At 61.2% G+C, this 92,049-nt stretch carries 81 protein-coding genes and 1 tRNA gene; 35 read left to right on the forward strand and 47 right to left on the reverse strand.

Annotated elements, in window-relative coordinates; genetic code table 11:
• Positions 1-13: 13 nt before the first annotated feature.
• From ABD919_RS07470 to ABD919_RS07540, 15 genes are all read right to left on the reverse strand, one after another.
• Complete coding sequence (locus ABD919_RS07470; RefSeq protein WP_345235302.1) at positions 14-895, reverse strand: IS3 family transposase; 882 nt, start codon at positions 893-895, stop codon at positions 14-16.
• Positions 892-1,194, reverse strand: a complete 303-nt coding sequence (locus tag ABD919_RS07475) for a transposase (RefSeq protein ID WP_345235304.1) — start codon at positions 1,192-1,194, stop codon at positions 892-894. Before ABD919_RS07475 ends, ABD919_RS07470 begins: the two co-directional genes overlap by 4 nt.
• Before the next feature lie 236 nt (positions 1,195-1,430).
• Positions 1,431-1,913, reverse strand: a complete 483-nt coding sequence (locus tag ABD919_RS07480; RefSeq protein WP_345235306.1) for a DUF4274 domain-containing protein — start codon at positions 1,911-1,913, stop codon at positions 1,431-1,433.
• A 418-nt stretch (positions 1,914-2,331) separates the two neighbouring features.
• Complete coding sequence (locus tag ABD919_RS07485) at positions 2,332-2,724, reverse strand: hypothetical protein (protein ID WP_345235308.1); 393 nt, start codon at positions 2,722-2,724, stop codon at positions 2,332-2,334.
• A gap of 51 nt (positions 2,725-2,775) precedes the next feature.
• Positions 2,776-2,982, reverse strand: coding sequence for a hypothetical protein (locus tag ABD919_RS07490; RefSeq protein WP_345235310.1), 207 nt, complete (start codon positions 2,980-2,982; stop codon positions 2,776-2,778).
• A 15-nt stretch (positions 2,983-2,997) separates the two neighbouring features.
• Positions 2,998-3,507, reverse strand: coding sequence for a host-nuclease inhibitor Gam family protein (locus tag ABD919_RS07495; protein ID WP_345235312.1), 510 nt, complete (start codon positions 3,505-3,507; stop codon positions 2,998-3,000).
• Positions 3,508-3,538: 31 nt separating this feature from the next.
• Positions 3,539-3,874 (reverse strand): nucleoside triphosphate pyrophosphohydrolase family protein, encoded by a 336-nt coding sequence (locus ABD919_RS07500; RefSeq protein WP_345235313.1) that lies wholly within the window; start codon positions 3,872-3,874, stop codon positions 3,539-3,541.
• A 26-nt stretch (positions 3,875-3,900) separates the two neighbouring features.
• A complete protein-coding gene (locus ABD919_RS07505) occupies positions 3,901-4,146 on the reverse strand; it encodes a Lar family restriction alleviation protein (RefSeq protein WP_345235315.1) in 246 nt (81 codons plus the stop codon).
• A gap of 17 nt (positions 4,147-4,163) precedes the next feature.
• On the reverse strand, positions 4,164-4,580 hold the full coding sequence (locus ABD919_RS07510; protein ID WP_345235317.1) for a hypothetical protein: 417 nt from the start codon (positions 4,578-4,580) through the stop codon (positions 4,164-4,166).
• On the reverse strand, positions 4,577-4,849 hold the full coding sequence (locus ABD919_RS07515) for a hypothetical protein (protein WP_345235319.1): 273 nt from the start codon (positions 4,847-4,849) through the stop codon (positions 4,577-4,579). The genes ABD919_RS07510 and ABD919_RS07515 overlap by 4 nt, the downstream gene beginning before the upstream one ends.
• 73 nt (positions 4,850-4,922) lie before the next feature.
• Positions 4,923-5,648 carry a hypothetical protein gene (locus ABD919_RS07520; RefSeq protein WP_345235321.1) on the reverse strand — a complete coding sequence of 242 codons (726 nt, stop codon included), beginning with the start codon at positions 5,646-5,648 and terminating at the stop codon, positions 4,923-4,925.
• Between the two features lie 14 nt (positions 5,649-5,662).
• Positions 5,663-5,908: a hypothetical protein gene (locus tag ABD919_RS07525; protein WP_345235442.1), complete on the reverse strand. Its 246-nt coding sequence runs from the start codon at positions 5,906-5,908 to the stop codon at positions 5,663-5,665.
• Positions 5,889-6,824 carry an AAA family ATPase gene (locus ABD919_RS07530; protein WP_345235323.1) on the reverse strand — a complete coding sequence of 312 codons (936 nt, stop codon included), beginning with the start codon at positions 6,822-6,824 and terminating at the stop codon, positions 5,889-5,891. Before ABD919_RS07530 ends, ABD919_RS07525 begins: the two co-directional genes overlap by 20 nt.
• Positions 6,825-6,852: 28 nt before the next feature.
• Complete coding sequence (locus tag ABD919_RS07535) at positions 6,853-9,006, reverse strand: hypothetical protein (protein WP_345235325.1); 2,154 nt, start codon at positions 9,004-9,006, stop codon at positions 6,853-6,855.
• Between the two features lie 4 nt (positions 9,007-9,010).
• Positions 9,011-9,211, reverse strand: coding sequence for a hypothetical protein (locus ABD919_RS07540; protein ID WP_345235327.1), 201 nt, complete (start codon positions 9,209-9,211; stop codon positions 9,011-9,013).
• 88 nt (positions 9,212-9,299) lie between these two features.
• On the opposite strand from ABD919_RS07540, the gene ABD919_RS07545 reads away from it, so the two are divergent.
• Entirely contained in the window at positions 9,300-10,214 is a 915-nt protein-coding gene (locus tag ABD919_RS07545; RefSeq protein WP_345235329.1) for an XRE family transcriptional regulator, read from the forward strand.
• A 322-nt stretch (positions 10,215-10,536) separates the two neighbouring features.
• Here ABD919_RS07545 and ABD919_RS07550 read toward each other — a convergent pair whose 3' ends face one another.
• The 4 genes from ABD919_RS07550 to ABD919_RS07565 form a co-directional block, all read right to left on the reverse strand.
• Positions 10,537-10,683, reverse strand: coding sequence for a hypothetical protein (locus tag ABD919_RS07550; RefSeq protein WP_345235331.1), 147 nt, complete (start codon positions 10,681-10,683; stop codon positions 10,537-10,539).
• Between the two features lie 201 nt (positions 10,684-10,884).
• On the reverse strand, positions 10,885-11,502 hold the full coding sequence (gene rsmG, locus ABD919_RS07555) for a 16S rRNA (guanine(527)-N(7))-methyltransferase RsmG (protein WP_345235333.1): 618 nt from the start codon (positions 11,500-11,502) through the stop codon (positions 10,885-10,887).
• 93 nt (positions 11,503-11,595) lie between these two features.
• Positions 11,596-12,219 (reverse strand): RNA polymerase sigma factor, encoded by a 624-nt coding sequence (locus ABD919_RS07560; protein ID WP_345235335.1) that lies wholly within the window; start codon positions 12,217-12,219, stop codon positions 11,596-11,598.
• Entirely contained in the window at positions 12,210-13,349 is a 1,140-nt protein-coding gene (locus ABD919_RS07565) for a glycosyltransferase (protein WP_345235336.1), read from the reverse strand. The genes ABD919_RS07560 and ABD919_RS07565 overlap by 10 nt, the downstream gene beginning before the upstream one ends.
• 147 nt (positions 13,350-13,496) lie before the next feature.
• Between ABD919_RS07565 and tgt the strand changes: the two genes are divergently transcribed.
• The 3 genes from tgt to ABD919_RS07580 all read left to right on the forward strand — a co-directional run bounded on the left by tgt (position 13,497) and on the right by ABD919_RS07580 (position 16,875).
• Positions 13,497-14,627 carry a tRNA guanosine(34) transglycosylase Tgt gene (gene tgt, locus ABD919_RS07570; protein ID WP_345235338.1) on the forward strand — a complete coding sequence of 377 codons (1,131 nt, stop codon included), beginning with the start codon at positions 13,497-13,499 and terminating at the stop codon, positions 14,625-14,627.
• Between the two features lie 112 nt (positions 14,628-14,739).
• Positions 14,740-15,819, forward strand: a complete 1,080-nt coding sequence (locus tag ABD919_RS07575) for an LptF/LptG family permease (RefSeq protein ID WP_345235340.1) — start codon at positions 14,740-14,742, stop codon at positions 15,817-15,819.
• A 114-nt stretch (positions 15,820-15,933) separates the two neighbouring features.
• The gene (locus ABD919_RS07580; protein WP_345235342.1) at positions 15,934-16,875 is read left to right on the forward strand and encodes a DMT family transporter; all 942 of its coding nucleotides are present in this window, start codon (positions 15,934-15,936) and stop codon (positions 16,873-16,875) included.
• Here the strand turns inward: ABD919_RS07580 and ispE are convergent.
• Complete coding sequence (ispE, locus tag ABD919_RS07585) at positions 16,831-17,655, reverse strand: 4-(cytidine 5'-diphospho)-2-C-methyl-D-erythritol kinase (protein ID WP_345235344.1); 825 nt, start codon at positions 17,653-17,655, stop codon at positions 16,831-16,833. The genes ABD919_RS07580 and ispE overlap by 45 nt on opposite strands.
• Positions 17,656-17,758: 103 nt before the next feature.
• Here ispE and ABD919_RS07590 point away from each other — a divergent pair, with 103 nt between their 5' ends.
• The 5 genes from ABD919_RS07590 (at position 17,759) to ABD919_RS07610 (ending at position 21,840) form a co-directional block, all read left to right on the forward strand.
• Positions 17,759-18,553 carry a TauD/TfdA family dioxygenase gene (locus tag ABD919_RS07590; protein WP_345235346.1) on the forward strand — a complete coding sequence of 265 codons (795 nt, stop codon included), beginning with the start codon at positions 17,759-17,761 and terminating at the stop codon, positions 18,551-18,553.
• Positions 18,546-19,169, forward strand: a complete 624-nt coding sequence (locus ABD919_RS07595) for a sugar transferase (protein WP_345235348.1) — start codon at positions 18,546-18,548, stop codon at positions 19,167-19,169. The genes ABD919_RS07590 and ABD919_RS07595 overlap by 8 nt, the downstream gene beginning before the upstream one ends.
• Positions 19,166-19,855: an acetyltransferase gene (locus ABD919_RS07600; RefSeq protein WP_345235350.1), complete on the forward strand. Its 690-nt coding sequence runs from the start codon at positions 19,166-19,168 to the stop codon at positions 19,853-19,855. The genes ABD919_RS07595 and ABD919_RS07600 overlap by 4 nt, the downstream gene beginning before the upstream one ends.
• Positions 19,856-19,976: 121 nt before the next feature.
• The gene (locus ABD919_RS07605; RefSeq protein ID WP_345235351.1) at positions 19,977-21,122 is read left to right on the forward strand and encodes a DegT/DnrJ/EryC1/StrS family aminotransferase; all 1,146 of its coding nucleotides are present in this window, start codon (positions 19,977-19,979) and stop codon (positions 21,120-21,122) included.
• Positions 21,123-21,234: 112 nt separating this feature from the next.
• Positions 21,235-21,840 (forward strand): hypothetical protein, encoded by a 606-nt coding sequence (locus tag ABD919_RS07610; RefSeq protein WP_345235353.1) that lies wholly within the window; start codon positions 21,235-21,237, stop codon positions 21,838-21,840.
• Between the two features lie 148 nt (positions 21,841-21,988).
• Here ABD919_RS07610 and ABD919_RS07615 read toward each other — a convergent pair whose 3' ends face one another.
• Positions 21,989-23,092 (reverse strand): DUF3616 domain-containing protein, encoded by a 1,104-nt coding sequence (locus ABD919_RS07615; RefSeq protein ID WP_345235355.1) that lies wholly within the window; start codon positions 23,090-23,092, stop codon positions 21,989-21,991.
• A 226-nt stretch (positions 23,093-23,318) separates the two neighbouring features.
• On the opposite strand from ABD919_RS07615, the gene ABD919_RS07620 reads away from it, so the two are divergent.
• Positions 23,319-24,131 (forward strand): mechanosensitive ion channel family protein, encoded by an 813-nt coding sequence (locus tag ABD919_RS07620; protein ID WP_345235357.1) that lies wholly within the window; start codon positions 23,319-23,321, stop codon positions 24,129-24,131.
• Between the two features lie 37 nt (positions 24,132-24,168).
• Here the strand turns inward: ABD919_RS07620 and ABD919_RS07625 are convergent, their stop codons facing one another.
• The 7 genes from ABD919_RS07625 to atpD form a co-directional block, all read right to left on the reverse strand.
• On the reverse strand, positions 24,169-24,921 hold the full coding sequence (locus ABD919_RS07625) for a fatty acid desaturase (protein ID WP_345235359.1): 753 nt from the start codon (positions 24,919-24,921) through the stop codon (positions 24,169-24,171).
• 155 nt (positions 24,922-25,076) lie between these two features.
• Positions 25,077-26,918, reverse strand: a complete 1,842-nt coding sequence (locus tag ABD919_RS07630) for an FG-GAP-like repeat-containing protein (protein WP_345235362.1) — start codon at positions 26,916-26,918, stop codon at positions 25,077-25,079.
• Positions 26,919-26,972: 54 nt separating this feature from the next.
• Entirely contained in the window at positions 26,973-28,112 is a 1,140-nt protein-coding gene (locus ABD919_RS07635) for a trans-sulfuration enzyme family protein (protein ID WP_345235364.1), read from the reverse strand.
• Positions 28,113-29,024 (reverse strand): tetratricopeptide repeat protein, encoded by a 912-nt coding sequence (locus ABD919_RS07640; protein WP_345235366.1) that lies wholly within the window; start codon positions 29,022-29,024, stop codon positions 28,113-28,115.
• A gap of 83 nt (positions 29,025-29,107) precedes the next feature.
• Positions 29,108-30,190 carry an AI-2E family transporter gene (locus tag ABD919_RS07645; protein WP_345235368.1) on the reverse strand — a complete coding sequence of 361 codons (1,083 nt, stop codon included), beginning with the start codon at positions 30,188-30,190 and terminating at the stop codon, positions 29,108-29,110.
• Between the two features lie 188 nt (positions 30,191-30,378).
• Positions 30,379-30,624, reverse strand: a complete 246-nt coding sequence (gene atpC, locus ABD919_RS07650) for an ATP synthase F1 subunit epsilon (RefSeq protein ID WP_345235369.1) — start codon at positions 30,622-30,624, stop codon at positions 30,379-30,381.
• A gap of 99 nt (positions 30,625-30,723) precedes the next feature.
• Positions 30,724-32,229, reverse strand: coding sequence for a F0F1 ATP synthase subunit beta (gene atpD / locus ABD919_RS07655; RefSeq protein WP_345235371.1), 1,506 nt, complete (start codon positions 32,227-32,229; stop codon positions 30,724-30,726).
• Positions 32,230-32,516: 287 nt separating this feature from the next.
• On the opposite strand from atpD, the gene ABD919_RS07660 reads away from it, so the two are divergent.
• The 4 genes from ABD919_RS07660 to pth all read left to right on the forward strand — a co-directional run bounded on the left by ABD919_RS07660 (position 32,517) and on the right by pth (position 35,283).
• Positions 32,517-32,589, forward strand: a tRNA-Gln gene (locus tag ABD919_RS07660).
• A 136-nt stretch (positions 32,590-32,725) separates the two neighbouring features.
• Positions 32,726-33,652 (forward strand): ribose-phosphate pyrophosphokinase, encoded by a 927-nt coding sequence (locus tag ABD919_RS07665; protein ID WP_345235373.1) that lies wholly within the window; start codon positions 32,726-32,728, stop codon positions 33,650-33,652.
• A gap of 303 nt (positions 33,653-33,955) precedes the next feature.
• Positions 33,956-34,528, forward strand: coding sequence for a 50S ribosomal protein L25/general stress protein Ctc (locus ABD919_RS07670; protein ID WP_345235375.1), 573 nt, complete (start codon positions 33,956-33,958; stop codon positions 34,526-34,528).
• 188 nt (positions 34,529-34,716) lie between these two features.
• Entirely contained in the window at positions 34,717-35,283 is a 567-nt protein-coding gene (gene pth / locus ABD919_RS07675) for an aminoacyl-tRNA hydrolase (protein WP_345235377.1), read from the forward strand.
• A 223-nt stretch (positions 35,284-35,506) separates the two neighbouring features.
• On the opposite strand, the gene metG is transcribed toward pth, so the two are convergent.
• The gene (gene metG / locus ABD919_RS07680) at positions 35,507-37,549 is read right to left on the reverse strand and encodes a methionine--tRNA ligase (RefSeq protein ID WP_345235379.1); all 2,043 of its coding nucleotides are present in this window, start codon (positions 37,547-37,549) and stop codon (positions 35,507-35,509) included.
• A 231-nt stretch (positions 37,550-37,780) separates the two neighbouring features.
• Here metG and ABD919_RS07685 point away from each other — a divergent pair, with 231 nt between their 5' ends.
• Positions 37,781-38,500 carry a hypothetical protein gene (locus ABD919_RS07685; protein WP_345235381.1) on the forward strand — a complete coding sequence of 240 codons (720 nt, stop codon included), beginning with the start codon at positions 37,781-37,783 and terminating at the stop codon, positions 38,498-38,500.
• Positions 38,501-38,682: 182 nt separating this feature from the next.
• Here the strand turns inward: ABD919_RS07685 and ABD919_RS07690 are convergent, their stop codons facing one another.
• The 3 genes from ABD919_RS07690 to msrB form a co-directional block, all read right to left on the reverse strand.
• Positions 38,683-39,039, reverse strand: coding sequence for a hypothetical protein (locus tag ABD919_RS07690; RefSeq protein WP_345235383.1), 357 nt, complete (start codon positions 39,037-39,039; stop codon positions 38,683-38,685).
• A gap of 70 nt (positions 39,040-39,109) precedes the next feature.
• A complete protein-coding gene (locus tag ABD919_RS07695) occupies positions 39,110-39,874 on the reverse strand; it encodes a DUF3050 domain-containing protein (RefSeq protein WP_345235386.1) in 765 nt (254 codons plus the stop codon).
• Positions 39,875-40,050: 176 nt separating this feature from the next.
• Complete coding sequence (gene msrB / locus ABD919_RS07700) at positions 40,051-40,608, reverse strand: peptide-methionine (R)-S-oxide reductase MsrB (protein WP_345235388.1); 558 nt, start codon at positions 40,606-40,608, stop codon at positions 40,051-40,053.
• 238 nt (positions 40,609-40,846) lie between these two features.
• Here msrB and typA point away from each other — a divergent pair, with 238 nt between their 5' ends.
• The 3 genes from typA (at position 40,847) to ABD919_RS07715 (ending at position 49,412) form a co-directional block, all read left to right on the forward strand.
• Positions 40,847-42,658 carry a translational GTPase TypA gene (gene typA, locus ABD919_RS07705; RefSeq protein ID WP_345235389.1) on the forward strand — a complete coding sequence of 604 codons (1,812 nt, stop codon included), beginning with the start codon at positions 40,847-40,849 and terminating at the stop codon, positions 42,656-42,658.
• 314 nt (positions 42,659-42,972) lie between these two features.
• Positions 42,973-43,740 carry a T9SS type A sorting domain-containing protein gene (locus ABD919_RS07710; protein ID WP_345235391.1) on the forward strand — a complete coding sequence of 256 codons (768 nt, stop codon included), beginning with the start codon at positions 42,973-42,975 and terminating at the stop codon, positions 43,738-43,740.
• Positions 43,741-44,102: 362 nt separating this feature from the next.
• Positions 44,103-49,412, forward strand: coding sequence for a tail fiber domain-containing protein (locus ABD919_RS07715; RefSeq protein WP_345235393.1), 5,310 nt, complete (start codon positions 44,103-44,105; stop codon positions 49,410-49,412).
• Between the two features lie 189 nt (positions 49,413-49,601).
• Here the strand turns inward: ABD919_RS07715 and ABD919_RS07720 are convergent, their stop codons facing one another.
• Positions 49,602-50,540 carry an ion channel gene (locus ABD919_RS07720; protein ID WP_345235395.1) on the reverse strand — a complete coding sequence of 313 codons (939 nt, stop codon included), beginning with the start codon at positions 50,538-50,540 and terminating at the stop codon, positions 49,602-49,604.
• A gap of 120 nt (positions 50,541-50,660) precedes the next feature.
• Positions 50,661-51,503, reverse strand: a complete 843-nt coding sequence (locus ABD919_RS07725; RefSeq protein WP_345235396.1) for a TrmH family RNA methyltransferase — start codon at positions 51,501-51,503, stop codon at positions 50,661-50,663.
• 81 nt (positions 51,504-51,584) lie between these two features.
• On the opposite strand from ABD919_RS07725, the gene ABD919_RS07730 reads away from it, so the two are divergent.
• The 6 genes from ABD919_RS07730 to ABD919_RS07755 all read left to right on the forward strand — a co-directional run bounded on the left by ABD919_RS07730 (position 51,585) and on the right by ABD919_RS07755 (position 57,033).
• The gene (locus tag ABD919_RS07730; RefSeq protein ID WP_345235398.1) at positions 51,585-53,084 is read left to right on the forward strand and encodes a sensor histidine kinase; all 1,500 of its coding nucleotides are present in this window, start codon (positions 51,585-51,587) and stop codon (positions 53,082-53,084) included.
• A gap of 108 nt (positions 53,085-53,192) precedes the next feature.
• Complete coding sequence (locus ABD919_RS07735) at positions 53,193-53,603, forward strand: response regulator (protein ID WP_345235400.1); 411 nt, start codon at positions 53,193-53,195, stop codon at positions 53,601-53,603.
• Between the two features lie 174 nt (positions 53,604-53,777).
• Complete coding sequence (locus ABD919_RS07740; RefSeq protein ID WP_345235401.1) at positions 53,778-54,722, forward strand: hypothetical protein; 945 nt, start codon at positions 53,778-53,780, stop codon at positions 54,720-54,722.
• A 121-nt stretch (positions 54,723-54,843) separates the two neighbouring features.
• The gene (locus ABD919_RS07745; protein ID WP_345235403.1) at positions 54,844-55,593 is read left to right on the forward strand and encodes an endonuclease III domain-containing protein; all 750 of its coding nucleotides are present in this window, start codon (positions 54,844-54,846) and stop codon (positions 55,591-55,593) included.
• Between the two features lie 86 nt (positions 55,594-55,679).
• Complete coding sequence (locus ABD919_RS07750) at positions 55,680-55,952, forward strand: DUF167 domain-containing protein (RefSeq protein WP_345235405.1); 273 nt, start codon at positions 55,680-55,682, stop codon at positions 55,950-55,952.
• Between the two features lie 40 nt (positions 55,953-55,992).
• Positions 55,993-57,033 carry an alkane 1-monooxygenase gene (locus ABD919_RS07755; protein ID WP_345235407.1) on the forward strand — a complete coding sequence of 347 codons (1,041 nt, stop codon included), beginning with the start codon at positions 55,993-55,995 and terminating at the stop codon, positions 57,031-57,033.
• A 281-nt stretch (positions 57,034-57,314) separates the two neighbouring features.
• On the opposite strand, the gene ABD919_RS07760 is transcribed toward ABD919_RS07755, so the two are convergent.
• On the reverse strand, positions 57,315-59,162 hold the full coding sequence (locus tag ABD919_RS07760; protein ID WP_345235408.1) for a polysaccharide deacetylase family protein: 1,848 nt from the start codon (positions 59,160-59,162) through the stop codon (positions 57,315-57,317).
• A gap of 96 nt (positions 59,163-59,258) precedes the next feature.
• On the opposite strand from ABD919_RS07760, the gene ABD919_RS07765 reads away from it, so the two are divergent.
• Positions 59,259-59,780: a hypothetical protein gene (locus ABD919_RS07765; protein ID WP_345235410.1), complete on the forward strand. Its 522-nt coding sequence runs from the start codon at positions 59,259-59,261 to the stop codon at positions 59,778-59,780.
• A 20-nt stretch (positions 59,781-59,800) separates the two neighbouring features.
• Positions 59,801-61,207 carry a M64 family metallopeptidase gene (locus ABD919_RS07770; protein WP_345235412.1) on the forward strand — a complete coding sequence of 469 codons (1,407 nt, stop codon included), beginning with the start codon at positions 59,801-59,803 and terminating at the stop codon, positions 61,205-61,207.
• 93 nt (positions 61,208-61,300) lie between these two features.
• Here the strand turns inward: ABD919_RS07770 and ABD919_RS07775 are convergent, their stop codons facing one another.
• The 4 genes from ABD919_RS07775 to ABD919_RS07790 all read right to left on the reverse strand — a co-directional run bounded on the left by ABD919_RS07775 (position 61,301) and on the right by ABD919_RS07790 (position 65,401).
• Entirely contained in the window at positions 61,301-62,503 is a 1,203-nt protein-coding gene (locus ABD919_RS07775; RefSeq protein WP_345235414.1) for a threonine synthase, read from the reverse strand.
• A 62-nt stretch (positions 62,504-62,565) separates the two neighbouring features.
• Positions 62,566-63,471 carry a LysR family transcriptional regulator gene (locus ABD919_RS07780; protein ID WP_345235416.1) on the reverse strand — a complete coding sequence of 302 codons (906 nt, stop codon included), beginning with the start codon at positions 63,469-63,471 and terminating at the stop codon, positions 62,566-62,568.
• A gap of 285 nt (positions 63,472-63,756) precedes the next feature.
• Entirely contained in the window at positions 63,757-64,617 is an 861-nt protein-coding gene (locus tag ABD919_RS07785; protein ID WP_345235417.1) for a M28 family peptidase, read from the reverse strand.
• A gap of 262 nt (positions 64,618-64,879) precedes the next feature.
• Positions 64,880-65,401, reverse strand: a complete 522-nt coding sequence (locus tag ABD919_RS07790; RefSeq protein WP_345235419.1) for a hypothetical protein — start codon at positions 65,399-65,401, stop codon at positions 64,880-64,882.
• A 260-nt stretch (positions 65,402-65,661) separates the two neighbouring features.
• On the opposite strand from ABD919_RS07790, the gene ABD919_RS07795 reads away from it, so the two are divergent.
• The 4 genes from ABD919_RS07795 to ABD919_RS07810 all read left to right on the forward strand — a co-directional run bounded on the left by ABD919_RS07795 (position 65,662) and on the right by ABD919_RS07810 (position 73,499).
• The gene (locus ABD919_RS07795) at positions 65,662-71,265 is read left to right on the forward strand and encodes an alpha-2-macroglobulin family protein (RefSeq protein WP_345235421.1); all 5,604 of its coding nucleotides are present in this window, start codon (positions 65,662-65,664) and stop codon (positions 71,263-71,265) included.
• A gap of 104 nt (positions 71,266-71,369) precedes the next feature.
• On the forward strand, positions 71,370-71,960 hold the full coding sequence (locus ABD919_RS07800; RefSeq protein WP_345235423.1) for a hypothetical protein: 591 nt from the start codon (positions 71,370-71,372) through the stop codon (positions 71,958-71,960).
• 68 nt (positions 71,961-72,028) lie between these two features.
• Positions 72,029-72,841, forward strand: a complete 813-nt coding sequence (locus tag ABD919_RS07805; protein WP_345235424.1) for a phosphodiester glycosidase family protein — start codon at positions 72,029-72,031, stop codon at positions 72,839-72,841.
• A gap of 259 nt (positions 72,842-73,100) precedes the next feature.
• Positions 73,101-73,499: an OsmC family protein gene (locus ABD919_RS07810; protein WP_345235425.1), complete on the forward strand. Its 399-nt coding sequence runs from the start codon at positions 73,101-73,103 to the stop codon at positions 73,497-73,499.
• Positions 73,500-73,741: 242 nt separating this feature from the next.
• Here the strand turns inward: ABD919_RS07810 and ABD919_RS07815 are convergent, their stop codons facing one another.
• The 5 genes from ABD919_RS07815 to ABD919_RS07835 all read right to left on the reverse strand — a co-directional run bounded on the left by ABD919_RS07815 (position 73,742) and on the right by ABD919_RS07835 (position 76,643).
• Entirely contained in the window at positions 73,742-74,095 is a 354-nt protein-coding gene (locus tag ABD919_RS07815) for a hypothetical protein (RefSeq protein ID WP_345235426.1), read from the reverse strand.
• A 13-nt stretch (positions 74,096-74,108) separates the two neighbouring features.
• Positions 74,109-74,819 carry a pirin family protein gene (locus ABD919_RS07820; RefSeq protein ID WP_345235428.1) on the reverse strand — a complete coding sequence of 237 codons (711 nt, stop codon included), beginning with the start codon at positions 74,817-74,819 and terminating at the stop codon, positions 74,109-74,111.
• Positions 74,820-75,096: 277 nt separating this feature from the next.
• The gene (locus ABD919_RS07825) at positions 75,097-75,738 is read right to left on the reverse strand and encodes an isochorismatase family protein (RefSeq protein WP_345235430.1); all 642 of its coding nucleotides are present in this window, start codon (positions 75,736-75,738) and stop codon (positions 75,097-75,099) included.
• 56 nt (positions 75,739-75,794) lie between these two features.
• Positions 75,795-76,163 carry a DoxX family protein gene (locus ABD919_RS07830; RefSeq protein WP_345235432.1) on the reverse strand — a complete coding sequence of 123 codons (369 nt, stop codon included), beginning with the start codon at positions 76,161-76,163 and terminating at the stop codon, positions 75,795-75,797.
• 51 nt (positions 76,164-76,214) lie between these two features.
• Positions 76,215-76,643 carry a MarR family winged helix-turn-helix transcriptional regulator gene (locus ABD919_RS07835; protein ID WP_345235433.1) on the reverse strand — a complete coding sequence of 143 codons (429 nt, stop codon included), beginning with the start codon at positions 76,641-76,643 and terminating at the stop codon, positions 76,215-76,217.
• A 435-nt stretch (positions 76,644-77,078) separates the two neighbouring features.
• On the opposite strand from ABD919_RS07835, the gene ABD919_RS07840 reads away from it, so the two are divergent.
• Positions 77,079-77,957, forward strand: a complete 879-nt coding sequence (locus tag ABD919_RS07840; protein ID WP_345235434.1) for a hypothetical protein — start codon at positions 77,079-77,081, stop codon at positions 77,955-77,957.
• Positions 77,958-78,328: 371 nt separating this feature from the next.
• Here ABD919_RS07840 and ABD919_RS07845 read toward each other — a convergent pair whose 3' ends face one another.
• Positions 78,329-81,061 carry a S8 family serine peptidase gene (locus ABD919_RS07845; protein WP_345235435.1) on the reverse strand — a complete coding sequence of 911 codons (2,733 nt, stop codon included), beginning with the start codon at positions 81,059-81,061 and terminating at the stop codon, positions 78,329-78,331.
• Positions 81,062-81,674: 613 nt separating this feature from the next.
• On the opposite strand from ABD919_RS07845, the gene pbpC reads away from it, so the two are divergent.
• Positions 81,675-83,999 (forward strand): penicillin-binding protein 1C, encoded by a 2,325-nt coding sequence (gene pbpC / locus ABD919_RS07850; protein ID WP_345235436.1) that lies wholly within the window; start codon positions 81,675-81,677, stop codon positions 83,997-83,999.
• Between the two features lie 36 nt (positions 84,000-84,035).
• Here the strand turns inward: pbpC and ABD919_RS07855 are convergent, their stop codons facing one another.
• On the reverse strand, positions 84,036-88,487 hold the full coding sequence (locus ABD919_RS07855) for a hypothetical protein (protein WP_345235437.1): 4,452 nt from the start codon (positions 88,485-88,487) through the stop codon (positions 84,036-84,038).
• A gap of 402 nt (positions 88,488-88,889) precedes the next feature.
• On the opposite strand from ABD919_RS07855, the gene ABD919_RS07860 reads away from it, so the two are divergent.
• The 3 genes from ABD919_RS07860 to ABD919_RS07870 all read left to right on the forward strand — a co-directional run bounded on the left by ABD919_RS07860 (position 88,890) and on the right by ABD919_RS07870 (position 91,387).
• Entirely contained in the window at positions 88,890-89,699 is an 810-nt protein-coding gene (locus ABD919_RS07860) for a DUF4468 domain-containing protein (RefSeq protein WP_345235438.1), read from the forward strand.
• A gap of 609 nt (positions 89,700-90,308) precedes the next feature.
• Complete coding sequence (locus ABD919_RS07865) at positions 90,309-90,632, forward strand: hypothetical protein (protein WP_345235439.1); 324 nt, start codon at positions 90,309-90,311, stop codon at positions 90,630-90,632.
• Between the two features lie 275 nt (positions 90,633-90,907).
• Positions 90,908-91,387, forward strand: coding sequence for a MaoC family dehydratase (locus tag ABD919_RS07870; RefSeq protein WP_345235440.1), 480 nt, complete (start codon positions 90,908-90,910; stop codon positions 91,385-91,387).
• Positions 91,388-91,529: 142 nt separating this feature from the next.
• Here the strand turns inward: ABD919_RS07870 and ABD919_RS07875 are convergent, their stop codons facing one another.
• The gene (locus ABD919_RS07875; RefSeq protein ID WP_425556399.1) at positions 91,530-91,931 is read right to left on the reverse strand and encodes a DUF779 domain-containing protein; all 402 of its coding nucleotides are present in this window, start codon (positions 91,929-91,931) and stop codon (positions 91,530-91,532) included.
• Positions 91,932-92,049 lie beyond the last annotated feature (118 nt).

Here is a 92,049-nt window from a genome sequence, read left to right on the forward strand (position 1 = left end):
TGAGGTGGTCTAGCTAAGCCGGACACAATTGGGACATGATTTGCAAGTGGTTTTCGAAGTGGTTGGGTGAACAGTAGCCGAGGGCAGAATGGCGCCGTTCGGCGTTGTAGTAGGCGATGTGGTGGCTGATTTCGAGCTTGGCTTCGGCTAAGCCGGGAAAACTGCCGCCGTCGAGTAACTCGGCCTTGAAGCGGCTCCAAAACGATTCGGCGTGGGCGTTGTCGTAGCAGTTGCCGCGCCGGCTCATGCTTTGCCGGGCGCCGTGTTTGGCGACCAGGTCTTTGAATCGGGTGGCCGTGTACTGGCTGCCTTGGTCGGAGTGCACGATGAGCCCGGCCGGGGGCCGGCGCACCACCAGGGCCCGGCGCAAGGCCTCGCTGACCAGGTCTTCGGGCATGGTGTCGCGCACGTCCCAGCCCACAATCTTGCGCGAGCAACGGTCCAGCCACACGGCCAGGTAAAGCCAGCCGCCGCCCTGGCGGGGCAAGTACGTGATGTCGCCCACCCACACCCGGTTCGGGGCCACCGGGGCCGGCTGGCCGAGCAAGCGGTTGGGGGCCGCGCGCACGGCCGGGTCCGAGTCGGTGGTGCGCGGCACAAACGAGCGGGGCTGTTGGGCGCGCAGGCCGTGCGCCTGCAGCACGCGGCGGATGCGCCAGCGGCCGACGGCATGGCCCTGGGCCTGCACTTCGACGCGCAGCCGGCGCGTGCCGTAGCGCTGGCTGTGATAAGCAAACGCTTCGCGCACGGCCACTTGCCAGGCCGGCTCGGCCGTCGGCTGTTGCCGGCGGCACTGCCAGGCGTAGTACGCGGCCGGGGCCACGCGCAACGTGTGGCAGAGCTGACGGACGGGCACCTGAGCGGCCCGCTCGGCGATGTGCTGGTAGGTGCTCACCGGGTCGGCTGGCCGAAGATGACCAAGGCTTTTTTTAAAATGTCGAGCTCCTGCTCGGCCCGCTTCAGCCGGGCGCGCAGGGCGCGTACTTCCGGGTCGCGGGCCACTTCCTCACTGCCCACCTCAGCCACGAGCTGCGCTTGCTGCCAGCGGTAAAGCAGCTTGGGGCTGATGCCCAACTGCCGGGCCGCAGCCTGCGTGCTGCGGCTCTCGCTGGCCAGGCGCAAGGCTTCGGCCTTGAATGCCTCGTCGTATTTGCGCCGTTTGTCGGGCGACGCCCCGCTGGTTTTTGCTGTCATAACAGAAGAAATATACGTCCTTCTTCTGTCCGGCCTGCCTAGACCACCTCACTATGCTACTTCGACGCATGGCCTCATCGTGCGCCGGAAGGACCTGCGTGGCGGCACCCTGGGATGGGAATTCACGCTGGAATGGAAGGGAAGCTATGCTCGTCAGTTAGCACAGGCCCGTAAGTCACCATAACCCTGTCGCCTCGTTTACCTTCGGACCGTTTTCCTGAACGAGGGTAAGGCCCTTACTCCAGCTCGACCACAAGGGGGCCCGCCACGGGCTGCTTGAGCACGTCCGGAATGGTCCACTTGGCCTTCGGGTCGGTTTCGTCCACCCCCTCTGCTTTGGGGTCCGTCCGCGGGTCGTAAGCAATCAAGGCCGTTTGGTAGAAACCCGAGGTCACATTTTTCAGGATGCGTCGCAGCAGCCGGAATACGTCCTTGTCCCACTCTGCCTCTTTCTGGCTGGAGAACCGTGTGTAATAACTTGGCTGCGCGTGCCAAAACAGCATGACGGCGGTGGCCTTGTCGCAGCGGGGGCTGTCCACTATCCACGTCAAGACCTTGGCCCCGTCGTCCCAGTTGTAGTTGCCGGCAATCAGGTGCAACTCCACCGGGTTGGTGATGGTGTCGAAGAAGGCCCGGTCGGGCTTGCGGCCGTCGAAGCTGAACTCAAAGAATTTTTCAGCCAACAGGGCGGCTCTTTCCGGGGATACCGTGTAATCCATGCGGAGGGGGAGGATAAAGGAGCGTTGAAACGGGAAGGTAAGGAAGTGAACCGGAGAAACCCTCGTGGCTGTTGCAGAACCAGTTTTCGTAGAGGGAAGATGCAAGGCAAGAAGCTGTTTCTCGACAAAGAGGTGACGCGCTTTCGNGAACCATCAGCGTGTTCCCACCGCATTTCGTGGGCCATGCTCAGCAGCTTTCCCCGCATCCGGTTTAGGGTGTCGAATTCCGACTCAGTACCCGTACCACCACCCGCCCGTTCCAGGTGCTGAATAAGCTTGGTGGCTTCTGTATAAGCCAGCTCCTTAGAGCTGGTAGCACCCGAGCGGCTAAACTCTCTGACCAAGGCGGCTTTTTCGTCGGGCTGAATGTTGTGCTGGTTTATGAGCTGGTGAAGCCGCCGGTTCTGCCAAGGTGCTATCAGCTGTTGCATATCGTTTTGATTTGCCGGGCAGTGTCGGAAAGCTGCCCGTTGTTCAACTCAGAAACCAATTGGCGGCACAGACTTAAGGGGGTCTGCCAATCACTCGGCAGAAAGGAAAAACGGGCCACTTCATAGGGTTCTGCACTCACCCCTAAAGCATCTTTGCGCCACTGATAAAGCCGAAAGATGCAAGTGCGCCATATCATGCCCGGTGCCAGCTCTACCGCATCGGTATCATACTGGCCAGCGGAATCCAACACAGCCGGAAGGGTAAGCGCAGTGCCGTATTGCTTCTCGGGCCGCTGGCTTCGCGGCAACACCACGTCACAGGTAAGCACCCCGCTTGGGTACTCGGTTCTAATTCTTTCAAAGGCTCTTATTCTTTTCATGACAAGGCAGTAAAAAAGCCCACCACAGGGCACCCGTGGTGGGCTTATTGGTTATTCAGCGGATTGTAAGAGCTGGTTTTCGTGAAGCAAAGCCACGTTTTCAGGTGCTTTATTCTCTTTTTGCGCTTCTATATCGGCCGCTGATTGTCCGATATAGCACCTATAAAAGCCCGTAAAGTCCGGGTGAGGCTCCTTTATTTCGGCCTGCTGGCCTTCGTGAACCCCGCTGGTTACCTGCGTTTTGTGGCCTGTTTTCATAGCATAGGAGTGTGGTTAAGCAGACTTTTTTATTTGCTTTTTAGGTGTGATAAAAAAGTTGTTTGGCTGTACCACCTCAATTGAGCGCTTAGCCAAGGCAGCTTGCAGGTCGGGCAGAACGGCAAGGGCAGCAATCAGCTTCTTATCGTTCACCTTCTCTTCTACAGCACCGGGCACTAGGTCTTTCACCGTTTGCATGTACCATTTCTGGTTCAGTTCTTCAGGCAGGATTAGCTTTTTGTCACCAAGCTTGAAGCCAATGGTGCCAAACTCTAAGCCAAGGGTTTTGGCAGTTCCAAAAAGTGCCGTGGTGTTTTGCTCAGCCACTTCTTTAAGCTCCTGAAAAACGTCAGCCAAAGCATCAGCATAAGGCTGAATTTTGCTCTGGGCACTTTCCTTGATTTTGGCAATCTTGGCCGCAATGCTGGCATAGCTTTCAAGGAGCCGAGCGGCCTTTTCATGTGCCGTTTCCTTGCGGGCTTTGCGGGGAGTTTTGGTGGTGGGTTGTTCGGCTACAGTTGCCATGTTGAATGTTGGGTAAGAAGGTTGAAAAAGGTTATTGCTGTGCGGCTTTAGCGGCCCGCTTCCGTTGGTTGTAGTTCTGCATTGCTGCGAGGCCCACGGCCACTACTTCTGTTAGCTCCTTGTAGTAGCGGTCTGGGTCTGCGTGTGGGTGGTTCGCATCGTCAAACTGCATTTCTACACACTCTTTAGCAGCCTCACCAACTTCTTCTGAGAGAATCAGAAACCACTCTGTAGGTGTGCGATTTTGGGGGCCGAACTTGTCAAGCTGCCTTTGTCGCTCTCTAAAGGCATCTTTTACTTCGTCAATGTGACCTATCAACAGCCCGTTATACTGTTCATGGGTCATGGGGTATTTCTCTTTTGGCATGGGGTTTTATGAAAAAAGGTGAGAGATTAAGCGCGGGTATTCCACTGTTCCACGGCATCTGCCATAGCTATTCGGTGGTCTGCTACCACCCCGTCACCACCGATGGTGTCACCTTCGTTTTGACCAAGGCAACTGGTGCATTCCACGGTGTAGGAGTCGGCAAGCCTGTTGGTCAACCGGGCCTTTTTACCACAGAAAGGGCAGGGCTTTAAATGCTGGTTAAACTCTGCCCGCGAAGGGTTTAAAACGGGGTTGTTTTTCTGTATTTTCATGATAGGTGCAGGTGATGTTATTGGGGTTTCTGGCCAGTTGCCACCCAGCGGGCAGCGAGTTCAGCGGGCACCGCTAAGCGGTTTATTTGTAGTTGGTGATGCACAGCGTAGAAGGCTTGAAACTCGCCGTGGGAGTGAATGAAGCCCGTGTGGTTAGCGTCACGGCTGTAGTGCATCACACCGGCTTTATCTACCCGAAGCCGGGCACTCAGCTTGGCATCAGTGATTGCCCATTGGTTATTCCACCAAGCCCAAAACTCCTTTGAGTAAGCAGCTCTTTCACGGGCGCGGGCGGTGCCATACAGGCTTTCCAGCCAATCATTTCCCAGGTCACTTATTAGCTCAGTCACCCAGCTTTCCTCTTCACCCAGGAACCCGAGCAAGCGGGCGCGGGTGGTAGCATCTTGTTCTTTGATTTGTTGTGCGTGGCTCATATCGTAGCGGTTAAGACTGCGTGTAGGTCAAGAAAAAGGCGGTGCAGGGTGCCGTTTAGCTCTAAGCCCGGTTCATTCCATATCAGCACTTCCAAGGCGAAGGCTTCAGCTAGCGACATGGTGAAGCGGTGTTCTTTGCTGAGCGGCATTAGCAGGAAAGCCCGCCGTGTCAGCCATTCTTGGGCTTGCCTTCGCCCTGTTTCGGTCATCAGCCGCCCGAAGTCGTTTAGGTCGGTGGCTGCTTTCATGTTGGCTACTTCCTCAAGCATTGTCTTCAGACAGTGTTGCTCCCGAGGGTGAAGGGTGAAGCGCACCCCAAGCGTGGTGCGCTTCGCTGTCGAACTATTCTTCTTCAGCTTCCCCATCTTCACTGAATAGCTCTGGTTCGGGTGCTGCCTTGGCTTTGGCTGGCCTTCCCTTCTTCTTCACCTCCACTTGCCGAGGCGGGTAGATTTCGTAGGGTTCCGTTGGGCCAAACCGGCTTCTGCTGACAGCCTTGCCGTTGCTCACGTAGGTCTTTATATCGGCCATGTATTCGACCGCCCGAGCCACCTTGCCATTAGGCGAAGCGCCCTTAGACCAACTAATCACAATGAAGACCTTGCGCTTAAACAGTTCTACCAGCTGCTTAAACTGAGCTTCTTTCAGCTCCATGTATTGCAGCGAGTCTAGCACCACGAACGGTGCCGAGCGCTTCTGACTGAGCTTGTACACCATGTCATCAAAGCTGTCCCGGTCACCCAGCATGAAGGAACCCTTTGCACACAGCTCTTTCACGTTGCACCGCTGGGCAGCCGCTTGGATGGTGGCCCCTTCCCCTTCTTCAGCACTGTTGTAGTAGACCTTGCCCAGCTTGGTCAGGGCCACGCACAGGCGCATCACAAACGTTGTCTTGCCCCCACCGCTTTCCCCATAAACTATCATCTTGAAGTTCTCTTGGGGGTGGCCAATGTACTTGCGCCATTCGGGGTCAAGGTCAAGCATTTTGTACTTGTTGTTCAGTACATCGTGCATCGATACCGACCGCTTCACCGCCCGCTTTTCGGGCGCTACTTTCACTTTAGGCATTCTTTAAACAGACTTTAAAAGGTTGTCTTGATTCGTAGGGCTTGGCACTTCTGGCAGTGGTCAGCGCACCCGTGGTTCTTGTCGTATAGGTCTTCAGGCTGCACCCCAGCAGCACCCCAGCGGCCACACAAGCTGACTTCTTCGCCCGTGGCTTCACCGCTGAAGCGGTAGTAGTGCCAGCCGTTGGCGTTGGTGGGCTGTGCCCATCCTTGCTGGGTTTCGGTAGCCTGCATGGTGAGATTAGCTAAGGGCTTCAGCATCGTTCTTGCGCTTTTTGAGGGTGCTGAAAAGGGTGCCGTAGTTCTCGCACTGTGCAATCAGTTGCGTCACTTCGCGGGTGGTAGTCACTCCGTAGGTGCTGCATATAGCCACCGCGTCATCACGGTCAATGCCGCTGGCCAGCATCACGGGTTCTGCACCAAAGCGGCGCACTACTTGGGGGAAAGACTCAATGTTCTTAGCGGCCCGTGCCTTCATCGTAGCCAGCAGGTCATTCGCACCCATGATGACAATGCCAGCCCGGTTTTCTACCCGGTCATACAGGTCTTTGATGAACCCGATAGCCAGCCGCTTTTTCATCATCACTTCCGATTCATCAAGAATCAGCAGCGCATAAGGCGTAGCACACATCTTCACGGCCACAGCGGCAAGAATGGTGTTGTTGTCGCCTACAGGCAGCACCCCAACGGCTACCGCAATGGCTTGCACCATCATTCGGGGTGTCATAGAGTTAGCGCACTTCACCACGTAGGTTCCGGCCGGGTGCTGGCGTTGAAACTCAGTCACGGCAAAGGTTTTGCCTTGGCCCGTATTCCCGTCAATGATGCTGTAGCCCGCATTTTGCTTGGCTTGCGCCAAGGCAAAGTGAATATCAATGAAGGGCTTGGTTTCAAACACTTCCAAGGTCAAGCCCAGGTAGTGTTGAAGCTTCAGGAAGTGGGTGTCTCCAATCTGGGTGGTAGCCTTGCCTCCCTTAATCGGGAAGGCATTCCATTCACCACGCAGGATATAGGACAGGTAAGACGGGTTTACACCGGATAGGCCAGCCAGCTTGCCCGCGCTAACGTCTTGGTGGCTGCTCAGGTAGGCCGCAGCTTCCTTGGCAATTAAGGATTTGTGTGACTCTAACATACTTTTGTGTTGTAAAAGGGTTGGTTTGGGGTTGGTATTGGCCACCACGGTTGCACCCGTGGTGGCCGTTTTTTTAGTCTTCGTTGAAGCTTATGCGCTTCAGGTAGTCGGATTTAGAAGCGTGATTGGCTGAGCTGCTGGCAGGGCTGGCCACGGTGGCTGGTGAAGCGGCCCGAGCGGGAAGGCGGCGTGGTGCTTTGGCCACGTCTTGTTCCTTCATGAAGTCTTCTTCAGCGGCGGTTTCCACATCTTTTCCCCACCACCGATTCTGGCCAAACTTTAGGAGTTCTTCAGCGTCAAAGCGGTCTGCTATGTCCGCTTGTCGGTTCACAATGCGGCCCGCTTGCTCCTTTTTGGCCACTAAGCGAACCTGTATGGCATCCCGGTCACCTGCTTTGTAGTCAGCTTGTGCCCGAGGCATTGCCTGTTTCGGGTGGGCAAAACCAATGAAGCGCTTATCGGCACCCACGAACAGCCCGATTCCACCGGCTGGGTTTTCAGGGTCGTACTTCACCCAGAATTCTTGGCCGACAAAGGCACTGTGAAAGTCCATGTCCGGCACCCGCTGGGTGACACCGGGGAAGTCAGTGGCTACTTCATTCACCACCTCAAACACGGTTTCTACACCCTGCTTTTTGAACCGTAGCCCGTCTTTGCGGTAGGTAATGGGGCGGTCATTCCACACCCAGAACGCTTCCATTTCGTCTTCAGGCGTCATGAAGTCCGTATCACCATTCTGGCTGGCTTCATACAGCTCTTTAGGGGAGAGCCGGTCACCTTTGGAGCCTTTGTAGTTGTTCCAAACGTGAAGCTCAAATTCAGCTTGGGCTATACACTCAGCCAGGGTGGGCAAATCCTTTTCCTTGAAGTCATCAAGGTTTTCGCGGCTGTTGATTTCCTTGGCCGTGATGTTCTGGCCAGTGAAGTTCTTGTCAGCCCGCATGATTTGCTGTTGCAGCCGCCCGAAAGCACCTTCAATGGTCTTAGACTGGCCATTGTGCGGCATTGCCTTGTAGTGCAGGCCACCGACACCCTTGAAAAAGGACAGGTTAGCCGAGTCACCATCATAGAGAAACTGTAGCGGCTTCACACCACCCGCGCGGCGGTGTGCCATCCGAACGGCCTTTGCCACCTCCCGTGAATCTTCGGTTTCCGCGAAGGCCCAACCCAAGAAATAGTCAGTGGCCACATCCATCACCACTAGCACTTTCAGCTTAGCAGACGTGCCTTTAGCTGTGCGGTAGCGTTTGTTGACCTTCGTGCCATCAATTACCCACTGAACGTCACGCTGGGTGGGCTTGTAGCAAAGCATGGTGTATTCATACTTCGCTTTCCATGCTGCGAACCCGTGACGGGGCAGATACCAGTTCGGCTGCACATCAGGTGCCAGCAGCCGCTTTTTGGTGGTTCCGCTGGTGATTTCAGGCCAGGGGTTCAACCCGAGTTCCCTACGGCGCACAGCCGCTTCATTATACCAAGCCGTAACCAGCTCAAAGCTGGGCTTACGAGCGTCCGAATACAGCTTAATCAAGTATTCCAGCTCATCATGCCCCACTTTCAGGGTGTTGGTGTTGCCGTAGGACTTGCTTACCAGACACGCGGCCCCTTGCTCTTTGTACTCCCGTAGCTTAGCCTGAAGCTTGCTGTAATTGGTGGGAAGCTTCACCCCATCTTCAGTGAACAAGTCCACACAGGCAGCAATAAAAGCGGGCATTGCTGCGAAAGCCGGGCTGAGCTTAACCCGTTCGGCCTTCTTCTTCCACTTCTCATCACTCAGCAGGGCCAGCCACCGGCAAGCCATGCCGTAAGCTTTGATTTTGTCTTCAGGGAGTCCGCTTAGCTCTTTAGTGAGTACTTCCCCCGTGCTTTTATCGGTCAGCTCACGCTCAATGCGGAACCCACGCAGGGCCGCTAAGTCAGCTTTGGGCACAGCGGGCAGCACCATACGCACAGCCAGGGCATCAGCAGCACTTGTTGCTTCCCGTGTCTTATCAGCCAACTGCTGTAGCAGGGCAGACTTAGCCGGAAGCTTTGCCCGCGTTGCCGGTGGTATGGAGTCATAGGCTACCAGCACCCGCCGCTTATCGGCCGGGTCTGGCATGTTAGCCCACGACTGAGCCTTACCGGCCCGGTGTGCGGCAATTCCATATTTGATGGTGCCTTCAGGAACCCCAAGGCTCACTAGGCTATCAAATGGAACATAGATGATTGAGTTAATCAGCTGCATTCCCTTAGCCAGCGGCTTGTTGTTGTTCCTTCTTACGCTGGGCAATCAAGCCATTTGCTACCCTGTCGAGGTGCGGGCTTTTCTCATTACCGGCTGACCATTGCTTCACATAGGATTCTGAGCGCTTAGCCAAATTGGCCAAGTAGTTCAGGGTAATCCCATATTTCTTAAGCTCAGCTGAGCGAGTTTGCTTGCTAGTCGTCATATTTGCGGCCTAACTGATTGGTTAGGGTCGGCAAATCTACGTTTCAAAAAGGAGCAATGGCAACTTTTGGAGCAAAATATTTTTCAAAATGGAGCAAAAGCCAGAAAATATAAGCCCGCTAAGTACGCGGTTGCTCCAAGTCCGACAGGCGTTAGGGCTTAATCAAGAAGCTTTTGCGGCTCTAATCAATGTTTCGCGGTCTTTTTTAAGCAACATTGAAAAAGGCCGCCGTGAAGTACCCTTTGAGGTTGTCACGCTTCTAATTGGAGCAAAACAAGTTTCTGCACACTGGTTTCACACAGGAGAAGGGGACATGTTCAGACCGCATATGGCGGTAAGTGTCTCTAATAACCCATCCCCAAACCCATCCCTAAACCCATCCCCAAGCGGAAAGGAGAAAACGAAAGGGACAAATTTTAAAGAAGCCAGCAATGACAACTTGCGTGTACTAGTCACCACAGTTGATGCGAGCGGTAACGACAACATTTCACTTGTCAGCACCCGTGCTGCGGCTGGTTATGCGGCCGGTGGCTTTACTGAGCGTGAATTTGTGCGAGAGCTGCCCGCGTTCTCACTGCCTGACAGAGCGTTCAAAAACGGCACTTTCAGAGCATTTCAGGTAGCTGGTGACTCTATGTTGCCCACATTGTATGAAGGTGACTGGGTAATATGCCGCTATGTGGAGCAATGGGCCAATGACATTCGTGATACCTATGTCCACGTCATTGTAACAGAGGAAAGGCTATTGGTTAAACGCCTGCTAAACAGGCTTAGTGACCGGGGCGAGGTCACCATACTGTCTGATAATCCTGCTTATCCCACCCAATTCATAGATGGAAGGGACGTTAGGGAAGTGTGGATAGCTGTTGGCCGCTTATCAAGGCAGTTTGCAAACCCAGCGTATGACCTGGTTAAAGAGGTTTCCCGTAGCCGTGCTGATATTGACGAACTCCGTGCTCAGTTCATGGAGCTACAGTCACAAGTAGGGCTGAGAGTGCTTTAAAACGCACAAAAACCACCATTAAAGGCCCGAGTTTGGGCCGTTCAATGGTGGTTCCTGTAGGTTAAGGGCTGGTTTCGCACCTTACCACGGCTGCCAGTCCAAGCAAAATCCAAGCTGGGCACAAGCGTTTGTCCTTTCCGTTTTTTCTCAGTTTTTCTCTGAGAAAGGTTAAAAAGCCGGTTTTTAGCCAGCCAAGGCGGTTTTTGCCTGTTTTTTTTCAGTTTTGTTTAAGGTAAGATTTTGTCCTTTTTGTTCTACCCCCATCAGTACCGCCAGCGGGCGGGCACGTCGGCTTCCCCGAAGGCCCGCCCGATGGCGAGTACTACTCCGAGCGCCGGGCCGTGGAGTTCCTGACGGCCCAGGTACCGGGGTGATGTGCTGATGAGGTGATGAGGTGATGAGGTGATGAGGTGATGAGGTGATGAGGTGATGAGGTGATGAGGTGATGAGGGCGTACGGCCTCTGTCATTGCGAGGACGAAGGACGAAGCAATCCGTCCTGCTCTCAGCGACTAACTCTATTTTGGAAAAGCCCCAACGCCAGCACTGGCATTGGGGCTTTTCTATGAGTCACATTGAGACCTGTCTGAGGGTTAGAGGAGGATTAGCTACGCTGACCTTCGGTTGGCGCGTTCCGCTACCCTCCACTCGCAATGACAGAGGGTATAATACTACTTGGCCGGCACGAAAACCACCTTCTTCGTCTCGTAAAACTCTTCCTTGAAAAAGCTGCTCAGGTCGCTTACCGTGGCTTTGAGGCCGGACTCGGCAATTTCCTCCGTGAGGTCGCCGCCTTTGAGGTAGTAGAGGCCGCTGCCGGCGGCGGGCTTGGCTTTGAAGCGGTGGGCTATCCAGGGGTGGAACATGGCCAGGCGGGCCACGGCGCGGCTTACCACGTAGTCGTACTTGCTGCGCAGCTGCTCGGCCCGGACTTGCTCGGCCGTGACGTTGTGCAAACCCAGGGCGCCGGCCATGAACTGCACGGCCCGGATTTTCTTGCCGATGCTGTCGACGAGGTGAAACTGCACGTCGGGGAAGGCAATGGCCAGGGGCAGGCCGGGCAGGCCGCCGCCGGTGCCTACGTCGAGCACGGTGCTGCCCTGGGGAAACTGAACCACCTTGGCAATGCCCAGCGCGTGCAGGAAGTGCCGCTCCACGAGGTTGTCGGTATCGGCGCGCGACACGAGGTTGATTTGCTCGTTCACGGCGAGAAACTCGCTTTCCAGCTCGCGGAACAAGCGCAGCTGCTGCGGGCTAAACTGGGGGAAGTACTGCTGAATAAGGTTCATGACGCAAAGTTGCGGCAAACAAAGTTTGGCGAGGCCATCCGGCCTGGCTTTTCACGCAAAACGCCCCGGCTGGCTGGCCGGGGCGTTTTACTTTTAGATAATCTGCTTGGTGTTCTTCACCATGTCATAGAGCAGCTCGCGGGCGCGGTGCAGCTGGGCCTTCACCGTGCCGAGCGGGGCTTTGAGCTCGGTGGCAATTTCTTCGTAGCTCAGCTCGTCGAAGTAGCGCAGCGACACCAGGCGCTGGTACTTGTCGGGCAGCTTGGACACCACAAGGCGCATGATTTCGATTTTCTGATTCCGCATGGCGTGCTCCACCGGGTTCAGGTCGTTGTCGCGGAAATCGATGGTGATTTCGTCGCCGTTATCGACTTTAATGGCCGAGTCAATCGACATGGTCTTGATTTTATTCTTGCGGATAAAATCAATGCAGTTGTTGGTGGCAATGCGGAACAGCCAGGTGCTGAAGGCGTACTCGGGGTTGAACTTGTGCAGGTTGCGGAAAGCCTTGGCGAAGGCTTCAATGGTGAGGTCTTCGGCGTCGTCCTGGTTGCGCACCATCTTGAGCACCACGTGATACACCGGCTTTTTGTAGATGTGCATCAGCTCGGCGTAAGCCTTCTCGTCGCCGTTTTCCACGGCAGCCCGAATCAGCTTGAAATCGTGCTTGGCCTTGGCCGAAAACTGCTTCTGAACGTCCTGGTTGTTTACTTCCATCGAAGGGTGCGATTAAGGAATAGCGAGATTCCCAAGGCGAGGTATTGAATAAAATAAATTACGTCGAGCAAGGGCAGCCACCCGACGGGCAAAGTTTGTTGAAGCCGGCGGCTAAGCCGTGCGTACACGGCACTGACAAATAAAGTTCGCACCGCCCACACTATTACCAAAGGTACCCAATTTTCAGGAAACAAGGCGAGGTAAAAGGAGGTAAAGTAGTACAACACATTGGCCATGATAAAAATGCCTAGCCGCAGGCGGTCGGGCAGCCGGTAGCTGCGCCCGGCCGACAGATGCCGGCGCTTTTGCCGCCACCAGGCGCCCCAGGTGGCAGCGGGCTCGCTGAGGGTGTGGGCCGAGGCATCGGCAACCACAGCTACGCGCTGCCCGGCTTTTACGGCGTCCTGCACCAGCAGGTCATCGTCGCCGCTGAGCTGCCGGATGTGGGAGGCGAAGCCTTTGGTAGCCTGAAAGCAGCTGCGGGTGTAGGCCAGGTTGCGGCCCACCCCCATGTAGGGCCGGCCGCGCCAGGCGAAGCTTAGATACTGCGCAGCGGTGAGCAGGGTTTCAAAACGAATGAGCTTGTTGAGAAATCCCGGCTCTTCGGCATAGGCCGAGAACCCCAGCACCACCTCCGCTGGGCGGGCAAACCCGCGCTGCATCAGGCGCAGCCACTGGTTAGTGGCCGGAATGCAGTCGGCGTCGGTAAACAGCAGGCGGGCATGGCGGGCCGCCTTAATGCCCAGCGTGAGGGCGTACTTCTTGGGCGCAAAGCCCTCCGGCGTGCGGTCGACCGTGACAAGGCGCACTTTCTCGGGGTAGTACTGGGTGAGCTGCTGGGCGTAGAGCTGGGTTTCGTCGCGGCTGCGGTCGTCGATGAGCACCACCTCGAAGGTGCCGGGGTAGTCCTGCTGCAACAGCAGCGGCAGCAGGCGGCGCAGGTTATCGAGCTCGTTGCGGGCGCAGACGACGATGGACACCGGCTCGGAGTCGGGGCCGGGGGCATCGGCCGGCGCTTCGGCCGGACGGCGGGCAAACGGCCAGAAATAATACGCCGCGTAGAAGAGCTGCACCAGCACTGAGGCCAGCAGGAGCCAGAATACGGGCGACTTGGGAAGGTAAGGCAGCAAGGGTGGGTACGCGGTTGAACAGGCAAAAGTACGGGACGCCGGGCGGGCGGGCTACCTTTGCAGTAGCGCGGAATTTCATTCCGCGTTGCGGCGGGCATCTTCATTTGCTGCGAACGCGCAGAATAGAATTCCGCGTTACGACCTATTATGACTTTCGACCTCATTACCCAGGACCCGGCCAGCAAAGCCCGGGCGGGCCTTATCCAGACCGACCACGGGGCTATTGAAACGCCTATTTTCATGCCGGTGGGTACGGCGGGCACGGTTAAAGCCGTGTCGCAGCAAACGCTGAAAACCGACGTTCAGGCCCAGATTATTCTCGGCAATACCTACCACCTCTACCTGCGGCCGGGGCTGGACGTGCTGCGCCAGGCCGGCGGCCTGCACCGCTTCAACGGCTGGGACCGGCCCATTCTCACCGACTCGGGCGGCTACCAGGTTTACTCGCTCAGCGGTACGCGCAAAATCAAGGAGGAGGGTGTCAAGTTCCGCTCCCACATCGACGGCAGCCAGCACCTGTTCTCGCCCGAAGGCGTGATGGACATTCAGCGCGTCATCGGGGCCGACATCATCATGGCCTTCGACGAGTGCACGCCCTGGCCCTGCGAGTACCAGTACGCGCGCCGCTCCCTCGATATGACACACCGCTGGCTGCAGCGCTGCATACAGCGCTTCGACAGCACCGAGGGCCTGTACGGCTACTCCCAGACGCTGTTCCCCATCGTGCAGGGCAGCACCTTCAAGGATTTGCGGGTGCAGTCGGCCGAGTTCATTGCCGCCCAGGGCCGCGAGGGCAACGCCATCGGCGGCCTGAGCGTGGGCGAGCCCGCCGAGCTGATGTACGAGATGACGGAGCTGGTGTGCGACATCCTGCCGGCGGACAAGCCCCGCTACCTGATGGGCGTGGGTACGCCGGCCAACATCCTGGAAAACATTGCCCTGGGTGTGGACATGTTCGACTGCGTGATGCCGACCCGCAACGCCCGCAACGGCATGCTGTTCACCACGCAGGGCATTATGAACATCACCAACAAGAAGTGGGAGCTGGACTTCGAGCCCATCGACGCGGCCCTGGAGGGCCCGGCCAGCACGTTCTACTCCCGCTCCTACGTGCGCCACCTGTTCCAGAGCAAGGAGATGCTGGGCCCGCAGCTGGCCTCGGCCCACAACCTGGCCTTCTACCTCTGGCTGGTGAAAGAAGCCCGCAAGGAAATCCTGGGCGGCACGTTTGGCCCCTGGAAGGAGAAGATGGTGAAGCAGGTAATGACTAGATTGTAATTATGAATTATAAATTAAAAATTATAAATGGGCGTTCAAAGCGTCTCCTTGCTCAATGAGCTAGCCTCCTCATTTATAATTTATAATTCAAAATTTATAATTGCCCCCCCCCGTGAAACTGCTCGACAAGTACATCATCAAGAAATTCCTCGCCGCGTTTTTTTTCACGGTGGTGATTCTGGTGTCGGTTATCTGCGTGATTGACTTTACTGAAAAGAACGACGACTTCATTCAGCACAACCTGCCGATGTCGAAGATTCTGTTCGGCTACTACCTCTACCTGTTTCCTTACTTCGCCAACCTGCTCTCGCCCATCACCATCTTCATTGCGGTGGTGTTCGTGACGGCCCAGCTGGCGGCCCGCACCGAGATTGTGGCCATTCTGGCTTCGGGCGTGAGCTTCCGGCGCCTGCTGCTGCCCTACGCAGTGGGCGGCGCGGTGGTGGGGCTGCTCATCTTCATTCTTATCGGTTGGGTGCTGCCCATTGGCAACAAGTCGCGGGTGGAGTTTGAGCGCACCTACGTAAAAAACCCGTTCCGCTTTCAGGGGCGCAACATTCACATCAAGATTGGGCCGCGCAGCTACGTGTTTCTGGAGAGCTACGACAACGTGCACAACATCGGCAGCCGCTTCGCCCTGGAAACCATCGACGGCACGGTGCTGCGCCGCCGCCTCACGGCCGACGCCATCAGCTGGGACTCGACCAAGCAGGTGTGGCGCATGTCGCCGCAGGTGGTACGCACCTTCATTGGCCCCCAGAACGAGCGGCTGGAGTCGTTTCCGGCCCGCGACACCACTCTGAACCTCTTCCCCAAGGACTTCGCCAGCACCTTTAAGCTGGCCGAGACCATGACGCTGCCTCAGCTCAACGACTTCATTCAGCAGAAGATAGACCGCGGGGCCGACGACACCCAGCTGTATCTGAGCGAGAAGTACGAGCGGTACTCCTACCCCTTTGCCATCGTGGTGCTCACCCTGATTGGCGTCATCCTCAGCGCCCGAAAGTCGCGCGCCGGCGTGGGCGGGCAGATTGCGCTGGGCTTTGTGCTGGCCTTCATCTTCATCATCTTCGTCATGCTCTCGCGCAACCTGGCCCAGGTGGGCAGCCTCTCGCCCCTGCTGGCGGCATGGGTGCCTACCATCGTCTTCAGCGGGATTGGGCTGGCCCTGTACCGGTTTGTGCCGAAGTAACAATGGGTGAATGGGTGAATGGGTGAATGGGTGAATGAAAATTGACATTTCCTCCTTTGCTCATTACCGTCATTCTCTCCATTCACCCATTCACCCCATTCATCCATTCGCCCATTGGTTAAGGATTACCTCAAGCTTCATTTCATTGTGCTCCTGTGGGGCTTCACGGCCATTCTGGGCAAGCTGCTGACGGTGCCGCCGGTAGAGCTGGTGTTCTGGCGCACGCTGCTGGCGGTGCTGGGGCTGGGGGTGCTGCTGCTGGCGCGCAAGCAAAGCTGGCGCATTCCGGCGGGGCAGGCCGCCCGTCTGCTGAGCATTGGAGTGCTGGTGGCTACGCACTGGATTACCTTTTTCCTGGCGGCCCGCCTGTCGAGCGTGAGCGTGTGCCTGGCGGGGCTGGCCACGCTGGCGCTGTGGACTTCGCTGCTGGAGCCGCTGCTGCTCTGGCGCAAGGTGCGCGGCTACGAAGTAGCGCTGGGCATGCTCACCATGGTCGGTTTGTACCTGGTGTCGCAGGCGGAGTTCGACCAGCTGCTGGGCCTGGCCGTGGCCGTGCTGTCGGCGGGGCTTTCGGCCCTGTTCAGCGTGCTGAACTCGCGGCTGGTACAGCAGCATTCGCCGCTGCGCCTGACGTTTTACGAGATGGCCGGCGCCTGCCTCAGCATTGCGCTGTTTCTGCCTTTCTATAGCCGCTACTTCTCCGAGGGGCGGGGCCTGCAGCTGGGCTGGCAGGGCTACGACTGGCTGTGGCTGCTGCTGCTGGCCGGGGTGTGCACGGTGTACGCCTTCTCCGTGTCGGTGGAGCTGATGCGGCGCCTGTCGGCCTTCGTGGTCAACTTGACCACCAACCTGGAGCCCGTGTATGGCATCGTGCTGGCCGTGCTCATCTTTGGCGCCAGGGAGCGCATGTCGCCGGGCTTTTACCTGGGCACGGTGGTTATCCTGGTCAGCGTGCTGATTCACCCCGTGGTAGCCCGCTGGGATGAGCGCCGCCTGCAGCGCCTGCACGGCTCAAAGCAGCCCGTCCCAGACGAGGTAGTCCCCCTGAACCCCTAGCGCGGGGGCCGCTTCGAGGCCCGGAAACAGTCCGTACACGGCCGAGCCCGAGCCCGAGAGGCTGGCATAGGCCGCACCGGCCGCGTACAGCGCCTGCTTGATGTCGCCCAGCACGGGGTAGTAAGGCGTGAGGGCATCCTCAAAGTCGTTGCTGATGGTATGGCGCCAGGTTTCCAGGGGCTGGGCCAGGGCTTCGCGCAGGTCGTGGCGGGGCGGCCGGTGCGTCACGCGCCGGTAGGCCTCCGCGGTGCTGATGTGCAGGCCGGGGTACACCACCTTGCAGGGCATGCCGCTCAGGTTGAGTGCCAGGGGCTCGAATACGTCGCCGCGCTCCACCGCCAGCACGGGCTGGTTGCGAATGAAAAAGGCGCAGTCGGCCCCCAGGCGGCGGGCGTAGTCTTCCAGCGCTTCCCCCGCCAGGCCCAGCTCGAATACCTGGTTGAGGAGCTTCAGGGCAAAGGCTGCGTCGGCGGAGCCGCCGCCCAGCCCCGCCCCAATGGGCACCACCTTGTGCAGGTGCATCTGAATGGGAGGCAGCTGCGGAAAATCTGCCTGCAGCAGCTCGTAGGCGCGCAGGCAGAGGTTGGTGCCGGGGTCGCCGGGAATGGGAATGCCCGTGAGGGCCAGGTGGCTGGCCTGCCCGGCCGCGGCCGGCACTATCTCCAGCGCGTCGCACCAGGGCAAGGCCACCATGGCCGTTTGCAGCGTATGAAACCCATCCGGCCGCCGGGCCGTGACGTAAAGCCCCAGGTTTAGCTTGGCATTGGGGAAACTGAGCATAAGAACTGGTAATTTTGTCAAGTGAGCAGCGAATAGTTAGCAGGGAACAGTTAAATCAACCGTTCTGCTGACTGTTCATTGGTCACTGTTCACTGTCTTTATTATGTCATTCATCACTACCCTCACCATTCTTCCCGGGCAGCCGCTGCCCGCCGTGGCGGAAGCGCTGCGGGCAGCCCTGGGCTCGGCAAAAGTAGTGTACCTGCGGGGGCTGGCTGCTCATGTGCCGGCCGGGGACTGGGCGGCCTTTTATGATGAGCTGACCGAAGTCACCGGGCAGTGCCTGCACCTGGATGAGGACTATGCCCAGGGCAGCATCCGCAGCGGACAGAAGTGGATTGAGGTGCGCTACGACGCCGCCATTCCCGACGACGCGGCTTACCGCTTCAGCAAGAACGCCCAGCCCCTGCACACCGACGAGTCGTACCTGAGCGAGCCGGCCGAGGTGATGTTTATGCACTGCCTGGTGCAGGCCCCGGAGGGTGGCGAAACGACTTTCGTGGACGCCGACGTGCTCTGGCAGCAGCTGCAGGCCAAAAGCCCTGACCTGGCGACCCGCCTGCTCAACCGCCCCGTACGCTTTGCCAAGGCCGGCGACTCCCGCACCCTGCCCATCATTGCCGATACGCCCGCCGGCCTGCGCCTGAACTGGAACTACCACTGCGTAGACCCCGCCGAAAGTGCCGAAGCCCACGCCCTGGCCGCCGAGTTTCGCCAGTTTCTGCTGGAGCACATCAGCAACACGCCGGCCGAGGTAGCCCTGCCGTTGGCCCCGAGCGAGGCCGTAGCCTGGTGGGACGACCAGGTGCTGCACGGCCGCCGCGCCTTCCGGGCCGTGGCCACCAACGACCGATTCCTTCTCAAAAGCGGCTTCCGGCTGAGCACGGCCGATGTATGAGCTTAGCAAGCGGGCCTTCGACCTGAGCGCGGCAGCGCTGGGGCTGCTGCTGCTGGCGCCGCTGCTGGCGCTGGCAGCCGGCGCGGCCTGGCTGGGCGGCCTGCGACCCGTGCTGTTCCGGCAGCTGCGCACCGGCTACCGCGAGCAGCCCTTCTACATCCTCAAGCTCTGCACCATGACGCAGGCCACCGATGCGCGGGGCGAGCTGCTGCCCGATGCCGAGCGCCTCACCAGCCTGGGCCGCCTGCTGCGCCGCAGCGGCCTCGACGAGCTGCCCCAGCTCTGGAACGTGCTGCGCGGCGAGCTGAGCCTGGTGGGCCCGCGCCCCTTCCTGCACGACTACCTGCCCCTGTACACGGCGGAGCAGAAGCGCCGCTTTCTGGTGCGGCCCGGCATTACGGGCTGGGCCCAGGTGCACGGCCGCAATGCCCTGAGCTGGGACGAGAAATTTACGCTCGACAGCTGGTACGTGGCCCACCGCAGCTGGGCGCTCGACGTACGCATCCTAGGGATGACGCTACGCCAGCTTTTTTCCTCCCGGCGGCCGCCCGGTGCCGACGCGCCCGCCACCCGATTCATGGGCAGCACGCCCCCCTCTCCTACTCCTTTGGCATGACCCAACTGTTCTTTTCTGAGTACGACCAGCCCGAAGCCGCCCGCCCCCTGGTAATTGTGGGCGCCGGTGGCCTGGGGCGCGAAGTTGCCGTGCTGGTTCGCCAGCTCAACGAAGCCGGGGCCGCACCCGGCTGGGACCTGCGGGGGTTCTACGACGACGCGGCGCCCCGGCAGGCTAGCATTGCCGGCCTGCCCTACCTGGGCACTTCAGCCGACCTGAACGCCACCGCCCAGCCCCTGCACGTGGCCCTGGCCGTGGGCGGCAGCGCCAGCCGCCGCGCCCTGCGGGCCCGGCTTACCTCGCCCCTGCTGCACTTCCCGGTGTTGGTGCACCCGGCCGTGGCGCTGGAAAGCTACCAGCAGGTTTCGTTGGGGGAGGGCTGCATTATTCAGCAGGGCTGCATCCTGACTACCGACATCAGCCTGGGCCGCTTTGTGCTGCTTAACCTGGGCTGTACTATCGGCCACGATGCCGTGCTGGAAGACTTCTGCTCCCTGATGCCCCACGCCAACGTGGGCGGTGCGGCCCACCTCGCCGCCGGGGTGTACCTGGGCACCAATGCCACCGTGATTCAGGGCGTGCAGGTGGGCGCCGACTCCATTGTGGGCGCTGGCGCCGTAGCCGTGCGCGACCTGCCGGGTGGAATTACGGCGGTGGGCGTACCGGCGAGAGCGCTGGCTAATTAGCAATTAATAATTATTAATTAATAATGATTAGCTCGTCGAAAAAGCACTGCCCAGACCCTGCAAGGGCACAAGCCGCAATTCTTAATTATTAATTATTAATTACTAATTATTAATTAAAACCATGCGCAGCCAGGATTACGACCGCCTCTACCTTTCCCCGCCTCACCTGGGCCGGCATGAGCTTAACTATGTACACAAGGCCATTGAGGACAACTGGGTAGCGCCGATTGGGCCCAACCTCACGGGCTTTGAGGCGGATATCTGCCAGTACACCGGCGCCGCCTACTGCGTGGCGCTGTCGTCGGGTACGGCGGCTATTCACCTGGGGCTGCTGCTGCTGGGCGTTGGGCCCGGCGACGAGGTGCTGTGCCCTTCCTTTACCTTCGTGGCCACCGCCAACCCCATCCTGTACCTGGGCGCCACGCCGGTATTTGTCGACAGCGAGCCCGATACCTGGAACCTGTGCCCGCAGCGGCTGCGCGAGGCCATCCTGGACCGCATTGCTCAAGGCAACAAGCCCAAAGTGCTGCTGCTGGTCCACCTCTACGGCATGCCGGCCCGCCTGCCCGAAATCCTGGCCATTGCGGCCGAGTTCGACATTCCTATTCTGGAAGATGCCGCCGAAGCCCTGGGCTCCTGCTTCAACAAACAGCAGCTGGGCACCTTTGGGAAGATTGCCCTTTTCTCTTTCAACGGTAACAAGATTCTGACCACCAGCGGGGGCGGCGCCCTGGTTACCAACGACGCCGAACTAGCCTTCAGAGCCCGCTTCCTGGCTACCCAGGCCAAGGACGAGGCGCCGCACTACCAGCATTCGGAGCTGGGCTACAATTACCGGCTCAGCAACATCCTGGCCGGCATTGGCCGCGGGCAGATGGAGCTGCTGGACGACCGGGTGAAGCGCCGCCGCGAAATTTTTGCCTGGTACCAGGAACACCTCGCCGGCCTGCCCGGCCTGCGCCTGGCTCCCGCCCCGGAGCTGCCCGGCAGCCGCTCCAACCGCTGGCTGACAACGGTACTGCTGAACCCGGCCGAAACATCCTGTACCCCCGAGGCCCTGCGCCTGCACCTGGAAACCCATAACGTAGAAAGCCGCCCGCTCTGGAAGCCTATGCACCTGCAGCCGCTTTACGAGCAGGCCCCCATGTACGGCGGGGAGGTATGCGCCGGACTGTTTGAGCAAGGCCTCTGCCTGCCCAGCGGCACAGCCATGACGGAGGCCGACCTGCTGCGGGTGGCCGAGGGCATTCGGGAAGTAGTACGCTAGCACCAGCTGGGCGCGGCTGCCCTCAGCCAGGAAATGGCATGGTTTTGCAGATGCGTCCACACGTCGATTTTCGCTATTTCTTCGTTAAAGGCCCAACCATTCCGTATTTCCAATGACTAGCTCGCGCTTTTTTGCTGCTCTGCTCCTGGCATTTCCCCTCGGCGCCCTGGCTCAGGCGTCTACTTCCGACACAGCTACGCCGCCCCCACCCGGCGCTGTGGTAACCGAAACCACCGAAGACCTGGACCCCGCCACGGGCAAGGTCGTCCGCCGCACCACGCGCACCTACACCATGCCCGGCGGCACTGCCGCTACGCCTTCGGTGGCAGGCCGGGCTACCACGCCGGCCGCCGTGCCCAGCGGCACCACCAGCCGCCCGGCCCCAGCCCCGGCCAGTGAGGCCGCCGACGTACGGGCCACCGATGCTCAGATTTCGACCTTCCTGGGGCGGAAGACGGCCGTGGCCAACATGACCGCACCGGCCCTGCTCGACGCCTACGGCCGCTTCATGGATAAGGTGCGCAGTACCCGGCAGGGCTGGCGGCCCAGCGACTGGGCCCTGGCGGGCTCGGTGCTGGCCAGCCTCAACGCCCGCTACGAGCAGCTGCGCCCCAATATGTCGTTCGACGACAAGCTGACCATTCGCACCCAGCAGGCCGAGTTTCACGCCCTGCGCACCGGCCGCCAGATTTCCGACCAGGTGTCGGACAAGCTGTAATTCGGTTAAAAGTTGAATTTTAAAAAGCCCGCTGGCATTAATCCGGCGGGCTTTTTAACGCTTAACTGATGTTACGCGGTAAGAACGTGATGGCGCGGGGTCGTACCCGCGCCATTTTCACCGCCTGTGTAACAGCAGGACGAAACTCTTATTCCGGCAGCAAAAAAGAATCGGCTACTGCCTGGTTGTCGCCGGTCTTGCGGCTGTCGGCCGGGCTGTCGAAGGTGAGCAGAATATGGCGCTCGTCGAGCAGGGCCATGCCTTCGGCGCGGTCTTTCCCGGCGGTGGGGCCGTGCCCGTGGGGCACGTCGAACAGGCGCTGCAGCTTATCGGCCGGGATAAGGCTGTCGGCAGTCAGCCTGGTGGCTCCGGGCCAGCGGTACACGGCAATGGTACCGTCGAGGTCCATGGTGGGACCGGCCAGCAGCAGCATGTCGGGGCCACATTCCCGCATTTCGCGCAGGCCCATGCCGCGCAGGTCCAGGAAGTGCTTGCGGTAGTAGGTCTGGGCGGCGCCCTTCACCTTGCCCAGGCGCAGCTGCCCGTGCTTGTCTTCTTCGGGGTACAGCTCCAGGGCCAGGGCCCAGCCCCGTAGCACGGGGCCGCGCAGCCCCACAAACACCTGTCCCTTGTTGGTTACTGCCAGGCCTTCGATGTCGAAGCCGTTGTCTTTGCCGGGAATGGTGAGAAAGGGGCCGATATGCGGGTCGTCGGCCAGCAAGTCCAGCAGCTCGTTGCCTTTGCCGTTGCCGTGCAGCTGAGCGGCCCGGAGCATGTGGCCTTTTTTCTCCGGGTGAGGCGCGGCTTTGTGCAGCTCGAAGTCGCCGGTTTTCTCATTCTGCAGCAGCGGAATGCGGGCCAGCAGGTAGCGGTTGGGCTCTCCCTTCACTTCTGCCAGTCGGGCAATCTGCGCCTCGGCATCTTTGCCCTTTTTATCGGGTTTTTTGCGGCGCAGGCTATGCGAGCCTACAATCCAGAGGTAATGGTTGGCATGGCCCATGCCTTCGATGTCAATCTCTGAGTCGGCATCGTCCGGCAAGTCCAGCAGGTCGGCCAGCTCGTAGGAGCAGTGCTCGCCGAAGCTGTGGGGACCGGTACGGCGCAGACGCTCCACGCTGGTACGCTCGTCGCAGCTCACCCACAGGTTGTCGCCGGTGAGCAGCACGGCCGACAATCCGTCACGGACGTGTTTTTCCTCGGCGTTCAGGCTGAGCTTGGGGTCGAAGTGCAGGGTGTATGGCCGGCGGTGCATAGAAGCAAGGTTGAGAAAGCGGACAGGTGCTGAAAGCTAAAGTCCTTCCCTACGCGCTACCGGGGCTGGCGGGTTGCCGTCCTGCCCCGGGCAGGGTTAGGCTTGCAATTCCCTTTCAGCCCCCGCTTTTGCAGTATTATTGCACTTCTTCCTTTGCCGGGCCGGCTGGCAGCTGGCGGCTTCTGGCCGGTGGCGGCCGGTTCTTTATCCTCGCAACCCTTGTTTTATGCTTGAAGAGCTCAGCAACGTCGCGCACAGCTATTGGATGCAGTTCCTGTACTTGCTACCGCGGCTGCTAGCGGCGGCGGTGGTACTGGCCCTTGTGTGGGTGGCTTCCGGGCGCCTGCGCGCCTACCTCGCCGTGCGGCTGCAGGCACACGCCGCCGACCCGCTGCTCACCAACTTCCTTACCGAGGTAGGCCGCTGGCTGCTGGTGCTGGGCGGCCTGCTGCTGGCATTGCAGATTATGGGCTTCTCGGGGGTGGTAGGCGGCCTGCTGGGCGGCCTGGGCCTATCGGCTTTCCTGGTGGGCTTTGCCTTCAAGGACATTGCCGAGAACTTCCTGGCCGGCGTTATCCTGGCCTTCAACCGGCCCTTCAACATCAACGACAGCATTCAGATTAAGGACATGAAGGGCAAGGTGCTGGAGCTGAACCTGCGCACCACCCGCATCAAGACCGCCGAGGGCAAGGACATCTACATTCCCAACTCCATGGTGCTGAAGGAGCCCGTGCAGAACTACACCCGCGACGGGCAGATGCGCCTCGACTTTGCCGTGAAGCTCCCCAACACCGCCGATGCCGAGCTCCTCATGCAGCAGCTGCTCGACCAGGTGCGCCGCGAGCCGCTGGTGCTGAACCAGGCCGGCTTCCTTCCTTCGGCCGTAATTGAGGAGCTCAACGACGAAAGCCTCACCGTGCGCGTGTACTTCTGGGCACCTTCCACCGAGTCGCGCAAAGCCCAGGAAACCCGCAGCCGCCTCATCAACCAGGCCAAGCTGCTGTTGTTGAGCACTGCCGGCAGCGTTACGGCCGGCTAGCGCGACTGGCGAGCGGCGACACCACGAGCAGCAGTGCTTAATGATGGTGCTCTTCCTCGGGCGGCGGGGGCAGCTCCCGGGCGGCGCGGTACAGCAGGGCCGTGGGCACCCGGGGGTAGTGGTGGTGCAGGTGGTGAAAGGCAAACGAGGCCGTGATGGGCGTCCAGGCCTGGGCCAGGGCAGCCGCCGTGCGGGCCACGGGGTTGCGCGACGACACGTGGTGCGGAATGTAGGAGGCCCAGATGGGCATGGTGATGCTCATGAAAAAGGCCACGCCCCAGTACACCAGCCCCAGCAGGGAGCCGGTAAGCCAGTACAGCCCCACAAAGGCCAGCAGCAGCAGGCCCGTCAGCGCCGTTTCCATCAGCTGAATGCGGCGGGTGCCGGGGGCAATGCGCAGGGCTTCGCGGCGCAGCATCAGGGTATGCCAGGGGCCCTGCCACAGCACCCGCGAAAAGCTCCAGGTAGCCGGTGCCCCCTCGGGGTCGTCTTCCGTGAGGCAGCGGCCGTGGTGGCGCAGGTGGGTTACCTGCAGGCCGTGCCCGCTTTTCAGGATGAGCAGGCCGCTCAGGGTGAGCACCCGCTTGTTGGCGGGTTTGGCCAGGCCCAGGGCGTTGTGCATGGCGTCGTGCATCTGCACAAAGGCGGCCAGGCAGGTGAGCACGGCCAGCGGCACGGCCAGCCACCACCAGCCCAGCCAGGCCGCCGTGCCATAACTGGCCAGCAGCACCCACGGGCGGGCCAGCTCTACCCGGCGCTGGGCCGGCGTTAGTTGCAGGTTCTGTTGCATGGCTTACAGGTGATTGAGGCGAGGAAAAACGAACAAAAAAGGCTACCTGCTTTCGGCGAACCCGTGGAAAACAAAACTATCCAGTTTCACCTGCCAGCCTACGAACTTGTCTGCTTCGAGGTACAGCCTGTAATGTGCGACACCCGAGCCCCGTATTACTCCAGTACCAGCCGCCGCGTAGTGGAAAGCTTTCCCACCTGCACCTGCAATAGGTACAGGCCCGGAGCCAAATCAGCCACGCTCATTTCGGCCGTGGTAGCGGGCAGCAGACACGAGCTGTTTTTCACTACCTGCCCTTGGGCGTTGCGAAGGATAAGAGTGGCCGCTTTGGCGCCGGAAACAGCGGGCAGTGAGCATGCAAACCGGTGATGAGCCGGATTAGGATGCACCACAAGCTGCTCAGCCAAGCCTGCATGGCCAGTAGCGGCCACGGTGCCTCCATTAAGGCGCATTACAACCTGTCCAAATCCCACATTGGTGCCAACAGCAATAAAGTCAAGGTCACCATCCCCGTCCATGTCGGCATTTACCAGTTGGATGGGATAGGTATTGCCCACGTCCATCACCGCATGTACCGGGCCGAACGTGCCTGCCCCGTCATTCTTATACAACTCCACCGTACCAATTATGGGACTGAAATTGGGTGGCGGAGGCGGAACTAGGGGCCGACTGCTGCCCAGCAACAGGTCCGGGTCGCCATCGCCGTCTACGTCGCCCAAGCTCATGCTGCGAATGCCGCCTGATACGGGCAACGAATAGCCACCGCCAAACTGACCGGTGCCATCGTTCAGCCGCAGGTCAACTACCCGCGTGTTGGAGCCGGCAGCAATAGTCAACAAATCAAGGTCACCGTCGTGGTCGATATCGTTCAGCGCTGAGGAAGTCGGGTAAGCCCCTACTACCACATTGGAAGAAATGGCAAACACGCCGCTTCCATTATTGCGATAAATAGTGACGTTACCCGAACCTGGCTGAAAAAAGTTGGTCACGGCGAGGTCCAGGTCGCCATCGTTGTCGATGTCGCCCAATACCACATGGTAGGGATTAGCGCCAACACTATTCAATTGGGAGCCACCGGAGAAAACTCCTGCTCCGTTGTTGAAACGGACGTATACGGTGTTCGAAGAAAGGTATTTGGCTACTACCATATCCAGGTCCCCATCGCCGTCTACATCGCCAAGGGCCACATGCACCAGCTCGTAGTCCAGGATTAGGTCGGCACCGCGGCTGAAAGTCCCTTGTCCATTGTTCAGGTGTACGCTCACAATGTTGTGGTTCAGGGAGGGCTGGAAGTAGGGTACGACGAAGTCCAGGTCACCGTCGCCATCCACATCGCCCACCGCCAAGGCCCGCGGCCAGCGCAAAAGCGGTACTGTCATACCAACTCCAAAGGCTCCCCCACCCAGGTTGATGCTTACCTCCACCCGCTGGTCGGTTTCATTGAGCGTTAATAAGTCCAGGTCACCATCCCCGTCCACATCGGCCGGGGCCACATCGGTCAGGTTGCTGCCACCGCTCATGTTCAGGGTGCTGCCGCCGCCGGGAAAGGTGCCTGGGCTTTGAGGACTCACCGCGGCCGTAAACTGCCAGACCCGTGGCACAGCCAGGGCTTGTCCACCGGCCGTCTGGGCCGCCGAAGTAAGTGCCACCTGCACCGTTTCGCCAGCCTGCCAGCTCACAGCAGGGGCAAAGCTGAGGGTGCTGCCGTTTACACTTACTGTATTTCCAGGGCCGGTAACCAGCCCTCCGCGTTGGGCCGAAAACACCCGGAGCGCCGCGGCCGAGCTGGCCTGCAAGGGCTGGCTGCACGTAGCCGTCACCGGACTATTGCGTGGTACACTCCCTTGATTGGCCGTTGGCGACACCGCCATTACGCCAATTGGCTGCGCTTGCGTAGCCCCAACGAAAACTCGCAGCAAGCCCGCCCAAAGCAAGTAAGCACCAGTAGTCCGCATAGCTTTGGCAGGTAAGAAGTTTACACTGGTGAAGATAAACATAATTGCCCGGCAGGCCACTGCGTGTACTTACCTGATACTCATCCCTGACTCTTTTCAACCTCCCAGCGCCTGGCCCAAATCCGCCAGCAGCTCCTCCACTTCCTCCACCCCCACGCTCAGGCGAATAAGGCCGGCGGTGATGCCCAGGGCCTGCCGCCGCTCCCCGGGCACGCCCCGGTGCGAGGTGCCCAGCGGGTACGAGGAGGAGGAGGCCACGCCGGCCAGCGAGGGTGCCAGCGGAAACAGCTGGGTGCGCTGGAAAAAGGCGTCGGCGCCCTCGGCTGTATCGTTGTGCAGGCGTACCGACATCATCCCGCCAAACAAGCCGTTTAGCAGCTGCGCCTGGGCCAGGTCGTGGCCGGGGTGGGTTTCCAGGCCGGGGTAATACACCTGGGCCACGGCCGGGTGGGCCGCCAGGAAGCGGGCCACGGCCAGGGCATTTTCCGAGTGCTGCCGCATGCGCAGGCGCAGGGTTTTGAGGCCCCGTACCGTAAGCCAGCTTTCCATGGGCGCCAGCGTCAGGCCCAGGTTGGTGCCTACCTGCCGCAGGCGGTGGCCCAGTGCTTCGTCAGCAGCAACCACCACGCCGGCCATCACGTCGGAGTGCCCGCCCAGGTACTTGGTGGCCGAGTGCCACACCATAGCGGCACCCCAGCTCAGGGGCCTGGTCAGGATGGGCGAGGTAAAGCTGCTGTCGATAAGCAGCTTTACGCCCTGCTCCCTGCAGGCAGCTGCCAGCCGGGGGCCGTCGAGCACCGTGAGCAGGGGGTTGCTCAGCACTTCGGCCAGCACCAGCCGGGTGGTGGGCTTCACCCAGCGGCCCAGGTCGTAGAGCTCGGCCAGCGGCACGTAGTCGGTGCTGATGCCCAAGCGGGTCATCTCCTGGGTGAGCAGCACCACCGAGCCCCCGTACAGCTCTTCAGGGCAGAGGATGTGGTCGCCGGCCTGGCAGGTAGCCGCCACGGCCGCCAGCAGCCCGCCCAGGCCCGAGCCGGTGGCCACGCCCCCACCCGCCGCGCCTTCCAGCCGGGCTACTTCATTCACCAGCTCGTCGGTGTTGGGGTTTTCGGCCCGGGAGTAGCAGTAGCGCCCGTTGTGGCTGGGGGCGGTGTAATATTCTTCCAGCTCGGCCAGGGAGCCGAACTTAAAAACCGAAGTCTGGTAGATGGGGGTGACTTTGGGGTGGATGTTCATTTAGCGCAGTGCTTGAATTTTCTGGGTATAGTTGGCAACCTCTTTCTCCATGTCGGGCATGGCTTTCAGCCGCGCCAGGTAAGTCATTGCCTCTTTCTTTTGTTTGAGCTCAACCGCGATACGGGTGAGGGCCAGCACAGTATAAGGGTCGTTGGGCTCCAGGGCATCCGCCTGCTTCATCTGCGCTGCCGCCGGAGCCCATTTTTCGTTTAGCTGGTAATACACGCCCAGGTTAAACGGCCCCAGCGAGCTTTGCGGGTAGTGGGTTTTAATTAGCTCGGCCAGCTGCCGGCCGTACTCCTTGGCTTTTTTTTCGTCGCGGGGCCGCATATCCTGCGGCAACACCAGGGGCTTTTCCACCCAGTAATGGTTAGCATATCCTTCCAGTGCTTTCGGCAGAAACTTCGCTTCGGGCTCGGGCAAGGGCAGCCCATCGCGCCAGAGCCAGGGCTTGCCGCTCTGGGCCCGGTCGGCCAGCGCTTCTTTTAATACCTGTACCTGGGCAGTCGGCTCGTCCCAGTTCTGGTAGGTCATGGCCAGCCCAAAGCGCATATCCAGGCGGTCGGGCGCGAGCCGAATGCCCTCCCGCAGCCGGGCCGAGCCCAGGCGCATCAGGCGATAGGCCCGCTGCATCTGCGCCTTGGTGGAATCGGCCTGCCGCTGTATTTCTCCCTTCTTCAGGGCCTTCTCGGCCTCCTGCTCGGTCAATATCGTAACGGCACCGTCCCCGGAATTCTCTTTCAGGTAATCTGCTTCCATCACCAGCAGGTTGAAGCGCATGATGTAGGCCTCCGGGTCGTTGGGCTGCTGCTGCTCCCACTCTTTTAGCACCTGCTCGGCTTCTGCTTTCTTACCAGCTTTGTACAGGGCTATAAAACGCTCTTTAAACCCATCCAAAAAGCGAAAGCTCATTAGCAGGACCGCAAGTGTCAGTAACAGACCGTAGCGCATGTTCTTTACCTGAAAAAGTTGAGCCCACAAGATACAGGCAGCGACTATAACCCGGGATTCTGTGGCTCCGGCGCTGGAGAAGCCGACAGCCGGGCGGCGCGGTTTTCCTTGCGAAACACCTCCATCAGCACCAGGAAGTAAGACACCAGCAGTGGGCCCACTACCAGCCCGATGATGCCAAAGATTTTCACCCCCAGCACCAGCCCCACCAGGGTCACCAGGGGGTGAATATTGCCCATGCGCTGGGCCAGGACGATGCGCAGCACGTTGTCGACGTTGACGATGACGATGGCGCCTACCAGCAAGATGCCCAGCGCCTGCCCTCCCGCCCCGTGCGAGTACTGAAACAAAGCCGCGGGCCCCCACACCAGGGGCGTACCCAGGAAGGGAATAAAGGCCAGGAAAAATGCTACCACGCCCCAGAAAAGCGGGTCTGGCACGCCAAAAATCCAAAGCGTAAGCCCCGTCAGCACGCCCTGCACCAGCGACACCATCACCTGCCCGAGCACGTTGGCATTCACGTTGTTTCGCAGCGAGTCGCCCAGCTCCAGCAGGGTGTCGCCCCGAAACGGCAGGTAGCGGCGCAGGCCCAGCAGGAAGTAAGTGTCGTGCATGAACATGTAGTACATCGTGAACAGCATCAGGCCCACCACCATCAGGAAGTTGAGCGCCCCGCTGGCCAGGCTGGGCAGCCACTTGCTCACCTGCCCGGCCCCCTGCAGCAGCAGCTGCCGCAGGTTCATCTGCTCGGTCAACTGAAAGCCACTGGCTTTTTCCAGCTTGTGTATCACCTCCATAATCTGTTCGGGGTGCCGGGAGAAGGCCACCAGCCGGTCGATGAGCAGGGTGCTCAGGGCATAAAATGGAATAACAAGCGTCACCAGGGTTACCAGCAAAATGAGAATGGTAACCAGCCGCCGGTTCCAGTGCCGCCGGTGCACCAGGGCCTCCCACCAGGGCCGGAATACTACGAACAGAATACCGGCTCCCAGAAAGGCCGTCAGGTACTCGGCGAGTCCCATCAGCATCAGGGCGGCCAGGCCAATCAGGGAAGCCACCAGCAGCACATGCCGCTGCCGGGGAGTGTAGATATTTTCGACGGCGGCAAGCAGGTCCTGGGGTTTCAAGGTGGTGTTAGTTAGTCGTATTGAAGTTATAGCATCCAACAGCCCCTACCCTGCCGCGCCCTGACCAGCCCGTAGCCAGTCATGCATCTCCGCCCTTATACGGCATTGTTGCGCTTTCGCAAAGCCGCCAAAGAAAAAAGCCGCTCCGGCAGAACCAGAGCGGCTTTTCAAGCCAAAGCAGCGGCGGCTTAAGCCGATGCGCCTTCAGCCAGTACAATCACGTTGTTGCGCAGCACTTCCACTACGCCACCTTCGATGCGAATGGACTCGCGGCCGTTGGCACCGGTAAGGGTAACTTCTCCGGCTTTCAGGGCCGAAATCAGCGGGGCGTGGTTGTTCAGCACTTCAAACGAACCATCGGCGCCCGGAAACACGGCCGCAACTACTTCGCCTTCAAAGACCTTGCGGTCGGGGGTGATGATTTCTAAATGCATAGTTTGGTTGTCAGTTGTTGGTTGTCAGTTGTCAGGTCGTTCTGAAAACAGCCATCAGAACAAGCTGACAACTGACAACGAACAACTGACAACTACTCCTTACTTCGCTTCGGCAATCAGGCGCTCGCCTTTGGCAACGGCGTCTTCGATGGTGCCTACCAGGTTGAAGGCCGCCTCGGGCAGGTGGTCGTACTTGCCGTCGATGATTTCGTTGAAGCCGCGGATGGTCTCCTTGATGTCAACGAGTACGCCTTTGAGGCCGGTGAACTGCTCGGCTACGTGGAAGGGCTGCGACAGGAAGCGCTGCACGCGGCGGGCGCGGTTCACGGTCTGCTTGTCTTCTTCCGAGAGTTCGTCCATGCCGAGGATGGCGATGATGTCCTGCAGCTCCTTGTAGCGCTGCAGAATCTCCTTCACGCGCTGGGCGGCGTTGTAGTGCTCGGCGCCGATGATGGCGGGGTCGAGGATGCGCGAGGTGGAGTCCAGCGGGTCAACGGCCGGGTAGATGCCCAGCTCGGCGATTTTGCGGCTCAGTACCGTGGTGGCGTCCAAGTGGGCGAAAGTCGTAGCCGGGGCCGGGTCGGTCAAGTCATCGGCCGGTACATATACGGCCTGCACCGAGGTGATGGAGCCGCGCTTGGTCGAGGTGATACGCTCCTGCATGGCACCCATTTCGGTAGCCAGCGTGGGCTGGTAGCCTACGGCCGAGGGCATACGGCCCAGCAGAGCCGATACTTCGGAGCCTGCCTGCGTGAAGCGGAAGATGTTGTCGATGAAGAACAGGATGTCGCGGCCGGCACCGGTGCCATCGCCGTCGCGGAAGCCTTCAGCTACCGTGAGGCCCGACAGGGCTACGCGGGCACGGGCTCCGGGGGGCTCGTTCATCTGGCCGAACACCAGGGTAGCCTTCGACTCTTCCAGGGCCTTCTCGTCGACCTTGCTCAGGTCCCAGCCACCGGCTTCCATCGAGTGCTTGAACTCGGCGCCGTAGTTGATTACGTCCGACTCCAGGAATTCGCGCAGCAAGTCGTTGCCCTCGCGGGTACGCTCGCCCACGCCGGCAAACACCGACAGACCACCGTAGGCCTTGGCGATGTTGTTCACCAGCTCCATGATGAGTACGGTTTTGCCTACGCCGGCACCACCGAACAGACCAATTTTACCACCCTTTACATAAGGCTCGAGCAGGTCGATAACCTTGATGCCGGTGAAGAGAACTTCCGAGGAAGTAGCCAGGTCTTCGAAGGCCGGGGCGCCGCGGTGAATGGAAGCGCCGCCGGTGCTCTTGGGCTGGGCGATGCCGTCGATGGCCGAGCCGATTACGTTGAACAGGCGGCCTTTCACGCCGTCGCCGGTTGGCATCTTGATGGGCGAGCCCATGTCACGAACCTCCGCGCCGCGGGTCAGGCCCTCGGTCGAGTCCATGGCAATGGTCCGCACCCGGTCTTCGCCCAGGTGCTGCTGGCACTCCAGCACCACCACCTGGCCGTTGTCTTTCGTTACCTCCAGCGCGTCGAGGATGTTGGGCAGTTTCGCGTTTTCACCCGCGAAGCTCACGTCCACGACGGGGCCGATGACCTGGGTGATTTTGCCGGTATTCGCCATTGCGTTTTCTTAAAATGAAATTAATTGCGGTTTTCAGGCCGCAAAATTACGGCAGCGCCGCCGCTTTTCCAACCCTTTTCGTTTCTTCCCCCTGCCTACTCAATGGAAAAGCTAATTGGCCATCAGGCAGGTTTTTCTAACTGACAATCAACTCAAAAAGTGGCCCCAGCAACCCGCAAGCCCTACTTTGCCAGAAAAATCTTCAGAAAATTTTTCAGCAAAACCTTGCCTGGCATGAATCGCGTCGTACATTTGCGGTCCCAAACGGCTACTGCCTGGCGGGAAATTGTCCGATGGTGTAACCGGCAACACGCTTGATTTTGATTCAAGAAAGTCCAGGTTCGAGCCCTGGTCGGACAACGACAAAGCTCAAAAAGTAAACGCAAGGCGCTGGCTTCTCCCAAGTTTCGGAGAGGCCGGCGCCTTTCGCTTTTTCCCCGGCGCCTTCCCGCGCCCTCCCAACGCTCTGCAACTCATTTTTCAAGCACCTTCCCCTATGAAACAGGTAAAAATCTTCGCCGGCAATGCCTCCCACGAGCTCGGTGAAAGCATCGCCGCCGCCTACGGCATCCAGCTCGGCGACCTCAGCATTCAGCGCTTCGCCGACACCGAGCTCGGCCCCAGTTTCAACGAGAGCGTGCGGGGCTGCGCCGTATTCCTGATTCAGAGCACCAACCCGCCGGCCGAAAACCTGATGGAGCTGATGCTGATGGTGGACGCTGCCAAGCGGGCCTCGGCCCACTCCGTCAACATCGTGATGCCCTACTACGGCTACGCCCGGCAAGACCGCAAAGACAAGCCCCGCGTGAGCATCGGCGCCAAGGTGGTGGCCGACTTCATCCAGAGCGTGGGCACCAGCCGCCTGATGACCTGCGACCTGCACGCCGGCCAGATTCAGGGCTTCTTCGACATTCCCGTCGACCATCTCGACGGGGCCACCGTCACGGCTCCCTACATCAAGTCGCTGAACCTGGAAAACCTCATCTTCGCCTCGCCCGACGTGGGCGGCGTGGTACGCACCCGGGCCTTCGCCAAGAAGTTCGGGGCCGAGATAGTGGTCTGCGACAAGATGCGCCTGCGGGCCAACGAGATTGCCTCCATGCAGGTGATTGGCGACGTGCAGGGCATGAACGTGGTGCTGGTCGACGACATCGTGGACACGGCCGGCACCATCTGCAAGGCCGCCGACCTGCTGCTCGAGCGCGGCGCCGCCTCCGTGCGCGCCGTGGTAACCCACGCCCTGCTCTCGGGCCCGGCCCACGACCGTATCCGCGCCTGCGGCCTCACCGAGCTGATTGTGTGCGACACCATTCCGCTGCGCCAGGAAAACGACAAGATTCGCGTCATCACCCTGGCCCCGCTCTTCGCCGCGGCCATCCGCAACGTGGTGACGCACGAGAGCATCAGCTCGCTGTTTGTGTAGTGCTGTTTGTATACAGGGTGGCGCGGGGTCGTACCCGAAGGGCTCTGCCCCGTGTCTATTGATTGCAGGCCTCTGGCCTGCGCCGTTAGAACAATTCTGAAGCAAGTCGTTCTGACGGGTGCGGGCCAGAGGCCCGCGGATAGTAGACACGGGCCAGAGCCCTTCGGGTACGACCCCGCGCCATCAACCTTACGCCAGCAGGTTTCGACGTAACCCTTTCTTTTTCCAAGCCTTTCCCCTACCTTTGCGGCCCGTTTCGGCAAAGGTGCCGGGGCGGAATTTCAACTCCCAAAAACTTCTTTTATGAAAAGCCTCGAGATTGTAGGGTTTAAAAGAGCGAATCTCGGTAAGACGGATGCCAAGGCCCTGCGCCTGGACGCCCAAGTACCGTGCGTGTTGTATGGCGGCAAGGACACCGTGCACTTCTCCGTGCCCGCTATCCTGTTCCGCGAACTGTTGTACACGCCTGAGGCGCACATCGTGGACCTGAACGTGGAAGGTGACACCTACCGCGCTATCGTGCAGGACGCCCAGTTCCACCCCGTAAACGAAATGCTGCTGCACGTTGACTTCCTGGAGCTGCAGGAAGGCAAGGAAGTGAAGATGGACATCCCCGTGAAGTACGTTGGCGTATCGCCGGGCGTACTGGCCGGTGGCAAGCTGGTGAGCAAGCTGCGCAAGCTGAAGGTGAAGGCCGCCGCCGAAAACCTGCCCGACTACGTGGAGGTAAACATCAGCGGTCTGGAGCTCGGCAAATCCATCAAGGTGGGTGCCGTAGAAACCAACAACTACACCATCCTCACCAACGCCCAGGCGCCCATCGCCACCATCACCATCCCGCGTGCGCTGAAAGGCGAAATGGCTGCCAACCGCTAATCACCGCTGATTTCCGCTGATTATTCGTGATTACACTGATTTAATTGGCGCGGTAAAAATTCTGAAAAAGGCGCTTCCTGTGAAGCGCCTTTTTCTTTGCCTTTAAAATAAATCAATCACCCGCTTGCTCTTTCTATTTCTGATGGTCGTGCATCAGCGCAATCACAATTAATCAACGAAAATCAGCGATGAAGCTTCTAGTTCTTGCCCTGGGAAATATTGGCCCCGAATACGCCGACACCCGCCACAACATCGGCTTTATGGTGGCCGACTTTCTGGCGGCGAAATACGAGGCCCCGCGCTTCGAGCTGGGCCGCCACGCCTTCGTGACCGAAATCAAGCACAAGGGCCACAGCTATACGTTGGTAAAGCCCACTACTTACATGAACCTCAGCGGCAAGGCCGCTTCCCACTGGCTGAGCACGCTTAAAATTCCGGTGGAGAATATGGTGGTAGTAACCGACGACCTGGCTTTGCCCTTCGGCAAGCTCCGTCTGAAGGGCCAGGGCTCCGCGGGTGGCCACAATGGGCTGAAGCACATTCAGGAAACCCTGGGCTCCGATAAATACGCCCGGCTACGCTTTGGCGTGGATGCTAATTTCCCCAAAGGACGGCAGGTAGATTATGTGCTGAACCCTTTTTCGGCCGATGAGCAGATTGAGCTGCCCACGCACATTGAGAAAGCGGCCGATGCAGTGCTGGCTTTTGGTGCGATGGGGCTAGAGCGGGCCATGAACGTGGTTAATGTGAAGTAAGGAGAACCTGACCCTAAAACAAAAGCGGCCTGCAATTATGCAGGCCGCTTTTGTTTTAAAGCAGTGGAGTAAAGCGAGGTGGTGCCACGAATTCCGCGCAGCGGTTCGTGGCACCACTAATAATCCAGAACGACAGGTCTAATCTTGTTCTATGATGTAGTGGTGGCACGACCAAAAAGTCGTGCCACCACTGTTTAGACTACCGCCTGTTTTAAAGTCGTTATTACATCACGCCGCTGCCGTTACGAACTGCGCCGCCGGGCTGCATGAGCTTCAGGCTGCCGTCGGCGTTTTCGGCCAGCAGCAGCATGCCCTGGCTTTGGATGCCCTTTATTTCGCGGGGTGCCAGATTCAGCAGCACCAGCACCTGCTGGCCCACCAGGGCCTCGGGAATAAAATGCTCGGCGATGCCGCTTACTATGGTGCGCTGGTCGAGGCCGGTGTCAACCGTCAGCTTTAGCAGCTTTTTGGTTTTGGCTACTTTTTCGGCGGCTACAATGGTACCGATGCGCAAATCCATTTTGGCGAAATCCTCGAACGACACGTTTTCCTTGGCGGCCGTAACGGGCGCATTGGCCAGCTGATTGGCTTTTTTGGTATCGAGCAGCTTCTGTACCTGGGCTTCCACGGTGGTATCCTCAATTTTGGCGAAGAGCAGGGCCGGCTCGCGCAGCTCGTGGCCGGCGGCCAGGATTCCGGGGCGGGCGGCGGTAGCCCAATTCCCAAGCTCCAGATTGAGCATGGCGGCCAGCTTCTGGGCCGAGGCGGGCAGGAAAGGCTCCAGCAGCGGAGCCAGGGCCGCGGCAATCTGCAGGCTTACGTGCAGCACCGTACCGGTGCGGGCCGCATCGGTTTTGATCAGGTGCCAGGGCTGGGTATCGGCCAGGTATTTATTTCCGAGTCGGGCTACGTTTAATACTTCAGCCAGCGCATCACGGAAACGGTAATTCTCAATCAGCTCCCCAATTTTAGCCGGGAAGGCATACACCTGATTCAGCGTTTCCTGGTCTTGCTCGGTAAATTCTCCCGCTGCGGGTACTTTCCCTTCGAAAAACTTATGCGTGAGTACCGCTGCGCGGTTCACGAAATTGCCCAGCGTGGCAACCAGCTCGTTGTTGTTACGGGCCTGAAAATCCTTCCAGGTGAAGTCGTTATCCTTGTTCTCGGGGGCGTTGGCACAGAGTACATAACGCAATACATCGCCCTGGCCAGGGAATTCCGCTAAGTATTCGTGCAGCCACACCGCCCAGTTGCGCGAGGTGCTGATTTTATCCCCTTCCAGATTCAGGAATTCGTTGGCGGGTACATTATCCGGCAGAATATAGCCGCCGTGCGCCTTGAGCATGGCCGGGAAAATAATGCAGTGGAAAACGATGTTGTCCTTGCCAATGAAATGCACCAGCTTGGAGCCGCTGTCTTTCCAGTACGTTTCCCACTCATCGGGAAAAGCCTCCTTGGTGGCCGAGATGTAGCCGATGGGTGCGTCGAACCACACGTACAGCACCTTGCCTTCGGCGCCGGGCACCGGCACGGGCACGCCCCAGTCGAGGTCGCGCGTCACGGCGCGGGGGTGCAGGCCCTGGTCAATCCAGGATTTGCACTGCCCGTACACGTTGGTTTTCCAGTCGTTTTTGTGGCCTTCCACAATCCATTCGCGCAGCCAGGGCTCGTACTGGTCGAGGGGCAGAAACCAATGCTTGGTATCGCGCAGCACGGGCTGGGCGCCGCTGAGCATGCTGCGCGGATTGATTAGCTCGGTGGGACTGAGCGAAGTACCGCAGCGCTCGCATTGGTCGCCGTAGGCATTCTCATTGCTGCAGTTCGGGCAGGTGCCCACAATGTAGCGGTCGGCCAGAAACTGCTGGGCCTGCTCGTCGAAATACTGCTGCGTGGTTTGCTCAATAAATTTTCCGTCGGCGTAAAGCTTTTTAAAAAAGCCGCTGGAAACCTCGGCGTGGGTGGCCGACGAAGTGCGCGAATACACGTCGAACGAGACGTTAAACTCCTGAAAGGAGTCGCGTATCAGTGCGTGGTATTTATCAACTACCTGCTGGGGCGTTACCCCTTCTTTCTGGGCCCGGATAGTGATGGGAACGCCGTGCTCGTCGGAGCCACAGATAAATTTTACATCCCGTCCCATTGACCGCAGGTACCGAACGTAAATATCTGCCGGCAAATAAACACCGGCTAAATGACCAATATGCACCGGCCCGTTGGCATAAGGCAAAGCTGCCGTAACGGTGTATCGCTGAGGGAGAAAAGACATTATTAAAATTGTAAGAAGCGTCTGACTAAAATAATTTACCCGGGCACAAGCCCAATTAAACCAGATTCAGCAGGCGCTGGGCAATGAAAAAAAGCAGAAGTAATTCAACAAAACAGGCTACAAACCGTTTGACACATATTCCAATTTATATTTGGGCGCGGTTGGCGGAATTAATACCGTATAAACCGATGAAGATTTAGCGTTTAATCCCCCTTCAAAACCTTTTTTCACATGAAAAAACCCGCCACCAAAAATTCTTCGGATAAACGCGTTAAACGCACGCCGGAAGAAAAAACAGCGCGTAAATCGGCCAAAGAAGCTGCCCGGGCTTCGTCGGAAATGACCAACGACCGCGCGGCTAAAAAGGCCAGCCAGAAAAATTCGCTTAAGTCGGCGGCTAAACAATTGCAGAAAGAGCTTAACAACCGCATGAACGAAGTGGTGACTCGCATCCGCAAAGAAACGAAAGCCAAGCTGAAGGAGGTAGTGAAGGAGGCCACCCGCCGCATGGACAGCGACACCGAGCGCATGTTTGAGCAGGCGCTGCAGACCATTGTGCGTCATTACGACTCCATGACTACCATGGGCAGCAGCAGCGACAACAACGACAACCGCAAGGACCCGGCCTCGACCAACGACGGCAGCGCCCGCAAGCCCCGTACCACCCGCGCCGCAGCCGAAGCGGCCACCAGCGACGACGCTGCCGCCGCGCCCAAGCGCCGGGGCCCCAAGCCCGGCAGCACCCGGGCCGCCCGCAAGCCAGCCGCCGACGCCACGGCCGTGACCGATGAAGCTCCCAAGCGCCGCGGTCCTAAGCCCGGCAGCCGGGCTACCGGCGCCCGCCGCGGTCCCAAGCCCGGCGCGAAAGCCGCCGCTGCTGCGGCGAGCCCGGAGGCCAGCGACGTAATGAACTCTGCCGACAGCCCCAGCACGGGCGAAGTCAGCGCTTAGCAGTACAGCAGGTTTAGGGAGCGCCGCCAGCAAGCTAAGCCTGCCCCGGCCCCGAAGAATGCCTGATGTGCGCTCACAGGCACGGAAAGCCTGCTCCGGGAAATGGCTTGTCAGGCTCCATTGAAATAAAAGCCCGCCTCGGCATTGCCAGGCGGGCTTTTTTGTGCGCTTACCAACCCAAATCAGGGCCGGGCGCGGGAGGAATCAAAAGGAATGTCGAAATCGTAGTCGAGCCGCTCGTAGCGGGTTTTGGTGGTGGTATTGTTGGGTGCGTTTGTATTCAGTGTTTCCGGCCGCTTGCGGCGGTTAATCTCAGAGGCATGCTCGCCCAGCCCCATCCGGTTGGGGGTAGCATCGGGAACGGCAGTGCTGTGCCCACCGCTACGGTAGATGGCGCGCCGCTCAGCATCGGTGCGCACTTCCCTGGGTACAGCCGGGGCAGCCGTTTCGCTGGCCTGGTCGCTGGTGGAACAGGCCGCCACGGCGTACAGGCCCAGCAGGCCTGCACAAGCACCGAGTCGAATTTTATTGATAGTCATAGCCATAAAAAAAAGGCCGCCCGAAGCCGGGGGCCTTCTTCAAACGGCAAGCGCTGCCCAACAGTTGGCCTCAGCTAAAGGCCACGGGCTGTTTGGAAGCCGGCTGGGCACCGTCCCACAGTATCATGCGGGCCTCCATGCAGGAAATAGCCACCTGCTGGCACTCCAGCCAGCGCTGGGGGTCGCCGGCGCACAGCTCCCGCACCATCTGCTGGGCCAGGGGGGTATGCACCTCTTCGTCGAGCTGAATGTGGCGGTCGAGGTAGTAGGTGAAGGTATCGAGCTGCCCCGGGAAATTAACTTTCAGCTCGGCCACAAACTGCCGGAACATGGCCGGAATAACGTCCTCCCGTCCGAAGGTAAAGGCCGCCGCAATGGCATGCGTGCGTCCGGAATCGATGATGCTGAAGGTGTGCTCCACAAACTGGCGAACCGAGCCAGGCACAGCGGCCTCCTGCAGGGCTGCTGGCACGCTGCGGCCGGCCGCCAGAGATGCCAGCAGCTGCCGGATTGGGCCGGTGTTGGCCCCGCACTCGTCCATGGCCCGCAGGTAGAGCTCGAAGTGGCTGATGGGCTGGCCCTGAGGGTCGACGTCGCTTTCCTCCTCCAGCACTATCTCATTAATCAGCCGGCGCGTGGTGGCATTGGCCGTAGGCAGCCAGGGCACTGTCACGCAGGTCAGGTCGCGCTGCAGGGCTTTGAGCAGCGACATAAAGTCCCACACCGCAAACACGTGATGCTCCATAAAGCGCTGCAGGTCGGCCAGGGTGTCGAGCCGCTGGTAGAGGCGGTTGTGAAGCAACACCCGCCGGGCCGGCGATATGGCTTGAAGCAAGTAATGAACGGGGTCGGTTGCCGGATTCATAATAAAAGACAGAATTGCACTTTTTTAATCAGCGCTACTTTGCGAGATATCCCGTTGTTAAGGTACAAAACAAACGCAAAAGCCCCGCAGCATGCTTTGCTACGGGGCTCAAATTTGTGAATTTTCCTAGAAAAGTACAGACTAGTCTACTTTTTCTTCTCAAACATCAGGGCGTCGCCGTCTATGCAGTAGCGGAGGCCGGTTGGGGCCGGCCCGTCGTTGAATACATGGCCCAGGTGGCCGCCGCATTTGGCGCACACCACTGCGTCGCGGGTCATGCCGTGGCTGGTGTCGGAGGCTACTTTTACGCTGCTCTCGGTGGCTGGCGCGAAGAAGCTGGGCCAGCCGGTGCCGGAATCAAACTTCAGGTCCGACGTGAACAGCAGGTTGCCGTCGGCCGCGCAGTAGTAGCTGCCGGCCGCGTGGTTGTCGTGCAGCGTGCTGCTAAACGCGCGTTCGGTGCCCTGCTGGCGGAGGATGTAATACTGGGCCGGGGTGAGGGCTTTGCGCCACTCGGCGTCGGTTTTGCGAACCGGAAACTCATCGGCTTTGCCGGTTACCAGCGGCGGCTGCGGGTAGCGGCGGGTCTGAACGGCCGCGCCGCGTGGGCCCTTGGGCTCGGCCGGGGCCCGGCGGGCATCCTGGGAGCAGGCGGGGTTAAGCAGCAGCACGGAAAAAAGGAAAAGCAAGAGGGTAAAGCGCATGGGAGGGGATTGGTTAAGCACGTGCATGGCCAACATACGAAAGCCGATGCTGGTTCGGGTTGGGCCATAGACGCGGCCGGGGCGGGAACCTTACAGACGGGCTAATTGATTTAGAGCGAAATCCTTGGCTTCCTGCCAGCGTTGCAGGCATAACGGAGCCGGCGAGTTGTTAAACATTGATTACCACAAGGATTTGCGCCTTTTTTTACGTACCTTTGCACCCGCAAAAACACAACACATGGCCCAGAACATTCGGAATATTGCCATCATCGCTCACGTTGACCACGGCAAAACCACCCTGGTGGATAAAATTATCCACGCTTCCAAAATTTTCGATGCGCACCAGCAATTCGACGACCTGATTCTCGACAACAACGACCTGGAGCGCGAGCGCGGCATTACCATTGTTTCCAAGAACGTATCGGTACGCTACAAAGACGTTAAAATCAACATCATCGACACCCCCGGTCACGCCGACTTCGGCGGCGAGGTAGAGCGGGTGCTGAAGCTGGCCGACGGCGTGCTGCTGCTGGTGGACGCCTTCGAGGGCGCCATGCCGCAGACCCGCTTCGTGCTGGGCAAAGCCATTGACCTGGGCCTGAAGCCCATCGTGGTGGTGAACAAGGTGGACAAGGAAAACTGCCGCCCCGACGAGGTGCATGAGCAGGTATTCGACCTGATGTTCAACCTCGGCGCTTCGGAAGACCAGCTGGACTTTGTGACGCTGTACGGCTCCTCGAAGCAGGGCTGGATGAGCACCGACTGGAAGCAGAAAACCGACGACATCACGCCCCTGCTCGACGCCGTGGTGGCTTCTATTCCGCCGGCGCCGGTGCTGGAAGGCACCCCGCAGATGCAGATTACCTCGCTCGACTACTCGTCGTTCGTGGGCCGCATCGCCATCGGCCGCGTGCACCGCGGCACCCTGAAAGAAGGCGCCAACATGAGCCTGATGAAGGCTGACGGCTCCATCAAGAAGGTTAAAATCAAAGAGCTGCAGGTATTTGAAGGCTTGGGCAAAGCCAAAGTATCGGAGGTGAGCAGCGGCGAAATTTGCGCCGTGACCGGCATCGAAGGCTTCGACATCGGCGACACGCTGGCTGATGCCGAAAACCCCGAGGCCCTCGAGCGCATCAGCATCGACGAGCCGACGATGAACATGCTGTTCACCATCAACAACTCGCCGTTCTTCGGCAAGGAGGGCAAGTTCGTGACTTCGCGCCACCTGCGTGACCGCCTGTTCAAGGAAACCGAGAAGAACCTGGCCCTGCGCGTGCATGAAACCGACCGCGAGGACACCTTCCTGGTGTACGGCCGGGGCATTCTGCACTTGTCGGTACTGATTGAAACCATGCGCCGCGAGGGCTACGAGCTGCAAGTGGGCCAGCCCCAGGTGCTGTACAAGGAAGACGACAACGGCAACCGCCTCGAGCCCATCGAGCACCTGGTGGTGGACGTGCCCGAGGAAACCGCCGGCAAGGTGATTGAGCTGGTGACCATGCGCAAGGGCGAGCTGACCATCATGGAGCCCAAGGGCGACCTGCAGCACCTGGAGTTCAACATTCCCAGCCGCGGCCTGATTGGCCTGCGCAACAACGTGCTGACGGCCACCGCCGGCGAGGCCATCATGAACCACCGCTTCCAGAGCTACGAGCCTTTCAAAGGAACCATCCCCGGCCGTATTTCCGGCTCGCTGATTTCAATGGAAAGCGGCCCCGGCACGGCTTACACCATCGACAAGATGCAGGACCGCGGCGAGTTCTTCGTGGACCCGGGCGAGGAAGTGTACGGCGGCCAGGTAATTGGCGAGCACACCCGCCCCAACGACCTGACCATCAACATCCAGAAAGGCAAGAAGCTGACCAACATGCGCGCTTCGGGCTCCGACGAAAACGTGAAAATTGCGCCCAAGCGCCAGTTCTCGCTGGAAGACGCCATGGAATACATCCAGAAGGATGAGTACCTGGAAGTAACGCCCAAGAGCGTGCGCATGCGCAAGATTCTGCTCGACGAAAACGAGCGGCTGCGCTACGCCAAGCAGGCTGACTAAGTGCCCGTTTCCTAAAACAAGAAAGGCGCAGCTTCGGCTGCGCCTTTCTTGTTTTTAACTGGGAGCAGGCAACGCATGCAGCGCTGGCTTCGATTTGCTAATATCTAGGTACATTGTTGGGCAAACCCTGCTTTTACCTACAGCAGGCAACCCTTTTTGCTTGTTGTCGGTCGACTTTCTATTCGTCCTCAATTTCCGTACACCATATGAAACTTCTTTCAACCCTTCTTTTTGTGGGCTGTACTGCAGCAGCCCTTCCCCTGGCCGCGCAAAGCGGTATTACTGCGGGGCAAACAAGCGGTATGCATCACCGGGTGCGTACTGTACAGTTTGGCTGCTCCCCGGCCTCCAACACCATCTGCCAGGAACTGGACCTCGACGGCGACGGCAGCAATGATGTATCCCTGGCTCATGCGCAAGTGAGCACGGGCGGCCTTAGCGGGGTAGTGTACTACGAAGTGAGGGCTTTGCGCACCAATGTGGAGCTGGCCGGAGCTGATTCGGCCACCTGGAACGGCAGCCGCAACTCTTACGCCCTCCCCCTGGCCCTCGGCGAGGATATTGACACTCCTGCCCGCGCCGTAGGACGCTTTACCTCCTGGCGGCAGGGCACAGCCACAGCACCAGCCAAAGTAACCATCTTCTTTTCCCAAAGCGCCGGCCCCGGTCAGCCCGGGCGGGTGAGTGGCTACTGGCTCGACAGCAACGCGCTCTACTACGCCGGCGCGCGTATTGGAACCGCCCAAAATGGCTACCGCTACGGCTGGATGCTGGTACGGGGCCAGGCATGGGTGGAAAGCTACGCCATGCAGACAGTGCTAACGGGCAGTAGCCAGGCTCGGGCTCTTGCGCTAAGCTTGTACCCCAACCCAGCCCTGCAGGAAGTGGTGCTTACACTGCCAACAGCTAGCAGCGGGCAGGCTACCCTTCGCGACTTAAGCGGCCGGGCCATCAGCCAGCAGGAACTCAACAGCCGGTCTGCCACTCACTCCATTTCCCTGGAGCAATTACCAGCAGGGGTATACCTGTTAGAAGTTCATACCCCGGCGGGAAGCGCTACGCGACGCATTCTTAAGAAATAAGACCTACCTGTTGCCCCTCCCCCCAATAAGAGGTAGCAGGGGCCTACTTCTTCACAGGCGCTGCCAGAGGCAGTGCCTTTTTTCATTCCCTATTGTTCATCAATAAGTTCTCAACAATAGCAGCATCGATGCTAGTGGGCTACTAGCATCTTTATGCTAGTGAAATAACTATGTTTTAGGGTACTCCGCTCTTTACCTTTGAGCTACCATTTCCTTGCTATTCGTCTGCTTTAGAAGAGCGAATAACGGGGTTATGGGAAGTCAAAACCTGACTGACACGGCACGAATAACACTGACTTACTGCGCAACAGTGTTGAAACCGGCCATTTCATAGCTGCTTTTTAAACTCTTACTCTTTTTTCATGAAACAGCTTTTACTTCCCTTATGCTGGGGCGTATTACTTCTAACCCTGCCGCTGGCCTCTCAGGCCCAGACGCCGGGCGTAGGTATCGGCACCACCGCGCCGGACGCTTCGGCCGCCCTCGACATTGTATCGTCTAACAAGGGTGCCTTGCTGCCGCGTGTAGCATCGGTATCGGCTGTAACCAGCCCGGCCACGGGTTTGCTGGTATTTCAGACCGGCGCTCCGGCAGGCTTTTACTATAATGCCGGCACCGCTGCCGTTCCCAACTGGCAGCAGATTGCCACGGCGGCTGGCGCGGCTATCACCGCCAATAACGGCCTGACCAAGACCGGCAGCAACGTGCAGCTAGGTGGTGCCCTGACGCAGACCACTACCATTACGCAAGGCGGCAATAACTTGAATATTACCGGCGGCAACGTCGGCATTGGCGGTTCGCTTGGCGTGGGCACCCTCGCTCCCACGCTGGGCCTGGACGTAGCCAACGGCACTTTGGGCGTGCGCAACGGCGCGGCCTGGGACCACCAGTACCTGTTCCATGACGGCAGCACCAGCTTCTACCGGGCGGGCGGGGCCGAAGGCGGGCTCTCACTTCAAGTAGGCGCCAGTGCCATTGGCACTTACGGTGATGCCAGCCAGAACTACCGCGACGTGATGCGCCTGATGCCCTCGGGCAACGTAGGCATTGGCACAAGCGCTCCCACCGCCGTACTGGACGTGAACGGCACCACCCGCCTGCGGGGGCTGACCACGGCTGGCATTGTAACGACGGATGCCTTGGGCAACCTGACCAGCGGCACGGCCGCCAGCCTCGACGCCACCACGGCCAGCAATGGCCTGACCGAAGTGGGCAATGACGTGCGGCTGGGCGGTGCCCTGACCCAGGCTACCACGCTGGCCGCCGGCAACAACAGCTTCAGCATTACCCAGGGCACTCCTGCGGGTGCGCCCGCCGTAGACCAGAACAACCTGACTGTAGTTGAAAGCGGCTTCAACAACGGTAACCACTTCCAAACCTTTACGGCCGGCGTGACCGGCAACCTGACGCAACTGGAGCTGCGCCTGGGCTTTTCTAGCGGCTTTACGCCGGGGTTCACGCTCAATATCCGCAGCGGGGCCGGTACCGGCGGAGCCATCCTGTACACGGCGAACCTGAACTTTACGTCGGTAGGCTCGCAACAGAACTATGCCTACCCCATCACCGGTGTCGCTTTGACGGCCGGGCAGGTATACACCATTCAAATTCTGGATACCTCCACCCAGACTTTCTGGAGCTTCAATAACGCAGACTCCTACCCGGCAGGTGGGTCGGACGTGTCCGCGACCCAGGACCGGCTTTTCCGCACCACCATGCAGGCGGGTGGCACCGGCACGGTGCTGACCGCCGTGACCGGCCAGGTTGGGGTGAACACCGCCGCGCCGACGGCTACCCTGCACGTAGGAGGCGCTACCTCCACCGTGCGCCTGGAAGGCCTGAGCGGCACGGGCACGCGCCTGGTAACGGCCGACAGCCAGGGCAACCTGAGCAGCAGCACGGCCTCCACCCTGGATGCCACCACGGCCAGCAACGGCCTGAGCCTGGTAGGCAACGACGTGCGTCTGGGCGGTACCCTCACCCAGGCTACCACCATCAACCAAGCCAACTTCAACCTGGGCTTCACTGGCACCGGCAACGTGGGCATCGGCACCACCACGCCCGGCCAGAAGCTGGATGTGGCGGGCGTGATTCAGTCCAGCAACACGGTGGTGGTTGACTTCGCCCAGACCAACACCGGCACGGCAGCCAGCGCCCTGCACTTCGGCAGCGCCGGAAGCGGCGAAGCCATTGGCAGCAAGCGTTCGGCCGGCGGCAACCAGTTTGGCCTGGACTTCTACACCGGCAACGCTTCGCGCATGAACATTGGCCTCAACGGCAACGTGGGCGTAGGTGTGGGCACGGCCATCCCGGCCAACAGGCTGCAGGTAGTTTCGGCTGACAACAACATCCCCACCAACATTGCCGACTTCCAGGCCCTTAACCTGACCCAGGGCATTGGCGTGTGGTGGGGCGGCCTGCGCAAAACGGGCACCAATGTTAACAGTGAATTTGCCATCGACAGCAAGGGCACAGGCAACGTGGTGCTGAACGCCAACGGCGGCACCGGCAATGTGGGCATCGGCACCGCTACTCCAGGTACCAAGCTGGACGTCAATGGTGTAACGCGGGCTACGGCCTTTACCTTCCCCGACCCCTTTAACGGCGGCGACCCGGCCGGCGTCATCACCTCGCGGGCCGTACCGGTAGGCCAGGGCGCCCCCGGCAACCCGGGCGCGGAGATTGCCGAAACCATCATCTTTCAGGGCAACGACGGCACGGCCTGCTGCGGCCCCGACCGCATCACGCTGCGCGCCCCCCTCATTCGTCTGCAAACGTTCAACAACGGCGCCGGCAGCATCGACGACAACGCCGCCTCGATTGACCGGTTTACCATTGACCCCAATGGCACCATCAACGTCGCGGGCATGGTTGGCGTAGGCACCCGCGTGGTGACAGCCGATGCCGCCGGCAACCTGAGCACGGGCACGGCCGCCAGCCTCGACGCCACCACGGCCAGCAACGGCCTGAGCCTGGTAGGTAACGACGTGCGCCTGGGCGGTACCCTCACCCAGGCTACCACCATCAACCAAGCCAACTTCAACCTGGGCTTCACTGGCACCGGCAACGTGGGCATCGGCACCACTACCCCTGGTCAGAAGCTGTCGGTAAACGGGAACGTGTTTATTCCCAGCATCAACGACTACCTGATGCGCGACACCAACCACGGCATCGGCTGGTATGGCGACATCAAGCCCTGGAACGGCATCAACGTGGACGGACCCGTTGTGTACGGCTTCAGCGGCGGTTTGCTCGGCACCAACCAGGGCGGTACTCGCACCACGGCCCTGACCTGGAACGCCAGCGGCCGGGTAGGCATTGGCACAACTTCCCCGCAAAACCTGCTGGACCTGGGCAACTCGCTTGGCAGCAGCCCCAGCGATGTAGCGGCCAAAAAGCTCAGCCTGTACAACAACGCCAGCGGCAGCGACTTCTACGGGTTTGGCATATCTGCCGGACAGATGCACCTCTACACCAATGCCTTGGCCAACGGAGCTCCCCGTATGAGCTTTAGCAACAACGGCAACGTGGGCATCGGCACCACGGCCCCCACGGCGGTACTGGACGTAAACGGCAGCACCCGCCTGCGCGGGCTGACCGGTACTGGCAGCCGCGTGGTAGTGGCCGACGACAACGGCAACCTGAGCGCCGGGCAGGCGTTCCCTGACGGCACCAACTTCATTCAGAACCAGAACGCGCTGGACCAGGCGGCCAACTTCCGCATCAACGGTAGCGGCGTGGCAGGCGGCTCGCTCACGGCCGGCGGCAACCTGGTAGTAGACAACGCCCAGCTCAACACGGGCACCTTCAATAACACCCTGCGCTTTGGCAGCATCGGCAGCGGCGAAACCATCGGCAGCAAGCGCAACGCCGGTGGCAACCAGTTCGGGCTGGACTTCTATACCAGCAGCATCAACCGCATGAGCATTTCCAGCGTTGGCAACGTCGGCTTCGGCACCTCCGCCCCTGCAGCCGCCCTGCACCTGTACGGTGGCTCAAGCGGCGGCTTTACGCCAACCAACGGCTATGGCGCCATCATGTTCGGCAACGGGGGCGTGACCCGCGCCTCTTCCATCCAGACCCTGGACGACGGCAACTTCGGCGGCGGCCTGTTCTTCAACGTGCACGCCTCGACTGGCGGCGACAACTGGCCGACGGGCACTAGCACGGCCATGACCCTGCGGCCCAATGGCTTTGTTGGCGTGGGTACTATCACCCCGGTTACCCAGCTGGCCAACACCAACCTGAACATTGTAGGTACGGACGGCAACGGCATCAGCACTCAGTCGCTGAACTGGGTAAGCAACGCCGGCGGCTTTGCCGGCGCAATCGGCAACTTTGCTCCTGCCGGCGCCAACAACGGCCTGGCCGTGAAAGTGAGCGGCACCACGGGCCTTGCCCTTGACGTCAGCCAGGGCGCAGCCGTATCAGGTGTAGGAACTTCGCTGTTTGCCGTACGCGGTACGGGCAACGTGGGCATCGGCACGAACGCCCCCAACTCCCGCCTGAGCCTCTCCCCTTCTACTACCGAGGCCAAAATAACGCTCTGGGATGGCGGCAGCACCGTTAACCACTACGGCTTTGGCATCAGCAACTCGCAGATGAACTACCATGTAGATGCCGGCGGCGCAAGCCACGTCTTCTATTCCGGTGGCAAAAACGGCAACGGCACCGAGCTGATGCGGGTAGTCGGCAACGGCCGCGTGGGCATTGGCACCAACGCCCCCGCGACTATACTGGACGTGCGTACCACCGACGGCTCGGCCCGCATAACCGTAGGCACCACGGGCGCTACGGGTGGCGGCATCGTGTTTGGCAATGCCTCCCATGGCATTCAGCGCGGCTACCCGACGCTGAACTCCAACAACAACGTAGGCTTCTACACTACGGCCGGCAACCTGTACCTGGCCACCTCAGGCACCAGCACCACCGAGTTTGAGCTGGCCGCTGGTACGGTGACGCTGGGCAATGACCTGCGTACGCAAAACGCAAACAACCGATTCCGGCGCGCCAATACCCCTCAGGTCTTTACTGACCTGTTTGACCCGAGTTCATCCCCGCTGGGAGTGCATGTCAGCAACAATGAAGCCGAAGAAGGTGGCTTCTGGGCCAATGGCAACTACGCGGCCATCTACAGCCCCGGCGACAACGACCTGGTGAAGTTTCTGGACGAGGACGGATTCGACAATGCTGGTACTGTTTACGATGGAACAGCCCTGCGGGCACGTATCGATGGCAATGGGCAATATTTCCAGGTATCGGACGCCAACGCAAAAAGCAACATCAAGCCCATCACCGATGGTCTGCGCAAGCTCACTTCACTGAGCGGCTATACGTATTCATTCAACCTGCTGCCCAAGGAAGTCGAGAAGGGGCAGAAGCCAATGCAGGCGGCCGGTGTGCTGGCGCAGGAAGTGGAGCGGGTGCTGCCCGAGGCAGTAAGCCAGGAAAATGGTCACTATATGGTGAACTATGCCGCACTGGCGCCGCTCTTCATTCAAGCCATCAAAGAGCAGCAGGTGCAGATTGAAGCCCTCAAAGCCCAGAATGCCGCGCTGCAGGCCAAGGCTGCCCAGGCCGATGCCGACCACGCCGACCTGCAAACGATGAAGGCCCAGCTGGCCCGCCTCCTGGGCGAGACGGCTCCTGCTCCGGCTGCTCAGGCCCGCAAGTAGGTAGCACGGTTTATCTGTCAAGTAAAAAATCCCCTGGCCGGCTGGCCAGGGGATTTTTTTGTTTTATCTCGGCCAACGCGACAGTTGCTGTAAAAGCTTCCCGCGCAATTCACCATCTACATAACCCCCGTTGCATAGGACACAGCCTCTGGGCAGGGTAAGCGGCACTGCCGGCCACTTCACTCTTCCCTACCCCTGCTCCGTCGTTGAAATCAGTGCCAAATCCAGCAGCGTCTCCCCACTTTCGGTGGTACGGTAGGGCCGCACGAAGCGGTGGTTCCAGCGCAGCTCATCGTAGCGGTAAGAGCAGCGGGCGTTGATGTCCTGGGCGTAGGTATCGTCGAAGCCGCGCAGCAGGATAAGGATTTCGGCGTTTTGCTGCTCCAGGTCCTCGGCCGTGAGCTCATAGAGCGGCGACTCGGGGTCGATGTCGTGTACCAGGGTCCAGTTCAGGGGCAGGAACATAACGTTGTCGCGCTCCAGGGGCAGGGCGTAGTAGCGCCGGGTAAAGTCGGGCTGCATCACCGAAAAGATGAGGCGGGCCTTCATGTCGATAACGGTGTTGGTGCGCTCGTTGGCAATGCGCAGCATAAGCTTGCGCAGGCCGGTTTTCGGGTCGGGCGGGGTGATGATGGCGGCATCGGAAAACAGGATGCGGGCCGTAGGCTTGGAAAAGCGGGCGTAGAGCAGGCCGGTAATCAGGGCGAAGGTGAGCACGCCCACCAGGGCTTCGAAGGAGGCCAGCAGCCCCGCGGGAATGCCTTTGGGTGAAATAACACCATAGCCCACCGAATTGAACGTCTGCACCGAAAAGAAAAACGCATGCAGAAAACGCTCCAGCTCACTGGTGGACGTGGGCGCCCCCAGCAGGCTCTGCTCGTAGCCCAGGGCCAGAAAGCCCAGGGCAAAGCATACGTTGAGGAAAGTAAACCAGCCGGTAACCGCCGCAATAAAGCGGGGCCACGACAGGCTGACCCAGTAGTGGTACCAGTCGCCCTGCACCCAGGTAGGCCCCAGGCGTCGCACGTTAAACGAGCCGTCGCGGTTTACCAGCCGCTGGGTGCGGGCCGAAAACTTTTCCCCTAACCCGGGGTCCTGCGTGGGCAGCGGCGACGAAAGACGAGCCATGGAATTCAATTAACAATTAACAATGAGCAATGGGCAGTTGGCAATGAACCGTGAACAGGTAGCGATGAGCAATGGGCAGTAGCCTACGCCTTTCGTTGCTCACTGCCCATTGCTCATTATTCACTTTTCATTGCTCATTGCCTCGCGTTGGCGAATGGCTTCGAACGTGAGCACGGCCGTAGCCACGCTTACATTAAGCGAGTCGATGCGGCCACGCATGGGGATGATGATGGTTTCGTCGCAGGCTTCACGGGTAGCGGGGCTCAGGCCGTCGGCTTCGGTGCCCATGACCAGCGCCGTGGGGCGGGCAAAATCGTAGCGCGTATAGGGCAGGGCCTGCGGGGCCAGGGCTGCCGCGTGGGTACGAATGCCTTTTTCGCGCAAAAACTCCAGGATAGCGGCCATGGGCGCGGCCACGGTGGGCACGGTGAACACGCAGCCGATGCTGGCCCGGATAACGTTGGGGTTGTAGAGGTCGGTACGCGGGTCGCCGATGAGCACGGCATCGACCGGGGCGGCATCGGCCGTGCGCAGGATGGCGCCCAGGTTGCCGGGCTTTTCCACGGCTTCCAGCACTATCACCAGCGGGTTAGCGGGCAGGTGCAGGTCGGTAAGGCGGCGGTGGGGGGTGCGCAGCACGGCCAGGATGCCGTCGGAGCCCTCCCGGTAGGCTACTTTCTCAAATACCGGCCGGCTCAGCTCGTACCACTCGGGCCCGGCGCCGGGCACGGCGTCGAACAGGGCCTGCACGGCCGCCAGGTCCTGCGCCGGAAGCAGCTCGGGGCAGGTGAAAAGGGTGGCTACGGGCACGCCGGCCTCCAGCGCAATGCCCAGCTCCCGCCGGCCTTCCACCAGCGTGAGGCCCAGCTCGCGGCGCTCGGCGGCTTTTTGCTGCAGGCGCAGCAGCTGCTTGATACGAGGGTTCTGGGGGCTGCTGAGACGGTCGGTGAGAACAAGGCGCATGGCCGCGAAGATACGGCCCTGCCCGCCGGCCCCAACCCCGCACCCGCTCGTCGCGTTGAGGCCACACTACCTTCGCAGCGCATGCAACTTCAAACCGACACCAAAATCATCCTCGGCTTTGCCATTGCCATGAGCGTGCTGCTGCTCACCTCGGCTGCCTCGTTCTGGAGCATCCGGGGCCTAAGCATCCAAACCCGCTACGTGGAGCACACCTACCAGACCCTGCAGGAGGTGGAAAGCATCACGGCCGTGCTCAAAGACGCCCAGGCCGGCGTGCGGGGCTACCTGCTCACCGGCGACACCATTTACCTGCAACCCTACAGCATTGCCACCGACCAGCTCCCCAACAGCCTGCGCCGGGTGATGGAGCTGAGCGTAGAAAACCCTTCCCAGCGCGCCCGGCTCGACTCGCTGCGCAGCTTCGTGGAGCAGGAGTTTCGCATCCTGCGGCCCATGACGATGTCGACCCAGGTGATGGGCACCTTTGCCCGGCAAACGCTGCTCGACACCGACCGCCAGACCATGCGGCAGGTGCGGATTCTCTACAATCGCATTCGCCGCGAGGAGCTCGCCGCCCTGGCCCAGCGCAGCGCCCTGCAGGAAACCTTTGAGCGCACCACGCCCATTGCCGTGCTGCTCTCGGCCATCCTGGCCCTGGTGATAGTGGCAACGCTGGTGCGGAAAATCGTGCGCGAGCTGGCCGACAACCGCCGGCTGCAAGCCGAGCTAACGACCGTTAATGCCGGCATTACCAAGCGCATTGGAATCATCCGCGGGCTGGCCGAGCAGGTAGTACGCGGCGACTATAAAGTAAAGATTCCCGACAAGGAGCAGGACAGCCTGGGCGGACTGGCCGGGCTGCTCAACCGCATGACGGAGGCCCTCGACCAAAGCTTCAGTGCCCTGGAAAAGCGCAACCAGGAGCTCGACCAGTTTGCCTACGTGGCTTCCCACGACCTGAAGGCCCCCCTGCGCGGCATCACCACCATTGTGAAATGGATTGAGGAAGAGCTGACTACGGAGCTCTCGCCGCAAATGCGCACCTACCTGGAGCAGATGAAAGGACGGCTGGCCCGCCTCGATGACCTCATCAACGGCCTGCTGGCTTATGCCCGGGTGGGCCGCACCACGTACACGGCCCAGGAAGTGAACGTGGCCAAGCTGGTGCACGAGGTGGGCGAGCTGGTGGTGCCCCCCTCCTTTGAGCTGGACATCTCGCCGTCGCTGCCCACTTTTGTCACCAACCCCCTGAGCCTGCAGCAGGTATTCACAAACCTGCTGAGCAACGCGGTGAAGTACCACCACCGCGGCAACGGCCGCCTGACCGTGAGCTGCCAGGATGCCGGCGACTTCTTCGAGTTCCGGGTGCAGGACGACGGGCCGGGCATCGCACCGGAGTACCACCAGAAGATTTTTTTGCTGTTTCAGACCCTGCGCGACCGGCACAGCAGCGAGAGCACCGGGATTGGCCTTAGCATCGTTAAAAAAATAATTGACGAGCAGCAGGGCACTATTCGGGTAGAATCAGCCGTTGGAGAAGGTGCGGCCTTTGTATTTACCTGGCCCAAAGCCCAGGCCTGAGCACGCCCCGGGCCGCACTTTGCTTTATTTCATCGCACCTTAACCTTTCGGGCCCGACCTTTGCTGCGGGTTCCGAGGCTGCACCCAAGCAGCGCACCCCTGATTGCCATGCGCTCCGTACTACTAGTAGAAGACGATATTTTCGACACCATGACGGCCGAGAAGTCGTTCGTCAAGTTTAACGTTCCCCACCAGCTGCACACGGCTTTTAACGGGGAAGAAGCCCTCGACCTGCTGCTGGGCCGCAACGGGGCCGAGCCCATTCGGCCCCTGCCCGAAGTGATACTGCTCGACCTGAACATGCCCCGCATGAACGGCTGCGAGTTTCTGACCGAGCTGCGGGCAAACCCGGAGCTGCAAAGCATTCCGGTTTTCATCACCACCACTTCGGAGATGGACCTGGACCGCATGCAAGCTGAGAAGCTGGGCGTCAACGGCTACATACTCAAGCCTCTGGACTTTGAAACCGGCACCGACCTTTCGGACAGCCTGAGCCTGCTGGAAAAGCTGCTGAAATAACCAGCGACGCGGCCTGGTTGGAAAGACTGGCTCTTTTGCCTGAACTTGCGCGGCGCAGCGGTGGAATTTACGCTGGGTGTATTTCGTTTGGCTGGCATGGCTGTGGGCTGCGTTAGCCCCAGTGGCTGGGTATCGCCCCCGCTGCTTGGCCACTACGGTTCTTAATTTTCCCTGATGAAAGCTTCCTTTGCCATTTCGGTGTTGCTGCTGGCCTGGAGCACGGGCTTGGTCCAGGCGCAAGACGACGGTCCGCGCCAGCTGGGTGCGCCGCCTACGGTGCCGCCCCCGCCCCCCCGCCGCACCGAAGCCCCCCGCCAGCTGAACACGCCGCCCGCACCGGTACCGGACACGGTGCGCCGGGCGGCGGCCCCGGCGCCATCACCGGCTCCGGTGTATGAACCCACCCCGGCCGGTAAGCTGCCCGGCGGCAGCACCCGGGCAGCGCGCTACCGGGTAGGCCTGAAAAGCGGCATGGTCTACAACGTGTACGATGTAGAGGTGAAGACCCCGCTGTTTGGCCGCACCTACCTGCTGCTCGATGGGCAGCGGAAAATAGAGTTCGACCAGGTAGGGTACTACGAAGACGAAACCGGGCACTACGTGCGCACCAACCTGCCCGGCTCCTCACGCGAGAGCACCCTGCGGCGCGATAAGGACGGCCGCATCAGTCTGTACTCCATTACCACTACCCAGTATAACTCCATGCCTTACGGTGGCCGCATGGGCTATGGCGGCATCGGCTACGGCGGCATGGGCTACGGCGGGTACCCCTACGGTGGCTACCGCACAGTAAAAACCGAGTACTTCTCCAAGGACAACGGCCCGATTCAGAACCTCAGCGTGCGCAACCTGGCCCTGGCTACCAGCGACCACGCCGGGGCCCAGCAGCTGCTGGCCGATGCCCGCCGCTACCAGAAAGCGGCCGTGGCGAGCTACGTGGTGGGGGGCGGCCTACTCGCCTACGGGCTGGTTCAGACCCTGCGCCCGGGGCAGGACGGAGCGCGGCTTTCGCCTTTTATGTTTGCCTCCATCCCGGTGTTCATTGTTCCGATAGTGATGCAGAGCAAGCAAGCCGAAAACCAGCGCCAGGCTATTTCCCTGTATAACAGCACACAATAGCGAACCTGGTTAAGTTAGCTGGCCGGCAGGCCCAGCCCCGGGAAGGGGCCGGGTTTGCCGGCCAGCTGCTTTCCGGACCTGCGGCCTCATCCGGAAAGGGCGCCGGGTGCGTAGGAAGGGCATGAAAGCTACTGCCGAGCCGGCTGCCACTCCGGGCTCCCCCGAATTTGCCGAGCGCCAGGGCAAGGCCCTGCGGGTGCATGCGCGGCTTTGCGCCGAGTACGGCGCGCCCTTCCGCTTTTTCAGCACCAAAGACCCGCTCAGCGAGCTTATCAGCGCCCTGCTCTCGCACCGCACCAAGAATGCCGACTCGCACCGCGCCTTTCAGCAGCTGCGGGCCGCTTTCCCGAGCTGGGAAGAAGTGCGCGACGCCCCTACCCCTGCCGTAGAAGCGGCCATCAGCGCCTGTACCTGGCCCGAGCAGAAGGCCCCGCGCATTCAGGCCGTGCTGCGCGAAATCAGCCGACGCTGCGGCGACGAAAGCCGCCCGCCCTGCAGCCTCGACTTCCTGGCCGACCTGCCCATTCCGGAAGCCCGGGCCTGGCTGGAAAGCATTCCGGGCGTGGGCCCCAAAACCAGCGCCGCCACCCTGCTGTTCAGCTCGCTGCGCCGGCCGGCTATGCCCGTCGACAGCCACCACCACCGCGTAGCCCAGCGCCTGGAGCTGATTGGGCCGAAAGTGGGCGAAGGCCCGGCCCACGCCCTGCTGGCCGCCCTGCTCCCACCCGGCTGGGACGCCCAGCAGGTGTACGACCACCACGAAGCCCTGATGTTTCACGGGCAGAAGTGCTGCTACTTTCACTCCCCCGCCTGCCACCGCTGCGTGGTGCTGAGCGAGTGCCCGTTTGGCCAAAGCCGGGTGAAGATGTAGCGCGGACTTTCAGTCCGCGCCCTTAACTTGGGCAGGTTCGCGGATTAAAAGTCCGCGCTAAAATCAAAACGAAGTTCATCGCGCCCTTGATATTGCATCTGCGCGCCAAGCCGGGCGCTAAAAGCACGGCCCTGCTGCGCGCCGCCGATGGCAGCCTGACGGTACGCCTGAAGGCGCCGGCGCAGGATGGCCAGGCCAATGCCTGCCTGCTGGCTTTCCTGGCCGAGGTGTTTGGCGTCAGCAAAAGCAGCGTTACGCTGCTGAGCGGACACACGGCGCCGTTCAAAAAGGTAGCAGTAGCCGGCGTAGACCAGGCCCGGGGCGCGGAAATTCTGGCCCGTCTCACGGGTGGCGAATAGCCTAATGCTGCTATCTTGCTGCAAAACAAGCTGGCTACCTATGCTCCCTACTTTCCGCGACCTGCGTTACCTGCTGGCGTACACCGTGCCGGGTACGGCCCTGCTGGGCCTGGTGCTGGGCGGTGCCTGGACCTGGCTTACCCTGGCCTACGCCTTCGGCGCCGTGCCGCTGCTGGAATGGCTGCTGCGCCCAGTACCACCCGTGGCCGGCCAGCCGGCGGCCACCGAAGCCCGGCGCCACCCTTTTTTTGACGGGCTGCTGTATACCAACGTGCCGCTGCAGTACGGGCTACTGGCCTTTTTTCTCTACCGACCCAGCACGGGCGCTTTCAGTGCGGCCGAAACCACAGGCGCCATCTTCAGTGTAGGCATCTGCTGCGGGGCCCTGGGCATCAACGTGGCGCACGAGCTGGGGCACCGCGCCCGCAGCTGGGAGCAGCGCCTGGCCCAGCTGCTGCTGCTGAGCAGCTGGTACCCGCACTTTTTTATTGAGCACAACCGCGGCCACCACCGCCACGTGGCCACGCCACACGACCCGGCCACGGCCCGGCTGCACGAAGGATTCTGGCAGTTCCTGCCCCGGGCAGTGCTGGGCGAGTACCGCGGTGCCTGGGCGCTGGAGGCAGAAAGGCTGGGCCGCGAAGGCAAGTCCCGCTGGTCGGCGGGCAACCAGATGCTGCAGTTTCAGGCGGCGCAGGGCCTGCTGGCCGGGCTGGTGCTGGCATTTTTTGGCGGCCAGGGCCTGCTGTACTGGCTGGCTGCCGCCGCTGTGGGCTACGTGCTGTTTCAGCTTGTCAACTACGTGGAGCACTACGGCCTGCAGCGCCAGCGCACGGCCAGCGGCGCCTACGAGCGGGTGCAGCCCCACCACTCCTGGAACTCCGAGCACCCCCTGGGCCGCATCCTGCTCTATGAGCTCACGCGCCACTCCGACCACCACTACCTGGCCTCCCGGCCCTACCATACCCTGCGCTTTCAGCCCACCAGCCCCCAGATGCCTACCGGCTACCCGGGCATGATGCTGCTGGCCACCCTGCCCCCACTCTGGTTCCGGGTGATGAACAAACGGGTTTCGGGTTGATTTTTTGATGTGCTGATGCTTCGATGTGCTGATGGGTGATGGGTGATGGGTGATGGGTGATGGGTGATGGGTGATGGGTGATGGGTGATGAATGAGAAGGTAATAAGAACGTCATGCTGAGCGAAGGCAAAGCCGTAGTCGAAGCATCTTGCCTGCAGCAGTAACTCCCCATAAAAAAGGTATACTCTCGTGGTAAAGATGCTTCGGCTGCGCTCCGCTCCGCTCAGCATGACGTTCTTTTTTCCTCCTCACCTCATCACTTCATCACCTCCTCACCAAAATCACTTCTTCCGCTTCCAGCGGTAGTATTTGCGGTACCAGGGGGAAGTCTTTTTGAACAGGCTGCCGGGCGTTTCGTTGGGAAACATGTTGACCCGGAACACTTGCATCCGGTCATCTTCGAGGTGCATGCCGCCGGTGTCGGTGGCGATGCCGAGGGCGAAGCCGGCGGCGCGCACGGCCTGCTTCACGGCGGGGTTCAGGTCGCCGTAGGGATAGGCGAAGGTTTCTACCGTGGTATGCAGCCCGGCTTCGAGGCGGGCTTTGCTTTCGCGGATTTCCTGGGCGGCCTCGGCCAGCGGCAGGGTGCTGAGGCGGGGGTGGCTCAGGGTGTGGGCCCCGATTTCCCAGCCGGCGGCCACAAACGCCTGCTTCTGCCCGGCGTCCATGATTTCGGCACGCGGCTCGTCGGGGTCGGTGTCGGCGTCCCACTTGTTGTAGCGCAGGTCGAAGTCGCCCAGCAGGTACAGCACGCCGCGGTAGCCGTACTGCTGCATCAGGGGCAGCAGGTTGGTGTAGTTGTCGGTGTAGCCGTCGTCGAAGGTAAGGATGATGGGGCGGCCGGGAAACTGGCTGAGCGGGGTTTCACCGCGCGCAAACCTGAGGTAGTCGGCAAAGGTGATGGGCGTGAGGCCCCGCTTTTTGAAGTAAGCCAGGTGCTGCGCGAAGTTGTCGCGGGTCACGTAAATCTGGTGCTTGCTCGCCAGCGGCGCGTCCGGAATCTTGTGGTACATAAGCACCGGGATGTAGTCGGGCACGGCCTTTTTCATGCGGGCCGACAGGTAGGCTTCCAGCACGGCGGCCGCCACCCGGGATAGGTCGTAGCGGGCCCGCACCTGCTGCTGTACACCGGCCGCCACCGGCCGGGGCTGACTCAGGAAAGCCCGGGCATCGGCCAGCACGGCGGCGTAGTCGACTTCGGTGGCGCCAACCCGGGGCGAGATGTCGCCAAAGTTCGAGGCCGCTGCATCTTCCAGGCTGGCCTCGGTAACCAGGCCGGCGTAGCTGGCTTCGCCCAGGGCCAGCACGTTGCGGCCCAGGCCCAGGGCTTCGATGGCTACCCGGCCGGCCCCGATAACCAGGGTGGTGCGGGCCAGCCAGGCGGCTACATCGTCGGTGAAGCCCACCACTTCTACCCGCTCGCCATAACTGGCCTGCAGCCCGGCCAGGGCCGCTTTGCCAGGGGCCGGCAGCCCTTCCATCTCCCCGCCGATTAAGGCCAGGCGCAGAGCCGGGAGCTCGGCCAGCAGGGCCGGGAATACCTGCTGCAGCAGGGCCGCGGCCCGCTCTCCTTTCCCCCCGTTGAACCGGCCGATGAAGGCAAGCCGGGGCGGCTCGCTGGCCGTGGCACTACGCGCGGCTACCGCCTCCAGCTGCCCGAAGGCTATGCCGTTGGGAATGGTCACTATCTTGGCGGGGTCCATCTGCACTTCCTGCTGCAGGTGAGTGCGCAGGTTGTTGCAGATGGCAATCACCTTGTCGCCGTACATGTCGAAGAGCGAGGTGGAGGCATGCAGGTGCTGGCGGCCATGCACGGAGCTCACCAGCGGCACTTTGCTACCTAACAGCCCAAAATAGGCCACCCAGCTGGCGGCCCGGGAGTGGGCGTGCACCACGTCGATGCCCTCGCGCTGCACCAGGCGGCGAATCAGCTGGATGTGCTGCAGGCGCTGCCGGTACTTGCGGTTGCTGATGGCAGCCTTAAGCTGCGTGGCCCGGGTAGGCAGCTGGTCGGAATCCGACAGCATCCACACCTGGTGGCCCTGGGCCAGGTGGGCCTCGGCCAGCTGCACGGCATAGGCCGCCGAGCCGGCGTAGAAGTTGGCAGAAAGGACGTGAAGGATGCGCATAAAAAAGCCGGCGGGGCTGTTCCGACGGCCAACAAAGGTAAAGAGCAGCGGCGGCCCTGGCTTTTGACTTCGCAATCAGCTGCTTATTTTTGAAGCATGAGCACGCATGGCCGGGCCGTTTTTCTTTTCCTGGCCCTCCTTTCCGGCCTGGGCGCCTGTGCCCGGGCGCCTTATCAGTACCAGCCCCTGGCAAGTAGTCCTGCTACGGCGCCGGGCAGCCAGGCGCTGGCTCCGCAGCTGCTGTTTGTGTCGTTTAAAATGAGCAGCCTGCCCCCGGGCCCGCGCCGCATCGAGCTGCTGAAAGCCCTGGCCGTGGCCGGCGAAGCCAATGCCCAGCCCGAAGACGTGGCCGGCCCCGCTTACCTGCTGCTGACCCAGCTCGACGCGGCGGGCAAGCCCCAGGGCCCCGGGCAGCGCCTGCCCCACCCCTTGCAGCTGCACCTGGAGGTGCCCGCCGAAGGCAGCAGCGGCCGGCTGGAGCGGCATGAGGCCACCCTGCCCGAGGCCGAGTTCTTCGTGCGCCTGGCCCGGCAGCCGCAGGCCGTGAGCATACGTGTGGAAGAAGTTAATCCCGCAGCCCCCGCCCCCGTTTCCGCTACCTTTCCCTTGCACCTTTAACTGCTTTTTGCCACCGCTTTATGAAAGACTTTACCCTGCTGCTGGCCTTCCTGCTGCTGGGCGCCACCAGCGCTCTGGCCCAAACCTTTCCGGTGGATACCCTTATCAAAAACGGCCCGCTGAATGGCCGCATCAACCTGGTGTTTGTGGGCGACGGCTACCAGGCCTCGGAGATGACGCGCTTCCGCACCGACGTGGACCAGATGGTGGCCGACCTGTTTGCCATTGAGCCTTTCCGCCAGTACCAGCGCTACTTCAACGTGTTTGCCATTCGGGTGCCATCGGCGCAGTCGGGCACCACGCACCCGCGCACGGCCTCCGACTGCGGCAGCATGGCCCCCAGCTTCCCCCAGGGCACGGCCAACACCTACTTCGGCACCCGCTTCGACAACGCCGGCGTGCACCGGGCCGTGGTGACGGGCAACCAGAGCGCCCTGGCGGCCGTGCTGGCTACCAACTTCCCGCAGTACACCCAGGCAGCCGTAATTGTGAACACCACGCAGTACGGCGGTACCGGCGGCGCCATCGCCACCATCACGGCCCACCCCTCGGCCAGCAACATCTGCATTCACGAGATGGGCCACTCCTTTGCCAACCTGGCCGACGAGTACTGGGCCGGCGCGGCCTTTGCCAACGAGCGCGCCAACCGCACCCAGCCCGGCGTAACGGGCTCGCTGCGCTGGCAGAGCTGGGTGGGGCAAAACGGCGTGGGCAACTACCCCTACGTGGAAGACCCCAGCTGGAGCAAGCCCCACCAAAACTGCAAGATGCAGTTTCTGAGCGCCCCCTTCTGCGCGGTGTGCACCGAAACCATTATCGAGCGCATTCACTCCGGCGCCCGCTCGCTGGAAGCCTTCACCCCCACTACCCAGACCATAGCGAACCCCAGCCAGGCGGTGCCGTTCACCCTGACCCTGCTTCGGCCCCAGCCCAACACCCTGAAAGTAGCCTGGAAGCGCGACGGCGTAGTGTTTGGCGGCAACACCGACCAGCAGACCGTGCCGCTGGCCTTGCTCACGCCCGGCAACCACACCATCCGCGCCGAGGTGATGGACACCACCACGGCCAGCCACAGCTCGGTGCATCGCATCGTACACCGCTACGTGGTGCAGTGGGACATCGAAAACACCGTTACCGGCACCCGCATGACGGCCTCCACTTCGGAGTACAAGGTAGAAACCTTCCCCAACCCGGTGGTGGACGTGCTGAACCTGTCCTACACCCTGTCCAAGGCCAGCGAGGTGCGCCTGGCGGTAGTAGACGCCGCCGGCCGCCGCATCAAGACGCTGAGCCGGGGGCGGCAGGCCGCTGGCGTCTACAAGTACGAGCTGGGCCGCGAAGAGCTGGGGCTGAAGCAAGCCGGCGTGTACACTCTGCTGCTCGAAATCGACGGAATGGTGTTCGACCGCAAGCTGGTGAAGGAATAGAGCCTTTGGCCTCAGTTAAAGTTAAAAGTTGAGAGTTAAAAGTTAAAATACCCTTCAGGTAAAGGATTTTAACTTTTAACTCTCAACTTTTAACTACTCCAAAGCGCGGCCAGCCACGTTGTCGAGGTACTTCTGGGCGCTGCCCGTGTTCAGCAGCAGCACCCGCTCGTTGGGGCGCAGCCAGCCGCTGGCCAGCAGCTGCCTGGTCGCCATCCACACGGCAGCCCCTTCGGGAGCTACGAACAGGCCTTCCTGCCGCCCTAGCTCGCGCATGCCCGCCAGCATGTCTTCCTCGCTGATGCTTACCACGGTGCCTTCTGACTCCTGCAGCACGCGCAGCATCAGCGCCTCGCCCAGGGGATGGGGTACGGCCAGGCCATTGGCCAGGGTAGCCTGCCCCTGGTAGTGCTGGCAGTTGGGCTGCCGGCCCTGGTAGGTTTCCAGCAGCGGACAGCAGTTGGCAGCCTGCACGGCCACCATGCGCGGCAGCGGCGTGTGGGGTGCCAGCCAGCCCAGGGCCTTCATCTCCTGAAAAGCCTTCCAGATGCCGATAAGGCCGGTGCCCCCGCCGGCGGGGTACAGCAGCACGTCGGGCAGCTGCCAGCCCAGCTGCTCGGCAATTTCATAGCCCATGGTTTTCTTGCCTTCGAGGCGGTAAGGCTCTTTAAGCGTGGATATGTCGAGCAGGGCCCCATCAGCGTTGCGCTGCCGCACCCGGGCCCCGCAGTCGCTGATAAGGCCGTCGACCAGCTCGACTTCGGCCCCATACCAGTAGCATTCTTCCTTGAACGCCTTGGGCGTGTGCCGGGGCATGACCACCACCGCACGCAGGCCGGCCCGGGCGCAGTACGCCGCCATGGCCACCCCGGCATTGCCGGCAGTGGGAATAATGCAGCCTTCCACCCCCAGCTCCCTGGCCTTGGATATGGCCATGCTCAGGCCGCGGGCCTTAAAGGAGCCGGTAGGATTCTGGCCTTCGTCTTTGAGCAGCAGCGAAGCCAGCTCGTAGCGGGCAGCCAGGCGCGGCAGCTGAAGCAGCGGCGTCAGGCCTTCGCCCAGCGTCACTTTGTTTTCGCTATGCAGCAGGGGCAGCAGCGCCCCGTAGCGCCACATGGAGGAATCGGTCTGCTCGATGGCATCGCGGCTCAGGGGCTCCTGCAGGTCGTAGCCCGCTACCAGGGGCAGCTGGCAGCAAGGCGAAACGCGCTGCAGAACGAATGGGGAATAAGCACTGCCGCAGCCAGCGCAATGCAGCTCGGCCAGGCGGGAGTAGGGTTCGGAGGCTACCAGTTTCATGGGCGGCAGTACGCGCGCCTTCCGCTGCAGTATGCCTTTCAAGCATGGGATTTTGGAATAGGCTATTCCTTGCCCGAATAGTAGCGCCGCGTGAACTGCAGAAAGTCTTTGTACGGCGCGTTGTTCTCCGTCCCCTTGCGCTGAATGAAGTTGAACTCGCGCCTGAGCGGGAAGTCCCGGATAAGAACTTCCGAAAACTCACCCGACGCCAGCTCTTTCAGCACGGCCTGCCGGGGCAGAAAGGCCAGGCAGTTGTCGACGCGCACAAAGTTCTTCAGGGCTTCGGTGCCGCCCAGCCGCACCCGCACCGGCAGGGCCGCCAGCTTAATTCCTTTTCGGGCCAGGGCTTCTTCCAGCACGGCCAGCGTGCCCGAGCCGGCTTCGCGCAAAGCCAGGGGCGTGGTCAGCAGGTCGTGCACGTCGAGGCGGCGCTTTTCGAGCGGGTTGCCGGCCGCGCACACGGCTACCACTTCGTCGGTCAGCAGGGGCGTGTAGGTGACGTTGCTCACCTTGTGAATGCCCTCGATTATGCCCAGCTCAATCTCATGGTCGAGCAGCGCACGCAGGATGTTGTCGGAGTTGCGGTTTTTGAGGCTGAGCTGCTGCCCGGGGTGGCGGCGTAGGTAAGCGGCCACCACCGGCGGCAGCACGTAGAGCGAGATGGTGGTGCTGGCTCCAATGAGCAGGTGCTGCCGGGGCACAAACTCCGTGCTCAGCTCGCTCATTTCCTGCACTAGCTCCTGCTGCAGCTGCCGGGCCTGCAGCAGCTTCTGGTACAGCTTCAGGCCGGCGTCGGTTAGCTGAATGCTGCTGCCCAGGCGCTCAAACAGCCCGGTTTTGTAGTACTCTTCCAGGGCCTTCACCTGCTTGCTCACCGCCGACTGGCTGATGAACAGCGCCTGGCTGGCCTTGGTAAAGCTCAGCCGCTGGGCTACTTCCAGGAAAACCTCGTGGGCGTGAGAAAGCACTTTTTTAATTAAAAATTATGAATTAAAAATTAAAAATTTCAGGAGGCTATTTCGTCGCCCAGAATGGTAGGTGAAATTTGTTTGTAGGATGTAGAGACGCAACCGAAGGTCAGCGCAGCTAACATCTTGCGTCTCGTCGTTGAACGATGCTAATAGAACGTCCTATTGGCGCCGTTCCGGAGACTCCAACTATTAGCTGCTAGCTGCGCTGACCTTCGGTTGCGTCTCAACCTCGCTTCATTGCATCGCCAGCGCAATTTTTAATTCTTAATTTTTAATTTTTAATTAAATCCCCAGCATGGCGCCGTACACGCCATTCACTACTTCGGCCATGCGGGGGAAGTCCAGGGTGTCGATGGTGTCGGTTTTCTGGTGGTAGTTAGGGTTGCGCAGGAAGGACGTGTCGTTAATCATCACGGCCTGGTAGCCGCAGCGCCAGTAGTTGCGGTGGTCGGACAGGCCGGCCAGGCCCATGCTCTCGGGCAGGTTGATGCGCTGCACGTCGATTTTGGCGTGGGGCTGCATCAGGCGCTGTACCCGCTCGGTAATGGCTTCTTGGCCGGTTTTGCCCACCACCACAATGAAGTTGCCGGTGCTGGGATACATGCGGGCCAGAGCTTCGTTGGGGAAGCTCTGGGAGTTGGGCGCGTCGCTGAAGTAGCCTATCATCTCGTAGCAAATCATGGCGCGCACCTTGGCCCCGGCTTTCTTCAGGGAGTTGGCGTGCACGGCGCTGCCCATGTAGTCGGTGGCGAAGTAAGGCGGCTCCTCGTTGGGGTAGGCCACGAAATCGATGCGTAGCGACAATTTGGGCTTGTTCTGGTGCAGCAGGCGGGCGGTTTCGAGCAGGCCAGCCACGGCGCTGGCGTTGTCGTCGGCCCCGGGCTGGTCGCCGCACACGTCGTAGTGGGCGCCCAGCACGATGCGCTCGGCCTCGGGCGGACCGAAGGAGGCGATGATGTTGCGGTAGAGGCGGCCGTCGGCTTTGAACTGCTGCTCGGCAATGGCGCAGTCGAGCTTTTCGAAGGCGCCTTTGATGTAGTCGGCGGCTTTGTTGAGCGAGGTCAGGTTGTGGCAGTTGCGGGCCGGGTGAATACTGGTGAGAAAGGCAACGTCGGCCTGGAGGCGGGTTTGGCTGGCGGGCATGGGCGGGCGGGTGAGTGAGAGGGCAAGAATACGAGGAATAGCGGGAGATGGGGAAGGTTGGGCGCCTTTCACCGCAGAAGACGCAGGGCTTGCGCAGAAGAATCGCAGAAGGTTGTGCTTATACCCAAGCATGCGAAGCCCTACTCTTCCTTGTCGCTTTTTCCTGCGCCCATCTTCCTTTTAGAATGTCCCCTTCTTTGGCCTGAAACTGCTTAAAGCAGCCCCCACTCGTTACTTGATTTCTTTTCCCGCACAGGTGCCCCTAAGCAGCCTGCCGCTCGAGCAGCTTCACATTGCCCCGCAGGTCCATCAGAAAGCAGTGAACCTGCAAGCCATATTTCTGCTCAATCTCCTTCGCCAGCATTGTGGAGCTAATTCGCTGGCATCCTTCTTCCCCTTTATCGGCCAGTACTTCTTTGGTAACGAAGGCCCGGTAGGCACCACAGTTTTCGTGCTCAACGATGTATACGTCCTCGATTTTATGCAGGGCCTTGGCAATGCCCAGGTGCTCGTGCAAGGTTTGCTCCCAGGAAGCCGGCTTGAACTTCCTTACATCGAACTTGCCCCCGGCCTCGTCGTCAACCTCATTTTTCCAGCCCTCCAGCTTCAGCAGCGTAGTGCCCAGCGAGGAGCCCGCCAGAATGAAATGGTCGTAGCGATTGGTGAGGTTTTCATGGTCCATAAAGCGAACCAGGTCGTCCATCAGCCGCAGGTCGATGCAGCTGATAAGGAGCAGGTTTTTCTTGGGCACCTGGTAGCCTTCGGTCGGATACGTGCGGTTCATAAGCAAACGAAAAAGGAGTGACGGGATAAATTAAAAGTCAAGCCCAAACTGATTTGAGCAAGCAGCACCTGCGCAACGCCTTAAGCGGAAGCACCGGGTTTGGACAGCACCGGCGCGCACTGGTATTCGCCTATCTTAGATACTGGCCCAGCCCTGCCTGGTTTTGCATCATCCGCTGAAAAAAGCGGGAATTTTCGGGAAATAAATTCTGCCAAACCCCGGCAGTAGCGTACCTTCCGGCCGTATTATCTCCCCTACCCATGCTGGCCCGCTTTCGCTTTCTGCCGCTGCTCTTCCTGCTGCTGGCGTCCGTTTCCTCGTGCTCTAAAAAGTCGGCCGAAGAGCAGGCCCAGGAGGCCGCCCAGGGCGACGGCGAGGAAATTGACCCCTACTCCAACCTCGTCTTCACCTTCGACGAAGCCGTGGTCACCGACGCCATGCTCAACCGCTGGGACACCACGCAGTTTGTGAGGTTTCAGCCCGCCGTGCGCGGCAAGTTTAAGTGGACGGCCGACCGGGAGCTGACCTTCTCGCCCCTGGAGCCCTTCCGGCCCAGCACGGTGTTCGAGGCCGCCCTGCGCCCCGAGGCCCTGCCCAGCGGCAAGCAGAAGCTGGAGCTCAACCGCCGGAAGTTTCACACGCCCTACCTGAGCATGGCGGCCCCGCAAGTGTTCTACGGCCGCTCGCAGCGGGCCAGCGGCACGGCCGAGCTGCGCGCCAACCTGCTGTTCAACTACCCCGTGCGGCCCAGCGACCTGCGCCCCCTGCTGAAAGTGACGCAGGATGGCAAGCCGGTGGCGGTGGAAGTCAGCTCGGCCGAGCCCGACAAGGCCGTGGCCCTGACCTTTATGCAGGACGTGCGCCCCGGCTCCTCGGTGATTGTGGACGTGGCCCCCGGCCTCAAGCCCGTGGCCGGCGACAAGCCCACCGACAAGCCCCTCACCGCCCAGGTGCAGGTGCCCGAGCAAAACCTGCTGGAAGTGCGCGAGCTCACCGGCGCCCTGCTCAACGGCGAGCCCGTGGTGACGCTGCTCACCAGCCAGCCCGTGGCCGTGCAGGACCTGCAGGCCTCGGTGCACGTGACCCCCGCCGTGGCCTTCAGCCTGGAAGCCCTGGAAAGCGGCTTCACCCTGAAAGGCGGCTTTGAAGTAGGCAAAACCTACCAAGTGACCCTGGACGAAGGCACCCGCGGCCTGCTTGGCGGGCAGCTCATGGACAAGTACAGCCAGCCCGTGGCCTTTGGCGTGGAGCGGCCCACCATCAGCTTTATCAGCGGGGAGAAAGCCATGTACCTCGACGCCCTGGGCAGCCGCAACCTGGGCTTGCGCATCAATGAAGTGCAGAAAGTGAAGGTGACCATTGCCAAGGTGTACGCCAACAACATTCAGCAGCTGCTGAACCGGGGCAGCGACTACGGCTACGGTGGTGGGGAATATGGCGGCGACGAAGGCGGCGAAGAGGGTGGTGAGGAAGGCGACGGCGAGTACGTAGACCACAGCTACCGCTACTACAACACCGAGCAGGTCGGCGATGTCCTGTCGGAGCGCACCATCTCGGTGAATGCTCTGCCCAAGCAGGGCGGCCTGCGCCTGCTCAACCTCAACCTGAAAGAACTGGAGTTCACCGGTCCCATGAAAGGGCTGTACGTGGTGCGCGTGCAGGACACCGAGCGGCAGTGGCTGCAGGTAAGCAAGCTGGTGGCCGTCACCGACGTGGGCCTGATTATCAAGCAAAGCGCGGCCGGCGTTACCATCTTCGCCAACTCCATCCGCACGGCCGAGCCCCTGAGCGGGGTGACGGTGAACCTGGTGAGCTCCAACAACCAGGTGATTGGCACGACCACCACCAGCACCTCCGGCGTGGCCGAGTTCGACTCCGTCACCTTCCAGCGCCGCTTCAAGCTGGCCATGGTGACGGCCGTGAAAGACGCCGACTTCTCCTTTCTTTCGCTGGACCGCAGCAAGGTGGAAACCTCGCGCTTCGAGGTGGGCGGCCTGCAAAGCAACGCGGCCCGCTACCAGGCTTTCCTGTACGGCGACCGCAACCTGTACCGGCCCGGCGACACCGTGCGCACCAACACCGTGGTGCGCACCGAGGACTGGCAGACGCCGCCCGCCGGCCTGCCCCTGAAAATCCGCCTGCTGCTGCCCACCGGCAAGGAATACGCCGTGCTGCGCCAGAAGCTCAACGCCGTGGGCTCATTCGAGGCCCGCTTTATCCTGCCGCCGGCCATCATGACCGGGCTGTACACCCTGGAGGTGCTGACTGGCAACGACGTGCTGCTGACGTCCAAGCAAATCAGCGTGGAGGAATTCATTCCCGACCGCCTGAAGGTGACCGTGACGGCCGCGCCCACCGTGCTCAAGCCCGGGCAGAGCGTAACGGCCAGCGTGCTGGCCCTGAACCTGTTTGGCCCGCCGGCCACCGACCGCAAGTTTGAGGTGGAGTTTTCGCTGCGCAGCAAGGTATTTCAGGCCAAAAAGTACCCCAGCTACTCCTTTGCCATCAGCAGCGGCTCGCGGCGCGGGCAGCGCTACTACTACGACGAGAGCGGCGAGGCCGGCAGCGAAGACGGCTCCAGCCTGGATGCCCGCTTCGAGAAAACCGTGCGCGAAGGCACCACCGACGAGGCCGGCAAAGGCACGGCCAGCTACGACGTGCCCGACACCCGCGACCTGGGCACGCTCGAAGGCACGGCCTTCGTCACGGTATTCGACGAAACCGGGCGGCCGGTAAACCGCCTGGCTACGTTTGAGGTGCAAACCCAGGCCACCATGTTTGGCATTCAACGGATGCAGGATTTGGTGAGCACCCGCCAGCCGGTGCCGCTGCGTTTTATGGCCCTCACGCCCAAAGGCCAGCCCACTTCGGCCCAGGCCACCATCAAGGTGGTGCGCCTGCTCTGGGAAACGGTGCTCGAGCGCCAGGGCGGCCGCTACGTGTACAACTCCCAGCAGCGCGAGCAAACCATTCTCACCAAAACCCAGGCGGTGGGCAGCGAAACGGGGCTCAGCTTCACCCCCATCTACTCCGGCGAGTACGAGGTGCGCATCAGCCGGCCGGGGGCGGCTACGTACGTGGCCCAGAGCTTCTACGCCTACGGGGCCGGCGACACCCAGGCCAACTCCTTCGAGGTGAACAACGAGGGCGAGGTGAGCATTGAGGCCGACAAGTCCAAATACGAGCCCGGCGAAACCGCCACCCTGCTGCTGAAGTCACCCTTCCCCGGCCGCATCCTCGTGACGGTGGAGCGCGGCAAGCTGCTGGAGCACTTCTACGTGAACACCGACCAGAAATCGGCCCAGGTGAAGGTGAGCATCAAGGCCGAGCACGTGCCCAACGTGTACGTGACGGCCACCGCCATCCGCGCCATCACCGACAACCGCCTGCCCCTGACCGTGGCCCGCGGCTTCGTGCCCCTGACGGTGGAAAAGCCCGGCGCCCGCCTGTCCGTGGGCATCAAGGCGCCCGCCCTGAGCCGCTCCCAGACTTTCCAGACCATTGAGGTGAGCACGGCGCCCAACGCCCAGGTGACGCTGGCCATGGTGGACGAGGGCATTCTGCAAATCAAAAACTACCAAACGCCCGACCCCTACGGCTACTTCTACCAGAAGCGCGCCCTGGAAGTATCGGCCTACGACGTGTACCCCTTCCTGCTGCCCGAGCTGGGCAGCAGCAGCACCGGCGGCGACGGCTCCGACCTCTCGCGCCGCACCACGCCCGTGCCCAACCGCCGCGTGAAGCTGCTGGCTAAGTGGAGCGGCGTGCTCACCGCCGACGACGAGGGCAAGGTGCGCTACAAGCTGCGCGTGCCCCAGTTCAGCGGGGCCGTACGCATCATGGCCGTGTCGTACAAAGGCGACCAGTTCGGCCACGCCGAGCACACCATGAAGGTGGCCGACCCGGTGGTGATTTCGACGGCGCTGCCGCGGTTTATGAGCCCCGGAGATACCATCGACGTGCCGGTGACCCTGACGAATACGACCAATAAAACTATTACTGGTTTGGCTGGCGTTACCCTTGTCAAATCTTCTTTGGGCATGCGGCCGGATGCCGGTGTACTTCAGGCAATAGCAAATGAAGAAGAATTAAGAAATGCGCGGGACGTTACCGGAGACGGCTCCAGCCGACAGGTTACCCTTCCCCCAAATGCTGAGCGCCGGGTAAATTTCCGTATCAGAGCAGTCAATCTGGGCAACGGCGTCATAACTGCTGCCCTGCTCACTGACAGCCCAAATCCAAAAGAGAAAGTCTTTTCCGAAGTCATCGAACTCCCGGTGCGCCCCGCCTCGCCGCTGGAAAAACGGACCGGCAGCGGCTCCCTGGCCGGCGGCAACTCCGTCCCGCTCAACCTTAAAACCGACTTCTTCCCGGCCACGCAGCGCAGCCAGCTCGTCATCAGCCGCTCGCCGATGGCCGAGTTCAGCAAGGATTTGCGCTATCTGCTGCAGTACCCCTACGGCTGCCTGGAGCAAACCGTATCGGCCGCCTTCCCGCAGCTCTACTACGGCGATTTGGCCGGCACCCTGCAAACCAAAACCGGCGCGGCGGCCAAGGCCCAGCGCTACAACCCCAACTACCACGTGCAGGAGGCCATCCGCAAGATTGAGAGCATGCAGCTCTACAACGGCAGCCTGAGCTACTGGCCCGGCGGCGACTACGACAACTGGTGGGCCACGGCCTACGCCGCTCACTTCCTACAGGAAGCCCAGCGCGCCGGCTTCCAGGTGAATAAGTCGGTGCTCGACAAGGTGCTGCGTCACCTGCAGTTCCGCCTGAAAACCCGCGAGACGGAATCCTACCGCTACTTCGACGCCAGCAACATTGCCCGGGAGCGCACCATCGCCAGCAAGGAAATTGCCTACTCGCTCTACGTGCTGGCCCTGGCCGGCCGCCAGGACGCCGTGGCCCTGAACTACTACAAAGCCAACCGCCAGCTGCTGGCCCAGGACTCGAAGTTCCTGCTGGCCTGCACCCACGCCCTGCTGGGCAACCAGCGCCAGTTCCGCAGCCTGCTGCCCACCAGGTTCGGCGGCGAAGTGGCCGCCAAGCGGGCCCTCGACGGCTCGTTCTACTCCCCCATCCGCGACATGGGCCTGGTGCTGAACGCGCTGATGGAAACCGACCCCAACAACCCCCAGGTGCCCGCCCTCACCCGGCAGCTCAGCCGCGCCCTGAAAGATGCCCGCTGGCTCAACACCCAGGAGCGCGCCTTTGGCCTGCTGGCCCTGGGCAAGGTGGCCCGCCGCAACGCCGGCAGCACCGCCACGGCCACCATCCTGGCCGACGGCAAGCAAATTGGCTCCTTCAGCGGCAAGGACCTGACTATTCCCGGCGTGGCTAACCGCAACATCAGCATCAAGGGTGCCGGCAGCGGCAGCCTGTTTTACTTCTGGGAAGTGGAAGGCGTGTCGCCGGGCAGCACCGTGCTGGAAGAAGACAGCTACCTGAAAGTGCGCCGGCAGTTCCTCAACCGCAACGGCGGTTACATGGGCACGCCCACCTTCCGCCAGAACGATTTGGTGGTCGTCAAAATCACCATCGAAGCCGGCGATGCGGCCGGCACGGTGAAAAACGTGGCCATCACCGACCTGCTGCCCGCCGGCTTGGAAATTGAAAACACCCGCCTCGGCGCCATCCGCGAGCTGGACTGGGCCAAAGACGCCAGCCAGCCCGACTACATGGACATCCGCGACGACCGTATTAACTTCTTCACCACCGCCACCGGTGAGCCCAAGCACTTCTACTACATGGCCCGCGCCGTTTCGAAAGGAACGTTCAAGCTGGGCCCGGTGAGTGCCGATGCCATGTATAACGCGGAATACCATTCCTACAATGGCGCTGGCACGGTACGGGTGCGGTAAGGGCGGTACCGCGGACTGTAGAGACGCAACATTTTGCGTCTCGTCGTTGAACGAGCCAGTGGAACGATATTGATGTTTTAACGGCGCGGTCCCGGAGACGCAAAATGTTGCGTCTCTACATACACAAAGGCAGCTTCGACCAGATGAAAGACGGAATTTTTGCCGATAAATACCGTATTGCTTCAGCCAGGCGTCCAGGGTATGATTACGGCCAGGCTGGTTGGTATTTCATCACCATATGTACGCAAGGACGTCAGCCTTATTTCGGCAGCATTCAACCTGCAGGGGGTGCTTTGGCCGATGCTTATCTGCTAGGCACCGCTTTAGCCGTGCGGGCTATAGAATGCTGGCAGCAAATTCCCCAACACTTTCCTTTTGTCGAGCCCGATGCGTTTGTCGTTATGCCTGACCATGTGCATGGCATTCTTTTCTTTCACCAGTCAGTAGAAAGGTTGAACTCTCTTGCCCCGACTTTTGGCCCGCAAAGCAAAAATCTGGCAGCAGTGGTGCGGGGCTTTAAAGTTGGTGTAAAGGCGTGGGCTACGCACTCAAGCCTCGATTTCGCTTGGCAACCACGCTATTTTGACCGGGTTATTCGCAATGAAATTGAATTGCAGAAAATACGGGACTACATCAAAAACAACCCTAATCGATGGGATGCTGACAGCTGCCACGACAGTGGTGTATTTGTCTAAGCTCGGCTTATTGACTTATGCGGACTTTTATTGACCGGCTTTCGCATCGTTCAACGACGAGACGCAAAATGTTGCGTCTCTACAGCCTGCTGGCGGCTTGTTTTTGCGCGGCAGCCTCCCCTGCTGCCCCGGAGGTAACATGGCAGCAGCTAAGCCCTGGGCTGGCGCTTGGGGAATACCGCCCGACCGTGAAATCAGACATTGGCGACTCCAAAATCACCATCCTGCGCATCAACCCCCGGCAATATTCCTTCCGGCTATTGGAATCGGTACGCTACAAGGGCAAGGCCCGCACCGCGGCGCAGTGGTGCCAGCAGGAAAAGCTGCTGGCCTGCATCAACGCCGGCATGTACCAGCCCGACGGCCGCAGCGTGGGCTACATGCGCGACCACCAAAGTATTAACAACGCCAGCTTGGGCAACGACAACTCCATTCTGGTGTTTAACCCCGCCGACAGCCTGCGGCCGGCCATCAAGCTGATTGACCGCAGCTGCGAAACCGACTGGGCGCAGCAGCTGCGGGCCTACCACTCGGCCTCGCAAAGCATTCGCATGGTAGACTGCCAGGGGCGAAATACCTGGGCCGCCCAGCCCAAGCGCTGGAGCTCGGCGGTGTGGGCCATGGACCAGGATGGCAACGCGCTGATGATTTTTTGCCGCTCGCCCTACAGCATGCACGACTACGTTGACATTCTGCTGCAGTCGCCCCTGAAAATCAGCCAGGCCATGTACCTGGAAGGCGGGCCGGAAGCCAGCCTGTCCATCCGCAGCGGCCAAACCGTGCGCAACCTGTTTGGCAGCTACGAAACCGGCTTCGTTGAGAACGACAACTCCCAAGCCGCATTTCCCCTGCCGAACGTTATCGGGATAGTGAAGAAGTAGCGGTTTGGGCAGCCATTAGAACGTCATGCTGATTGAACGTCATGCTCATCTGGCGTCCGCTTGTCGAAGCATCTTGCCGGCGGCAGTAATCCTTTTTGATTGGGTTTACTCTCGTGGTAGAGATGCTTCGACTTTGCTCAGCATGACGTTCTAAATGATTTCCTAAACAGCTTTTCCAAGCCAGTACTAAGGATAAGAATTTGCCTCGTAGCCGCTTATTTGCACAATACAGCGCCGCTTTCCTTTTTAACTTGCGCTTATGCCTACAATCCAAGGCCGCAGCAGCGCCACCCCCTACCGCACCGACCTGCTGCTGGAGCAGGGCTTCACTTCCATAGCCGATGCCTCCCGCGAGGACGGCGGGCAGGCGCAGGGCCCTGCCCCGGGCGAGCTGCTGGCCGCGGCCCTAAGTGCCTGCACCTGCATAACCGTGCGGATGTACGCCGCCCACAAGCAGTGGCCGCTCACGGCAGTGGAAGCTGTGGTTTCCTTCGAGCAAGACGAGCGGCACGTCATCAGCCGGCTGGAGCGCGAGCTGCACCTGCACGGCGAGCTAAGCCCCGAGCAGCGCCTGCGCCTGCTGAAAATTGCCGAGCAGTGCCCCATCCACAAAACACTGGCGCCGGCCATCTCCATCACTACCCGTTTGGCTGGCTAAAGCAGTTATCAGGTTGGGGTACGGTAACGCGGAATTTCATTCCGCGCCTGCATGCCGTTTAACTGCCGCTACCGTCGCGGAGACGCGGAATGAAATTCCGCGCTACACCCCACGGCTCTGTACCCCATCTTGCAAACCACGATAGGCGGGCTGCCGGCTGACAGACACCTACCGGCAGTCTGGGCTTACAGGCATAAGCTTCTTCAATAGCCCACTCGTCCGGACGGCTACCTGTTGTCCGATTATCTGGGCAGGTCCAGGCCAATTTTGCGGGCCACATCGGCAGCAATGGCGCTATTTTCATAGGGGTAGGCATGCCCTGGCTCCGAAATCTTTGCCCGCGGCAGCTTGTCGTGCACATAAGCTCGGATGCGCTGCCGCTGCTCTTCCGAGTAGCGCCCACCGATAAGCACGAGGTCGACGGCGGGCAGCGTCCGGAGCAGCTCCATGCCTTCGGCTTCGCTTAAGGAGCCAAATACCGTAAAGGGGCCCAGAGCGGCCAGGAGCTGCATCACCTCCTGCCGCCGGTGGGGGTTGCCGCCAAAAAGCACAATAACTGCGGTGGAGCGGGCGGGCGTTTCGTTTGCGAGCGTCATACCTGAAAAGGGATTAAAGGGTGATGCCCCGCTGCAGGAGTACTTCCACGTAAATCAGCTCGGCCCCGCTGGCTGCCGCGCTTACCGCCACTTCGTCGGTTTCGTACACCCCGATGGCGTCGCCGGCACCCAGGGTTTCGCCCGCCACCGTGGCCGCGCCGCTCACGCAGTGGATGTACACGCCGGCATCGGGCAGGCGCAGGCGGTAGCGCACGCTGTGCCCGGCCTCCAGCTCCGACAGGCTGAAGCAGGCATCCTGGTTCATGGCCACCGCGCCCTGGGCTTCATCGGGGGAAATGGCCAGCAGAATGCGGTTGCGCTTTTCCTCCGGCCGAAACCGGAACTGCTGGTAGCGGGGCACAACGTCGGCCTTTTTGGGATACACCCAAATCTGGAAGCCATGCACGGCCTCCGTCGCGGAGGCATTGAATTCGCTGTGCCGGATGCCGGTGCCGGCGCTCATGGTTTGCACGGCACTGGCATCAATTACCGACTCCCCGCCGGTGGAATCCTGGTGGCGCTGGCTGCCGCGGGTCACAATGGTGGTAATCTCCATGTTCTGGTGCGGGTGCAGGCCAAATCCCTGGCCCCCGGCCACCACGTCTTCGGCAAAGCCACAGAGCTCCCCGAAATTCGTTTGGTAGGGCACAAAGGCATAGGCACTCTTTTTCCAGGAGTCCTGCTTGTGCCACCGGTCTTCGTTTTTACGCAAGATGTATTTCATGCTCTTGAGGGAATTAGAAAAGTTAAAAGTGGATACGCGGTAAGCGCGTGATGGCGCGGGGCTGTGCCCCGTGCTGACTATTTGTGGGCCTCTGGCCCACGCCGGCAGGACGATACCCGAACGATTCCAGGGAAAAACGTTCTGGCGTTGCGGGCCAGAGTCCCGCGGATGTAGACACGGGGCACAGCCCCGCGCCATCAAAGTGCCTGCTTACTATCAACTTTTAACCCTGAATACCGACCTAAGGAATAATTTAAAATTCTTGATAATTAACAGCTTATGTGTGGCTAGCAGCCTGCTGCATATTGGCCAGCACATACTGTACCGCGTAGCTTACCCCGGCGCCGTGCTGCACCACTACTTCGTAGAGGCGGCTGTATTCCGGGGCGGTGTTGTCGGGGCAGCAGGTGGCCATCACGGCCTGCCAGTTGAGGGGCCGGGCGCCGGCCTGCAGCATGAGGCGCTTGGCATCTTCGTGGGCTTCGGGGCTAACGCCGCCGCTGCAGTCGGGCACGAAATAGACGTTGTAGCCTTTTTCCAGCGCGGTCAGCACGGTTTGGGACAAGCATACTTCCGTCCACAGGCCGCACATCACCAGAGTTTTGCGGCCGGTTTCCGCAATGGCCTGCTCGAATTCCGGGGTAGCGAAGGCGTTGGTGTTGTTGCGGTCGATGGGCTCCAGCTCGGGAAACACGCTGCTCAGCTGCTGAAACAGCGGGTCGGCCAGCGGGCCGCCTTTGGCGCTGATGGTAGTCAGCACCACGGGAATCTCCAGGGCTTTGGCCACCTTGGCCAGGCCGGCTACATTATTGGTAAGCATATCCGGCGCGATGCTCTGCACCGGGAAAGCCACGAACGGCTGGTGGTCGATAAACACAAAGGCACAGTTGTCTTTGGTCAGGGCATTGATGTTGTTCATAGCGTGTGGTTGCTAAAGAGGATGGTAGTAAAAGTTTGTTTGTCAAAGCCTTTTGGCTATACCGCCAGGGTCTTCGGGCTCGACCGGTCCAGCCACCGAACGACGCTGGCCAGGACGGCAAACAGAATGGCGGCCCCCAGCTGATTGTATTGCCCGGCCTGCACGTGCGTGGCAATGGCCACCAGGGCCCAGGGATACACCAGGAAGGCCGCCAGGCGCCGGGTGCGGGGCAGCAGCAGCAACAGGGCCAGGCCTATCTCAGATAAGCCAATCGGGAACCGAAACCAGGCCGGGTAGCCCCAGCTTTTCAGGTTGTCGAGCTGCATCTGTACCCCCAGCAGCTTGGTGACGCCGGCTCCGAAGAAGGCCAGCGCAAGCAGGCCCGCAGCAGCCCATAAGAGAAAAGACTTGAGTTTATGATTCATGAGAAGAAGTGAAAATATCGTTGATAGTGCAACGATTGGTTTAAAAAAAATTTACTTGCCCAGGTTTTCTATCATTCGCAGCATCAGGCTTTCCGCCTGCTCAACCTCAGCAGCGGCGAAGCCGGCCAGGGCTTTCTGCACGACGGCCGCCGCACAGGCCGAAGCCTGCTGCTGCAGGGCTTTGCCTTGCTTGGTTAAGTAAACCAGGTTTACCCGGCGGTCGACTGCATCGGGAATGCGGGTGGCAAACCCCTCGCGCTCAAGAATGTCGACAATGCGAGCCACGGAAGCCCGGTCCCGGCGCACTTTGGCGGCCAGGGCTTGCTGGGCAATGCCGTCGGCATTCCAGAGGTGGGTGAGCATGCGGAACTGGTCGGGGCTAATGCCCAGCCCCTGCTCCCGGAACGCCCGCTCCAGCTGACGGCCAAAGGCCGTGAATAGCTCGCCGCTGTAGCGAGCGATGTTCTTTTCGAAGTTCATTTCGTTGATAATGCAACAAAGTTAAAACTGTTTTTCTAAAAAACAAATTCCCCTCCGCAGTGCCCCTGCATACATGCTGCGGGCCCCTGCGCTACAGGCAATCCGGCTCGGGGCAAAACCGGCGGCACAGGGCGTGTCCGTCCCGGTAGCTTCAGCTGAGCAGAATACCGGCCGGCATACGACAAGAGCCGGGGCTATGCCCCCGGAAACAGCTCCTCCCCTACTTCCGGGCTTGCTCCTGGTACTGTGGAAATCGCTGAAGCGGCACAGCGTAATTTTACCTCCCCCGCTGCCAGGAATCTGCTCGATGTACTACCTGGCGGGCTGCCAAGGATTAAGGCCTTCACCAGCCGAATAATCCGACTATTAAACCCATTCCGCAATACAGAGAGCGCCGAAGGTGGTGCTTCTGGCCGGCTCTACTTTCCTTTTCTGATGCACCTCGTTTACCTCGTCTTCGGCACCAACGTGCGCAACCACTTCCAGGCTAACTTCTCCATGCTGACGTTTCTGCGGCAGCCCATGGCCCTGGATGGCATTACGGTGGTGACGGACGCGCCGGACTTCTACCGGCACCTGGCCGGGCACGTCAGCATTCTGCCGGTTGACGAAGCGCGGCTAAAAGAGTGGAAAGGCGAGTTCGACTTCTTCTGGCGCATCAAAATCAAGGCCCTGGAGGAAGTGGCGCGGCAGCGGCCGGGCGTGGCCCTGCTCTACCTCGATTCCGACACCTTTCTGCACGGCAGCCTGCCGGCGCTGCAGGCCGGCCTCAGCAGCGGGCAGGCCTTCATGCACGAGCGGGAAGGCGCCCTCGCTGAGCTGCGCAGCAAAACCGAGCAGCGCATGTGGGAGCAGGTGAAGGGCAAAACCTTCGGCGGGGTACGGCTGCACGAGCGGCACGCCATGTGGAACGCCGGCGCGGTAGGCATTCCGGCCGACAAAGCCGGGCAGGCCATTGCCCTGGCCCTCAGCATCTGCGACGACCTCAGCCGGCAGCAGGTCACGCCCCGGCTTATCGAGCAGTTTGCCCTGAGCGTGGCCCTGGACGAAACCTACTCCCTGCAGGCGGCCCGGCAGCACATCGGCCACTACTGGAGCACCAAAGACGAGTGGAACGAGCACATCGCCGCCTTTCTCCTGGAGTCGCACCTGCAACAGCGCAGCGTAGCCGAGGAGCTAACTGCGCTGGCGCAATTCGACTTCCGCGCAGTGCCGGTAAAGAAAGTACTGAAGAACACGCGCTGGCGCCTCTACCGCCTGGTCGACCGCATCTTCCCGCCCCGTCAGATTGTGTACGCGGGCGAGCAAGAGTAGCGAAGAAGCACCTTGCTTCTCTGGAGCGCGCAGCGTTCCCTGTTAGGCTAAGAAAATCAGCCCGATGTAGAGACGCAACATTTTGCGTCTGCGGGACCGCGCCGTTGTACACAGTTAAAAGTTAAAAGTGAAGAGTTAAAAAGAAGAGCAGTTTTTAACTCTTCACTTTTAACTCCTTCCAAAGGTGTACATCAACCCAAAAACCGCTCTAACATCATTAGCTCCGCTGACCTAGGGTTCAACGACAAGACGCAAGTATGCGTCTTGTCGTCGTTTTGGCGGATTAGCAGGACGCGAATACAAAAAAGGCCTGCTCCGGGGAGCAGGCCTTTTTGAATAGTGGCTGTAGAACCGACAGAGATACAGGAAAGCTACTGCAGCACTACCCGCTGCGTGGATACCGATTCGGCCGTCTTCACCTTGAACACATAGGTGCCGCGGGCCAGGTTACCGGCTTCGAAGCGCACTTCGTGGGTGCCGGCGGGCTGGGTTTCGGCTACCAGGGTCTGCACCTTGCGGCCCAGGGTGTTGTACACCTCCACGCTTACCGGGCCGGCCTCTTTCAGCGAGTAGCTGATGGTGGTGGTGGCGCTGAAGGGGTTGGGGTAGGCGGCAATTTGCTTGGCTTGCTCGTGGGCAGCTACGCCCGTTGCCGTGCCGCGGGCCTGAGCGGCGGGCTGGGTCTGGGCGTTGTACTGCGCGAAGGTGCGTGTTACAATCACGGCAAAGTCGGCGCGGGTCACGTTTTGCGCGGGGCGGAAGGTGGCGCGCAGCACCGGCTGCAGGTCGTAGGGCCCCTGCGTGAGGCTGTAGAAGGCATTGATGAGGTTGAGCTCCAGGGCCACGCTCACGTAGCCTTCCAGCCCGGCGGGGATGGTGGCGGCATCATCTACGGGAATGGTTTGCCCGTTTACTTTTACCGTGACCGGCTGGCCGTTGCGGCTCAGGGCCTGCTGCTGGAAGCCCAGGCTCTGCACCAGCGAGTAAGCCAGGCTGGCGCGGCTCACGGCCCCGGCCGGCGAGAAGGTACCGGTGGCCGTGGGCAGCATCACGCCGTTGTTGCGGTGCTGGCGGTCGCGCTGGGCAGCGCCCCGGGCGGCTACCGACTCCGTGAGCAGGATGTCGTTGAGGGTCGATACGTCGGTGAAGCTGCGCGTGCCGGCCGTGGGCAGGAACTGGCGGATGCCCTGGCCCATGAGCAGGTAGTCGGCCAGCTGCAGGCGGGTGAGCAGGGCGTTGGGCTGGAAGCCCGTGCCCAGGCCATCGACGAGGCGCTTGGTAACGGCCAATTTAATGGAAGCCTCGGCGGGGTGGCCCACGATGTCGGCCAGGTTGGACGTGCCGGCCGGCGACTGCAGCACCACGGAGCCTTTCACGGTTTCGGGCATGGCCACGCCGCGCACGCCTTCCACTCGCAGCGTCCAGGTGCCGGCAATGGGCGAGGCCACGGCCAGGCTGCGGTCGGTGTAGAGCGTAAAGGCGACCGGCGTGCCGGAGCTGTAGCGCACCCCGGTGGGCGAGAGCAGCACCAGGTTGGTGAGGTTGCCGGTTTCGCCCAGCAGGCCCGGCGACACAATCTTGGCTTCGAGGCTGTTGGTGCCGGCGGCCACATTGAAGGTCATCTGGTTGCCGGTTGTCACCACCGGGTTGAAGTTGATGGTGAACGGGATGCTGGTAGACGCGGCATTCACGCTGCTGTTGAAGCGGCGGCTGGCATTTACCGTGGAGCCGAAAGCGGAGAAGCGGAAGGAGTGGTCGACGGCGGCGAAGGCGTTAACGTAGCCGGCGCCTACTTCCCAGCTTTCCAGGCCGGGCATGTTGGTGGCCGTTTTCTGCAGAATCTCCTTTACCTGCGAGGGGTGCAGCGAAGGACGCGCTTCCAGCATCAGGGCGATAACACCGGCTACGTGGGGCGTGGCCATCGACGTGCCGCTGCTATGGGTATAGAAAGGAACCTCACCCGGCGTCAGCACTTCCACATCCTCGGGGGTGCCCAGCGACGACACCGGCGCAATGGCCCGCGTCGAGACCACGTCCACACCCGGGGCCACAATCACCGGCTCGTTCTTGAACGTCCAAGTCTGGTTGTCGACCACAAAGGTGCCCTGCTCGCCCTTCACCCCGCGCGAGGAGAAGTCGGCCAGCAGGCCGTGGCGGTCGCCGGCCCCTACCGAGATGGTCCAGGGCGCAATGGCGTAGGGGTTGTGCGTGTCGGCTCCGGGACCGGAGTTGCCGGCGGCAAACACCACCACCATGCCGCGGTCGTAGCACCGCTTGGTAGCCACGTTCAGCGGGTCGTTGGGGTCGAAGTCGCCGCTGCTGCCAAAGGAGTTGCTGATAACCCGGATGTTGTACTGAAACTGGTGGCTCAGCGCATAGTCGAAGCCCCCGATGGCGTCGAGTACGAACAGCGCCCCGCCCGAGCCATAGCCCAGCAGGGAGGCGCCGGGCGCCACGCCCTCGTACTTGCCGCCCGACTTAGCGCCATTGCCGCCTACGGTGCCGGCGCAGTGGGTGCCGTGGCCGGAGTTGGTATCGGTGTTGGGCACGCCTTCAACCGGGGTAAAGGGCAGCAGGCTGCTCACCGAGTTGAGGTTGGTGGTGCCCAGCACGTTCTGCACCAGGTGAGGGCCAAACTTGATATCGTCGTGGGTGCCGTCCACGCCGCTGTCGTTGATAAGCACGCCAATGCCACGGCCCGACACGGGGGTGCCATTGTTGCGGGTGGTGGTTTGCACGTCGGTGCGCAGGCGCTTCACCCCGGTCAGGTGGGTATCCTCAAAGTTGTAGTAGTCGAGCTTCTTGTTGATGAACAAAGAGCGCACGGCCGGGTTCTGGGCCAGGGCATCAACCTGGGCGGCGGTAGCTACTACGCCGGCGATGGGCAGGGCCTGAAAGGTGATGCCGCGGGTGATGCCCAGCTGCTGCAGCAAAGCCAGCTGCCCGGCCAGCGGGGCCCCGCTGCTATTGAAAGTTACGACTACCTGGGCTGTGGGGCTGCTGGCAAAAGCGGCCCGCAGGTTGGGGTCGACGGTGGCCTGGCCGAAGGCGGTGCCGGCCGTGAAGCCCACCGCCAGAAGCGTGGTAATTAGTTTGATTTTCATGTAGAAGTTGGGAAATAAGGAAAGTGGAAATGGGGTGAGAATGGTAGAAGCCGCCGTGGCGGTAGATGGCAGGAGCAAGCAAGGAAAGGGGGCAGGCGCTGCGCCAGCTTCTCCCTCGCTGCGGCTATCTACGGGGCTTACTTCGCAACAGATTGCGCCAAGGCTAAAAAATTCTATCAGCCTTTACCCCATTTCGTTGCTTAATTTTCAAAAACGAGTCACTAATCCTGACCACACAGCTTGTATATCCCTCATTTATTGACAGCATCGTCGCAATGCTTTATTGCAAAGCTGCAGACGCCCGAAATCCGTATTTTTTTGGAAAGGCTGGCTATCCATCCGTCAGCACAGCTGGCGCATCTGCGGGGCAGGCCCAGCTAGCGCGCGTCTGCGACGCGTGCTGACCGGCACCGCGTCTGTGACGCGAATCGTTCGCCCCGGTTAAAGCCTTATACCGGCGCGTCGCAGACGCGCGCCAGCAGCCAGCAGACACGAAATCCAGCAGCAAGTATCTTTCGGCATGAATCGGCGAACTGGCCTGCGACTTTTGGCAGGGGCACTCTTTATGCTCTTGCTGGCCATTGGGCTGGACCGTGCCTTTCCGCTCCCCCCCGTGCCACGCTACTCGCCCATTGTGCTGGCGGCCGACGGCTCGGTGCTGCACGCCTTCCTCAACCCCACGCAGAAGTGGCGGATGAAAACCGAGCTGCAGGAAATTACCCCCGCCCTGCAGCAGGCCATTATCGTCAAGGAAGACCGGTACTTCCGCTACCATTTCGGGGTCAACCCCCTGGCCATTCTGCAGGCCGCGGGCCGCAATCTGTTCCGCACGGGCCGCACCACCGGGGCCAGCACCATCACCATGCAGGTGGCCCGCCTGCTGGAGCCCAAGGAGCGCACGTTCGGCAACAAAATCGGGGAGATGCTGCGCGCCGTGCAGCTGGAGGCCCATTACAGCAAGGCCGAGATTCTGCAGCTTTACTTAAACCTGGTGCCCTACGGCGGCAACATCGAAGGTGTGAAATCGGCGGCCCTGCTCTACTTCCAGCAGCCGCCCGACTACCTCTCGCTGGCCCAGACCGTGACGCTGGCCATTATTCCCAACCAGCCGCGGGGCCTGGTGCTGGGCAAAAACAACGCCCGCATCGTGGCCGAGCGCAACCGCTGGCTGCGGCGCTTTGGCCAGCAGAAGCTGTTTCCGGCCCAGGACATTGCCGATGCCCTGGCCGAGCCGCTGACCGCCGTGCGCCACCCCGCCCCCACCCTGGCCCCCCACCTGGCCCGGCGGCTGGTAACGCAGTTTCCCGGCCAGCCCATCTTGCACGCCACGCTGCAGCGCAGCCCCCAGGCCAAGGCCGAAGACCTGACCCGCAACTACGTGCGCCGGCTGCACGAGCTGGGCATCTCCCAGGCCGCCGTGCTGGTGGTGAACAACCGCACCCGCGCCGTGGAAGCCTACGTGGGCTCGGCCGACTTCCAGGACGCGGCCGGGCAGGGCCAGGTAGATGGGGTGCGGGCCATTCGCTCGCCGGGCAGCACGCTCAAGCCTTTTCTCTACGCCCTGGCCATGGACCGCGGCCTGGTAACGCCCAAGCTGAAGCTGCCCGACGTGCCCACCAACTTCAGCGGCTTCCGGCCCGAAAACTTCGACAAAACCTGCAGCGGCGAAGTGACGATGGAGCGGGCCCTCACCTACTCGCTCAACATCCCCGCCGTGCGCGTGCTGGCCGACCTGGGCGTGCCTGCCTTCACCGACAAGCTGCGCCAGGCCGGCTTCCGCCGCGTGGCCCAGGACGCCCCCCGCCTGGGCCTGAGCACCATCCTGGGCGGCTGCGGCGCCACCCTGGAAGAGCTGACGGGGCTGTATGTGGCATTGGCGAATAGGGGAAAGTACGGGCCACTGCGAGTAACCTCACCCCCGGCCCCGCAAACGCTTGATGCGCGTTACCCGCGGAGAGGGGAGCCAATTCCAAAAAAGGTGTCGCCAGGCTCCCTCCTCTCCGCGGGAGAGGGGGGCCGGGGGGGGGAGGTTGCCGGGGCTGATGTCACCTTGGTCAGCCCCGCCGCCGCCTTTCTCACCACCGAAATCCTCACCCAGCGCATCCGGCCCGACCTGCCGCTGAGCTACGAAAGCAGCCTGCACCTGCCCCGCATTGCCTGGAAAACCGGCACCAGTTACGGGCGGCGCGATGCCTGGAGCATCGGCTACAACCACGACTACACCGTGGGCGTGTGGGTGGGTAACTTCAACGGGCAGGGCAGCCCCTCGCTCACGGGTACCGACATTGCCACGCCCCTGCTGTTTGAGCTGTTCAACACCCTGGCGTACAACTCACCCAACAACTGGATGGCGCCACCCGCCAGCCTGGACTTTCGGCTGGTGTGCGCCGAAACCGGCCTGGTGCCCGGCGAGCACTGCCCCAACCAGCTGATTGACTACTACCTGCCCGGCTTCTCCACGGCCCGGCACTGCGAGCACAAGAAGGAAGCCCTGCTCTCAGCCGACGGCCGCGTGGCGTACTGTCGCGCCTGCCTGCCCGAGCTGGGCTACAGGCGCCAGCTGTTTCCCAACCCGCTGCCGGAAGTGCTGGCCTTCCGCGAGGCGCAGGGTCTGCCCGCCAAGCGCCTGCCGCCCCACAACCCCGCCTGCCGCCTGGTGCGCAGCGACGACGACGCCAGCGCCGCCCTAGCCATCACCTCACCCCTGGCCAACGCCGAATACCTGCTCAACCGCGGCGAAAAGCAGCAGCTGCTGCTCAGCTGCGCGGCCGGCAGCGAAGTGCGCCAGGTGTTCTGGTACGTGAACGACCGGTTTCTGCGGGCCGCCTCGGCGACGGAGCGCGTGTTCTTCCGGCCGCCCGCCGGGGCAGTCAAAATTTCCTGCGCCGACGACCACGGGCGGAATGTGGACGTGCAGGTGCTGGTGGGAGAAATATGAGCTAATTGGAGAAACCGGTAAGCTACCAAAGCAGTACTACTCCGGCTGCACGTCCGGCTCGGGCATCCCTTCCGGTGGCAGGTCTTCTTCCATTGGCTCATCCGGGGAAAAGCGGGCTTTGAAGCGGGCATAGAGCGCGTTCATGCCCAGCAGCAGCAGGCCCATGAGAATGAATACGATGGCCCGAGTGATAGTGCCACTCCGGCTCAGGTCGAAGAACACCAGGCGGAGCAGGGAGCCCAGCATGCCGGCCAGAGCGAGGTAGCGCAAATCCTGCCGCCGCAGCATAAGGCTGGTGCTGAAGATGGCCACCACTTCCAGCATGAGCAGCACGGTGAGCACCGAGCGGTCGAACGACTGCACGAGCAGCACGGTGAGCGCCAGGAAAGCCGGGTAAAGCAGCCAGGTTTCAAGCACCCGGCGGGGTGGACGGGCCACCCGGTCCCAGGCCGAAGACAGGCCAGCATAAGGTGCGCTGCCCACCTGCAGGGCCAGCGCAACATAGACAAACAGCAGCAGCACGGCCGCCGTTATTTCCCACCACTCGGGGCTAAGCAGCTGCCCGGGCTTGATGTACAGCAGGCTGGCCAGGCTGGCCGTGGCCGCCGCCAGCCCATAGTAGAGCCGGCCGTACACGGCCAGCCGCAGGAAGCGTGTGGGAAGCCCGGGGGCCAGGAAAGTGAGTGCCAACGCCGCGGCTCCCCACAGCAGCGGCAGCCAGGGCGTGCGTATGTGATGGCCCAGCGTGGCCGTACCAAACAGCAGCGCCGCCTCGGGCAGCCAGGCGTGCAGCAGGTGCCAGGACTTGTAAACCGGAGCCGCAGTGGGCGGCGTAGCCAGGGCCATGGCCGCCAGGGCAGCAAATAACAGCGCCGCGGTAACGTACTCGGCAGGCTGGCCAAAGAACCGCTCGTCGAGCGCAAGCAGGCGCAAGTGCGTGAGCAGGCCCGCAGCCAGCATGCCGTAGCTGAGGTGCAGCAGGTAGCGGTCGGGCTGCCCGGCCCGCTGCACCGCGGGCTCGTCGGGCAGGGTGCGCCGCCACAGCAGGGCCCCGGCGAAAGCCGCCCCCGCCAGCCCGGTAAAGCCCAGGGAGAGGTAAGCCGTGTGGCCCGTAGGCACGGCTGCCACCAGCGCCACCATCAGGTGCAGCCCCAGCAGGTACACCCACGGCCAGCGCACGAACCGCTGGCCCTGCGGCCACCACGAAACCCCGGCGCCCACCAGGGGCACGGCCAGCGTGGGCAGCAGGTAAAGCAGCACTGCCCCCGCGCTGCCAAGCTGCCCGGCGGGTGGCCACAGCGCATAGCTCCACTGCAGCCCCAGGTAGCCCACGGCCGCGAGCAGCAGCCCGGCCCATACGCCCGGGGCCGCAACTTTATAGCGTAAGTACAGCAGGCTGCCCAGCAGGCTCATCATGGCCCAGGCGGCCCAGGGCCGGTCGTACACCAGCGCGCCGCCATTCAGCAGCAGCCAGCCCACTACCAGGCCCAGGGCCGGCAGCCGCAGGCTGCCGAGTGCGAGCACAGCGTATTCCGCTTCTGCCTTTGAAAGCAGCAGGCGGCGCAGCTGGTAGCCCACCGTAAGCAGGGCCGCCCCGCCAAGAACGCCGGCCCGCGCCTCGGCTCCCAGCGCGCCGGGCGACGTATAGCGCACCAGCAGTGGCAGCAGGCCGCCCAGCACAACCAGCAGATAAGTCTGCAGGTGCAGCAGGTTGTCTTCGTCGCGGCTGCTCAACAACAGAGCGGCCAGCATGCTTTCGGCATACAGCACCAGCAGCACCCCGGGCCAGCTAAGGCCTGCCTCGTGCAGGCCAAACACGGCCAGCACCGCAAATGCCTGCCCCAGCACCAGCTGCTGGCGCCGCACCCAGCGGGGCAGCAGCCCCGGGGCGTGCAGCCAGGCTGCCAGGCCCAGCGCCATGCCCCCCATACCCAGGAGGGCTGCCAGCAGCAGGGCCACGGGCGCCCCCTGCCAGCCAAACAGCAGCCGAGCCAGCAGCAGCCCCGTGCCCGCCTGCAGCAGGCCCGCCAGCCCGGCGATGCCGCCCAGCAGGTCCCGGTCAGCCTGAGCAGTATCCAGCCCTTCCGCTCGGGGTGCGGGCAGCAGCTGCCGGTGGGCTTGCTTTATGAACAGCATTCCGGCCCAGCCAGCCAGCGCCAGTATCAGGGCATCGCGGTACAGCTTGGGCGGCAGGCCGGGGCCAACCTTGCTTACCGCCGTCAGCAGCAGGCTCGTACCGGCGAAAAAGGCACAGCCCAAAGTAAACCGGTAGATAAACAGCTCCTGTTTCCGGGCAGCCAGCAGGGCTGCCACCATGCTTTCGGCGTAGAGAATGCCCAGCGTCAGGGCCCAGCTCAGGCCCAGCTCATGCAGGCCCAGCACAGCCAGCATTACCAGGAACTGAGCTAGCACCAGCTGCTGCTGCCGCACCCAGCCCGGCGTGTGGGGTGCCGCACGTACCCAGGCCGCCAAAGCAAAGGCGCAGCCAGCCAGAGCCAGCAGGGCAGCCAGCAGCAGTGCCGTGGGCACGTCTGACCAGCCAAACACCACCCGCGTCAGCAGAAGCCCGGCCCCGGCCTGGAGCAGGCCGGCCAGCCCCGCAAAGCCAGCCAGCAGGTTGCGGGAGGGTCCGGCGTGGGTACCAGCAGCAAGCGAGGCATTGGGGCTCGTATTGCCGGGTAGCAGCAGGGGCTGCTTGTACAGTAGCTGGGCGAAGGCCAGACCTGCCCAGCCCGCTAGGGCCAGCACAAAAGCATCGCGGTACAGCGCATGGGGCAGGCTGGAGCCGGCTTTGGCCGCCGCCAGCAAGAGCAGGCCAGCACCTGCCAGCCAAGCCCCCGTCAGCGCCACCCGGTACACCAGTACTTCGCTTTGCCGGGCCATTATCAGCGCTACCAGCAGGGCCTCAAGCAGCATAAAGAGCAGAATAACCGTGTTGGTGGCGTGCCAGCCCTGCAGCGACAGCGCCGTGGCCAGGGCCAGGATAAGCGAGATGATGGTGTCCGTCTGGAACAGCCAGCCGATGCCGAGCTGCCGGGCCTGGCGCCCGGCCCAGAAGGTGAGCAGCGCGCCCAGGCCCAGCGGGATGGTTTTCCAGATAGAGCCCGTGCTGTACATGTACAGGTTGATGCCCAGGCAGGTCCAGTTGAGGAGGTGGGCGGTAAAGAGCAGGGGCTCGAACCGCCGCTGGGCATATACGCTGCGGTACTGCACCACGGCGGCAGCCACCCCCACCAGCAGCACCAGCCCCATGGCTGTCAGGCGCAGGGCATTGGAGGTGCCCGTGAGCTGCTGGTGCCAGTAGAGGTGAAAGGCGAAGAAGCTGGCGATGCTGAGCAGCAGCTGGTATTTCCACCGCTGGCGGTAGGTAATAACAATGCTGAAGGCCGTGACCCCGGCCGCCGTGCCCAGGGTGAGGGCCGTGGGCGGCAGCACGGCCAGGGCCACCAGGCTCAGCACACCGTGCAGGGTGGCTACTTCCTCGCGGCTGGCGCGCCAGGCCAGCAGCAGGTTGGCTGCCACGCCGGTTAGCAGCAGCAGGTAATCCCAGGGCGGGGTAGCCCAGCGCAGCCCTTCAATACTGACGGCAGCTACGCAGGCAAACAGGAAGATGGCCGCGGCGCTGCTCAGCAGCCAGCTATTAAGCTGCCGCGCAAACGCTTTCTCGCGCAAGGCAATACGCACACCCAGCAGGCCGGCCGCAAACGCGCAAATCAGCAGGAAACGAAAGGGCGGCGTTACCCGCAGGGCCGCATAAATTCCCAGGAAGCCAACGCCCGTCACCAGCACCACAGCTCCGAGGATGCCGGTCCAGTTTTCGAGGATGAGGGTGGAGGCGCGCTCCCACCAGGTGGGCCCGGCCGGCTCCGGCGGAGGCGGCGGGCGGCGCGGCGGCGCGGGCGGCGCGGGCGGTAGAGCCGACTCCATCGCCAGTACTGGCTCGGGAGCAGCCACGGGCCGGGGCGTCGGCCTGGCGGCTGGCTCGGGCGTTGGAACGACAGCCGGGGACGATGGAGGGACAGGCCCTGACACGGGAGGCGCCGGTACTGCCGCAGGCGCGGGTACCGGCGTCGAAACCGGCAATTGAACCGGAGCTGGGGCAGTAGCTGTCGCCTCTTTTTCTACCGGCTTACCTAATGTGGGCGGAGCTGGCACAGCGCCCGCCGCTGGAGTAACCGGCGCAGCTGCTTTCGGCTCCGCTGCCCTAGCCGGCGGGAAGGCGGGCGCCGGAACGCCAACTGGCCGGGCCAGCGGCACTACGGGCGGAGCTACCGCGGGCAAGGGACCCGGGGGCGGGTTTGCCTCCAGCAGCGTGGCCAGCTGCTCGCGCAGCTGCTGCACTTCGGCTCGCAGCTCGGCTTGCTGCCTGCTATGCTCTGCCTTGCGAATTTTCAGCTCGTCCTGCAGCTCCAGCAGGCGCTTGGGCAAGTCCCACACCCGGGCCGCAAGTATGAGCGCAATAATCAATGCTAATACGGAAGCATCCATGCCGTACAGGGTTAGGTAAAGCTGCTGAATTTCAAGCTAAGCTACACCGATGCCCACATATCGGCCTGCTCATTCCCGCTGCACGCCGGGCAGGAAGACCCTCCATCCGCTATAGGATTCCCGGCTAGCGCATTCTGACGAATTTCGCATTGTAGGTCGTTAAATTTGTCCCTGCTGTCTAACAACTCCTTTTTACGGGAGCATCCTGGCAGGAAAAATGACTCCCGGGCCTGTACGAATAGCTGAGAGCCAAAGAACCTGACAAATAAGCCCGGCTAGCGCTGTTGCGGGGCAGGGGTAAAATCGGGATTAGCCGCCTGCCGGCTTTCACGTGGGCTGCAGCTGCTGCAGCACGACCACACTGGCTCATATTGATAAACCATTCTATACCCCTTACCAGGCATGAACCATATTCTACCTTTTTTACGCATCCTGGTCGTTTTGCTGGCAGGTACATCTTCCGCTTTTGCCCAAAAGCTGGAGGAAAGCCTGCCCCCCCGCACCTTCCGGGTTGGCAGCATGGCGGCGCCCTTGTACCGCAGCCCGAGCGACACGGCCAAGAGTGCGCCTTTTCATCTGCCAGCCGGGTCCGAAGCCCTGGTGGTTGGCTCCTGGAGCCCGCGCTGGCTTGTGGTGCGCCGGAGCGGCTTTCTCTATCTAACTCCCATTGGGCTGATAAAGGGTATCAACCCCGTTACCTTCCTGCCCACCGAAGACGCAGAGGAGCCTATACTACCCCTGGACGCTGCTAGCAAGCTGGTGACATACGAGGGAATAATCGAGGTACCTGGCGCAACGCAGGACCAGCTCTACGACCGTGCCCTGGATTGGATGGCCAAGACGTATCAGTCGGCCAACGACGTGGTGCAGATTAAGGACAAAGAGCAAGGCAAGCTGCTGGCCAAAGGCGGTATCCTGCTGTTCAACAACAGCACGCCGGCGGGGTTTGTGGTGCACACCCAAACCATTTACGTCAAGCCCGGCCGTTATAAGTACATTATGACCGGCTTCAAACACCAGAACATCGTGCTAAGCGGTACTACTCCCCGCGACGCGTCGATGGGGCCTTTGGAGCAGATGGCCCCACCCAGTGGCTTTTCCCGGAAAGCCTGGTACGGCATGCTCAGCAGCACCAACGAAAAGGTCAAGTCCATGATTAAGGACCTCCAGAAAGCCATGCAGCCGCAGGGCAAAGACCCCGGTGAGTTTTAAGAAAGCAGCCAGCTTATAGCGGGTGTTATACCTGCATTCTCCGGCTGCTGGTGCGGTTAAACAGATATCTTCAGGATAAGGTTAGCGCGGTTTCTGACTCGCTGTAGCGTAGCGTGGACTTTCAGACCGCGCGTAAGCATGTGCTACAATTCGCGCACTACAAGACCGCGCTACGCGGTGTGCCCGACACTGACTCCGAAACAGTTGCTGCAGCTTAGCTTCCCCAAGCGGGCCCCTAAACCGGGCCCGCCCTTCGGCGGAGGCAGCACGGCAAGGCGCGGCCACGGCTTCCAGCTCGGCCCATTGCTGCACCTGCATCCCGCTGCGCGACCGGCACGGTGTCGCGGCCCATTGAATCGACACGTTGGCCGAGCGCTGGGCGGCGTCTGACGGGGCCGTCCAGCCATTGAACGGGCCATGCTCCCAGAGGGCTACTTCCCTGATTAGCTTCGTGCTGCCTGCCTCCCCTTCCGTGCTGCTTGCCGTGCCTGGCGCCTTAGCCGGCTGCCTCCGCCGAAGGGCTGGCCCGGCTGCCCTTGTTTTCCTGATAGGGCGCAAGGCATTCGTCGGGCGTCTATCCATCTGCTTCTCATCCTTTCCTCTGCTCCAATGACGCCTTTGCCTCCCCCCACCCCGTTTCGGGTGCTCGACCACAGCACCCTGTTTGCAGCCGACCAGGTGTGGCACACCGATGACGGCAGGGTTGAGTCCTGCTACGGTGCCTGGGAGTTTGCTCATGTAGCCGGAGTGCTCGCGCCGGTGCCGTCGCAGTTCACCACCGTAGACGGGCCAACCTGCGCGCTGCTGTGGAAAGACGAGCACCTGCACATCCGGGCCGAATTCACTCAGGTGCTGGCCGCCTGGCGCCGCTACCGCCGCCTGCACGGCAGCCCGGGCAATGGAGCCCCCCTGTTGCGCCTGCACGCTAACTAAGAAGCCGCTTGCGCGGGAACACCGCCTCCCTGCATAATCAGCCCCCACAGGTGGAGGGCTTGGGATAAGAGTAGGAGCGGCTCACACTGGCCCTGGAAAGCACATCTTCCATTTTGAGGCTGCCAGCCTGGCTGCTGGGTGCCATTTCTAACCCTTGGGCTAAGCTCAATAACAGCCTGCCCAGACCAAAAACAAGATTTCAGCGGGTAGCAGCTACCAAGGGAAGGCAAACGGCTGCCGTATGTTTGCGGCCCTCTTACCCTTAGCCCTCTCCCATGCATACCATTGATACCACGTTAACCATCCGCAGCCTGGCCGAGCTGGAAGCCTGCGCCGGCCAGGAGCTGGGCTTATCCGGCTTTCACACCATCACCCAGGCGCAAATCGACCAGTTTGCCGCCGCCACCCTCGACCACCAGTGGATTCACACCGATGCCGAGCGGGCACAGCAGGAGTCACCGTTCCAGGCTACTATTGCCCACGGCTACCTCACCGTATCGCTGCTCCCCTTCCTGTGGCAGCAGATTGTGAGCATCGAAAACCTGAAGATGCAGGTCAACTACGAGATTGAGCAGCTGCGCTTTAATCAGGCCGTAACGGTAAACAGCCGCGTGCGGCTGCGGGCCTCGCTGCTTTCAGTAGCCAACCTGCGCGGCATTGCCAAGGCCCGCGTAGGTGTGACGCTGGAGATTGAAGACTCCAAGAAGCCGGCTTACTCGGGCGTGGTGACGTTCCTGTACCACTTTCTGGGGTAAGGCCGGACGTTCTTTTCGTGCGGTTTCGCCGCTCAGTAGCGCAGACTTTTAGTCCGCGAGTGCACCAATTCGGGCGCACTCGCGGACTAAAAGTCTGCGCTACCTACAGCAGCCCCGAAACGGCTCTGGTGAGCCCTGGTTACTACAAGTGCTGCAGGTACTCTTCCCCATCGTAGACCGGGGCCATGTCCTGTTCTTCCTCCTGCGTAAATAGCCGGGAGCGAATCAGGAAGCGCACGCCCAGCGGGATTTCCAGTGAGAAGCTGGCGCCGCGGCCTTTCACCACATCTACCGTGAGCTGGGTGTGCTGCCAATACTCAAACTGGCTGCGGCTCATGAAAAAGTCGCAGCCATGAATCTGGCCCAGCCACACGTCGTTGGCGCCGACGCGAAACTCGCCCTTGGTAAAGCACATCGGCGAGGAACCATCGCAGCAGCCGCCACTCTGATGAAACATCAGGGGCCCATGCTCGTCGCGGAGCAGGTCGATGGTGGCTTCGGCAGCGGGAGTGGCGAGGACGCGGGGAGTTGGCAATGGGTGAATGGGTGAATGGGTGGAGTATAAACGTCATGCCGAGCTTAGCTAACCCAAGTTGCGGGCTATAGGCCGGCTTGGTGGAGGGTGTGGGCAAAAATGAAGAGGGCAATTTTCAGGGCAAACC

The organism is Hymenobacter saemangeumensis (assembly GCF_039541835.1).
Lineage (GTDB): Bacteria > Bacteroidota > Bacteroidia > Cytophagales > Hymenobacteraceae > Hymenobacter > Hymenobacter saemangeumensis.

Bases quoted from the DNA above. Each gene is read 5' to 3' on its own strand.
- ABD919_RS07475 (WP_345235304.1), bottom strand. From the start codon at position 1,194: ATGACAGCAAAAACCAGCGGGGCGTCGCCCGACAAACGGCGCAAATAC.
- ABD919_RS07480 (WP_345235306.1), bottom strand. From the start codon at position 1,913: ATGGATTACACGGTATCCCCGGAAAGAGCCGCCCTGTTGGCTGAAAAA.
- ABD919_RS07485 (WP_345235308.1), bottom strand. From the start codon at position 2,724: ATGAAAAGAATAAGAGCCTTTGAAAGAATTAGAACCGAGTACCCAAGC.
- ABD919_RS07490 (WP_345235310.1), bottom strand. From the start codon at position 2,982: ATGAAAACAGGCCACAAAACGCAGGTAACCAGCGGGGTTCACGAAGGC.
- ABD919_RS07495 (WP_345235312.1), bottom strand. From the start codon at position 3,507: ATGGCAACTGTAGCCGAACAACCCACCACCAAAACTCCCCGCAAAGCC.
- ABD919_RS07500 (WP_345235313.1), bottom strand. From the start codon at position 3,874: ATGCCAAAAGAGAAATACCCCATGACCCATGAACAGTATAACGGGCTG.
- ABD919_RS07505 (WP_345235315.1), bottom strand. From the start codon at position 4,146: ATGAAAATACAGAAAAACAACCCCGTTTTAAACCCTTCGCGGGCAGAG.
- ABD919_RS07510 (WP_345235317.1), bottom strand. From the start codon at position 4,580: ATGAGCCACGCACAACAAATCAAAGAACAAGATGCTACCACCCGCGCC.
- ABD919_RS07515 (WP_345235319.1), bottom strand. From the start codon at position 4,849: ATGCTTGAGGAAGTAGCCAACATGAAAGCAGCCACCGACCTAAACGAC.
- ABD919_RS07520 (WP_345235321.1), bottom strand. From the start codon at position 5,648: ATGCCTAAAGTGAAAGTAGCGCCCGAAAAGCGGGCGGTGAAGCGGTCG.
- ABD919_RS07525 (WP_345235442.1), bottom strand. From the start codon at position 5,908: ATGCTGAAGCCCTTAGCTAATCTCACCATGCAGGCTACCGAAACCCAG.
- ABD919_RS07535 (WP_345235325.1), bottom strand. From the start codon at position 9,006: ATGCAGCTGATTAACTCAATCATCTATGTTCCATTTGATAGCCTAGTG.
- ABD919_RS07540 (WP_345235327.1), bottom strand. From the start codon at position 9,211: ATGACGACTAGCAAGCAAACTCGCTCAGCTGAGCTTAAGAAATATGGG.
- ABD919_RS07545 (WP_345235329.1), top strand. From the start codon at position 9,300: ATGGAGCAAAAGCCAGAAAATATAAGCCCGCTAAGTACGCGGTTGCTC.
- ABD919_RS07550 (WP_345235331.1), bottom strand. From the start codon at position 10,683: ATGACAGAGGCCGTACGCCCTCATCACCTCATCACCTCATCACCTCAT.
- rsmG (WP_345235333.1), bottom strand. From the start codon at position 11,502: ATGAACCTTATTCAGCAGTACTTCCCCCAGTTTAGCCCGCAGCAGCTG.
- ABD919_RS07560 (WP_345235335.1), bottom strand. From the start codon at position 12,219: ATGGAAGTAAACAACCAGGACGTTCAGAAGCAGTTTTCGGCCAAGGCC.
- tgt (WP_345235338.1), top strand. From the start codon at position 13,497: ATGACTTTCGACCTCATTACCCAGGACCCGGCCAGCAAAGCCCGGGCG.
- ispE (WP_345235344.1), bottom strand. From the start codon at position 17,655: ATGCTCAGTTTCCCCAATGCCAAGCTAAACCTGGGGCTTTACGTCACG.
- ABD919_RS07590 (WP_345235346.1), top strand. From the start codon at position 17,759: ATGTCATTCATCACTACCCTCACCATTCTTCCCGGGCAGCCGCTGCCC.
- ABD919_RS07595 (WP_345235348.1), top strand. From the start codon at position 18,546: ATGTATGAGCTTAGCAAGCGGGCCTTCGACCTGAGCGCGGCAGCGCTG.
- ABD919_RS07600 (WP_345235350.1), top strand. From the start codon at position 19,166: ATGACCCAACTGTTCTTTTCTGAGTACGACCAGCCCGAAGCCGCCCGC.
- ABD919_RS07605 (WP_345235351.1), top strand. From the start codon at position 19,977: ATGCGCAGCCAGGATTACGACCGCCTCTACCTTTCCCCGCCTCACCTG.
- ABD919_RS07610 (WP_345235353.1), top strand. From the start codon at position 21,235: ATGACTAGCTCGCGCTTTTTTGCTGCTCTGCTCCTGGCATTTCCCCTC.
- ABD919_RS07615 (WP_345235355.1), bottom strand. From the start codon at position 23,092: ATGCACCGCCGGCCATACACCCTGCACTTCGACCCCAAGCTCAGCCTG.
- ABD919_RS07620 (WP_345235357.1), top strand. From the start codon at position 23,319: ATGCTTGAAGAGCTCAGCAACGTCGCGCACAGCTATTGGATGCAGTTC.
- ABD919_RS07625 (WP_345235359.1), bottom strand. From the start codon at position 24,921: ATGCAACAGAACCTGCAACTAACGCCGGCCCAGCGCCGGGTAGAGCTG.
- ABD919_RS07630 (WP_345235362.1), bottom strand. From the start codon at position 26,918: ATGTTTATCTTCACCAGTGTAAACTTCTTACCTGCCAAAGCTATGCGG.
- ABD919_RS07635 (WP_345235364.1), bottom strand. From the start codon at position 28,112: ATGAACATCCACCCCAAAGTCACCCCCATCTACCAGACTTCGGTTTTT.
- ABD919_RS07640 (WP_345235366.1), bottom strand. From the start codon at position 29,024: ATGAGCTTTCGCTTTTTGGATGGGTTTAAAGAGCGTTTTATAGCCCTG.
- atpC (WP_345235369.1), bottom strand. From the start codon at position 30,624: ATGCATTTAGAAATCATCACCCCCGACCGCAAGGTCTTTGAAGGCGAA.
- atpD (WP_345235371.1), bottom strand. From the start codon at position 32,229: ATGGCGAATACCGGCAAAATCACCCAGGTCATCGGCCCCGTCGTGGAC.
- ABD919_RS07665 (WP_345235373.1), top strand. From the start codon at position 32,726: ATGAAACAGGTAAAAATCTTCGCCGGCAATGCCTCCCACGAGCTCGGT.
- ABD919_RS07670 (WP_345235375.1), top strand. From the start codon at position 33,956: ATGAAAAGCCTCGAGATTGTAGGGTTTAAAAGAGCGAATCTCGGTAAG.
- pth (WP_345235377.1), top strand. From the start codon at position 34,717: ATGAAGCTTCTAGTTCTTGCCCTGGGAAATATTGGCCCCGAATACGCC.
- metG (WP_345235379.1), bottom strand. From the start codon at position 37,549: ATGTCTTTTCTCCCTCAGCGATACACCGTTACGGCAGCTTTGCCTTAT.
- ABD919_RS07685 (WP_345235381.1), top strand. From the start codon at position 37,781: ATGAAAAAACCCGCCACCAAAAATTCTTCGGATAAACGCGTTAAACGC.
- ABD919_RS07690 (WP_345235383.1), bottom strand. From the start codon at position 39,039: ATGACTATCAATAAAATTCGACTCGGTGCTTGTGCAGGCCTGCTGGGC.
- msrB (WP_345235388.1), bottom strand. From the start codon at position 40,608: ATGCGCTTTACCCTCTTGCTTTTCCTTTTTTCCGTGCTGCTGCTTAAC.
- typA (WP_345235389.1), top strand. From the start codon at position 40,847: ATGGCCCAGAACATTCGGAATATTGCCATCATCGCTCACGTTGACCAC.
- ABD919_RS07715 (WP_345235393.1), top strand. From the start codon at position 44,103: ATGAAACAGCTTTTACTTCCCTTATGCTGGGGCGTATTACTTCTAACC.
- ABD919_RS07720 (WP_345235395.1), bottom strand. From the start codon at position 50,540: ATGGCTCGTCTTTCGTCGCCGCTGCCCACGCAGGACCCCGGGTTAGGG.
- ABD919_RS07725 (WP_345235396.1), bottom strand. From the start codon at position 51,503: ATGCGCCTTGTTCTCACCGACCGTCTCAGCAGCCCCCAGAACCCTCGT.
- ABD919_RS07730 (WP_345235398.1), top strand. From the start codon at position 51,585: ATGCAACTTCAAACCGACACCAAAATCATCCTCGGCTTTGCCATTGCC.
- ABD919_RS07735 (WP_345235400.1), top strand. From the start codon at position 53,193: ATGCGCTCCGTACTACTAGTAGAAGACGATATTTTCGACACCATGACG.
- ABD919_RS07740 (WP_345235401.1), top strand. From the start codon at position 53,778: ATGAAAGCTTCCTTTGCCATTTCGGTGTTGCTGCTGGCCTGGAGCACG.
- ABD919_RS07745 (WP_345235403.1), top strand. From the start codon at position 54,844: ATGAAAGCTACTGCCGAGCCGGCTGCCACTCCGGGCTCCCCCGAATTT.
- ABD919_RS07755 (WP_345235407.1), top strand. From the start codon at position 55,993: ATGCTCCCTACTTTCCGCGACCTGCGTTACCTGCTGGCGTACACCGTG.
- ABD919_RS07760 (WP_345235408.1), bottom strand. From the start codon at position 59,162: ATGCGCATCCTTCACGTCCTTTCTGCCAACTTCTACGCCGGCTCGGCG.
- ABD919_RS07765 (WP_345235410.1), top strand. From the start codon at position 59,259: ATGAGCACGCATGGCCGGGCCGTTTTTCTTTTCCTGGCCCTCCTTTCC.
- ABD919_RS07770 (WP_345235412.1), top strand. From the start codon at position 59,801: ATGAAAGACTTTACCCTGCTGCTGGCCTTCCTGCTGCTGGGCGCCACC.
- ABD919_RS07775 (WP_345235414.1), bottom strand. From the start codon at position 62,503: ATGAAACTGGTAGCCTCCGAACCCTACTCCCGCCTGGCCGAGCTGCAT.
- ABD919_RS07785 (WP_345235417.1), bottom strand. From the start codon at position 64,617: ATGCCCGCCAGCCAAACCCGCCTCCAGGCCGACGTTGCCTTTCTCACC.
- ABD919_RS07790 (WP_345235419.1), bottom strand. From the start codon at position 65,401: ATGAACCGCACGTATCCGACCGAAGGCTACCAGGTGCCCAAGAAAAAC.
- ABD919_RS07795 (WP_345235421.1), top strand. From the start codon at position 65,662: ATGCTGGCCCGCTTTCGCTTTCTGCCGCTGCTCTTCCTGCTGCTGGCG.
- ABD919_RS07800 (WP_345235423.1), top strand. From the start codon at position 71,370: ATGTTGCGTCTCTACATACACAAAGGCAGCTTCGACCAGATGAAAGAC.
- ABD919_RS07805 (WP_345235424.1), top strand. From the start codon at position 72,029: ATGTTGCGTCTCTACAGCCTGCTGGCGGCTTGTTTTTGCGCGGCAGCC.
- ABD919_RS07810 (WP_345235425.1), top strand. From the start codon at position 73,101: ATGCCTACAATCCAAGGCCGCAGCAGCGCCACCCCCTACCGCACCGAC.
- ABD919_RS07815 (WP_345235426.1), bottom strand. From the start codon at position 74,095: ATGACGCTCGCAAACGAAACGCCCGCCCGCTCCACCGCAGTTATTGTG.
- ABD919_RS07820 (WP_345235428.1), bottom strand. From the start codon at position 74,819: ATGAAATACATCTTGCGTAAAAACGAAGACCGGTGGCACAAGCAGGAC.
- ABD919_RS07825 (WP_345235430.1), bottom strand. From the start codon at position 75,738: ATGAACAACATCAATGCCCTGACCAAAGACAACTGTGCCTTTGTGTTT.
- ABD919_RS07830 (WP_345235432.1), bottom strand. From the start codon at position 76,163: ATGAATCATAAACTCAAGTCTTTTCTCTTATGGGCTGCTGCGGGCCTG.
- ABD919_RS07835 (WP_345235433.1), bottom strand. From the start codon at position 76,643: ATGAACTTCGAAAAGAACATCGCTCGCTACAGCGGCGAGCTATTCACG.
- ABD919_RS07840 (WP_345235434.1), top strand. From the start codon at position 77,079: ATGCACCTCGTTTACCTCGTCTTCGGCACCAACGTGCGCAACCACTTC.
- ABD919_RS07845 (WP_345235435.1), bottom strand. From the start codon at position 81,061: ATGAAAATCAAACTAATTACCACGCTTCTGGCGGTGGGCTTCACGGCC.
- ABD919_RS07855 (WP_345235437.1), bottom strand. From the start codon at position 88,487: ATGGATGCTTCCGTATTAGCATTGATTATTGCGCTCATACTTGCGGCC.
- ABD919_RS07860 (WP_345235438.1), top strand. From the start codon at position 88,890: ATGAACCATATTCTACCTTTTTTACGCATCCTGGTCGTTTTGCTGGCA.
- ABD919_RS07865 (WP_345235439.1), top strand. From the start codon at position 90,309: ATGACGCCTTTGCCTCCCCCCACCCCGTTTCGGGTGCTCGACCACAGC.
- ABD919_RS07870 (WP_345235440.1), top strand. From the start codon at position 90,908: ATGCATACCATTGATACCACGTTAACCATCCGCAGCCTGGCCGAGCTG.